Raw genomic sequence first — 115,343 nt, forward strand, 5'->3', positions numbered from 1 at the left:
CGCAGCTGTTCGCGCATCTGCAGTGGAAGCGTGGCGGTGGAGCGGATGGGTGTGCCTTGACGACGGCGCAGGATCGGCATGACCGCCAGGCTACCTGCACCTGCTCGCCGACGTGGGCCACCGCCCGGTCTCAGGAGGTCCCCTGCCTGATCTGCATGCGGCGCTGCTCGAGGGCGGCGATCTGTGAGAACAGCTCGCGGTAGCCCTCCTCCTGCGGCGACATCCGCCGGTGGCGTGAGCGCATCTCGACCAGCCGGCGGTTGATGCCCATGACGGCCAGGGAGTCGAGCACGCCCTTGGCGTAGCGCTCCAGACCGGAGGCGTCCACCTCGGTGCCCCGCCCCCGGATCGTGGGCAGGGGCAGGGGTGCCACGGCGAGCTCGGTGATGGCCGCCTCGACCAGGCCGATGGCGCCGTCACGCACTTGCTGGAGCCAACGCAGTGTGGCCCGACGCTGCGCCTCCTGCTCCCCCATGCCGGCGGCCACCGCCTGCTGGACCAGCCCCGGCACCTCCCCAGTGCCTCCGGCGGCGGCGACAGCCTCATAGACGGCCCGGTGGGTGAGCTGGCCGAAGGAGTCGGCCCCCAGCTCGTCTGCACCGGCCTGGTGGGCCGCCATCGGGAACTGGATGATGACGGCCAGGGCCTCACGCTCGAGCTGCTCGACGGGATCATTCACCGGAGGCAGCCCCCGCACCGGGGCGGCGGCATCGGGACCGGCGGTCTCGTCGGCGGGCCACTGGCCGCCCCTCGCCGCGCTGGGCTGGGCCCCTCGCCTGCCTGCGGCCTGTACTGCGGCGTGGACCTCGGCATCGGGCAGGCCCAGCCATCCGGCCAGCCGCCGGGTGTACTCGCGCTTGAGCGCCCGGTCCCGGATGCCGGCCACCACCGGCGCCGCCGAGCGCAGCCCCCGGACCCGGCCTTCGGAGGTGTCCAGGTCCAGGTGGGACAGGGAGGTGCGGATGACGAACTCGAACAGCGGCACCCGCCTGGACAGCAGGCGCGGGATGCCCGAATCCCCCTCCTTCATGCGCAGGTCGCAGGGGTCCAGGCCGCCGGGGTCGACGGCGACGAAGGTCTGGGTGGCGAAGCGCTGGTCCTCGGCGTAGGCGCGCAGCGCGGCCTTCTGGCCGGCCGCGTCACCATCGAAGGTGAAGATGACCTCGCCGCCACGGGCTTCGCGCCCCTGACCGGTGACCACTCCCGCCGCAGGGTCGTCCACATCCCCCAGCAGGCGGCGCACGACCCGCACGTGGTCCGCACCGAAGGCGGTCCCGCACGTGGCCACGGCCGTCGTCACCCCAGACAGGTGAGCGGCCATGACGTCGGTGTAGCCCTCGACGACGACGATCCGGTGGGAGCGGGCGACCTCCCGCTTGGCCAGGTCCAGCCCATAGAGGACCTGGCTCTTGTGGAAGACGGGGGTCTCGGGGGTGTTGAGGTACTTGGGGCCCTGGTCCTCCTCCGAGAGCTTGCGCGCCCCGAAGCCGACGGTGGCTCCGGTAACGTCCCGGATGGGCCAGATGAGGCGGCCGCGGAAGCGGTCGTAGACGCGGCGCCCGTCCTGCCCGCCCCGACTGCACAGGCCGGAGTCGACCAGCTCGGCCTCGGTGTAGCCGGCCCCGCGCAGGTAGCGGGCGAGGTTGTCCCATCCGGCGGGCGCGTAGCCAACGCCGAAGTGTGCGGCGGCATGGCGGTCGAAGCCCCGGGACGTGAGGAAGTCCCGCCCCGGCTGTGCCTCCGGGGTGGCGAGCTGCTCGCGGAACCAGGCCTCGGCCAGGCGGTTGGCGTCCATGAGGCGCTGCCGAGTGCCCGGCTCGACCCCGCGCCGCACCGCGCCGCCCTCCTCGTAGCGCAGCTGGACCCCGGTGCGGTCAGCGAGGTACTCGACGGCCTCGGCGAATCCGAGGTGGTGGATCTTCTCGATGAAGGTGATGACGTCACCGCCCTCACCGCAGCCGAAGCAGTGCCAGTAACCGAGCTGGGGGCGGACGTGGAAGGAGGGGGTGCGTTCGTCGTGGAAGGGGCACAGCCCCTTGAGCGAGCCGACGCCGGCGCTCTTGAGGGTCACGTGCTCACCGACGACGTCCTCAAGCCTGGCGCGCTCGCGCACCGCCTCGATGTCCTCACGCCTAATCAGTCCCGCCACAGGGTCATCGTAGGCGAGGCTACCGACATCCTGCGCCAGGACTTGAAGGGGGTTCCCCGACCAGTACGGCTAGACCTCGGAGAACATGCCGCACAGCCGGGCGTGCCAGGCCCGCGCGGAGGTGTCCGTCAGGGAGGCGATCTGGTCGACCACCACCCGCAGGCGCGCATCGTCGTTCTCGGCCCGGTGCCAGACATCGAGCAGGACCGGGTCGATGCCCTTCCCGCCGCCGGTCATGAGGACGTCGGCGAGGTCGAAGATGAGGGTGCGCTGGCGCAGGTAGACCGGCTCGTGCTCCCGCGGCTCCATGACGTAGCGCACGGCAATGCCCTTGAGCAGGAGGATCTCCGCGGCCGTCTCCTCGGGGATGACGAGCTCGGCCTCGTAGCGAGTCAGTGGCCCATCGCCGTAGGTCTGGCGGGTGGCGGAGGCGACCGCGGAGACGAAGCGTCCGATGATCTCGCTGGTGAGGTTCTTCAGGTGCGCTGCGTCGGCCACCGAGCCGTTGTAGGAGCGGATCCAGTAGGGCCGGCCGGCCAGCCTCTCGAAAGCCGCTCCGAGGGCGTCGGCGCTCAGGTCGGTGCCGTACCAGGCCCGCGTGGCCTCGAGCAGCTCATCGACCTCCTTGGGGTCGGTCAGGCAGGCCGGGTCCAGGCGACCCAGGGCGATCGCGTCCTCGACGTCGTGGACGGAGTAGCCGACGTCGTCGGACAGGTCCATGATCTGCGCCTCGATGCAGCGCCTGCCTTCCGGGGCCCCCTGACGCATCCAGGCGAAGATCTCGGAGTCGTCGTCGTAGGCGGAGTACTTGCGCGCACTGCGCCCGCTCGGTCCACCCGGCCCCCTCCCCTTGAGCCACGGGTACTTCGCGACGGCGTCGAGACTGGCCCGCGTCAGATTGACGCCGACCGGCCGCCCGGCTGCGTCAAGGGTCTTGGGCTCCAGCCGAGTGAGGATCCGGAAGGTCTGGGCATTACCCTCGAAGCCCCCGATCTGGCGGGCCACGACGTCGAGCGCCTTCTCACCGTTGTGCCCGTAGGGAGGATGGCCCAGGTCATGGGACAGGCAGGCGGTGTCGACGACGTCGGGGTCGCATCCCAGCGCCTGTCCCAGGGCGCGCCCCACCTGCGCCACTTCCAGGGAGTGGGTGAGCCGGGTGCGCACGAAGTCGTCAGCGGCGGGCCCCAGCACCTGGGTCTTGGCCCCAAGACGCCGTAGCGCCGAGGAGTGCAGGACCCGGGCCCGGTCGCGTTCAAAAGGGGTGCGCTGAGGGTTCTTCGCCTGCTCGTGAACGAAGCGCTCCACGTCATGCACCCGGTACCCGGACAGGTCAAGGGCGTCTCGTCCGTCGATACGCACAGGTTCGGATCCAGATTTCTGCGCTGACATAGTCACAAGGTAGCGCAGAAGCGGGTTACCATGGTCGTCACCGTTCCGACACCTCCGACACCATCCCAGGGGAGCACCGGTACCCGACCCCTCCAGCTTGTGGTCACCACGCACCCTCCTCACATCGATGAATCACTTCTTGGACGTCAAGTCCCCGGGCACGCGCCCGGTGGAAGGGAGACACCTGCCGTGACCACCACCACAACCCTCGTTCACCGGCCCTACGACGGTCCGGAAGAGTGGTGGCGCCACGCATTGGTCTACGAGATCCCCTCACCTGCCCTGGGAGCGGCCGAGCTGGACCGCACCACCCCCATCGTCAAGCACGCCCGCTACCTGGGCATGGACGCGGTACTTATCCGTCCGAGCCTGCTCGACATCGACACCGAGATGGACTCGATCCGCCGTTTCATCGACGATGCCGGCGAGCAGGGGTTGCGCACCATCGTGCGCATCTCCGGGGCACTGGGTCCGATCACGGGCCCCTACGCCAAGCAGACCACCGGCTTCGTCACCGGTCTCGAAGGCGCCGCTGACGACCTGCTGCGCCGTTCGGAGGCCTACCTGCAGGCCGGTGCGGCCGGCATCGACCTGGGCACGATCGTGCCTCCCCAGCTCACCAGTGGAATCCGGCTGGATCGACTCAGCACCTACTGCGCCATGCTGCACGGCCAGCTGGCCGAGTACGTCGACGAGGGCATCATCGGTGCCGACGTGACCGCCGACTACCCGGAGTCACTGCGTCACCACCTCCAGGACGACTGGGTGCACCACTTGCGCGATGATTGTCTGACGCTGACACGGTGGAACGCCGAGTCGCTCACGTCCCACCTGACCCGGTCGCTGGACGAGCATGACCGCTTCGGGGCACCCCCCACCTGGCGATTCCTGCCTCCCCACATTCTCTCCGAGCACCTGGATCCGGGCGACGGGCAGCGCTGGTACTCCGTCAACCACGAGGAACGGCTGCGTCGAGGGCTCGCCCTGCAGGCCATGATGCTGGCCCTGCCCGGCTCGCTCTACCTACGTCAGGGCGATGAGATCGCCCTGTCCGACTCCGACAAGCCGACCGCTCCCCTGGAGCTGGCCGTCATGGTGGCTGAGCACACGCAGGTGCAGTCCTCTCAGTTCGGCTCTCCGACTGCGACCGTGCGCCACGCGGCCCACGTTCGGCACGAGTACAACCTGGCCTGCGCTCCCCTGGCCTTCGTCACCGGGCTGGAGTGGTGCCCGCCCCAGACCCTCTCCTTCCTGGTGCGTGGCGTCCTGGTCGTCGTCAACACCTCCGACTCCCCCGTCACCCTGCCGGCTGAGGCCAAGGTCCTCCTATCCTCCCAGCCCCTGCGCCAGGAGGAGGGGCGTCTACTCGTGCCCCCGGCGACGACGACGTGGCTGGAGGCCACAACCGTTGCCTAGGTGTACTGATCGGGGAGGTTGGTTAGGCGGGTGATGGGTGGGTGGCCTTGGGTGGCGGTGTGGGGTCGGTGGTGATTGTAGAGGTGCAGCCATGCGGGTAGGGCCTGGCGGCGTTGGGTCTCGGAGGTGTAGTGGCGGGCGTAGGCCCAGCCGTCGGCCAGGGTGCGGTGGAAGCGCTCGATCTTGCCGTTGGTCTGGGGGCGGTAGGGGCGGGTGTGCTTGGCCTTGATGCCCAGCTGCTGACAGGCGGCTTGCCAGGCGTGGGAACGGTAGGCAGAACCGTTGTCGGACAGGACTCGCTCCACCTTGACTCCTCGGGCGCTGAACCATGACACCGCGCGCTGGAGCACTCCGACGGCGGTATCGGCCTTCTCATCGTCGTGGATCTCGCTGTAGACCACGCGGGAGTAGTCATCAATCACCGAGTGCACGCAGGCGTAGCCCATCACCGGTCTGCGGCTGGCCTGGCTACGGGCCTTGCCGGGGGTGGAGGCGCGGTTGCGCGCGCCCTGGCGCGCACCGACGTAGCGCCATCCACCACCGTCGGGGATGTTGCCGATCTTCTTGACGTCGACGTGGACAAGAGATCCGGGGTAGGGGTGCTCGTAGCGGCGCACGACCTGACCGGTGGCCCGGTCGGTGTACGACAGGCGGTTGAGGTGGGCGGCTCGCAGGATGCGGTGGACGGTCGAGGCCGCGACCCCGGTGCGGGCAGCGAGCTGGACGGGGCCCTCACGCAGGCGCATGCGCAGCGAGACGATCCGTTTGACCACTGCCTTGGGTGTGCGGTGAGGGCACGAGCGTGGGCGGCTGGAGCGGTCGGTCATGGGCTGGCCGGCCCTGTACCTGTCGGCCCAGCGCTTGACGGTGGGCCATGAGCACTGGAACCGGGCAGCAACCTCGCTGACGGGCCAGCCCTCCTCAACCACCAGACGGGCGACCCTCAAACGAGCACGCGGGGTCAGGGCTGCGTTAGCGTGGGACATGAGGAGAGCACCTTTCGTGTCTGGCTGATGGGGAACTGCAACACCTCCACTCAACCAGCCCAAGGCGCTCTCCTCACCTCAAAGACTCAGATCACACCCCCTCAACCAACCCTCCCGATCAGTACACCTAGGGCACACGGATGCAAGTTTCATTAGTCTCTTGCAATCTTTGCATAAGCCGATTAAATTATGGTGCCAGGCGAGGAACTCCTCGCTGCGGATCTGATTCGAAGGAGAATCCCTGTGGCACCCACCCGCCGATCCTTCCTGACGATGGCCGCTCTGGCCTCCACCGTGCCAACGTTGGCCGCCTGCTCCGGCTCGCGCAATACTGCGGGTACGGCGGCCTCGGGCGGCGCTGCCTCACAGGCGTCTGACGCCTCGGCAGGCGACTCCGATGCCGATCTGGTCATCTGGGCGGATCAGAAGAAGGCGGACTCCCTCAAGGAGCTCGCCAACACCTGGGGCAAGCAGCAGGGCATCTCGGTGGCGGTCCAGACCGTCGCCAACGACTTGCAGCCCAACTTCATCACCGCCAACCAGGCCGGCAACGGCCCTGACATCGTCCTCGGCGCACACGACTGGATCGGCAACCTGGTGCAGAACAGCGCGATCCGGCCGGTCGTTCTGAGCCCCGAGGCCGAGTCCAACTACTCCGACATCGCGCTCAAGGCCGTCACCTACGACGGCCAGATCTACGCAACGCCCTACGCCGTCGAGTGCCTGGGCCTGTTCGTCAACAAGGCACTGACCTCAGTGACCCAGCCGGCCAGCATCGAGGAGATGATCGAGGCCGGCAAGGCGGCCGGAACCGATCTCGTCCTGTCACAGGCCATCGACGAGAAGGGCGACGCCTACAACATGGAGCCGATCTACACCGCCGCCGGCGGCTACATGTTCGGCAAGAACCCGGACGGCTCCTACGATCCCAATGACCTCGGCATCGGCAAAGAGGGATCCATCAAGGCCGCGGAGAAGATCCGCCAGCTCGGCCAGCAGGGAGTCCTCAGGAAGTCAGTCACGAACGCCAACCACATTTCCTTGTTCACCGATGGCAAGGCTCCCTACCTCATCTCGGGGCCATGGGCCCTGGCGGACATCAAGAAAGCCGGTATCGACTACCAGCTCACTCGGATTCCGGGATTCAAAGACATCAAGAACAGTCAGGCGAAGCCCTTCGTCGGAGTCAACTGCTTCTATGTCGCCTCCAACGGGAAGAACAAGGCCTTCGCCGAGACCTTCGTGGCCGACGCGGCCAAGGATATGACATTCGCGTCTTCGATGTTCCCCAGCAACGAGCTGCCTCCGGCCCAGAAGGACCTCGCGGACAAGCTCAAGGCGGAGCACCCCGACATGGTCACCTTCGCGGAGCTCTCCGCCAAGGCGGACCCCATGCCCGCGATTCCCGCCATGTCCTCAGTGTGGGAACCCCTTGGACGCGCTCAGGCCAACATCGTCGGGGGTGCTGATCCCGCCAGCACCATGACCGGGGTCGGCCAGACCATCAAGGCGTCGATCAAGGGCTCGTAAACCGTCTCAACGCCGAAGAGCGAAACGCTTCTCCACGCACCCGGTTATTCCTCATACTGCTTTCCCACTTCTGGAAAGGACCCGCAGATAATGACGTCCGCATCCACCACCCCGAGGGAGAAGACCACGACCATCAGAGGTCTCGTCGGTCGCATCATGGTGCTGTCCCTCACGCTGGTCGCAGCGATCTACCTCGTCCCAATTCTTATCGCCTATCGGATGTGGTTGTGGCTGGGAATCGTCGTCCTGACCACGGGGGCCATGTTCCTGTTGTACTCGACCAAGAGATTCGTGCCCGCCAAGTACCTCTTCCCCGGCACGTTCTTCCTCACCGTCTTCCTCATCGTCCCCATCGCGCTGACCATTCAAACCTCCTTCACCAACTTCGGGGACGGGTACCGCGGGACCAAGGAGGAGGCCATCACCTCCATTACCAACAACTCCATGGTCCGCACGGAGGACTCTCCCACCTATGGTCTGTCTGTCGCGACCGACGGCGACGTCACCAAGGGCCCCTTCTCACTGTTCCTCGTCAATCCGCAGACCAAGGAGGTGCTGCGGGGAAGTGACGGGAAGAAGCTGGAGAAGGTCGACGCCAGTACCGTCACCGTCGACAACGGCGTGGTCACCAAAGCGGAGGGATACACGATCCTGTCCCCCAGGCAGATCAACACCGCCTACGAGGACATCAGCGCCATGTCGGTTCCCTTCACGGACAAGACCACGGTCAAGGTTCAGGGCATCCGGACCGCTTTCGAGGGAACCAAGCGGATGGTCTACAACAAGTCCTCCGACACCATCACCAACACCGCCACCGGGGACGTCTACTCGGTCAAGAAGGTGGGGCTGTCCGAACACTTCGTCAACGCCGAGGGAGAGAGCCTGGCCCAGTCATGGAAGCAGAACGTGGGACTGGCCAACTACTCACGGCTCTTCACTGAGGGCAACCTGGCCTCCCAGTTCCTCAAGGCCTTCGCATGGACCATCATCTTCGCCCTGGGCTCGGTGCTGCTCACCTTCGGCCTCGGTTTCTTCCTGGCGCTGACCCTCAATGATGATCGCATCAAGGGTAAGAAGCTCTACCGCTCCTTCCTCCTGCTGCCCTATGCCGTACCCGGCTTCATCTCGCTGCTCGTGTGGTCGAACTTCTACAACCAGGACTTCGGCCTCATCAATCGGATGATGCACGTCAGTATCCCGTGGCTGTCCGACCCGACCATGGCCAAGATCGCCGTCCTGCTGACCAACACGTGGATGGGCTTCCCCTACATGTTCATCGTGTGCACCGGCGCTCTGCAGTCCATCTCCGGCGATGTCAAGGAGGCGGCCAAGATGGACGGCGCCAGTGGTATGCAGGCCACATGGCGCATCGTCACCCCGTTGCTCCTGGTCGCCGTCGCCCCTCTGCTGGTGAGCACCTTCGCCTTCAACTTCAACAACTTCAATGCCATCCAGCTGCTGACCGAGGGTGGGCCGTTCCCGGCTGGGGAGTACACGCGTGGCGGAACCGACATCCTCATCTCCATGGTCTACCGCATCGCCTTCGGCCGTGCCGGCTCGGACTTCGGATTCGCCTCGGCCGTCTCCGTGGTCCTGTTCGCCGTCACCGGCGTCCTGGCCGCCTTGCAGTTCCGAGCCACCAAGAAGCTCGAAGACGTCAACTGACCAGCCGACCTCGGAAAGAACATCATCATGAGCACCTCATCGCAGTCCGTGTCCCGGTCCGTATCGAACAGTTCCGAGGACAGCGTCGTCATCGAGAATCACATGCCGTTCTCACGCTGGTTCCGGGAGATCGGCTGGAGACACGTCGTCGGCGTCATCGCCCTGGTCTTCGCCGCCTTCCCCGTCCTCTACGTCATCTCTGCCTCTCTCAACCCCCTGGGCACGGTGGCATCCACCGGGTTGATCCCCACCAAGGTGAGTCTGGTCAACTACCAGAACCTGCTGTCGGGGGCGCGAGGCCCATTCCTGCGCTGGTACCTCAACACGATCATCATCTGCACAGTGGTGGCCACTGCTCAGGTCTTCCTGTCCCTGCTGGGGGCCTACGCCTTCTCCCGGTTCCGCTTCACCGGGCGCCGCGGCGGCCTGCTCGCCCTGCTCCTGATTATGATGTTCCCCGCGATCCTGTCCATGATCGCCATCTACACGATGATCTCCGACATCGGCCAGGTCGTCCCCTTCCTCGGCCTCAACACCCTGGCCGGCTACAGCCTGGCGCTCATGGGCGGGGCACTGGGGCAGGTGTGGCTCATCAAAGGAACCTTCGACACGATTCCCCGCGAGCTCGATGAAGCCGCCATCATCGACGGCTGCACGCACTGGCAGGTCTTCCGCATCATCCTTCTGCCCACGCTCAAGCCGATCATCGCCACCACCTTCCTGCTGGCCTTCGTGGGTGTCATCAGCGAGTTCCTTCTGGGCTCGATCATTCTGACGGACAACTCCCAGAAGACGCTCGCAGTGGGGCTCTACGGCATGCTCGTCGGCGACCGCTCCAACAACCTGGGCATCTTCGCCGCCGGGGCGGTCCTCACCATGGCCCCGGTGATCGCTCTGTTCCAGTACCTGCAGCGCTATATCGTCGGCGGATCGATCTCGGGTGCGGTCAAGGGCTGATCGGGGCCGGGCGCCTTGACGCATCCTTCCCGTCCCATCAGCCGGGAATCAGGGACCGACGGCGCCACCTCACCGTCCCGGATTCCCACAAACGGCACATGACCTGCGATGATGGTCAGCCGAGGGACGCGACGTTCCGCTGTCGGTTCAGGCGAGTCGGCCCCTCCATCCTGACCGTTCTTCGTAGGATTCACTCATGCCACAGAGACTCACTCTCACTGACATCGCCGACCAGGCGGGCGTCTCCACCGCGACTGTCTCCCGTGTGCTCAATGGAAAGTCCAATGTGGCGGACTCGACCCGTCGGCAGGTACTCGCTGCGCTCGACATCCTGGGCTACGAGCGGCCCGAGTCGGTGCACCAGACCTCCCGCGGTCTCATGGGGCTGATCGTGCCCGAGCTGAGCAACCCGATCTTTCCGCTGTTCGCCCAGCAGATCGAGCAGCTCCTGGCACCCTCCGGGCACACTCCCCTGCTGTGCACCCAGACCCCCGGTGGTATCAGCGAGGACGAATACATCGAGATGCTCGTGGACCGCGGTGTCGCCGGCATCATCTTCGTCTCCGGACGCCACGCGGACACCACCGGTGACGTCACCCGCTACCAGCGCCTGCGTGAGCGCGGCGTACCACTGGTGACGATCAACGGCAACGCGCCAACCATCAAGGCACCGGGCTTCGCCACCGATGACCGCCGGGCGACCCGTATCGCGGTGGATCACCTCATCGCCCTGGGTCACCAGCGCATCGGCCTGGCCATGGGGCCGATGCGCATGGTGCCGGCTCAGCGCAAGCGCTCCGGCTACGAGGACGCCATGAGCGAGGGCCTGCCCGAGGAGCCGCTGCGGATCGTGGAGACGCTCTACACCTACGAGGGCGGGGTCAGCGCAGCACTGCACCTGCTGGAGCAGGGATGCACCGGCATCGTGTGCTCCTCAGACGTCATGGCCCTGGGTGTGGTCCACGGGGTGCGCCAGACGGGCAGGTCCGTGCCTCATGACGTCTCCGTCATCGGCTATGACGACTCGCCGCTCATCCCCATGACGGACCCGCCGCTGACCACGGTGCGTCAGCCCGTGGAGTCCATCTGCCGGGCGGCCGTCTCAACGCTTCTGGCGCAGCTCAACGGGCAGCGGCCGGCCGACACCGAGATGCTCTTCGCCCCTGACCTCATCGTGCGCGACTCGACCGCCGCGGCCCCCATCGACTGAGCCCAACTGGCCCGCAGCGGCACGCTGACGCCAGTGCTCCGGTCAGCGCGACCACGTGCGGGCCAACCGGGAGCCGAGGTCCGTCAGTCGTCGCTCCAGTCCGTGGGAGTCAGTCGCTTCCCAGGGCTCGGCGGCGTGAGCCTCCTGCAGGCCGTAGGCGTTAGTGACACCGGCTGCGGCCAGCTCTCCGCGACTGACGGCGCAGCGCCCGCACACCAGGATGCACGGCTGTGCCTGTGAGGCGGCCTGCTGGCCGACGACGCCCACGACGCTATCAGCCAGGACGTCGTAGAGCTCTCCCCAGGCCGAGACCACCAGGTCCTGGCCGTAGGCGGCATCGCTCAGACTGACGAGCTCAGCCATGACTCGTGCCCCGGGCCGCGCCCACGCTCCCAGGGCCCGCAGCAACAGGGCGCTGCCCCCGCCCGCCCCGGTCCCCCAGGTCGACACGCTCAGGCGAGCCGCTCCATCCGCATCCGCCGTGTGCGCGGAGGCGGACGGCCCGGCGTCGTCGAGTGCAGAGACGACGGGCAGACTTCTGCGTGCACCGAGGCCACCGGGATCGAGGTCCTCGGCCACCCTGACACATTCCATCGCCTTGGCGCAGGCGCGGCGGTCCAGCTCCTGGGCCCGCTCCGGGCTGATGGAGGTGATACTCGCCAGAGCCGCCCCGGCGCCGCTCATGCCTCCCAGGGAGATGTCGTCGGCCAGGGCCAGTCCCAGGCTGCGATGCGACAGCAGGTCCTTGGCTGCTCGCAGGCCGCCGAGCGCGTCCATGGCTCCCAGGCCCCCGTCGTGGACGGCGGAGCGCGACAACCCCACCACAAGCGTGTCCAAGGGGCCAGTACGGCTCAGGGCCGCACCGATGACTCCTCCCAAACCGGAGGTGCTGCCCTCCAGCGCCTCCTGGGCCGCCTCATCGGGATCAGAAGGAAGCGCCAGGAGACGGGCGGCGTCCAGGAACCAGGTGCTCGCCTCTGCGGAGTGCCGGCTCCCGGATCGTGAGGGCCTGGGAACCAGACGCACCAGGTCGACCTCTCTGACCTGTCCGAGCGGGCCCCGCCCCTGAATGACCTCCCGGGAGGCGACCTGATCGGGGACGATCACCTGCGCCGAGCCCGGTCCGCCGTCCGCCATGGGCAGCAGGGTCAGGAAGTCATGGGGGCGCGCCGCCCGCCAGCCACGCGCCAGACAGGAGGCGACCCGGCCCGGGGCGAGACCGCTGTCCGAGCCCGCCAGAGGCACTCCAGCGGGCTCGGGCCACAAGCCACCAGGGGCAAGGAGAACCCTCACGTGCTCGTTCTCCGGTAGCGGGCGCGTTGAGCAGTGGCCGTCATGAGTCGATGGCGCCGCTCAGACGGGCCAGGAGGAGGGCCTCGGCGACCACGATGCGCTCGAGCTCGCCCAGGTGCATGGACTCGTTCTCGCTGTGGGCCCGGGTGTCGGGGTCCTCGATCCCGGTGACGAGCACCTGGGCCCCCGGGAAGGTCTCCTTGAGGGTGGCGATGAAGGGGATGGATCCGCCCTGCCCGATGTTGACGGCCTCGGTGTCCCATGCGGTGGACAGGGCCCAGTGGGCGGCCTCGGAGGCGGGGGTGACCTCGGAGCCGTCGAAGGCCGGCCCGGCTTCACGGCCGGTGACGGTCAGACGGCCCCCGAAGGGCACGTGCTTCTCCAGGTGGGCGACCAGGGCCTCCTGGGCCGCGGCCGGGTCCTGCCCGGGAGCGATGCGCAGCGAGAGCCGGGCCGTGCACGAGGGGGTCAGGACGTTGCCGGCCAGCTCCAGGGGCGTGACGTCCATGCCGATGAGCGTCAGGGAGGGCTTGGTCCACAGCCGGGCGGTGAGGTCACCGGTGCCGGAGAGCTCGACGCCGTCGAGGATGCCGGCGTCGGCGCGGAAGTCGGCCTCCGGGTAGTCGGGGAAGTCGGCATCGGCCTGGGGCTGGCTGACCAGTCCGGCCACGGCGACGTCACCGGCGTCGTCGTGGCAGGAGGCGATCAGTCGGCACATGGCGGTGGCGGCATCCAGCACGGGGCCGCCGTACATGCCGGAGTGAAGCGCGTGGTCGAGCATGTCGAGACGGACGTCGACCTGGACAACGCCGCGCAGCGAGGTGGTCAGGGATGGGGTGCCTACCTTCCAGTTGGAGGAGTCGGCCACGACGATGACGTCGGAGGCCAGGCGGTCGCGGTGGGTGGTCAGGAAGTTCTCGAAGGAGGGGCTGCCGACCTCCTCCTCGCCCTCGATGAAGACCGTCACGGAGCAGGGCAGCTCGCCGTCGGCCAGTGAGGCCAGGATGCGCAGGGCGTGGGCGTGGGTGATGACGCCGGCCTTGTCGTCAGCGGTTCCGCGTCCGAACAGCCGCTCCCCGCGCCGCTCGGCGGTGAAGGGGTCGGCCTGGTCCCAGCCGGTCGGGTCGCCGACGGGCTGAACGTCGTGGTGGGAGTAAAGCAGGACGTGCGGGCTGCCCTGGGGGCCGGCCTTGTGGGCCAGGACGGCGGGCCGGCCGAGGGTGCCGTCGGGGGCGGGCACCGAGAGGATCTCGGCATCCAGGCCGCTGTCGCGCAGGAGAGCGGCCACGGCCTCGGCGGAGCACTGGACCTGGGACTGGTCGTGGCTGGAGGCGGAGACCGAGGGAATCGCGACCAGGTTCGTCAGGTCGGAGACGATGGTGGGCATGGAGGTGTGCACGGCGGTGCGCACGGCATCAACGGTGATCATGGTTTTCAGGGTATCGCGCCGCTGCCGCTAGTCTTGGCACCGTGAGCCTGTTCAAGAAGCGCAGCCAGACCCCTGAGCCGGAGCCCGTGGCCGAGCCCTCCCCCAAGCCCGGAGGCAAGGGACGCCCCACGCCCCGGCGCAAGGACCAGCAGGCCAAGAACCTGCACCCCGTGGTTCCCAAGGACCGTGCGGCCGCCAAGCGCGAGGCACGAGCGGCCCGTGACGCCGCCTGGAAGCGCCAGAACGAGGCCATGGTCACCGGTGAGGAGAAGTACCTCCCGTCCCAGGAGAAGGGGCCGATCAAGCGTTACATCCGCGACTTCGTTGACGCGCGCTTCAACCTGGGCGAGTACTTCATGCCCCTCATCTTCGTCCTGCTCATCATCTCCTTCGGGTTCAGCCACATCCTGCCCCACTACCCGCTCGTCAGCTTCTACACAGTGCTGGCGATGAACGGCTACCTGCTGTTGGCGATCGCCGACGCCGTGTGGTGCTGGGCGCGCCTGCGCCGCCGCCTCATCGCGAAGTTCGGTCAGGAGAAGGTCAAGGACGAGGGGACGATCCTCTTCTACATCATGTCGCGCTGCTTCATGCTGCGGCGCTGGCGCCGTCCCGCCGCCCTGGTCAGTCGGGGCCAGTACCCCTCCTGATCCGTTCCGGTACTCAGTGGGGCGGCGCCGGTCGCCCCGGGGCTCAGGTAGTCGCCCGGGCGGCGGAGCCGGTGGCCAGGGCCCGGTTGATGCGCCCCGGCCAGGCGGGACCGTTGTAGATGAAGGCCGTGTAGGCCTGAAGCAGGTCCGCACCCGCGTCGAGCATGAGCTCGGCGTCCATGACGGAGGAGATGCCGCCGACGCCGATAATCGTGGGCTCCTGCCCCAACCCGCGGCGCAGGCGGCGCACGACCTCCAGGGCGCGGGGCAGAAGTGGGGCGCCGGACAGGCCGCCCTCCCCCAGATCGTGGTCGATGGTCGTGTTGGTGGCCACCACCCCGTCGAGGCCCATGTCCAGGACCATCTGTGCAACAGCGTCGATGTCCTCGTCAGCCAGGTCCGGGGCGATCTTGACCAGGAGCGGAACGTGCCGCCTGGCGGCGCGGTCGGCGGCCTCGCGCACCGCCTCGAGGATCGGGCGCAGGGTCTCAACGCTCTGCAGGCTGCGCAGTCCGGGGGTGTTGGGGCTGGATACGTTGACGACGAGGTAGTCGACCCAGCGGGCCACTGCCGCGGCCGAGTAGCGGTAGTCCTCCACCGCCTCCTCAAGCGGGGTCACCTTGGTCTTGCCGATGTTCGCGCCGACGACGATGGAGCGTCCTCGGGGAGTGCGGCGCAGTGCCCGCAGGCGCTTGGCGGCCTCATCCGCCCCGGAGTTGTTGAAGCCCATGCGGTTGCGCACGGCGCGCATCTGCGGGTAGCGCCACATGCGGGGCTTGTCGTTGCCGCCCTGGGGGTGGGCGGTGAAGGTGCCGACCTCGATGAAGCCGAAGCCGAGCATGTCCAGGCCCTCAACGGCCTGCCCCTCCTTGTCCATGCCCGCGGCGAGTCCCAGGATGCCGGGAACGGGTCGGGCGAAGGGGCCGCCCTGGTTGGCTGAGGGCACGGGGAAGACCGGCCTGCGCCCCCACATCTGGCGCACCACGTCCCTGACGAGGGGAACCTTGCCGGTGATCTCGATCGCGTCCAGGCACACGTCGTGGATCAGCTCGGGGTCGATACGGGTGAGCACGGTCTTGTACAGCAGGTCGTAGAGCACGGCATCAGGCTACCCCGACCAGGCCTTCCAGGGACCGTGCAGGATCCCGCCGTCATTCTCCTCGGTGTCCCCGCTTCGCGCCAGTGGTGGTGTCACGGTAGCGTGGGCTTCGTCCGAGCCTCATTGCAGGCGTCTTCTCAGAGGTGGCCAGTGTCCTTCAACCGCGATATCCAGCTCGACCCCAACCGGGTCCAGACCCGTTCCGGCGGAGGTCGGGGCGCCGTGATCGGTGGCGGCTCCATCCTGACCGTCATCGCCGTCGTTCTCATCTCCCAGCTCACGGGAGTGGACCTGACCTCCATGCTGGGGGCACAGCAGCAGAGCGGGACGACGACGTCGACGGCCTCATCGATCGACACCTCCGTGTGCACCAGCGGGGACAGTGCCAACAAGTACACCCAGTGCCGCATGGTGGCTACCGCCGAGTCCCTCGACGCGGTGTGGACCGAGCAGCTGCCGGCCCAGGCGGGGCTCAAGTACGCCAAGCCCGAGTTCGTCCTGTGGGACGGCTCCCAGATCTCCTCGGCCTGCGGCAACGCCTCCTCGGCAGTAGGTCCCTTCTACTGCTCAGGGGACCAGACCGTCTACCTGGACATGAGCTTCTTCTCCGAGATGGAGCGCTCCCTGGGGGCTACTGACACGCCCCTGGCAGAGGAGTACATCGTGGCCCATGAGTTCGGCCACCACATCCAGCACCTGACCGGGCAGATGGCCAAGGCCGACCGCTCGGGCAGCGGAGCGACCTCCGACTCGGTGCGACTGGAGCTCCAGGCGGACTGCTACGCGGGGATCTGGGTCAACCACGCATCCTCCACCCCCGACCCGGACACCGGCAAGCCCTTCCTCAATCGTCCCAGCAGTGAGGAGATCAAGGGCGCGCTGGGCGCGGCCGAGGCCGTGGGCGATGACCACATCCAGGAGCGGGCCAAGGGGCACGTCGACTCCGACACGTGGACCCACGGATCCTCCGAGCAGCGCGTGCGCTGGTTCACCACCGGGATGAACTCCGGCTCAGTGCAGGCCTGCAACACCTTCGCCGTCGACGCCTCCCAGCTCTGAGACACGCCGGGGCGACGCCGTTCGTCGCCCCGGCTCGTCCTTCCTCCCCACCGATCCTCTCGGTCTGACGGGACCCGCCGCCTTGAGAGCGGCGGGCTCCGTTTGCGTGCGACGTGGCGTCACACCCGACAGTGGGCTCGTGACCCCGCGCCACTAGTGACATCACCGGCACCAACCCTCAGGAGGACACCATGACCAGGGCGCTCATCATTGTCGAGTCCTGCTTCGGCAACACCCGAGCCATCGCTGATTCCATTGCCGCCGGACTGATCGATGGCGGAGTCGATGCTCAGGTCGTTGACATCGATGAGGCTCCAAACTCCCTGTCCGCAGACCTCGATCTGCTCATCCTGGGAGCCCCCACCCACAACCGGGGCCTGCCGACGACGGCCACACGGGCCAAGGCACACGCGCAGGCGGGGGCGGACGGCGCCTCCCAGGGGATCAGTCAGTGGCTGGGAAACGCGGAGATTCCAGCCTCCCTCAGCGTCGCGGCCTTCGACACGGTCATCTCCAAGAACTGGCTCAGCGGTTCAGCGGCCAAGGCGATCGCCAAGGCGCTGCGGCGCCACCAAGGTCGGGAGACGACGTCGGTGGGGAGCTTCGTGGTCACGGCGAACAAAGGCCCGCTGGCCGCCGGCGAGGAGACCGACGCCCGCAGCTGGGGACGTGAGCTCGCGGCTTCAGCGAACACCGGACAGTGACAGGCGCAGTGGCGACAGCTGTACGTCTCATCATCGGAAGGACAGCAACACCATGACAGCAACGAACCACGACAAGTCACCTCGACTGCAACTGAGCGGACGAGACATCGCCGGAGCATGCCTTGCCGCCTGCGGTCTCCTCCTCATCATCTGGGGAGGAACGCTCGAGTCAGTCAACGTCACTGACCCCGGCTTCATGAGTTTCGCCGTCAGCGGGTTGGTGACCATCGCCGTCGGGGCATGTCTGGCACCAGCAGTTCCTCGCACCGCTCGTGTCGCACTCATCTGGCTGGCAACGCTGACGTCGATGCTCTACCTGTTCATCATCGGCATGGCGGTCATCGTATCCCTAATGAGCTGTGTGGTGATTGCCGGGATCGCGGCCTGGCTGACCGTCAGGACTCTGAGATGCGATAAGACAGCCGGCTCGACGCGGTGACCAGGAAACGACGAAGCTTCATCCTGGTCAGTAGTAGCGCCACTGCCGCATGTCTTGGTTGTAGACCTCAACGATCCTCGGATGCAGAAGGGTTGAGGGCTCCATGGACTCGGTGCGGGCTGGTTTGGTTCGCATGATGAACTCCAGGGTCTTGCGGTCCTGGTAGGTCAGGCCTTTGGGCAGCGGCTGGCTGATGAGGTTCTGCGGCGTCCTGGTGGATAGCACGAAGCCCCACTCCCCGAAGGAGGGGATATTGGTGGAGAAGGGCAGGATCTGTCGATCCGGCTGAGCGGCGGCGACGGTGCTGGCCACCGTGGAGAAGGCGTGGGGTGAGAAGAAGGTGGAGGTCGCTTGGGTGACCATGACGCCCTCGGGTGCCAGCCGCGCCTCGATGTTCCGATAGAACTCGGTGGAGTAGAGCTTGGCGAGCTTCTCGTTGGAGGGGTCGACCAGGTCGATGAGAGCGACGTCGTAGGTCGCTTTGGAGTCCTGAACGTAGGTGAAGGCGTCGTCGTTGACGACCTTCACCCTGGGGTCGGACAGGGAGGCGTGGTTGAGGTCCTTGAGCAGGCGGTTATTCCGAGCCAGCTCGGTGACATCAGGGTCGATGTCCACGATGGTGACGTCCGTGACGCTGGGGTAGCGCAGGATCTCCCGGGCCAGCAGGCCGTCGCCGCCTCCGAGCACAAGCACGTGGGCGGGTTTCTTCACCGAGGTCATGGCACTGCCGGACAGAGTCTCGTGGTACCTGGCCTCGTCCAGGCTGGAGAACTGGAGCTGGCCGTTGAGGTACAGGCGCAGGTCATCCTGGTACTGAGTGAGGACGACTTTCTGGTAGGCGGTCTGCTGGTAGTAGACGATCGGGTCGTTGTAGGTCAGCGCCTCCACACTGCGCTCGATGCGGTTGGCGGCTGCGAACATGCCGACCAGTGCCACGACGGCGGCGGTGGCCGCCCACAGAATCTTGCGCGGTGTGCGCACCTGGAGCAGGACGAGCAGTGCCACCAGGACGTTGAGGGCGCCTACCAGGTAGGCCCCGCGTATGAGGCCGAGCTGTGGGAGGAGCACCAGGGGGAAGACCAGGGAGGCCACCAGGGAGCCGAAGTAGTCGATGGCCATGACCTTGCCGAGCAGCTCGCTGGTCGAGCGGCGCCCGAAGGCGGCGAAGGTCCGCACCAGCAGCGGAATCTCCAGGCCGATGAGGATGCCGATGGTCAGGCTGATGCCGCCGAAGACGACCCAGTGCAGGCGGGTGCGCCCGAAGGCCAGGTACAGCAGGAGGACGGAGTTGCCGCCGATGAGGCCCAGGAGCACCTCGCTGACACCGAAGACGACCGCAGGCGCTGCACGGAAGTGGTTGACCAGCAGTGAGCCGATGCCCATGCCGAACAGAGTGATTCCGGTGGCCAGACTGAAGCTGAGCACGGAGTCGCCCAGGAGGTAGGAGGCGGCGGTGCCCAGGATGAGCTCGTAGATGAGCCCGCCGATCGCGGCGAGCAGCGCCGCAGTGAACAGGGCGACGTTCTCCCGCCGCCCGATTCGACCGTGGGTCATGGTGTGCGGCTCAGCTCAGAATAGTGGCGGCGATGATGATGGCGATGGCCAGAGCCGTACCGGCGAAGGCGACCCCCAGGCCGATGTTCTGGTCCTCGATGAGCTCGCGTCTGAGGTCGAGGCGGAAGATGCGGTTGACCAGCAGCGCGAACACCATGAGCAGGACCACTCCGAGCACCGCGTAGACGATGGTGCTCAGCAGTGACTGCCAGTTGAGGTCGACCGATGAGTGGTATGCGATGGTCATGAGCGACATGTCTTCTCCTTCGTGTGTGACCGTCGAGGGGGTTGAGTCAGTGGGCTCCAGGTCATTTTCCGACGCCGCCGCCCCCGCCGCCGTAGACCGAGCGATTCCGGAAGGAGACGCCGCCTCCTGAGGGAAAGAAACCCTCATCTTCATCGATCAGCTCGGCAAGCACCAGCACCACGAACATCAGGACGATCCAGAACACGGGGGCCCATTCGCTTCTACTCGCCCCGGAGATCGCCGCGGGGAACCACCGCCAGAACCTTCGCATGAAACTGGGTATCCACCACGGTCGGGTCACGGGCCTACCGAAGACCCTGTACTGCTTCGAGGAGGACAGACCTGTTTCGCTGTAGATCTCTCGGGTGTGGAGGCGATGTGCATCGACCACCATGGTGGAGATCGAGCCCTGTGCATCGACCACGCGGAGCCCGGCACAAGTCGTCGCGGTGAGAGCCCCCTGGGAATGATCGATGGCCCCGGTCTCGTGGTCGATCTCAGCACGGCGCACATTCGTGACCTCGACGGTGCACGGTTGGCCACGGACTCTCAGCTTCCGGGTCCAACCGACCTCGAGGGAGAGCGGGTCAATCGACGGTTGAACAGGAACCGGCTCGTGAAGAACCACCTTGTTGGTGTCTCGACGGATCTCCAGCCAGAGCTCTTGTCCGTCGTCGTCGATCAGGCGCCACTGCTCCCGCTTGACGAACCCCCGGCTTCCCTGAACCCGTTGTTTGAGAACAACTCGTCCCATGACGGTGTAGGAGCGGCGCTTCTTCCTCAAGGAACCGCGAAGCGTCTCACCGACTCTCAGATCGCCTCTGACACTCACAGTGTGATCCCTGAGCTGGTCACCTGCTGGGCCCGCAGGCGCCTGCGCACCAGCTCCCCCACCGCCTCGATCTGGGCGGGGGTCAGTGTGCGGCAGCTGGTGAGCGTCACGTAGCCGGTGCCGGACTCGGGCCAGGTGTGGGCGGCGATATGCGACTCGGACAGAATGATGACGGCGCTCAGTCCCTGGGGCTCGAAGCGGTGGTGAGCGCTGGATACGGCAGTCAGTCCCGCCGTCTGGGCGGCACCGAGGAGAATCGACTCCACGGTGGACAGGTCGTTGAGCGCATACGGCTCGGCGCCACTGATCTTGTAGCTGACAGAACACAGGCTCACCGCACTCACGCGAGCACGGTAGCAACGAGGCAGGCAGCCGACAAACGGGGTGAGGTCCCCATCCTCGCTCCCCCGCCGTCGGCAACACATGGAGGGAAGCCCGCCATCGATGGGGCGGGCCTCCTACTTGCCGACTCCACCTCCCCCGCCCCCGTAGACCGGGCGGTGACGATAGCTCCGTGAGGAGCCCGAGTGCGAGGTGCTGGTGGGATCTGCGTCGCCACTGGAGCGGCTGGGGTTGGAGCAGGCGGAGAACAGTCCGCCGACGAGCACGATACTGACGAAGGCGGCAACGACCGCGCATCCGATATTCCGGCCGGTTCTTCCGGGGGCAGATCGGCGGTTGTACAGGACTCGCCCGAAGAGCTGCTTCTGCTGCGCAGTGGACAAGGAGGCCTTGCGGTATGCCAGGAGGTCACGAAAACGGTGACTGTCGATGGTCAGTCTGCTGGTGACACCGGCCGGGTCCGTCAACCGCACCTCGGCGTAGGTCATGGTCTCGCCGATGTTGAGAGGGCACACCGGGGAACCGATGACGTTCTCAAGGGTCCCGGTGGTCACCTCCTCGACCATGCCCCGGTGCTGGACGCCGTTGATCGTCAGCGGCATCATCTGGCCAACGGTCAGGGCCCACGGCTCGATCTTCTCCTGGAGACGAACGGGTTCGTAGAAGAGGACCTCGCCGGGATCATGGTCGACCTCGACCCAGGTGTCGGCGTTGCTGGCCTCGATGAGCTGCCACTCCTCCCAGTAGTAGAAGCAGTGGTCCTGGGTGTCCCACTCCTTGAAGAGCAGGCAGCCTGTGACCGACAGGGCGCCTGCAGTCCCCTGGAGCAGGTCACCGACCTGCAGGTTGCCTCGTGTGCCGTTCACCAGGACCCTCCCGCCTGCTCAGGGGGTAACGGGGCGCCGCTGCCGCCGTCGGTACCTGATCCGCCTGTCATCACGCGGGCACAGTAGCAACGCGGACATGCCCCGGCAAACGGATCGCACTCCCCATGATCCGGCCCCACGACGCGGAGCCGAACGGTTCAGGATCCGGGTGCCGTGTGAGACTGTCCTCATGCGCGTTGCTGAGATCGCCGAGCTGACCGGGACGACCGTGCGCACGGTGCGCTACTACCACTCGCTGGGGCTGCTTCCGGTTCCCGGGGAACGGGGCGGCTGGCGCGACTACGACCTGAGCCACGTCGCCCGGCTCTCCCGGATCCGCTGGCTGGTCCAGGCCGGTGTGTCCCTGGAGACCATCGGACGCATTCTCGACGGGTCCAAGGCGACCGGCGTCGAGCAACCCGACGACGTACCCGCGGCCGATACGGTTGAAGCACGCCCAGCGGCTGGCTCCGTGGTCGAGGACCTGGCCGGGGCCCTGGCCGCCGTGGAGGATCACCTGGCCGAGGTCACCAGACAGAGGGACATGCTCGCCGACCTGCTGGAGCGAGCCAGAACCGGTTCAACTGTCTCACCGATGTCCCCACGCATGGCGGCCTTCTTCGACCGGCTGGAGCAGGCCGCTGCAGATGAGGCCACCCGCTGCGCCGTGCGCAAGGAGCGGGACCTGACTGACCTGGCCTGCTATCGCGGCCAGATGCCGCCGGAGGCGGAGTTCCTCTTCGTGGACCCGGATCCTCACTACGACGCCGAGTCACTGGCCCTCTACTCCCAGGATCCCGCCGACCTGTCAGAGGCGCAGATCGAGCAGCGCGCCCAGGTCATGGTCTCCCGGATGGAGGCCCGGCTGCCGCCTGAGCGCCTGGCGGCCCTGGCCGGCAGCGTCGGCACCGAGTCGGTGCGGGGACTCTTCGGCCTCATCGGTGCCATCGGTTACCCCGATGCGCGGCTCACCCGGGCCTTGGAACGGGAGTTCCTCGCCGCGATCGCCCGATGGCGCCCCAGCTAAGTGAGCGCCGCTCACGACGCTTGATTCACTACGAGCCGATCGGGTCGCACCGACGGATGAGGCGAGTAGCGTCGCTGGTATGAGTCAACGCCTTCCTTCATCTGACAACGTCGTTCTCAAAGGCATCCGTGAGGAGCCCAGCGCCGAGGACGGAGCACGGGTCCTGGTGGACCGGCTCTGGCCCCGTGGCGTGTCCAAGGAGCGCGCCGCCCTCGACGAGTGGGCCAAGGACGCCACCCCTACCACCGAGCTGCGGCGGGCCTTCCACAGCGGGGACCTGCCCTGGCCCCAGTTCGTCGAGGCCTACCGTGCCGAGCTCACCGAGAGGCCCGAGGCGGTCGCCGCCGTCGAGCACCTGCGTCATGAGGCCCTTACGGGGCGCGTGACGCTCCTGTTCGCCGGCCACGACCACGTCCGCTGCCATGCGCGTGTCCTGCGCGAGGCGGTCCTCGGTGTCGAGGAGGACCTGACCTGACGGCGTCCTCGACGGAGACTCAGACGTTGAAGCCCAGGGCGCGCAGCTGTTCACGGCCCTCGGGGGTGATCTTGTCCGGCCCCCACGGCGGCAGCCAGACCCACTGGATGCGAACCTTGTCGGCGATGAGGGACAGGGCCTGCTGGGCCTGCTCCTCAATGACGTCAGTGAGGGGACACGCGGCGGTGGTCAGGGTCATGTCGAGCACGACGGTGCCGTCGGGCTCGATCGACACCCCGTAGAGCAGACCGAGGTCGACGACGTTGATACCGAGCTCGGGGTCGATGACGTCGCGCAGGGCCTCCTCGACGGCGGCGACGTCGACGCCCTCGGTGCTGGCGACGGGGGCCGGCGGCTGTTGGGCGGCCATGGGGTTGTCGGCGGCTGCCGGCATCCCGCTGGGGTTGTCACTCATGGCTTCTTCCTTCTTCCTGGCGGGTAGGACAGTGGTGTCGGGATGGTTGGGCTACTCGGCGGCGTTCGGCTCGACGGTGGGCAGGGCGACGCCGGACTTGGCCAGGGCGTCCTTGAGGGCCATCCACCCCAGCAGAGCGCACTTGACGCGGTTGGGGTACTTCGAGACGCCCTCGAAGGCGGCCCCGTCCTCCAGGTCATCCAGGATGGTGTCGTCGACGCCCTTGCCGCGTGAGTGCATGAGGGTATCGAAGTCCGCCTCGAGGCGGGCCACGGTGGCCAGGTCGGCGCCGTGGACGAGGTCGTGCATGACGGAGATGGAGGCCTGGGAGATGGAGCACCCGTCCCCCTCCCAGCCGATGGCCTCGATCTTGCCGTCCTTGACGCGCACTCCCAGGGTCACGTCGTCACCGCAGGTGGGGTTGACCTGGTGGCTGGTGGCGTCCGGGGCCTCCAGGGCGCCGGAGCCGTGGCGCTCACGGGAGTGGTCGAGGATGACTTGCTGGTAGAGCTGGTCGAGTTCGTTCATGCTCACCTCTGGAAGTAGCGCCGGACGTCGGCGATGGCGGACAGGAAGCGGTCCACCTCCTCGGGAGTGGAGCAGGCCCCGAAGGACAGGCGCGAGGAGGCGTGGATGCCGAAGTGCTGGTGGATGGGCTGGGCGCAGTGGTGGCCGGTGCGCACGGCGACGCCGGCGGCGTCGAGGACCTGGCCGACGTCGTGAGGGTGGACTCCCTCGATGGAGAAGGCGACCACACCCAGGCGGTCGGTGGTGTCGGCTGGGCCGACCAGCCGCAGTCCGGGGGTCTGGGACAGGCCCTCGAGCACCTGCCGGGTCAGGGCCTGCTCGGTGGCGTGGAGCCGGTCCAGGCCGATCCGGGCCAGGTACTCCACGGCGGTGCGCCATCCCGCGGCCTGCGCCAGCGGCTGACTGCCGGCCTCGAAACGGGGCGGGCCGCTCATGAAGGTCGACGACTCCATGGTGACGATCTCGATCATGGAGCCGCCGGTGAGCACCGGTGGCATCGCGGCCAGGAGCTCCTCGGTGGCCACGAGCGCGCCGATACCGGTGGGGCCGAGCATCTTGTGGCTGGAGAGCACCATGGCGTCCACGCCGGCGGTCTTCAGCGTGCCGAAGTCGAGCGGGAGGTGGGCGGCGGACTGGCAGGTGTCCAGGACGACGAGCGCGCCGACTTGCTGGGCGCGCGGGAGGATGAGGTCGAGCGGGCTGATCGCGCCGGTGACGTTGGAGGCGTGAGTCAGGGCCAGGACGCGGGTGCGCTCAGTGATGACGTCCAGGGTGGCGGCATCGATGCGCCCGTCCTCGGTCAGGTCCAGCCAGCGCAGGGTGGCGCCGGTGCGGGCGCACAGCTCCTGCCAGGGCACGAGGTTGGCGTGGTGCTCAGCGCGGGTGACGACGACCTCGTCTCCCTGTCCGATGATGAGGCGCCGAGCCGGGTCATCGGCCGCGGCGGGTCCGCCGCCGCGAGCCGCCGAGCGGCCCTGGCTGGCGTGCCCGATGGCCAGAGCCACGAGGTTGATGGCCTCGGTGGCGTTCTTGGTGAAGACGAGCTCGCTGCCGCGCGCTCCGACGAAGGCGGCGACGGCGTCGCGGGCGTCCTCGAAGGTGGCGGTGGCCTCGTCGGCGAGCTGGTATGTCGAGCGTCCCGCCGCGCCGTTGGACATGCGGTAGAAGTCGGCCTCCGTGGTGATGACGCCGGCGGGCTTCTGGCTCGTGGCCGCCCAGTCCAGGTAGGCCAGTGCCTGACCGTTGCGGGCGGGCCGCTCCAGGTAGGGGAAGTCGGCGCGGATCGCGGCGATCTCCTCCGCGTTGAGTGCGTCGGCCGAAGGCGCCCCGGTGAGCGGGGCAGTGGACTGGGTCATGACGTGCCTTTCCGATTCGGTGCGAGCGGTTCCGGGCATGGTCGCCGACGGCGGGACCTGAGGTCGGAAGGAACCTTAGTCCCCCTGCCTCAGTGCCGGGGCCGGCGACGGCGCCATGTTACGCGGCGCGCCGTCGCCGGCCCCGGCACGGTGAGGACGGTCAGGCCAGGTAGCGGTCGTAGCCCTCTTCCTCGAGGCGGTCGGCCAGGTCGGGGCCGCCGGCCTCGGCCACGCGCCCGTCGACGAAGACGTGGACGTGGTCGGGCTTGATGTAGCGCAGGATGCGCGTGTAGTGGGTGATGAGGAGGAAGCCGGCGTCGGACTCGTCGTGGAGGCGGTTGACGCCCTCGGAGACGATGCGCAGGGCGTCGACGTCCAGGCCGGAGTCGGTCTCGTCCAGGACGGCGAAGCGGGGACGGAGCAGCTCCATCTGGAGGATCTCGAAGCGCTTCTTCTCACCGCCGGAGAAACCGGCGTTGACGTCGCGCTGGGAGAAGGCGGGGTCCATCCGCAGGTTCTTCATGGCCTGGTTGACCTCGCCGACCCACTGGCGCACCTTGGGGGCCTGGCCGTCGATGGCGGTCTTGGCCGTGCGCAGGAAGTTGGCCACGGTGACGCCGGGAACCTCGACGGGGTACTGCATGGCCAGGAAGAGGCCGGCCCGGGCTCGCTCGTCCACGCTCATCTCCAGCAGATCGACGCCGTCGAGGAGGACCTCACCGTCGGTGACCTCATAGTCGGGGTGACCGGCGATGGAGTAGGCCAGGGTGGACTTGCCCGAGCCGTTGGGGCCCATGATGGCGTGGACCTGGTTGGAGTCGATGGTCAGGTCGACACCCTTGAGGATGGGCTTGGGGCCGTCATTGGTGGCCACCTGGACGTGGAGGTTCTTGATCTGCAGAGTGCTCATGCGACGTTTCTTTCAGCTGGGTTGTGGTCTGGTTGCGGGTGGGCGGACCGTCGTGCGGGTCCGGCCTGTCACTCGGCTGCCGGCTCGGCGGCGGGTTCCTGGTCGGTGCGGGCGGTGATGAGTCCGGTGAGCTCGAGCTCCTTCTCGATGGCGGCCATGAGGCGCTCCTCGACCTCATCGACACCGATCTCGGCGACGATCTCGTTGAAGAAGCCCAGGACGACGAGGCGACGGGCCTCGGTCTCGGGGATGCCGCGGGCACGCAGGTAGAACAGCTGCTGGTCGTCGAAGCGGCCGGTGGCGCTGGCGTGGCCGGCCCCTTCGATGTTGCCGTTCTCGATCTCCAGGTTCGGCACGGAGTCGGCCTTGGCCCCCTCAGTGAGGACCAGGTTGCGGTTGAGCTCATAGGTGTCGGTGCCGCGGGCGGCCTGACCGATGAAGCAGTCCCCCACCCACACGGCGTGCGCGCCCTCGCCCTGGAGGGCGCCCTTGTAGGTGACACGCGAGTAGCAGTGGGGCTCGGTGTGGGCCACGTAGGGGCGGTGCTCCTGGTGCTGGCCGGCATCGGTGAAGTAGACACCGTAGGCGTCGATGTGGCCGCCCTCTCCGGAAAAGCCCAGGTCGGGGCAGATGCGCACGTCTCCGCCGAGGCTGACGACGACGTGCTTGAGGACTCCGCGGCCGCAGACCTTGACCCGGTGGTTGGAGGCATGGACGGCCTCGTCCTGCCAGCCCTGGACGGTCACCAGGGTCAGCTCGGCGCCGTCGGCGACCGTCACCTCGACGCCCTGGGTCAGGGCGGCGGTGCCGGTGTGGTCCAGGACGACCGTTCCCTTGGAACCGGCCTCGGCGGCGACGAGGATGTGCTGGGCGGTGGGGCGGGCGAGCTGCGTGTCCTGGCCGATGATGTTCAGTCGGGCGGCTCGCTCCAGCTGGGCGCCGGGCTCCAGGGTGAGCACGGTGGCGGTCTCGGTGCCGTTCCAGGCGGTGACGCCGGTGCGGTCGACCGGGGCGCCCACGGTGCCGATGCGGGCGTCGCTGCGGGCGACGGTCTCGAGGCTCGCGCCGTCGGGCAGGTCCGCCTCGACACGGATACCGGCATCGGTCTGGCCGGCGGTGGCCGCGTGGATGGCGTCCAGGTCGAACAGCGGGGCGAAGCGCTTCATCGGCGTGAAGCGCCACTCCTCCTCGCGGCCGCGCGGCACCGGGATGTCGGCGGGGTCGAAGGAGGTGGGTCGGTCGGCACGCGAGGAGACGTAGCGCGGCCCGCCGTGGGAGTGGGCGCCGTCGAGCGTGGCGCTCGAGTGGTCGGTGGAGAGTTCAGGCATGTGGAGGTGCTCCTTGGCCGGCAGCAGGCCGGTGAGATGAGGTGTGGGTCGAAGGCTGAGTGGCTGACGAGGGAGGATCCGCTGCGGTGGGTCAGCCCACCGAGTTCTCCATCTGCAGCTCGATGAGCCGGTTGAGCTCGAGGGCGTACTCCATGGGCAGCTCCCGAGCGATGGGCTCGACGAAACCGCGCACGATGGTGGCCATGGCCTCGGTCTCGGTCAGCCCACGCTGCATGAGGTAGAAGAGCTGGTCGGCGCTCACCTTGGAGACGGTGGCCTCGTGGCCCATCTCGACGTCGTCGGTGCGCACGTCGACGTAGGGGTAGGTGTCCGAGCGGGAGATCTCATCGACCAGGAGCGCGTCGCACAGCACGTTGGACTTGGAGTGCCGGGCGTTCTTCATGATCTGCACCAGTCCGCGGTAGGCGCTGCGGCCACCGTGACGGGCGATCGACTTGGAGACGATGTGGCTGGAGGTGTGGGGCGCCATGTGGACCATCTTGGCACCGGTGTCCTGGTGCTGGTCCTCGCCGGCGAAGGCGATGGACAGGGCCTCGCCGCGGGCGTGAGGGCCCATGAGGAAGACGGCCGGGTACTTCATGTTCCGCTTGGAGCCGATGTTGCCGTCGATCCACTCCATGGTGGCGCCCTCCTCGCAGGTAGCGCGCTGGGTCACCAGGTTGTAGACGTTGTTGGACCAGTTCTGGATGGTCGTGTAGCGCACACGGGCGTTCTTCTTGACCACGATCTCCACGATCGCCGAGTGCAGGGAGTCGGTGGAGTAGATGGGGGCGGTGCAGCCCTCGACGTAGTGAACGTAGGAGTCCTCGTCGGCGATGATGAGCGTGCGCTCGAACTGGCCCATGTTCTCCGTGTTGATGCGGAAGTAGGCCTGGAGCGGGATCTCGACGTGGACGCCCTTGGGGACGTAGATGAAGGAGCCCCCGGACCACACGGCCGTGTTGAGGGCGGCGAACTTGTTGTCGCCGGCGGGCACCACGGTCCCGAAGTACTCCTTGACGAGCTCGGGGTACTCGCGCACGGCGGTGTCGGTGTCCACGAAGATGACGCCCTGCTCCTCCAGGTCACCGCGGATCTGGTGGTAGACGACCTCCGACTCGTACTGGGCGGCCACGCCCGCCACCAGGCGCTCGCGCTCGGCCTCGGGGATGCCGATGCGGTCATAGGTGTTCTTGATGTCCTCGGGCAGGTCGTCCCAGGAGTTGGCCGGCCGGTCCGTGGAGCGCACGTAGTACTTGACTGCGTCCATGTCGAGCTGGGAGAGGTCCACGCCCCACGTGGGCATGGGCTTGCGCTCGAAGGTGGAGTAGGCCTTGAGACGCTTGGCCAGCATCCACTCCGGCTCGCCCTTGATGGCGGAGATCTCGCGGACCACCTGCTCATCAAGGCCTCGCTTGGCCTTCTCGCCGGCCTCGTCGGAGTCGTGCCAGCCGAAGTCGTAGCTCGTCGAGATCGAGTCGATGATCTCGTCGTCGGTGCTACGCGTGGTCTCGGTTGTCGGCAGTGTCATCGGGTTCCTTCCATTCGCTTGGTCTCAAGGCCTCGCGTCTTAGCCGCCGCCCGAACTGCGCGCTTGCGCAGCGCGGGCATGGCGATCGGAATGTGGGTGGTACAGACGTGCTCGCCTCCGGCCAGGGTGGCCAGACGCTGAACGGGGACGCCCACCAGCCGGGAGATGGCCTGGGTCTCGGCGTCACACAGCTCGTGGAACTCCCCGGCCACGTCGCGCACCGGGCAGTTGCCCTGGCACAACTGGACGGCGAAGGACCCATCCCCGACGTCGCGCACCGAGGCCGCGTAGCCGTCGAGAGTCAGGGCGTCCGCCAGGGCTCGGGCCCTCTCCGAGGGGTCCTTGCCTGCCGCCTCGACGACGGTGGCGTAGCGGCGCTCGAGGTCACGGCCCCTGGCCGCGGCGAAGGAGTCGACCGCCTTGTCACCGGCCACCTGGGACAGGTAGTGCAGGGCACGGTTGGCCAGGTCGGAGTAGCCCTCCGCGAAGGAGGTGCGGGCCTTGGGCGTCAGGACATAGTGCCGGGCCGGCCGACCGCGGCCGCGCTTGCCCGTCTGGGCCGGCGTGTGCACCTCGATCTGCTCAGCGTCCTCAAGGGCGGTGATGTGCCTGCGCACGGCGGCCGGCGTCAGGCTCAGGACCTTGGCGAGCTGCGCCGCCGACACCGGTCCCTTCTCAGCGATGAGGTCGAGAACGCGTGCCCGGGTAGAGTCGTCGTCGCTCTGCATCATGACGGTTCCCCTCCCCTAGTCGCTTCCGACGCCTCACGGCCTGCCCTGTTGCGGCCGGTTCGGCCATGCCCTGGACCGGCTCCAGGCACCGACCTGCAAGGCGTCGCTGGTCGTTGTGCCACGAGTTTAACCAAGATCTTGCTTGCCGAATTCAACACTGGCAAGTTCACGACGGAGCGTCGCAGGGTGGGATTGAACACGTCACCTAATCAAAGGTGAACCTCACTTAGGAACACCTAACTAGTGGAATGGCGCTGGATCCATGCCTGTTAGGCCCGTTGCTGTCCTTTACTGCCGGCTACTCCTGCAGCCGTTACTCCGGTGCGGGTTCCTACAGGCTCTCCGGGCTGCGCAGCCAGGGGGCGTCAGCAGGACGCAGCTCCGCCCAGCCGCAGGTGCGCGCCTGGGCCGTGGCCAAGACCCCCAGCACAGTGGAGGGGTTGTGCAGGCGGCCGCCCATGACAGCGTCGAGGGCCTCGTCCAGGCGGACCCAGGTGGGCACGAACTCGGCCTCCTCGTCCTCACGGACGGTGCGCCGGTCCTCGGGCAGCAGACTCAGGTCCTGGGCGAGGAAGATCCGGGCCCCCTCGGTGGTGAAGCCGGGCGAGGCGTAGAACTCGGCCAGCGTGTACCAGGTGGCCGCCTCGTAGTCGGTCTCCTCAGCGAGCTCGCGGGCGGCGGCGACGGCCGGCTCCTCCCCCGCCACGTCGAGCAGCCCCGCGGGGATCTCCCACAGGCAGGCGCGCACGGGATGACGGTACTGGCGGATCATGAGGATCTCCGCGGCGCCGTCGGCCTGGGAGGATGCCTCGCCCTCGCGCAGGGCGACGACGGCGACGGCGTCGTGGTGGACGACGACCTGACGGGCCACCGGCTCCTGACCGGGCCCCAGGCGCACCTGGTCGGCGTCGACGGCGAAGATCGGCCCGCTCCAGACCCGGTCGCTGGAGACCAGCTCCCGCCCCGGTTCGCGCGTGTCAGCGAGGCTGTTCTCTAAGCCGTCGCTGCTGCGGGTCCTCGTCACCGGATGATCCACGATTGGCTCCTCATTCTCGCTGCCGGCGTCGTCGTTGCTGGGCGCTCGGACACCACGATGCTACCGCTTGGGGCAGGGCGGCTCAGTGCAGGTCGAGGACCGTCTGACGCAACTGGACCGCAAGGTCCTCGAGCCTGGGAAGGCGCCTGGCCGCCTCCTGCGCGCGCTCAGCGGCGCGGCTGCGGGCCTCGGGGTCGCTCAGGAGGGTTCGAAGCGCCTCCGCGATGGCCTGGGCCTGAGGGTCCACGAGGACGGCTCCTCCTCTGGAGGTCACGGCGGTGCCTCCGACGTCGGTGGCCACGATCGCGGTGCCTGCGCGCAGGGCCTCCTGGATGGTGAGGGGCTGGCCCTCCCACAGGCTGGTCTGGACAACGATGTCAGCAGCCTCCATGAGGGCCGGAGCATCGCTTCGCCGCCCCAGGAGGGTGACCGGGAGCTGTTCGGCGGCGATGCGCTCAGCGGCCTGCTCGCGGCCGGGGCCGTCCCCGGCGAGGGCCCAGGTGAAGGCTGCCAGCCGGCCGGCGTCAACCTCGCGGGAGAGGATCGCGGCGACCTCGAGCAGCAGCGGCAGGCCCTTCTGGGGAGCCAGGCGGGCGACGGTCAGGAGGCGGGCACCGCCTCGCGGCCAGGCATCCTCCGGCGCGGCCGCGTCGGAAGGGCTTGGTTTGGCGGGCTGCTGCGGTGGCACCGCGGGGATGATGGCGAGCTCGACGTGCGGTGCACCGAGCTCCCGGGCCCGTTCGGCCAGGTCGGGGCTGACCGCCAGGACGAGGTCGGCGCGTCGGGCGATGAGCCGCTCGAGCCTGTCCCCCACCAGGGTGGTCAGGCGCCCCCCGACGGTGAGGTTGTGGAGGGTGACGACCAGTCGCGTGCGTCCGCGGCGGCGGCGTCCCAGGGCCAGGGCGGCCAGGGCCCCGGCTCGCAGGCCGTGGGCGTGAAGGACGTCGGCGCGCCGGCCCAGGCGACGCAGCCTGGCCACGGCCAGGGTGTCGTTGAGGCTGGGGCGGGGGCCGATCTCGAGTGGCTCGGCGCGAGCCGGCTCGAGGTCCAGTCCGTCAAGGACCGCGGCGGGAGCCTCAACGATGACGTCGTGGCCGTCGGCGGCCAGGAGGCGGGCGCAGTCGGCCAGGTGGGCCCGTACCCCTCCGGCGGCCGATCCGCACACCTGGAGGATCCTCCGGCGCCCGGCCTGCGGGTCCTGTACGGCACCGGGCTCGTTGGTCACGTCGACGTCACTCATGGTTGCTCCTTGTCGTCCTTCGTTGTCACCGTCGGCCTGCCGCCGCGTACCGATGCCAGGAGGCTGCGGTCAGCCAGGTGGATGACCACCAGGACGAGGGCCGCGGCCGCAGCGGCACCGATCAGGGCGGTGATGACGGCCAGGGGCAGGGAGGTGACGCGGGTACTCGCCTCCCGGATGGCCAGCCCGAGGGCGAGGGCCACGGGCAGTCCTGCGACGAGCGCGGTCAGGGTCGCGCGCAGCACCCGGCCCCCCATGACCCGGGCCAGAACGATCAGCAGGCTCGCCCCCGCCACCGTCATCCCGATGGTCGTGCCCACGCCCAGGGCCACGAGGGTGGCGCGCCCGTCCCCGCCCGCCGGCGCCATGAGGCGCACGCAGACGGCGCAGGCCACGGCCACGGTCAGCCAGCCGGCCGCGGTGGCGTGAGCGGCGGGCCGAGAGCGGTCGGCGGCGAACAGGACCCGAGTGACCTGGTAGATGAGGGCGTAGCCGATCAGTCCCGGGGCCAGGACGGCCAGTGCCTGGCCCATCCCGTCGACCTGCTTGAAGGAGAAGAAGCGCTCGGCGGCGGCGCTGGCGGCCAGCAGCATGGCGGTTCCGGCCACGGCGACGGCGGTGACCAGGGCCGTGGAGGTGGCCACCAGCCTCCTGACGTTCTCCTCGCCTGCGCCTCCAGGACTGTCCGCCGACAGCTCGCGGGCCTCGAAGGCGGCGGTCAGGCGGGGGTAGAGGACGGTGGCCACTGGGACGGCCAGCACCGCGTACGGAAGGACGTAGACGGCCTGCGTGTACTGGTAGACCGCCGCGGTTCCGGTCTGCCCGCCCCAGCGGGCCATGGCCAGGACCACCAGGACGCTCACCTGCTGGGCCAGGATCGTCCACACCCCGGCCCCGCCGAGCCGCACGGCCCGCCGGGCCTGGGCGCCCCCCAGTCTCAGGGTGGGGCGCAGGCCCAGCCCCAGCCGGTGGACCGGCCATAGCAGCGGCAGGCTGAGGGCCGCCACCCCAAGGGTCGTCCCCCAGCCCAGCACCTGGAGGGCGAGACTGGAGGCGGCCGCGTCGTCGCCGTCGGCCAGTGCCCCGTAGAGACCATAGGTCGCCATGACCACGAGGCTGGAGAGCATCGGTGTCAGCGCCGGCCAGGTGAAGCGATTGTGAGCCTGGAGGACGCCGGTGAGGACGACGGCCACCCCGTACATGGGCACCTGCAGGGCGAACATGCGCAGGAAGGAGGCGACGAGCGCGTGCTGGAGCGTCGGATCCACGCCCTGGGAGGTGGGGAACAGAGAGGAGATCGGGGCGGCCAGGACGATGAGCCCCAGGGACAGCGGGGCCAGGACCGCCAGGACCAGGCCCAACAGCCCCGAGGCGGTGGCGGCGACCTCCTCACGTCTGCCCGCGGCGATCGGTGCCGCCAGGAGCGGAACGACGGTGGCGGCCAGGACCCCGCCGACGACGACCTCGTAGAGGGTGTTGGGCAGCTGGTTGGCCGTGGTGTAGGCGCCAGCCACCGTGCCGGTGCCGACGGTGGCGGCCTGGACGAGCCAGCGCAGGAACCCCAGGATGCGGGAGACGAGGGTCAGGCCGGCGACGGACCCGGCCACTGAGAGCAGTCCGCCGCGGCGTTGCTGGGTCGTCATCAGGGGCAGCGTCCCAGCCCGTCGAGTGCGGCCAGTACCGGGGTGTCGCTGATGACGCGGGAGAAGGAGACCTTCTCGCTGGCCAGGATGAGGCTCACCCCGCTCAGGGCGGCTCCGGCGCGCACTGCGGCGTGGGGGTGGCAGGCCAAGGCGGTGCCCAGCAGGGCGCCGACGGCGTTGGCCCCGGTGTCTCCCAGCATCGTGTTCTCCAGGAGGTCCTCCGGCAGGGCTGCGATGCCGACTCCCAGGGTGCCCGCAGCCAGCATCCGAGTGGGCTCGCCGTCGCGTCCGGGGGTGGCCAGCAGCGGGGTGCTCACGATGCAGGCGGTCTTGAGCGCCCGCCCGGGGCGCAGGTCGAGCAGGTTGAGCAGGTTCGCCCAGGCCGCGATGACGACGGCGCTGGTCGCAGCGTCGACGGCGCTGGACGCTGGCAGACGTGCGCCGGTGCCCGCGCTGCGGTGGCGGGCCAGGAGAACACCGCCGATAAGCGCCCCTGAGCCGATGACGGCGATCTTGAGGGCTCCGGTGGTGACGCGCCCGTGGGCCAGGGCGGTGAGGTGACCCTTGAGCCCCTTGGCGGGGGTGTCGCCGTCGTGGGCCCCGGCATCGAGGTCGTCGACCAGGCCGGCGCACCCACCGGCCCCAGCCGCGATGGTGGCGGCCAGTCCTGCCCGCGAGGGTGAGCCCGTCCTGCCCCGCAAGAGCCTGCCGGCCTCGATCCCGGCCGTCACGGCGCCGGCTGCGGCCCCGACGCCTCCGCGCAGGCTCACGGTGCGGCCGTGGAAGTTGGTGCGCTCCAGCCCGTGGGCAATGGGCGCCAGACAAGTGGACCAGGACAGGGCGGTGCCCGCCGCCTTGATACCCACCCTCGCCAGGTCTCGGGCGCAGGAGCTTACTCGCGTGATCGTGCCAGCCATGGACTCAGCCTAAGGCAGGGCGAGGACCGATCGCGGCGTCGCCACCCATGACGCGGCCGCAGCGCCCGAGCCGGTTGAGTCGCCTGAGTCACCTGAATCGCTGAAGACAGGGACTACTTGGTCACCGGCGGCATGACGGCCTCGGCCCCCTTGTCGAAGCCGTAGTGCCCGGTGGTTCCCGCCCGGGTGGAGGCCAGGGCCAGGGGGGTGGAGACGGAGGCGGCGACCTGGCCGACGGAGTCGATGGTGGTCACCTTCGCCTTCTCGGAGCGGATGATGCCGACGACGCCGCCGTCACCGTCGGCGGAGCCGACGACGACTGTGGGGGCCCTACCGGCTGTGCCCTCCAGCGCCTTGGCCCAGGCCTTGGGGTCCTCGCCCGGCGAGGCCTCGACCGTTGCTCCCTTACCGGAGGATGCCTGCGGACGCGGCCCGACGACGACGATCATCTCGGCCGCAGCGGTGGGCGTGGAGTCCACGGAGATGAAGGGCGTGCCAGACTTGTCCACTGTCACCGACAGCATGTCCATGAGGACTCGGGAGGAGTCGTCGTTGGCGGTCAGGGCCTTGGCCAGTGCCTCCCCCAGGATGCCGTTGGCGTCCTGGGAGTTGGTGCCACCCAGGTGCCCCTGGACCTGTCCGGAGAAGGTGGAGCGGTAGTTCTCCCGGGACAGGTCCACCCAGGTGCTGGTCAGGCTCACCCGGCCGGTGACGGTGGCGCCTGCGTTCTTGAGCTGAGTGGCGATGGCGTCGGCGTCCTCGGCCTTGGCGTCCGGCAGGAGCACCATGGCGACGTTCTTGGAGGCCAGGGTCCCGGGCAGGAGGCTGGTGGCGGCCTGAGTGATGTAGGAGTCCCGCTCGTTGACGGCCGTCTCAGTCTGCTCGAGCTTGGCCTGGGTGGCGTTGCGGTTCTCACGCAGGGCGGTGACCTGGTCGTTGAGTGCGGTTCCCAGGGAGTTCTGCAGAGGGCCGGCACCCAGGACGACCCCGACGGCGAGGGCCAGGAACACGGAGATGAGCGATACCAGGTGATAGCGGAAGTCAATCATGGTTGAAGACCTTGAAGATGACCGTGAGAGGGGCTGCCTCTCAGATGGGCGGGTGTCGTTAGACGGTGGGTGAGTTCGGGGCCAGGCCCAGCAGTGAGCGGAAGAAGTTGACGATGTCGTCCCACACGGCGCCGGACAGGCCCAGGAAGGTCTGTCCACCGGGGGTGGACATCAGGGCCATGGCCAGGGCGAAGGTGCCCGCCAGGGCCAGGAACAGCAGCCACCACCCCGAGATACGGGTGCGGTAGAGCTGGGATACGCCCTTGGCGTCAATGAGGCGGCCGCCGACCTTGAGCCGGGTCAGGAAGGTCGAGGACATGCCGGCGCGCCCCTTGTCGAGGAACTCCAGCAGGGTGGCGTGCGTCCCCAGGGCCACGATGATTTCGGCGCCTGCCTCATCGGCCATGAGCATGGCGATGTCCTCACTGGTGCCGGTGGCGGCGAAGACGTGGTGCTCGACCCCGAGCTCCTCGACATGGGCCAGGCCCGGGGCGCGTCCGTCGCGGTAGGCGTGGACGACGATCTCGGCGCCGCAGGTCAGTGCCTTGTCGGATACGGAGTCCATGTCGCCCACGATCAGGGTCGGTTTGAAGCCGGCCTCCAGGACGGCGTCGGCACCTCCGTCGACACCGATGATGACGGGCTTGTACTCGCGGATGTAGGGCTTGAGCGCCTGCAGGTCCTCCTTGTAGGAGTAACCGCGCACGACCACCAGGACGTGCTTGCCACTCATCTGCGTGGTCAGCGAGGGCATGCCGACGCCGTTGAGAAGCAGGTCCCACTCCCCGCGCATGTACTCCATGGTGTTGGCGGCGAAGGCCTCCAGCTGGACGGACAGGCCCTTCTGAGCCTCCTCCATGGCCTCGGCGACGGTCTGCTTGGTCTGGACCGCTCCCTCGGCGATGACCTGCTCCTTGCCCTCGACCCGCACCGAGCCGTCCTCGACGGTGATGCGTTGGCCGTCGTGCAGGCGCATGATGTCGGGGCCCAGGTCGTCCACGAGCGGGATTCCCGCGTCGAGGAGAATTCCGGGGCCGAGGTTCGGGTAGCGCCCGGAGATGGACGGGGAGGCGTTGAGGACCGCCGAGGCGCCGCACTCCACCAGTGCCTCCGCAGCCACCCGATCGAGGTCAGTGTGGTCGATGATGGCGATCTCCCCGGGCTGGAGACGCTTGGTGAGCTTCTTCGTGCGCGCATCGACGCGCACGACACCGCTGGGATGCTCGGAGACGGACGCAGACTTTCTGCGGAAGGGATTCCTCACGGCTCGGATTGTCCCATGACTGCTTCCTGGAGAAGCTCAGCGGCGTGCCGGACCGCGGCCTGGGAGTCCTCGTGCCCGGAGAGCATCCGGGCCAGCTCTCGTTGTCTCTCTTGGTCTTCGACGACGAAAACCTGTGTGCGGGTGCGCCCCGGCTGGGACTTTCTCACATTCTCTGCGGCCATCTCTGTGATGCCGGAACGGGACTCAGGCTCGGTCACGGTCTCCTTGCGCACCACGAGATGGGTGTCTGCCCAAGCCGCCACCTGCGCCAGGTGGGTGACGACGATGACCTGGTGGTGTCGCGCCAGACGGGCCAGGCGCCTGCCGATCTCCCGGGCGGCCCGGCCTCCCACCCCGGCGTCGATCTCGTCGAAGACGAGGGTGCGGGTGTGGGTCGAGGGGTGAGACAGGGCCGCGGCATCGGCGAGCACCACCTCCAGGGCGAGCATGATGCGGGACAGCTCGCCTCCCGATGCTCCCTTACCCAGGGGCAGGGCTGGCGCGCCGGGGTGTGAGACGAGTAAGAGGGCGACGCTCTCAAGGCCGGTGGGCCCGGGCTCATCAAGCCGGTCCAGCTCGACGACGAGCCGAGCGCCCTTCATCTCCAGCCCCTCCAGCTCCGCGGTGACGGCCTGCTCGAGGCGCTCACCGAGCTGCTGACGCGCCCGGCTCAGCTCGGCACCAACACCGGCCAGCTCCTCGTCGGCGGCGGCCAGGCGCTCGGCCAGGACGGTGGCGGTGTCCTGGGGGCCGTCGAGCTCGGCCAGGCGCGCGGCGGCGCGCTGACCCCAGGCCAGGAGGGCGTCGACGTCGTCGAGCTGCTCCTGGGGTCCGCCGATCTCGCGGCACGCGCGGGCGAGCTCTCCGCGGCGGTCCTGGACCTGGGCGAGGCGAGCCGGGTCGGCGCTCAGCAAGGACAGGTACCCGCCCAGCTCGGCGGCGATGTCGGCTGTGTCGATGCCCAGGCGCTGGGTGCGCGTGGCCAGCTCGGCCAGGGCGGGGTCGCGGTCGGACTCGGCACTCAGGCTGCGGTGGGCGTAGGCGATGAGGGAGACGACGTCGGGCGCCTGCCCGGTGGCGGACTCCTCCCCGCTGAGTGCGGTGCGGGCTCCGGTGGCGGCCCGACGCAGGTCCTCGGCGTGGTCGAGTCTCTCGGCCTCCGCCGTCAGCTCCCGGTCCTCACCGCTGCGGGGGTCGACCTCTTCCAGGGCCTCGAGCCAGGTGCGCAGCTGGGCGACCTCGACGGCTCGGGCCTGAGCGGATGCCTGCCAGTCCTGGAGCTCCTGGTCGGCCTGTCGGCGCGCCTGGTAGGCCCGGGCGTAGCGGCGGCACAGGGCGGCGTGGTCCTGGCCGCCTAGTGAGTCCAGGGCAGCGCGTTGGGCCGCGGTCGAGCGCAGCCGCAGCTGGTCGGCCTGGCCGTGGACGGAGACCAGCCGGCCGCCCACCTCGCTGAGGACCGAGGCCGGCACGGAGCGCCCTCCCAGGTAGGCGCGGGAGCGTCCGGAGGCGGGGACCGTGCGAGAGGCCAGGAGGAGGTCATCGTCGAGATCACCCCCGGCCTCGACGACGCGGGCGGCGGCACGCGACTCCGGGTCGACCAGGAACGCGCCCTCGACCAGGCTGCGCTCGGCACCGCTGCGCACGATGGTGGTCTCGGCCCGCTGCCCCAGCAGCAGCCCGAGCGAGGTGAGCACCATCGTCTTGCCGGCGCCGGTCTCACCGGTCAGGGCGGTCAGGCCGCGACTGAGGGGAAGATCAGCCTCCTCGATGACACCGAGGTCCTCGATGTGCAAAGACTCGATCACGCTGTCCCTCCCGAGGAGTCCGGCCGGCTCCCGCCATCGGTGCTCGTGTCGACGGAGGTGACCATTGGCTGGTGCAGCGCGTCCTCCTCGGGTGAGTAGGCCTCATCGGCGCTGTTGGAGGCCCGCCAGCCCTCCACGGGCAGGTCAAACTTGCGCACCAGGCGGCTGGCGAAGGGGGCCTGGTTGAATCGTGCCAGGCGTACCGGACGCTCCGCCCGGGTGACCCGGATCCTGGCACCGACCGGCACGTCCAGGCTGCGTCTGCCGTCGCACCAGATCTCGGCACCTCCGAAGCCCACCCGCTGGACGACGACCTCCATGCAGGAGTTGGGGCCCAGGACCAGAGGGCGGGTGAACAGGGCGTGCGCGGCCACCGGCACCAGGAGGAGCGCCTCGACCTCGGGCCAGATGACGGGGCCCCCGCAGGAGAAGGCGTAGGCGGTCGAGCCGGTGGGGGTGGACATGATGAGGCCGTCGCAGCCGAAGGAGGAGACGGCCTGGCCGTCCACGCCAATGGCGACCTCGATCATGCGGGCGCGGTCGCGCTTCTCCAGGGCCGCCTCGTTGAGTGCCCAGTCGCGCGTGACCGTCCCGTCAGGACAGATGACCTCCACGTCCAAAGTGGTGCGGGTCTCGACCGTGTAGCGGCCGGCGACCAGGTCCGCGACGACCTGCTCGATGCCATCGGGGTCGGCCTCGGCCAGGAAGCCGACGTGGCCGGTGTTGATGCCCACCAGGGGGATGTCCCGTTCGCGGGCGATCTCGAAGGCACGCAGTATCGTGCCGTCGCCGCCGAGTACCAGGACGAGGTCGATGTGGTCGGTGCAGTCCGGGCCGACCGGCTCGACACCTCGGGCACGCAGCGCCGCCGCGGCCCGGGCCACGGCGCTGGCCGTGGGGGCGCTGGGCCTGGGGACGGGGACGGGCTTGTCGTTGAGCTCGCGCTGCAGCAGCATGACACGCGAGATCCTCCGGCCGTGCTGCTGCGTTCCCGGCTGCTGCGAGGACCGGCGGAGGGCGACGGATTCAGTTGAGTCAGCCGGCTCGGCCGGGCGCGTCGCAGCACTGGTGTCTGAAAGGCTCAGCTTGCTCATGAGTGGGTCCTTGTTCTGCGTCGTCGCGCACAGCCCGCCACGGGGCCTGCGGCGACGGCGTCCTCGATGCTGGAGCGCAGCTCGTCCCCGCTCAGGTCCCCGGGGCAGCCGGCGCGGGAGGCGTGCATGCTCAGGAAGTACTCAACGTTGCCGGCCGGGCCCGGCAGCGGGGAGGCGGTCACGGCCTCGACTCCCACACCCAGGGAGTGGGCCCACTCTGCCACCGTCATAACGGTCTCCACATGGAGCTCTGGGTCACGCACCACTCCCCCGTGCCCGATCCGGTCCTTACCCACCTCGAACTGGGGCTTGACCATGAGCAGGAGGTCGGCGTCGTCGGCCGCGGCGCGCAGCAGCGGCTCGAGGACCAGGGTCAGGGAGATGAAGGACAGGTCGCCCACGACCAGCTCCGGGGCGGGGGCGACGGCCTCGGGATCCAGTGTGCGGATGTTGGTGCGGTCCAGGGCGGTGACGCGGGGGTCGGAGCGCAGCGACCAGGCCAGCTGGCCGTAGCCGACGTCGACGGCCACGACGTGCTCAGCACCGCGGCGCAGGAGGACGTCGGTGAAGCCGCCGGTCGAGGCGCCGGCGTCCAGGCAGCGGCGTCCCTCGACGCGGGGTGCCAGGCCGCGGCGGCCCAGCGCGTCCAGTGCGCCTGCGAGCTTGTGAGCACCGCGGGAGACGTAGTCGTCTCCGGAGGGCACCAGGATCTCGATGGCTTGGGCAGGGTTGACCTGACGGGCGGGCTTGGTGACGACCTCGCCGTCGAGGGTGACGTGACCATCGGCGATGAGCGTGGCGGCGTGGGTGCGGGAGCGGGCCAGCCCGCGGCGCACGAGCTCTGAGTCGATGCGGATGAGCCGGGCCATATCAGCCTTCCGCCTTGTGCAGGACGGAGGCGAGGTCCTCGTGAATGGCGGCCAGGGCGGCTGCGCGCTCCTCCAGGGGCATCTGAGCGATCTGCGCGAGCTCATCGGTGTGGTCGTGGAGCCCTTGGGCCGCCGTCAGGGCGACGTCGGCTCGCGGGGGCGCAGGCACCGGCGGCCGAGGAGCCGGCCGGTATGCGGAGTCCGCGGTCGCAGGCGTCTGCTCCCCGACGTCGGTTCTCGACTCGTTGGTGCTCATTCCTGACTCCCTTCGACATTGCTCGCGTTGGCGCTGTGGTTCCTCTTCTCCTCCGGTAGGAGGCTCACCGGCCCCGTCCGGGATCTCAGGGCTCGATCACCTCGATCTCGGGCACCTCCAGCGCCGCGGCCTCGCCCTGGCGGCCCTGAGCGTCGGCCCAGTCCCAGGCGGCCACGGCCAGTGCCCGGTAGGAGTCCAGGTCGATACGCACCGCACTGCCGTCCGGGGATGTCACAGCGCCGGAATCCTGGAGCTCAAGCCGGGAGCCGAGGACTCGGGCACTGCGGTCGCCGACCCGCCACCACACCTGGCCGTCGACGTCGACTCGCACGGGCGCGGGGTGGGGCTCGGTCAGGCCACGCAGGTCGGTGTGGAGGAAGCTGGGACGCTCGGTGGCCGGCGCGCAGATGACGTCTCGCGCGTCGGAGACACCGGTGAGGACGTGGAGGCCCGGGATCCCGGCGGCCCGGGCCCCGACGTGATCGGTGTTGAGCCGGTCGCCGACGGCCAGGGGCCTGGTTCCACCGGCCCGCTGGAGGGCACGGGTGTAGATACCGGGGAAGGGCTTGCCCCCGGCCAGGGGCTCCTTGCCCGAGGCGTGGACGATGGCGGCCACGAGGCTGCCATTGCCCAGGGCGAAGCCCCTCTCGGTGGGCAGGGTCGCATCGAGGTTGGTGGCCACGTGCAGGGCCCCGGCATTGATCGCGTAGACGCCCTCGGACAGCAGCGCCCAGTCGACCGCAGGGTCCCAGCCCTGGACGACGGCCACGGGCCCGTCCTGCGCACTGCTGGTCACCTGGAAGCCCTCGTCGAGGAGGGCCTGGCGGACGCCGTCGCCGCCGACGACGAGCACCATGGAGCCCGGTTCGACATGCTCGGTGAGCATGGCGGCCGCGTCCATGGCGGCGCTGAAGACTTCCGACGCCTCGGCAATGATGTCGTTGTCCGCCAGCTTGTCCACGACCGTCTGGGGCGCCCGTGAGGCGTTGTTGGTGACGAATGACAGATGCATTCCGGCCTTGCGGGCGGCGTTGACGTTGTCCGCCGCGTGGGGAACCCGAGCCTGGCCGGCGAAGCAGACGCCGTCGAGGTCCAGCAGGGCGACATCGTAGGCGGTGCACAGGGGCTGCTCGCTGCCGAGCAGGGTGGCAGGGGCGGCGGTATCACAGGCCTGGGGCATGGTCATTGGGGCTCCTCAGAAGCGTTGGTGGAAGGCGTCGGCGCGTCCTGCGCGTCCTGGAGCAGCTCAGCCATCTCGGCCTCGACGCGCTCGGCGAAGGACTGCGACCACTGAGCGTCCTCATCCTGGTCCACAGGCTCGCCGTGCTCGTCGAGGTCCGCTGAGACCTCGTCCTGAGCCGGTTCCCCAGAAGCCTGCGAGGTCTCGGTCGTCTCGTTCACTGCATCACCGCTCGGGGCCCCGTCGGAGTCCGTGACGGACTGAGTGCCGGAACTCTCCGGGATGCTCTCCTCGTGGGCCTCGGAGTCATAGTCGTCCTCGATGTCGAAGACCTCGACCTCGTCCTCCTCGACCGGCTCTGGACCGATCCGGTCTCGGATGGCCTCAGCCTCCCGGCTCCGTCCGAGCTCTGCGAGCCGGTCGGCGCGCACCGAGTGCAGACGTCTGAGGGTGTCGCTGTCGGAGGGACGGGCCCTGATGGCGTCCTCGATGATGAGCAGGCCAAGATCGGTCTGGCCCATATCGTGGCGAAGACTGGAGACGACCATGGCTAGCTCGGCCCGTTCGATCTCGTCGAGCTGGCGCGGATCTGCCGCTTGAGCGGCCTGGAGGGCCTTGTCGAGGTTACCCAGTGCGCGCTCGCAGTCGACCTCGATGGCCCGGTGCAGGTCAAGACCGGACAGGCGCCTGGCGGCACGAATCTCTCGAAGGGCCTCGCTGTAGTGGCCGGCGAGGTATGCCGCGATGCCGGCCGTCTCCCGGACGACGGCGACGCGGCCCGCGTGGGAGGCGGCGTAGCGTGCATGCTCGTAGGCGGCTTGAGGATCGTCGTTGAGGAGGCGCTGAACCATGACCAGGTGCCGGGCAACGTTCTCAGCGTTGGCACGCCCTAGGGCGCGCAGCTCGGCCCTGGCGCCCCGTTCAAGATCAGCCGGCTCGACATTGTCCGGGACCTTGGGCTCGGGGACCCGCTGACGCTGCGGCGGACGACCGCGACGATCGTCTCGCCTGTCGCGCGAGTCGTTCCTCCCGGAGCGGTCGTTGAAACGGCCAGGCCTGCGACCATTGCGATCACCACGCCCGCTACCGCCCTCACCGTTCCAACGCCGTTCGTCGCGCCAGTCGTCTCGATGCCGTCGATCGCTGCGAGCAGAGTGCTCCCCGCGGTTCGACCGCTGGGAGTGCACCCGAGAGCCAGAGGAGTCGTCATCCTGTCCCACCCGATCACTGCGGCGAGAACGACCTTCCTCCCCTGCGAAACGGCGACGCGCCCCGAAGCCGTGACGCTCATCGTTGCGGCGACGCCGACCTGCCTCGCTGTGGTCCGAGCCGTGCTGACGGTCCTGATACGCCATGGTCCTTCTTTCACTCTGGCGCTGCCGCCAGTTGCCCTGGTGCTGTCGTTTACCTGAGAGGAGCCTACCTGGGCCGAGGTACTCAGGTGTAACGGGACTCGGCAACACACCGTGTGGCGCATGTTGGATCGCGCTGCTTACCGATGGTGGCCGGCGGCGTGTGGGTACACAGCAACTGGTTCGGCCCCCGGGGGTGCTCCTTGTGGAGCCCCCCGGGGGCCGACTGTGTGGTGTGTGCTCGGTGGTGTCCTACTCTCCCGCACCCTGGCGGGTGCAGTACCATCGGCGCTGTCAGGCTTAGCTTCCGGGTTCGGGATGGGGCCGGGCGTTTCCCTGTCGCTGTGACCACCGAGACGACTACATGGGCAGTGCGTCAGTGTTCCTGTGATTCTGTTATCAGGCTGCCTGCCGACACACGCGCTGGTGGTGTGTGGTTGGTGGACTGGGTTGGGTGTGGACCGTATAGTGGACGCTTCGCTCTTACCGTATCGCTCACCCCCCGGTACTCCCACGCACGCTAGGTGTGTGGTGTGTGTTTGGGGGTGTTGTTGTTTGTGTTGGCCTATTAGTACCAGTCAGCTCTAAACCGTTGCCGGTCTTCCACTTCTGGCCTATCAACCCAGTAGTCTGCTGGGGGCCTACCAAAAAGGACAAGTCCTTCTTGTGGAGACCTTATCTTGAAGATGGTTTCCCGCTTAGATGCTTTCAGCGGTTACCCTTCCCGAACGTAGCCAACCAGCCGTGCCCCGGGCGGGACAACTGGCACACCAGAGGTTCGTCCGTCCCGGTCCTCTCGTACTAGGGACAGGCCTTCTCAAGTCTCCTGCGCGCGCAGAGGATAGGGACCGAACTGTCTCACGACGTTCTAAACCCAGCTCGCGTACCGCTTTAATGGGCGAACAGCCCAACCCTTGGGACCTGCTCCAGCCCCAGGATGCGACGAGCCGACATCGAGGTGCCAAACCATGCCGTCGATATGGACTCTTGGGCAGGATCAGCCTGTTATCCCCGGGGTACCTTTTATCCGTTGAGCGACGACCCACCCACACGGGATCGCCGGATCACTAGTTCCTACTTTCGTACCTGCTCGACCCGTCGGTCTCACAGTCAAGCTCCCTTGTGCACTTGCACTCAACACCTGGTTGCCGACCAGGCTGAGGGAACCTTTGAGCGCCTCCGTTACACTTTAGGAGGCAACCGCCCCAGTTAAACTACCCACCAGGCACTGTCCCTAACCCGGATCACGGGCCCAGGTTCAGGCGCACGCCATAACCAGAGTGGTATTTCAAGGACGACTCCACCGCCACTGGCGTAACGGCTTCACAGTCTCCCACCTATCCTGCACAAGCTATAGCGGGCGCCAATACCAAGCTGTAGTAAAGGTCCCGGGGTCTTTCCGTCCTTCTGCGCGAAACGAGCATCTTTACTCGTACTGCAATTTCGCCGAGCTCATGGTTGAGACAGCGGGGAAGTCGTTACGCCATTCGTGCAGGTCGGAACTTACCCGACAAGGAATTTCGCTACCTTAGGATGGTTATAGTTACCACCGCCGTTTACTGGGGCTTAAATTCACCACTTCACCCGAGGGTTGATGGTTCCTCTTAACCTTCCAGCACCGGGCAGGCGTCAGTCCGTATACATCGCCTTACGGCTTCGCACGGACCTGTGTTTTTAGTAAACAGTCGCTTCCCCCTGGCCTCTGCGACCCTCCCCCCTAGCCCGCAAACGGGGCTTCAGGGATCAGGCCCCCCTTCTCCCGAAGTTACGGGGGCATTTTGCCGAGTTCCTTAACCATGATTCACTCGTGCGCCTAGGCATACTCTGCCCGACCACCTGTGTCGGTTTAGGGTACGGGCGGCTGGCACCATCGCGTCGAGGCTTTTCTCGGCACCCCAGGATCACCCTGTTATCCCCCACCAAAGTAGGGTCACCATCACGCCTCACCCTCACCTCTCAAGGAGGCAGTCACTCCGGATTTACCTGGAGGACGGGCTGCGCGCTTGAACGGACCAAGCCATCAGGTCCGCCGGGCTACCACTGTGCGTCACCCCTGTTAACACGCTTGCCTACCTGCACGGAGGATCCCCAGACCCCACCACCACAACCACACCACCCCCCGAAAGGAGTAGGCGCGGCTGAATTTGGTGGCTGGGCGTGGGTTAGCACCCGCGCGTCAGCATGGGCGGTGCTTCGCCGGTACGGGAATATCAACCCGTCATCCATCGACTACGCCTGTCGGCCTCGCCTTAGGTCCCGACTCACCCAGGGCGGACTAGCCTGGCCCTGGAACCCTTGGTCATTCGGCGCTAGGGCTTCTCACCCTAGTATCGCTACTCATGCCTGCATTCTCACTCCCGCACCGTCCACCAACAGTCACCCACAGGCTTCCCCCGGTGCAGGACGCTCCCCTACCACCCACAACCCCTGCCACCACACGCACAAGGCGCACGATGAAGGGAACACGTCATGGGTCCGCGGCTTCGGCGGTGTGCTTGAGCCCCGCTACATTGTCGGCGCACGATCACTTGACCAGTGAGCTATTACGCACTCTTTCAAGGATGGCTGCTTCTAAGCCAACCTCCTGGTTGTCTGCGCGACCGCACATCCTTTCCCACTTAGCACACGCTTAGGGGCCTTAGCCGGCGATCTGGGCTGTTTCCCTCTCGACCACGGAGCTTATCCCCCGCGGTCTCACTGCCACGCTACAACCCGACGGCATTCGGAGTTTGGTTGACGTCAGTAACCCTGTGGGGCCCATCAGCCACCCAGTAGCTCTACCTCCGCCGGGCAACACGCGACGCTGCACCTAAATGCATTTCGGGGAGAACCAGCTATCACGGAGTTTGATTGGCCTTTCACCCCTACCCACAGCTCATCCCCCCAGTTTTCAACCTAGGTGGGTTCGGTCCTCCACACGCTCTTACACGTGCTTCAACCTGGCCATGGGTAGATCACCCCGCTTCGGGTCCAGAACGCGCCACTACACATCGCCCTATTCGGACTCGCTCTCGCTACGGCTACCCCACACGGGTTAACCTCGCGACACGCCACTGACTCGCAGGCTCATTCTTCAAAAGGCACGCCACCACCCCCACACCAAAAGCATGAAGGCTCTGACGGCTTGTAAGCGCCCGGTTTCAGGTACTATTTCACTCCCCTCCCGGGGTACTTTTCACCATTCCCTCACGGTACTATCCACTATCGGTCATCAGGAGGTATTCAGGCAGCCAAGTGGTCTTGGCAGATTCACACAGGATTCCACGAGCCCCGTGCTACTCGGGCACCATCCCAGACACGCACCAACCAGTTCCGCCTACGGGGGTATCACCCACTACGCCACGCCTTCCCAGACGATTCAGCTACCAGCCAGCACACGCGCCCCCTCTCCGGCAGAAGAGGAACAGAACAGCCCCACAACCCCGCACACGCAACCCCTGCCGAGTATCACACGCACACGGTTTAACCATCATCCGCTTTCGCTCGCCACTACTCACGGAATATCTTCTCCTACGGGTACTGAGATGTTTCACTTCCCCGCGTCACCCCCCACACCCTATACAATTCAGATGCAGGTGACACGACATAACTCGTGCCGGGTCCCCCCATTCGGAAACCCTCGGATCACAGCCCGCCAGCCGGCTCCCCGAGGAATATCGCAGGCCACCACGTCCTTCATCGGCCCCTGATGCCAAGGCATCCACCGAACGCTCAAAAAAACAAACAACAAAGACACACGAACAAAACAAAAACATTTGTCGCAGAAATCTTACAGTAAGATGCTCGCGTCCACTATACAGTTCACAACCAACCCACCCACACCCACCCAAAACCCCCAACAACCAGGAGCCCCAGACAGGCCAGGCAACCAGGGCGCACTGCCCCAGAACCCCGACAGCATGCCACCCCCACACACGCAGGGGCACCCACCACACCCCAACTCCCCACACAAGCAGGAAGCAGAAGCACGACGGGCGTGTTTCCTACACCAAGAACCAGACAACCAACCACCCCAGCCCCCACCACACAGGCAGGAAACCAGAGCACCAGCCGCCCGGCCTTCCGCGAGGAGCAGCCCCCGGCCGGCCCAGACCCATACAACGGCCCAGACAACAACGACCAGGAAGCCACCCCCACACAACATCAATCCTTAGAAAGGAGGTGATCCAGCCGCACCTTCCGGTACGGCTACCTTGTTACGACTTCGTCCCAATCACCAGCCCCACCTTCGACCGCTCCCCGTAGGGCCACGGGCTTCGGGTGTTGCCGACTTTCATGACGTGACGGGCGGTGTGTACAAGGCCCGAGAACGTATTCACCGCAGCGTTGCTGATCTGCGATTACTAGCGACTCCAACTTCACGGTGTCGAGTTGCAGACACCGATCCGAACTGAGACCGGCTTTAAGGGATTCGCTCCACCTCACGGTATCGCAGCCCTCTGTACCGGCCATTGTAGCATGCGTGAAGCCCAAGACATAAGGGGCATGATGATTTGACGTCATCCCCACCTTCCTCCGAGTTGACCCCGGCAGTCTCCCGCGAGTCCCCACCACAACGTGCTGGCAACACGGGACAAGGGTTGCGCTCGTTGCGGGACTTAACCCAACATCTCACGACACGAGCTGACGACAACCATGCACCACCTGTGAACCGGCCCCACAAGGAGGAAGCCCCGTCTCCGGAGCCGACCGGCACATGTCAAGCCTTGGTAAGGTTCTTCGCGTTGCATCGAATTAATCCGCATGCTCCGCCGCTTGTGCGGGCCCCCGTCAATTCCTTTGAGTTTTAGCCTTGCGGCCGTACTCCCCAGGCGGGGCACTTAATGCGTTAGCTACGGCGCGGAAGACCCGGAAAAGGCCCCCCACACCTAGTGCCCAACGTTTACGGCGTGGACTACCAGGGTATCTAATCCTGTTCGCTCCCCACGCTTTCGCTCCTCAGCGTCAGTAACGGCCCAGAGACCCGCCTTCGCCACCGGTGTTCTTCCTGATATCTGCGCATTCCACCGCTACACCAGGAGTTCCAGTCTCCCCTACCGCACTCAAGCCGGCCCGTACCCACCGCAAGCCCCCAGTTAAGCCAGAGGATTTCACGACAGACGCGACCAGCCGCCTACGAGCTCTTTACGCCCAATAATTCCGGACAACGCTCGCGCCCTACGTATTACCGCGGCTGCTGGCACGTAGTTAGCCGGCGCTTCTTATCCAGCTACCGTCAACCCACCCACAAGGAGCAGGCCTGCTTCACTGGCGAAAGAGGTTTACAACCCGAAGGCCTCCATCCCTCACGCGGCGTCGCTGCATCAGGCTTGCGCCCATTGTGCAATATTCCCCACTGCTGCCTCCCGTAGGAGTCTGGGCCGTGTCTCAGTCCCAGTGTGACCGTCCACCCTCTCAGGCCGGCTACCCGTCACCGCCTTGGTAGGCCATCACCCCACCAACAAGCTGATAGGCCGCGAGCCCATCCCCCACCGAAACAATATCTTTCCCGGGCCCATCATGCGACAGACCCAGAATATCCCGTATTAGCCACACTTTCATGCGGTTATCCAGAAGAAGGGGGCAGGTTACTCACGTGTTACTCACCCGTTCGCCACTCATCCAGAACCAGCAAGCTGGTCCCTTCACCGTTCGACTTGCATGTGTTAAGCACGCCGCCAGCGTTCGTCCTGAGCCAGGATCAAACTCTCCAAACAAAACCAACAAAAACAAGCCCCAACCAACCACAAACAGCCAGCCAGAACCCACAGTCAGTACAACAGTCCAGAAAACCAGACCAGGCCCAACCCAACCCCACAACAAAGAAGGGCCAGGCAAACCAAAACAAAACAAACCCCAAAAAACCACACACAACCAAAATCATGCGCAGCCCCCAGGGCCATGGCATAAAAAACATGACACACTATCGAGTTCTCAAACAACACACCCACCGAGAACTTGTCGTAAGGCATTTTGCCTTCCGCTTCGCTCTCAGAAGCGCCTGAGAAACTTTAGCGAGCCGCATTTTCTGAGTCAAACGAATGGGCGGTGACCCTCGTCTCTCATTCGGCTCTCTTCAGTTCTCAGTCCCCGGCCGGTCTGAGGAAATTCATCCTCCCCGTTTCGGGCCGGAGAGAACATTACGCACCGGCCACCACCCCGTCAAACTGTTGAGCGGTGACGGTGCCCACAAGGCGTCGTCACCGCTCAACACCCGTGTTCTCGAGGTGAGGATTTCCCTTGACGAGGAGCCTAAACCGCGCGTCCGACGGCCAGGTTCCGGCGTCCCTTGCGCACCAGCACCACTCCCCCGGCGAGCAGGTGCTCAGGACCGATGACCGCGGTCTCGTCGGCCACTTTGACGTTGTTGATGTAGGCCCCGCCTCCGGCAATGGTCTTGCGGGCCGCATTGCGCCCGCGCTCCAGCCCCGTGCCGACAAGCAGGTCCACGATCGTAGTCTGTCCGACTGTCACGTCGCTGGAGCCGAGATCAGCCGTGGCCGCCAGGATCGTCGCCTCATCGATGTCGGCGAGGTCGCCGCGACCCCACAGTGCGGAGGTTGCCGCCTCGGCCTGAGCAGTTGCGTCGGCTCCGTGGACCCACGTGCAGACCTCGTGCGCCAGAACCCGCTGCGCCTCACGTGCCTTCGGGTTCTCGGCCGTCGCCGACTCCAGGCGCTCAATCTCCTCGCGCTCCAGGAAGGTGAAGACCTTGAGGAAGCGCACGACGTCGGCGTCGTCGACCTGAAGCCAGAACTGGTAGAAGGCGTAAGGGCTGAGCATCTCGGGGTTGAGCCAGATCGCCCCGCCCTCGGACTTACCGAACTTGGTGCCGTCGGCCTTGGTGATGAGGGGGTTGGTCATGACGTGGACCGAGGCGCCCTCGACCTTGTGGATGAGGTCCATCCCGCCCACAAGGTTGCCCCACTGGTCATTGCCTCCGACCTCCAGGGTGCAGCCGTAGCGTCGGTAGAGCTCGAGGTAGTCGTTGGCCTGGAGGACCTGGTAGCTGAACTCGGTGTAGGAGATGCCCTCCTCGCTGGCCAGGCGCCGGGCGACGATGTCCTTGGAGAGCATGGTGCCCATGCGGAAGTGCTTGCCCAGGTCCCGAAGGAAGTCGATGGCGCTCATCGCCTGGGTCCAGTCCAGGTTGTTGACGATCTGCGCCGGGTTGTCCCCGCTGAAGTCGAGAAGGTTCTCGAGCTGTTCCTGCAGGCTGGCCGCCCAGCCGGCAACGACGTCCTTGGTGTTGAGGGTGCGCTCCCCCTTGGCGCGCGGGTCGCCGATGAGGCCGGTCGCCCCACCCACCAGCGCTAGCGGACGGTGCCCGGCGAGCTGAAGATGGCGCATGACCTTGACGGCTACGAGGTGGCCGTGGTGAAGGCTCGGCGCGGTGGGGTCGAACCCGCAATAGAAGGTGACGGCCCCGTCGCTGAGCGCTGCTCGCAGCGCGTCAATATCGGTGTGCTGGGCGATGAGCCCGCGCCACTGCAGTTCGTCCAGGATGTCCGTCACTGTCCAGTCGCCTTCCGTGGGTTGTCGTGCTTACTGCACGCGTGATCCCGGCGCGTCACGCTCGGGTCCGGCTGATACCTCCGGCGCGGATAGTCTGCCATGCTCCGGCTCGGCCTCCACGACAAAGCCGGGCTACGGAGCCATGAGCCGGATACGGGGAGCCTTCACGAGCCCTCAGCCGGACGGTCCCACAGGAGGGTGTATCGGTAGTAGAAGCGCCGTCGAGTCCTGGCCCCGGGAAGCAGCCGGACTGCCGCCCTACGAATCTCGGCCAGGGACTCTCGTGGAACACGAGTGACCACACCGATGTCTGAGCTCTCCCGTCGCAGGGCACCGACCACGTGCAGAGGCAGGACGGCCAGCGCGGACAGCGTCCAGTCCCACAGGCTCTTGTTGGCGGCTAAGCCGACGACGATCAGACGCCCGCCGGGTGCCACCAGCTGACTCAGCCTCACCAGGGCGGGCTCCAGTGGGAGGTGGTGCAGCGTGGCCACGCAGGTGACCGTCTCAAAGGTGCCGATGCGCTGAGGAAGGTCCAGATCCATGACGTCGTCGAGCAGCACCTCGGCCTGCGGAGTCTGCTCGAGACGTCTGTGCGCTCGAGCAACCGCCCGCTCGTCGGTTTCAAGTCCGACGGCGCGCCGGCATACCGCCGCCAGGCGTGCGATCAGGAGCCCGTCACCGCATCCGACATCGAGCGCTCTGCCGCCGCGCAGCGCCGCGTCCCGCACAATGCGCCGGTGAAAGGCGACGTTGTGATTCCAGTAGTCACTGGCCACTGCGGGAGCCTGGTGGAGCAGCCGCCGCGGTCGGACCGGCTGTGTCGCTCGAGGTCTTGGGGCTCTCAGCCCGGTCGGTAGACGCAGCGGTCTCCTCGTTGGGCTGCGTTGCTGATCCGCGCGCTACGACGCCGGCTTCACGCAGCAGTGCCTCGCGCAGGTGGGGCACTGCGGCGAAGTACGCCTCATCGGCGTCCTCCACCAAACGCGTTGCCCGGGCTCCGACATCTCTCCCTGCCGCTGTCATGGTCACGATCCGGGCACGGGCATCCTTGGGATCCGGCTGCCGCGACACCAGACCGGCCCGCTCCAGCCGGCGCAGCACCTGGCTGGCGGTCTTCACGTCCATTCCCGCCTGGGTCGCAACCATCACCTGGCTGGCCCCGTCCCCGTGCTCCTCGAGCCACTGCGTGCAGGCCAGGAGGACGAACTGGGAGTGCGTCAATTCAACTGGCTCCAGGGCGGCAGCGATGTCTCGCTGCCAGGCCAACGCGGCCCTCCACATGAGGAAGCCGGGGCTCGCCTCAGGACCCTGGAACCTTGTCTTCACATATCGACCCTAGCAGCCTGGACGAGCGAGTCGATGGCCTGCGGAAAGTCCTCGGCGATTCCTGGACCGATCGTCGGGCCTACATCGTCGGCACCGGGGCCGTCGATGTCGAGGCGGGTGGTCACAACGCTCTGCCCTTGTGTCTGCGCGGGCGTGAAGGAGTGGGTGAAGGTCAGCTCCACTCCCCCGTAGGAGACCCGGTCCGCCTGGACATGAGGGGGTTCCCAGCGGATCACCGTGATCTCGATACTGTCCTGCCCCTCCGGAGTCATCGTGATCGAGGCGCCGGGCCCCACCGGCTCGCGCGGCTCGTAGCGATCTCCCTGGGGGAGCTCGATCTCACCGGAGAGCACCTTGATCCAGGTCTCCCACAGGACCTCCGCCGGGAGATCCACTGTCCGTTGGCACTCAGTCGACCACATGGCCGTCCCCTTCCTCGTCCTCCGCGCTCGGCGGTTCCGCACCACAAATAGTCTTCGCAGCGATAATCTGTGTACCCATTATTAGTGGACGGAAAGGGCGTAGGCAAGTGGAGACCCAACGGAGTCGGGCTCGGCGAGGTTCAGTCCTGTGAGCGTCGCCTGGTGACGGCCGGCCGGTACGGCGAGACGGTGGGCTCTCCATCCAGCCAGAAGCGCCATGGGAAGGCCTCGCCATCACCCCCGGGACCGGCCACCCCGGTGCGCGGCCCACAGCGGATGCGCCCGGCATCCGGCGCCGGCTGCGGCTCCGGCAGCGTCAGGCTGATGCGTGATCCCGGCCCGCCCAGCAGTGCGCCGTCGTCGGAGCGGTCCAGTCCCAGTGCGGCGCACAGTCTGGCCGGACCACGGGCCAGGTCGCGGTCAGTGCGGGCTGCCGGGCGGCGCCCCCTGGCCTGCTCGATCCCTTCGACGACCTCTCCCCCGCGCAGCAGCACCGCGCGTGAGACTCCAGCCGGTCCGGTGACGATGTTGAGGCAGTGGTGCATCCCGTAGGTGAAGTAGACGTAGATGCACCCGCCGGCCTCGAACATGGAGGCGTTGCGCGCCGTGCGTCCCCGGAAGGAGTGGGAGCCCGGGTCCTTCTCGCCGCGGTAGGCCTCCACCTCGGTCAGGCGGATCGCGACGCGCCCAGCCGAGTCGGCAACGGTGATGACGGCGCCCAGCAGCGCCGGGGCCGCCTCCAGGCTGTCACATCTGAGCAGTGAGGCGACATCGGCACTCAGCTCGGTCGCCGTCTCCCCCACAGAAGCGTCTGACATCGTCCTGCCGCCCCGGCTCAGTCCTGGTCCTCCTCGTCCCATTCCTCATCGGTCTCACTGGGCTCGGGCCACTGGGGACCGGCGGGGCCGTCCAGCAAGGATCCCTCCCAGGCGAAGACTCGCAGCTCGGCGCTGCGGGCGATGGCGCGGGCGAGCTGCTCCACCACTCGCACCGGGGCGGTGCCGCCGTGCCCGGTACGGGCGGCCACCGACCCCTCGGCTGAGAGGACCTCCTGCACCCCCGGAGTGAGCCGCTCATCAATGGCGGCGAAGTCAGCATCGGTCAGGTCCCACAGCTCAATGCCACGCTTCTCGCACTCGCGCACGCAGGCACCGGAGATCTCGTGGGCGCTGCGGAACGGCACACCGTTCTTAACCAGCCACTCCGCGATATCGGTGGCCAGGGAGAACCCCTGGGGGGCGAGCTCCGCCATCCGCTCGTAGTGGAGGGTCATCGTGCTCACCATGCCGCTAACGGCCGGCAGGAGGACGGCCAGGGTGTCGACGGCGTCGAAGACCGGTTCCTTGTCCTCCTGCAGGTCCCGGTTGTAGGCCAGGGGCAGGGCCTTGAGAGTGGCGAGCAGCCCGGTCAAATCACCGATGAGGCGTCCGGCCTTGCCGCGGGCGAGCTCGGCCACGTCCGGGTTCTTCTTCTGCGGCATGATGGACGAGCCCGTGGAGTAGGAGTCGTCCAGGGTGACGAAGTCGAACTCCTTGGTGTTCCAGATGATGATCTCCTCGCTCAGGCGCGAGACGTCGACGGCGGTCATCGTCAGCACGAAGCTGAGCTCGGCGACGACGTCGCGGGCGGCAGTACCGTCGATGGAGTTCTCCACGGCGGCCTCGAACCCGAGGTCGGCGGCAACGGCGTCGGGGTCCATGCCGAGCGTGTTGCCCGCCAGCGCACCGGAGCCGTAGGGGCTCACGGCGGCGCGGGTGTCCCAGTCCTCGAGGCGCTCGACGTCACGCATGAGCGGCCAGGCGTGGGCCAGCAGCTGGTGGGCGACGAGCACCGGCTGGGCGTGCTGCATGTGGGTGCGTCCGGGCATGATGGCGTCGGAGGCCTGGGCGGCCTGGTCGATGAGGGCGTCGACGACGTCGAGGACGAGTCCGGCCACGTGGCGGGCCTGGTCGCGCAGGTACATGCGGATGAGTGTGGCGATCTGGTCATTGCGGCTGCGCCCGGCGCGCAGACGGCCCCCCAGGTCGTCACCGGCGCGCTCGATGAGGCCGCGCTCCAGGGCGGTGTGGACGTCCTCGTCAGTAGCTTCCGGGACGAAGATGCCGGCGACGACGTCGGCCTCGAGACGGTCCAGGGCCTCCAGCATGCCGGACAGCTGACCCGAATCCAGCAGGCCGGCCTGCGCCAGGGCGCGGGCGTGGGCGCGGGAGCCGGCGATGTCGTAGCGGGCCAGGCGCCAGTCGAAGTGGGTGCTCACCGACAGAGCGGCCAGCGCGTCGGCGGGTCCTCCTGAGAAGCGTCCGCCCCACAGGCTGACGCCGGCGGGGGCCGCGTCCTGCTGAGCTTCTGAGGCGACGGGCTGGGCAGCGGATGGCTGAGCGGGCTGGCTGGAGAACTGACTCATGGCTCCATCATGACCCATCTGCCCGCACAGGTTCCTCAACGCCGGCCAGGAAGGGAACTGTCATGGCTCGTAGACAAAAAGACCCATGCATTCTTGAGGAAGATACGGAAGCGGGATCAGGACCAGCGCCCCCGACCAACGGGAAGGAAGAAAGGCCTGTATCTCGGCTGGAGGGCAATGCCATGATGAGCCAATGCCCGCCGAACAAGACGCACTTTTCCCAGGCAAGCAGTTCATCTCCACTGTGCTCGAGGCCCTCGAGACCAAGACCCGGATGACCGGGGTGATCGCCCACCGCTATCTCATGCGCGCGGCCATGGCCGGCATGATCGTGGCGGTCTTCTACATCGTGAACTACGCCATCGTGGGTGTCTGCGACGGCCTTCGCATCGGGGACACCTCGCTGGCGGGGTTCGGGAAGATGCTCGGGGCGCTGTCCTTCGGCCCCGCTCTCGTCTTCATCTACTACACGAAGTCAGAGCTGCTCACCAGCAACATGATGGTGGTGGCCATCGGCCACTACTACAAGCGGATCTCGACGTGGCGGGCCCTGAGGGTGCTGGTCATGTGCCTGGCCGGCAACTTCGCCGGAGGGCTGGTCTTCGCGGCCATGTACCGCTTCTCCACCCTTGTGGAGGCGGCAACCGCCGAGCAGGCCGTGCACTCAGTGGACGCCAAGCTCCACTACCTGTCGTCGGCCTCGGGGATCGGGGACCTCTTCGTGCGGGCGGTCCTGTGCAACTTCATGATTAACCTGGCAATGCTCCTCATCTACAACGGCTTCATCCGCGAGGACTGGTCCAAGATCTTCGCGATGCTCATCTCCGTGTTCGTCTTCGCCTTCCTCGGTCTTGAGCACTCAGTGGCCAACACGGTCCTGTTCACCGTCGTCGGCCTGACACACGGGATCGATGTCCTGCCGGCACTGGGGAATGTGGCTGTGGCCCTGCTGGGCAACTTCGTGGGCGGAGGGCTGCTGATCGGCGGCTACTACGCCTACGCCAATGACGACTCCCGCTGGTTGCGCCGCCAGCCCCACCACGACGAGGCGCAGGCGGCCATGTAGCCGAGTGCTTCGAGGTGGTGGGACCGGCGGTGCGGCTCAGTCAGAACCCCCGACCGTCGCCGGCGCGCACGTCGCGGGCGGCGGCGAGCTTGGACTGCATTCCGTAGATCTCGATGAAGCCCCGCGAGGAGGACTGGTCGAAGGTGTCTCCGCTCTCGTAGGTGGCCAGGTTGAAGTCGTACAGGCCCGTCTCGGAGCGGCGCCCGTTGACGGTCGCCCGACCGCCGTGCAGGACCATCCGGATATCACCGTTGACGTAGCGCTGCGTGTCCTCGATGAAGGCGTCCATGGAGCGCTTGAGCGGGGAGTACCACTGGGCCTCGTAGACGAGATCGGCCCAGGTCTGCTCCATGCTCCGCTTGTAGCGGTGCTGCATACGCTCCAGGGTGACGGCCTCGAGCGCCCGGTGGGCCTCGATCAGGGCCACGGCGCCGGGGGCCTCGTAGATCTCGCGGGACTTGATCCCCACGAGCCGATCCTCGACCATGTCGATACGCCCCACGCCCTGGGCGCCGGCCCTGCGGTTGAGCTCCTGAATCGCCTCCAGAGGGCTGACGTCGCGACCGTCGATGGCTACGGGGATGCCCTCCTTGAAGGTGAGGATCACCTCGTCGGGCAGGGGCGGGTAGGCAGGGTCGTCGGTGTAGACGTAGACGTCCTTGGTGGGGGCGTTCCACAGGTCCTCGAGGTACCCGGTCTCAATGGCGCGGCCCCAGACGTTCTGGTCGATGGAGAAGGGGTTGTGCTTGGTGGTCTCGATTGGCAGGTTGTGCTTCTCGGCGTAGTCGATGGCTACGTCACGGGTCAGCGCCAGGTCGCGTACCGGGGAGATGCAGTCCATGTCGGGGGCCATGGAGGTGATGGAGACCTCGAAGCGGACCTGGTCGTTGCCCTTGCCGGTGCAGCCGTGCGCCACGGTGTGCGCGCCGAACTCGCGGGCGGCCTTGACCAGGTGGCGGGCGATGACGGGGCGGGACAGGGCCGAGACGAGCGGGTAGGTCCCCTCGTAGAGGGCGTTGGCCTTGAGCGCCGGCATGCAGTAGTCGTTGGCGAACTCGTCTCGGGCGTCGGCGACATAGGCCTCGACGGCGCCGCAGTCGAGGGCTCGCTGACGGATTACCTCAAGGTCCTCTCCGCCCTGGCCGACGTCGACGGCGACGGCCACAACCTCTCGACCGGTGGCCTCACCGATCCAGCCGATGGCGACGGACGTGTCCAGGCCTCCGGAGTAGGCCAGGACGACACGGTCCTTGTGGATGCTCAATGGGATCACTCTTCTCTTCGTGATGACGCCGCTGCAGCGGCGCCGAGGTGACGGGGGATGTCAAGGGTGGTGGGGAGAGGTCAGGCTCGGGCCGAGGGATCGGCCAGGGCGAGCAGGTGTCTGGCCACGTCGGCCGCGACCTGGGCGCCGCGGGTGATGACCAGGACGGTGTCGTCGCCGGCGATGCACCCCATGACGCCGGGCATCATGGCGTCGTCGACGGCCCCGGCGAGCAGCTGGGCACCGCCGGCGGGAGTTCGCAGGACCACCTGGGGGCCGGCCCACTCGGCGGTGACCAGCAGCTCGGCGCACCACCGGGACAGGCGGGCGGTGGTGTGGGCGCGCAGGGAGTCGTCGGTCTCCTCCGTCTCTAAGAGGGCACCGGTAGGAACCTGGCCGGGGGCACCGGCTTCGGGCATGGAGTAGATGAGCTCACCGCCCGGGGCTCGGATCTTCGTGGCCCGCAGCTCCACCAGATCCCGCGAGAGCGTGGCCTGAGTGGTGCTGATTCCGCGCTGTGCCAGGGCCTTGCGCAACTCGGCCTGCGAGCGGATGCGTTCGCGCGACAGGATCTGGACGATGCTGGCGTGCCTGGCGGTCTTGGTCCCGGGCACCAGGGGGGCCGTTGCCTCCAGATCACGCTGAGAGGCCTCAATGGCGGCGCTCATGAACCGGCTTTCTCTGACTGTGCCCGGGCAAGGACCTCGGACAGCGTGGTGGTGAAGACTCCGGCGTCATCGTCGGAGAGGATGAAGGGGGGAGCCAGGCGGATCGTATCGGGGCGCGGCGCGTTGACGATGAAACCGCGGGCCGCCAGGGCAGCGGCGATCTCAGCAGCGGGTGGGAGCCCGTCGTCCAGCCCGATGCCGAGCAGCAGACCCCGGCCGCGCACCTGGTCGACTCCGTCAACCGCTGCCAGCTCCCTGGACCAGGCCGAGCCGAGCTGCTGAACCCGCTCCAGCAGGGACTGGCTGCGGATGGTCCCGATGACGGCGAGCGCTGCTGCACAGGCCACCGGGTTGCCGCCGAAGGTGGTGCCGTGCTGCCCCGGCTCGAGGAGAGCGGCGGCCTGCCCAGTGGCGACGACCGCGCCGATGGGGATTCCTCCGCCCAGTCCCTTGGCCAGGGTGACGACGTCGGGGACGACGCCCGGCGCCAGCAGGTAGTGGGCCATCCAGGCGCCGGTGCGTCCCATTCCGGTCTGGACCTCATCGATGATGAGCAGCGCGCCGGCGGCCTCGGTCAGCTCGCGGGCCGCCTCCAGGTATCCGGCGGGCAGCTCACGCACCCCGGCCTCACCCTGAATAGGTTCGACGACGAGTGCCGCCACATCCGGCCCCAGCGCGGTGCGCAGGGCCTCGATGTCGCCGGCGGGGAGGAACTCGACTCCTCCGGGCAGTGGCTCGAAGGGCTCGCGGTAGGCGGCCTTGTGGGTCAGGGCCAGGGCGCCCATGGTCCTGCCGTGAAAGGCGTCCTGAAGGGCCAGGACACGGGGGCGCCGGCTCCCGCCGTGGCGGCGGGCGATCTTGAAGGCGGCCTCATTGGCCTCGGTACCGGAGTTGGCCAGGAAGACGCGGGAGTCTTGAGCGGGGCGGTCGGGGAAGGTGAGCCGGACGAGCTCCTCGGCGAGGCCGACCTGGGCGGGGGTGGTGAAGAAATTCGACACGTGCCCCAGCTCGGAGAGCTGCTCGGTGACGGCCCGGATGATCGCGGGGTGCGCGTGCCCCAGGCAGTTGACGGCGATGCCTGCCAGCAGGTCGATGTACTCCTGACCGTCGGCGTCCCAGACGTGGGCGCCCCTCCCCCGGACCAGGACCCGGCCGGGGGTGCCGAAGGTGTTCATGACGGCGTCGGTGTAGCGCGCCAGCCAGCCGGCGTTGCCGGTGTCGGGCCCCTTCGCCTCCGCAGTGGGTGCCGGTGCTTGCGAGGAGTGGGTCATAGGCTCTTGCCTCCGTTCAGCGGCGGGACCGGAGCGTCTCCAGGGTGGATGACGGTACCGACTCCCTGGTCGGTGACGATCTCGAGCAGCATGCTGTGGGCCTGGCGCCCGTCAACGACGTGCGCCTGCCCGACTCCCCCGTAGACGGCCCGCAGGCAGGCCTCCATCTTGGGGATCATCCCGGCCTCGAGCGTGGGCAGGAGCTCCTCCAGCGCGGCGGTACTGATGAAGGGCACCAGTGTGCTGCGGTCTGGCCAGGCGGAGTAGAGCCCCTCAACGTCGGTGAGCATGAGCAGGGTACGGGCCTTGAGGGCCACGGCAATCGCGGCGGCGGCCGTGTCGGCGTTGACGTTGAGGACGGTCTCGGAGTCCGTCGTCAGCGGGGCGACCGAGGAGATGACCGGGATGCGGCCCTGGTCGAGCAGGTCGATGATGGGCTGAGGACTGACGTCGACGACGTCGCCGACCAGGCCGACGTCGACCTTGTTCCCGTCCACCGTGGCCAGGCGCTGCCGGGCTCGCAGGAGCCCACCGTCCTCACCGCTGATGCCGACGGCGGCGGAGCCGTCGGTGTTGAGCAGAGAGACGAGCTCGCGCTGCACGGAACCGGTGAGCACCATGCGGACCACGTCCATGACCTCGGGGGTGGTGACACGCAGTCCTCCGCGGAACTCCGAGGCGATGCCCAGCCGCTTGAGCATCGCGTTGATCTGGGGCCCGCCGCCGTGAACGACGACGGGGCGCACCCCGACCTGGTGCAGGAAGAGGATGTCCTGGGCGAAGGCGCGCTTGAGCTCATCGTTGACCATGGCGTTGCCGCCGTACTTGATGACCATGGTGGCGCCCTTGTAGGTGCGCAGCCACGGCACGGCCTCCAGCAGGACGGATGCCTTGGTCTGTGGGTCGAGAGGGGTACGTTTCATGTCGTGTAGTCCGCGTTGATGGTGACGTATCCGTGAGTGAGGTCGTTGGTCCACACGGTGGCCTGGGCCGGGCCCGCCGACAGCTCGATGTCGATGCGGGTCTCGCGTGGGCTCATGTCCACCGCGTCCCGGTTGGGTTGGGGGGCGCCGTGGCTGAAGATCGTGATGCCGTTGATAGCGACGTCGACCTCGTCGGGGTTGAAGGGGCAGACGTCCTCGGGCACGGTCCCCAGCTGGGAGAGGATGCGCCCCCAGTTGGGGTCGGCCCCGGCGACGGCGCACTTGAGGAGGTTGGAGGAGCTGACGGTGCGGGCTGCGGCCTCAGCGGCCTCCTCGCTGACGGCGCCGGAGACGGTGATGGCGATGTCGTGGGTGGCGCCCTCGGCGTCGGCCACCAGGCGCCGGCCGAGCCGGCTCATCACCTCAGTGAGCGCCTCGTCGAGCTCGTCCTGGGAGGGAGTGGTGCCCGAGGCTCCGGAGGCCAGTAGGAGGACCGTGTCGTTGGTGGACATGCACCCGTCGGAGTTGATCCGGTTGACGGTTCGCATCGTGGCGGAGGCCAGGGCGTCCTGGGCCTGCTCAGGGGTGAGGACGGCGTCGGTGGTGATGACAGCGAGCATCGTGGCCAGCCCTGGGGCCAGCATGCCCACGCCCTTAATCATGCCGCCGATGGTCCAGCTCTGCTCGCCGGTACCGACCGTGAGAGCGTCCTCCTTGGAGACGGTGTCGGTCGTCATGATGGCGGTGGCGGCGTCGGTACCGGCCTGAGGCGTGTCGGCCAGGGCGAGGGCCGCGACGTCGACGCCCTCCAGGAGGACGGGCATGTCGATGCGCTCGCCGATGACGCCCGTGGAGCAGACCAGGACCTGGTCCGGTTCGATGCCCACCAGGCCGGCTGCACGGGCCGCGGTGGCCTCGGTATCACGCAGGCCCTGCGCTCCGGTGCAGGCGTTGGCGCTGCCGGAGTTGAGGACGACGGCGCGGGCGTGGCCCGGCTGCCCGCCTTCCTGGCCGGCAAGGAGCCGGCGTGACCAGACCACGGGGGCTGCAACGACGCGGTTGGTGGTGAACACCCCGGCCGCGGTGTCCAGCGGCCCGTCATTGACGACGAGGGCGAGGTCGGGCTTGCCGGAGGCCTTCAGACCGGCGCGCACGCCGGCGGCGCGGAATCCCTGTGCTGCGGTCACGCTCACGGTGCGACTCCTTGGATGGTGATGGCAGTGGTCTCCTCCAGCCCGAGGGCGAGGTTGAGGGACTGAACCGCGGCACTGGCGGTGCCCTTGCCGAGGTTGTCGATGGCGCACATGGCCACGACGGCATCCGCACCACGGTCGATGGCGACCTGAACGGTGGCGGTCCCGCTCCCCAGGACAGTGCCGGTGGTGGGCCAGGTCCCCTCGGGAAGCAGCTGGATGAGGCTCTCACCACTACCGGTGGCCCCGTAGGCGGCATCCCAGGCGGTTCGCAGGGCGGCTTCGGGGTCGGGGGCCTCCCGCAGAGCCGCAGTCATGGGGGCGGTGACGGTGGCCAGGATGCCGCGGCTCATGGGGACCAGGACCGGGGTGAAGGACAGCCGTGCTGCTCCGGCGGCGGCTCCGGCCACCTCCAGGTTCTGGAGGATCTCGGGAATGTGCCGGTGGGTGCCTCCGACGGCGTAGGGCTGAGCCGACCCCAGCGCCTCGGCCGCGGTGAGGTGAGGCTTGAGGGCCTTGCCCGCGCCGGAGTATCCGACGGCCAGCACCGCGGTCAGCCGGGAGGGATCGAGGAGTCCGGCGGCGATACCGGGCTGGACGGCCAGGGTGGCGGCGGTGACGTTGCATCCGGGGACGGCGATGCGCCTGGAGGCTGCCAGCTCCTCGCGCTGGGCGTGGGCTCGAGTCTCGCCGTGGTGCAGGAGCTCGGGCATCCCGTAGGTCCAGGCGCCGGCGTAGTCCGAGCCGTAGTAGGCCTCCCACGCCTGCTGACTGGTCAGGCGGTGGTCCGCGCCGCAGTCGATGAGTAGCGGCGCGCTTCTGCCGCCCGAGGCGAGCTCCTCGAGAGCCGCCGTGATGGCTCCGGAAGCTCCGTGCGGCAGGGCCAGGACGACGACGTCGTGCTCGGCGAGGATCTCCGCCTCGGTGGGCTGGACGATGCGGTCCGCCAGGGAAAGCAGGTGCGGGTGGTGCTCGCCGAGCCGACTGCCGGCGGACGAGGCCGCGGTGAGCGCACCGACCTCCACCTCCGGGTGAGCCGTGAGCAGGCGCAGAACCTCACCACCGGCGTACCCGGTGGCTCCAGCAACAGCAACTGACCAAGTCATGCAGCAACCATACATCCGCCTGCATAGAAATGCAGTCATCGTCTGCTGCTGTGACTCATCTCCCCTCCACCCTCAGGGCCGGGGACGCCAGGGACGCCGGGGGCTAGGACCGGTCGCAGCGACTGGTGAGCGTGTCGTCATAGAGGGAGGTGGCGATGGCGTCGGCCCACTGGCGCACCTCGTCCCAGTCGCGGTAGTCACCCTCGGTCGCTCCCCCGAGCTTGGCGATGGAGCGCTCCCGCAGGCTGAGCTTGGAGGGGTCGAAGCAGCCCGCGAAGGTCACGTGATCCTCCGGGTCGATGGCCAGCAGCACCGGGCCGATGCGCGTGGGGTCGGAGACCTTGCCCTTGGGCAGGCCGGAGAGCCCCACGGAGAAGGCCCACACGGGCCTGGCTCTGAGGACGTCATGGAAGCGCGTGGTGAAGTCGACGGCCTCCGGCATCCACGTGGTCATGTAGACCGCACTGCCCAGGATGAAGGCGTCGTACTCCTCGACGCTGTCAACATCCTCGGGGCGCTTGGTCTCCACATCGATGTGGGCGGCCCGGAGCCGCTCAGCAATCACCGCGGCCACCTCATCGGTGGACCCATGCTTGGAGGAAGAGGTCAGCAGGATCTTCATGCCACCTAGTATTACCGAGACCACACCCGCTGTCCGGGATCCTCCACTCGACAAAATCACTGAAGAAGCACTGACGGCCATGATGTGCATCACATCATGGCCGTCAGTGCTTCTAGGACAGCTGGCGGGCCCTGCGTGGGTCAGCTGCGCAGCTCGGCTCCCAGGAGCTTGGCGGCGCGCTTGACCACGCGCTTGCGCACGCCGGCAGTCTCCTCGGCGGTCAGTGTGCGGTCAGGGGCTCGCAGCACCAGGGAGAACGCCAGCGACTTCTTGCCCTCGCCGAGCTGGGGGCCGCGGAAGACGTCGAAGAGGCGGACCTCCTCGGCCAGGTCCCCGGCAGCCTGTCTGACCAGGGCCTCGACCTCGGCGGCGGTGGTGGTCTCGTCGACGACCAGGGCGATGTCCTCCTTGGCGGCCGGGAAGGTGGAGACGGGCTTGACCTGGAGCGCCCCGGCGTCGCGGGCGGTCTCCAGCAGCGGGTCGAGGTTGATCTCGACGGCGCAGGCCCGCTCGGGGAGTCCGAGCGCGCGCACGACCCGCGGGTGGAGCTCGCCGGCGTGGGCGATGAGCCTGCCGGGCTCGATCTCCTTGCCCCGACGTCGGCCGGGCAGGCGGATCTCCGCGGTGCGGCCGGGGTGCCAGGGGGCGTAGGGGTACTCGGGGGCGCGGACCTCGATCGTGACCCCGAGTGCGGCGGCCACGGTGCGGACCACCTCGACGGCGTCGGCCCAGTCCCAGGGGCGGCCGGCCCCGAGAACCCCGGAGCGCTCGTGCTCACCGGTCATGACGGCGCCGATGTAGGTGGGCTGGGCGGGGATGCCCGCCTCGAGGGCTGCCTCCTCGGACTGGCTGGGGCGCCCGGCTGTTCCGGGGATCGGGGCGGGAACGGTGCCGGCCGGGTGCGTAACGGATCCGACCTCGAAGACGGCGACGTCGGTCAGGCCGCGCGAGACGTTGCGCCGGGCGACGTCGACCAGGGAGTCGAGCACGCTGGTGCGCAGGTAGGGGGCGTCCTCGGCCAGGGGGTTGGCCAGACGGACTGTCTGTCGGCGAGCGTCGTCGGCGGGGAGCTCGAGCAGGTCGTGGACCTCCCCGATGAAGGGGTAGGACAGGACCTGGGTGAGTCCGGCGTCGGCCAGGGCGCGCACGATGTCGCGGCGGGCCCTCTGGTCGGCACTCAGCCCCGTGCCGGCGGGGGCCGTGGGCACGATGACCGGGATGGCGTCGTATCCGTCGAGGCGGGCGATCTCCTCGGCCAGGTGGGCCGGGCCCACCAGGTCCGGGCGCCAGGTCGGCGGGGTGACGGTCAGCAGTACGGTTCCGTCCTCGGCGGAGCCGCCGCGCTCCACGGTGCAGCCGATGGTGGTGAGCAGCTCGGTGACGCGCTCAGTTCCGTAGGCGACGCCGGTGAGCCGCTCGGCGGCATCGGCGCGCATGGTGATGGGCTCGGGGGCCCGGGTGCGGTCGATGTCGGTGGCCACGGGCTCGGCGGTGCCGCCGCCGTACTCCACGAGCAGGTCAACGGCGCGCTGGGCGGCAATGGGGGCCAGCTCGGTGTCCACGCCGCGCTCGTTGCGCTTGGAGGACTCGGTGGGCAGCTTGTGGCGTCGCGAGGAGCGGGCCACGCTGACCGGGTCGAAGTGGGCGGCCTCGATGAGGACGTCACGGGTGTCGGCGTCGACCTCGCTGAGAGCCCCGCCGAAGACACCGGCCAGGACCAGGGCCCGTGAGCCCTCGCCCTCCGGGGAGTCGGCGATGACCAGGTCCTCGGGGTCGAGGCTGCGGGTGACCTCGTCGAGGAACGTGAGGCGCTCGCCGTCCTTCGCCCGCCGAACGACGATGGGGGCGGTGAGCTTGCCGGCGTCGAAGGCGTGCAGTGGCTGGCCCAGGTCGAGCATGACGTAGTTGGTGACATCCACGGCCAGGGAGATGGGTCGCATGCCTGCGGCGGTGAGGCGGTCCTGCATCCAGGTCGGCGACGGTGCGCTCGGGTCGATGCCGCGCACGAGGCGGGCGACGTAGCGGTCGCATCCGGGGCGCCCGTGGATGGGGCGGGGGTCCTCTGGGACGACGACGTCGTAGCCGCCCTGCCCGGCGCCGGCCACGCCATTGGGGTACAGCCCCGTGTTGGTGGCGTCGGCGGGGTCGGTGAAGCGGGCGCCGGTGGAGTGGGAGTACTCGCGGGCCACGCCACGCATGGAGAAGCAGTAGCCACGGTCCGGGGTCACGTTGATCTCCAGGACCTCCTCACCCAGGCCGAGGATGCCGATGGCGTCGGTCCCGGGAGCGGGCAGCTCCTCACCCTCGTGTCCGTGCTCGGCCAGCCACTGCTGGAGCACGATGATGCCGGAGTGGTCCTCCCCGATGCCGAGCTCGCGGGCCGAGCAGATCATGCCGTCGGAGACATGCCCGTAGGTCTTGCGCGCGGCGATGCGGAAGTCGCCGGGCAGGACGGCGCCGGGCAGGCAGACGACGACGTAGTCTCCGACGTCGAAGTTGTGGGCGCCGCAGACGATGCCGCGGCTGGGCAGGTCGGAGGGCTCCTTGCCGGTGCCGGGGGCGTCATTGTGCTCGGGGCCGACGTCGACGCGGCAGTAGTTGATGACCTTGCCGTTGGACTGCTCCTTGGCCTCGCGGGTGAGGACCTTGCCGACGACGAGGGGGCCGGTGACGGCCGGAGGAACGATGCGCTCCTCCTCCAGGCCCACGCGCACGAGGTCGGCGGCGAGCTGCTCGGCGCTCAGGCCGGTGGGGACGTCGACGTGCTCGCGCAGCCATTCAATGGGGACGTAAGGCATGTCAGTTTCCCTTTCCGGTGGTGCCGAACTGCTGGGAGAAGCGGATGTCGCCCTCGACGATGTCGTGCATGTCGGCGATTCCGTGGCGCAGCATGAGGGTGCGCTCCAGGCCCATGCCGAAGGCGAAGCCCGTGTAGGCCTCGGGGTCGATGCCGCAGGCGGTGAGCACGTTGGGGTTGACCATGCCGCAGCCTCCCCACTCGATCCAGCCGGCACCGCCCTTCTTCTGGGGGAACCACAGGTCCATCTCGGCGCTGGGCTCGGTGAAGGGGAAGAAGGAAGGGCGCAGGCGGGTGCGCGCCTCGGGGCCGAACATGGCCTTGGCGAAGTGGTCGAGGACGCCCTTGAGGTGCGCCATCGTCAGGCCCTTGTCCACGGCCAGGCCCTCGACCTGATGGAAGACAGGGGTGTGGGTGGCGTCGAGCTCGTCGGAGCGGAAGACCTTGCCGGGGCAGGCCACGTAGAGCGGGGGCTGCTGCTCGAGCATGACGCGGGCCTGGACCGGGGAGGTGTGGGTGCGCAGCACGAGGTTGGCAGCCTGCCCCTCGGCGGCCCCGACGCTGGCACCGTCGATGTAGAAGGTGTCCTGCATCTGGCGGGCGGGATGGTCGGCGTCGAAGTTGAGAGCGTCGAAGTCGAACCACTCGTGCTCGACCTCCGGCCCCTCAGCGATGGACCATCCCATGGAGGTGAAGAAGTCGCAGACCTCGTCGATGAGGACGTCGAGGGGGTGACGGGCACCGGCCTGCGTGCGCGAGGTGGGGATGGTGACGTCGACAGCCTCGGTGCGCAGCATCTCTTCCTCTGCGGCGGCCTCGAGGGTCTCCTGCCTGGCGGTCAGAGCCTTGGCGATGCGCCCGCGAGCGCCGCCCAGGAGTTTGCCGGCGGTGGGCTTGTCCGCCTTGTCCAGGGTGCCGATGAGCCGGTTGGCCAGGGTCAGGGGCGAGGCGTCGCCGGTATGGGCCAGGCGGGCCTCCTTGAGCTCGGCGAGGGTGCCGGCTGCGGCGAAGGCGGCCAGGGCCTCCTCGACGGCGGCGTTGATGCCGTCCTCGTCCAGGGGCGAGAGCGCGCCGGGAGCGTCAGTCATAGTGCGGTGCCTTCCACCAGGTGTCTCCGGAGTTGTCCGCCCTTAAGGGTAGTCCGCGCCGTCGCGTCAGTGTGAATCGTCCCGTCACCGGGGTGGCGCGGCGACCTGCCCAACGTGGTCATGGGTTGGTCATGGGTTGGTCATGGGCTCCGGTGGGATTGCCGCCGCCTGGGACTTGACGGTGACGTTACGTCACCTGCTGTCATGGATTCATGCACGTCAAGGAGCTCGCTCGGATCGCCGGCACCACGCCGAGGGCGGTGCGCTACTACCACCACCTGGGTCTGTTGGAGATCCCGCCTACGGTGCGGGGGCGGCGCGAGTACGGCGTCGAGCACGTGGCCCGTCTGCTGCGTATCCGGTGGCTGGCCGATGGCGGACTGTCGCTGACCCAGGTGGCGCAGATGCTCGCCTCGGACACGATCGGCACCGATCAGGACTCCCGCCGTGAGGCGGTGCTGCGCGACCTGAGGGCCACTCGGGGCACGATCGAGGCGCAGCGGCACAGCCTTGCCGAGCAGGCCTCCCGGGTCGATGAGCTCATCGCCCGGGTGGAGCGCGGTGAGGGCCTGTCCCCCGCTCCCAGCGCTCTGACCCGTTTCTATGACGACATCGAGGCCCGGATCACCCGGCTGGGCGGCAGTGTGCGAGGCCTGCGGGCGGAGCGGCAGATGATGGTGGTGCTCGCCTCTCTGGGCATGGTGCCCAACAGTGCGATCCCCTTCATCGAGGCGCTGGATGAGGCTGATCGAGAGCTGTCCGCCCAGCAGGTCGCGGACTTCGCCCGTCTGACCACCTTGCCTGAGAGCGAGGGGCTCGCCGAGGCCCACCGGCTGGCGCAGAACAGCTGGGGGCTCGCATACCGCCACAAGAAGCACGCCCTGGCCGTCCTGGACGACCTTCCCTCGGGTGCTCTGGGGCGCACCATGTGGCGACTGACCCATGTGCTGACCACCTCCAGCTACCCCCATCCGGCTCAGCAGGCCTTCGTGGCTGAGCTCATACAGCTCATGCTCGCCGATCCGGACTTCGCCGCAACAATCCGCCGCTCAGCGGGAGAGGAGCCAGTGCTGTGAGAGTGAAGAGAGCCGAAGTGGAGAAGGCAACGGGTGCGTCAGCAGCGCCGTCCCGCTCGGATACGGACGAGCCCATCACGGATTCCTCTCCCGGCGCGGTCCGTGATCTGGGCGCCGGCTGCGAGCCGCCGGTGCGCGTGCGCGGCCTGGTTAAGCACTTCGGGCGCTTCAAGGCGCTTGACGGCCTGGACCTGACCGTGGAGGCAGGCAGTGTCCACGGCTTCCTCGGCCCCAACGGGGCGGGTAAGTCCACCACGATCCGCGTCCTGCTGGGGCTCTACCGGCCCGACGGCGGAAGCGTGAGTGTGCTGGGCAGCGAGCCGTGGAGGCAGGCCGCGGCCATCAACCGGCAGGTCTCCTATGTTCCCGGTGACGTGGCGCTGTGGCCGGCCCTGACCGGTGGCCAGGTGCTCGACGCCTTGGCCGGGCTGCGCGGCTCGCGCGACGCCGAGCGGGAGGCTGAGCTCATTGAGCGCTTCGATCTGGATCCCAGCAAGCGGGTACGGACCTACTCCAAGGGGAATCGGCAGAAGGTGGCGCTGGTGGCCGCCCTGGCCGCGCCCACGAGCCTGCTGGTGCTCGACGAGCCCACCAGTGGCCTGGATCCGCTGATGGAGCGGGTCTTCACCGAGGAGGTCACCAGAGCTGCCGGCGAGGGCCGCACGGTTCTGCTCTCCAGTCACATCCTGGCCGAGGTCCAGCGCCTGTGCAGTGCGGTGACGATCATCAAGGACGGCCGGGTGGTCGAGCAGGGCGACCTGGGGACTCTGCGGCGGTTGTCACGCACCCGCATCGAGCTGGGCGCTGCGAGCGACGAGCTCGGGACCGTCTCCCGGGCGCTGGAGGCCCTGGGGCTCGACGGCATCGAGGACGGTGGCCGCCTGAGCCTTGAGGTGGCGGCGGAGCAGGTGCCGACGGTGCTGAGCCTCGCGGGCGAGCACCGGATCCAGGACGTCACCTGCGAGCCGGCCAGTTTGGAGGATCTCTTCCTGCGTCACTACGAGGAGGCCTGATGAACGCCGCATCGAGCACAGCAACGGGCACGGCAGTGGCGATCATCAGCTCCGGCACGCACGGCGCCCTGGCCGGCTGGGACGCCTACCTGCGGATTCTGCTCAGACGATTCCGGATTCAGATCGCGGCCTGGCTGGCGCCCCTGTGGCTGTTGGTCGGTGTCACCGCACCGAGCTACGAAAGCGTCTACCCCTCTTTGGAGACCCGGACGGTGCTCATCGAGCAGATGCGAAAGTCTCCGGGAACGCGCCTGCTGTATGGCTATGTCCCCGTGCCCGGCCGGCTAGGCCAGCTCCTGCAGTGGGAGACCGGAACCTTCCTGCTCGTGTGCACCTCACTCATGGCGATCCTGCTGACCTGCCGGGTCCTGCGGGCCGATGAGGACGAGGGGCTCGTCGAGATTCTCCGCGCCACGGGCGCGGGCAGGTCGGTTCCTTTTCTCGTGCCAGTGACCCTGGTGTGGGTGGTGGTCGCCGCCCTGTCCGCGGGGGTCGGAGGCCTTCTGGCCTGGCAGACCGGGAGCATCGAGGAGCTGACGGTGAGTGGGGCCTGGGCACTGGCCGGGACGGTCTGCGTGACGGGATGGGTGTTCTCGGCCATCGCGGCGGTGGCCTGCCAGCAGGGTCGTCAGGTGGGCCAGGCCAGGGGCCTGTCCATGATGGTGCTCGCACTCGCCTTCGTGCTGCGGGTGAGCGCCGACCAACTCTCAGACGGCACCGGATCGGACTGGCTCCGGTGGCTGACTCCCCTGGGGTGGCGCGACCTCGTGCGCCCTTACACCGATGACCGGTTCGCGGTGCTCGCGGTGTGCTGCGCCGTGGCCATCGCTGTGGCGCTCAGCGCCGCAGTGCTCGCCGCGCGCCGTGAGTACCTGGACGGCTACCTGCCCGACCGCAGTTCGTCTCGGCGCCGGTGGCGGGTGCGGGGGCACATGAATCTGCTCGCGCGCCTGTCGTGGCGCAGCCTCGTCGGCTGGGCCCTGGCCTCGACGGCTCTGGCACTCCTGTATGGCTCGGTGTCCGGCAGCATTAAGGATCTGCTGGCCCCTGGTTCTCCGACGGCCTCCTGGGTCGGCAAGATGGCCGTGGGGTCCCCGGTGGAGCAGTTCATGTCCCTCATGACAGTGGTCACGACGCTGCTTGTGGCCGTGGCCGCGGTGCGATGGGTGAACCAGTTGGCTGGTCTGGAGCGTGCGGGACTGGTGGAGGTCGAGCTGGCCGCCGGGGTGAGTCGTGGCCGAGTTCTCCTGTCCCAGGTTCTGTGCGCACTGATCGAGTCGATCGTCTTGCTGCTGGTCTCGGCGACGGTTCTGGCGGCGACGACGGCGACTCAGCTCACCGACGACCACGCCGTGGCGCGTTCTTTCGTGTTCACCGTGAGCCAGCTACCCGGCATGATGGCGGCCGTCGGGATCGCGACCGCTCTGGTGGGTCTGGCACCGAGACTGATCGGCCTGTCCTGGGCGGTCGTGGCCTGGAGCGCCTTCGCCCAGTTCTTCGGCGGGCTCGTGGAACTCAAGGACTGGGTCAAGGATCTCAGCGTGCTGGGTCACCATCTCGACGTCGTCGGCTCCCCCGACTGGAAGCCCTTGGCCGCCCAGACTGCGGTTGGCCTCGTCGGCGTTGCGATCGGCATGGTCGCCTACACCCGCCGCGACCTGCCCTCCTGACAACGAGACGCGTTCTCCTATCTCGTCATCTTCTGTTGCTCTCAGAGCACACAGGCCGCGGTGACCAGGTGGAGAAGGGCCACGACAAGAGGGAACGCAACCATTCCCGGCACGCGGTGCACGACACCGATAGCGACGTCTCCTAGCTGGGCGACCGCCGCTGCGACCAGGACGAGCAAAGTCAGCGGCCGGGCAGGATCCAGCCAGACGACAACAGCGACCAGCAATCCGAGCGGGATGCCTCGAGCCGCGTACATGGCCGGATAGAAACGTCCCCCGGACTCGCCGTCCCAGGAAGGGTCGAGCGTCTGCGGGCGGATCAGAGCGACGACACCGAAGCCTGCTGAGATGATTCCCAGCGACGTGTTCAGTAGTGCGAGCCACCATGGCATGAGGACCGCCCCCTCACATCATTCAGAACTGAATAATTCCGCAGTGTACCGTTGACGTCATGGGAAGAGAAGACGGTCACGCGATCCTGTCCTCGGCGTGCTTCCAGCTCGGTATCGCAGGAGCCCAGATCACCCGATCGTTCTCACTGCTCATCCAGCACACCGGCCTCACCCACAAGCAGGTGGGACTGCTCGCGGTCGTCGACGCCGGAGTGGCGACCTCTCAACGTGAGATCGCCACACAACTTCACGTCGCCCCAAGCCTGGTGGTCACACTCGTCGACCAGCTCACCAGGTACGGCGCCGTGCGCAGGACACGCAGTCAGAGCGATCGTCGAGTGCAGACCATCGAGATCACCGGCGAAGGACGCAGATTACTGAAGGCTGCCACCGACGTCGCCAGCAGACTCGACGCCGACCTGCGCACCCCCCTCTCCCCCGACGATCAACAGGCTTTGGACAGGCTCCTGCCTTCCCTCCTTCACGCCGCCATGGCAACAGGTCAAGACGAGGCGTAGCCCAGGAACACTCACCGGCCCCGACGCGAGGACCGAGCCTTGGTCCGCCCACGCCACGGTCGACCTCATCGACGTATCAAGGTCACACCTCGCTGACCCAGCTAGAACATCGATGGGTTCAAGGGCAGCAGACGTCATCATCACCTATGACATCGAGATGCAGAATGCCGCACATTACTGCATCCCCTCCCCGGTGGCGCCCTCCTAAGAGTTGACTCCGCTGGCGAGAGTGAAGTGATAGGTCGCCTCGACCTCAGCGGGTACGCGACTCGATGTACCGGGCCAGTGCCCCCAGGGACCAGTTCACGATGATGTAGAGCAGGGCGATGATGATGTAGGTCTGGAAGAAGACCGACAAATGGGCATCGATCTTCGCCTGGCCGATCATGGTGGAGCCGCGATACATGAGCTCGGGGTAGGCGAGCACGTACGCCAGCGTCGTCCCCTTGATGATGGTCACCATCTGCGTGATAAGGGTTGGGAGCATGAGGCGCAGGGCCTGTGGTGCCAGGATGAGGCGCATCGTGAGCGATGGACTCATCCCCAGTGCCCAAGCAGCCTCCGTCTGGCCACGGTCCAGCGCCCGGACACCGGAGCGGAAGACCTCCGCCGTCGTCGCCGAGGTGCACATGACGATGGGCAGTGCCAGCTTCCAGAAGTCCGAGATCGTAGCGAAGCGGGGAACCACCAGGAGGAAGAAGTAGACAAGCAGCAGCATCGGCACCGCCCGCATGGCATCGATCCACAGGCCGACCAGCCACCTGATGGGGCGGTTGTCCAGCAAACGGAGCCAACCCAAGGCGATTCCCAGGGGGAAGGTGAGCACGGCGGCAACACCCCCCAGGGTCAACGTGGTCCCGGCCGCCTCCAGGAGCTGACTGACGACCGACTGCCCCAGGAAGTAGCGCCACTTGGGATAGTCGAGCTGTCCCGCGAGGTCCAGCCGGTAGAGGACCGCAGCCGCCAGCGCCGCAATTCCAATGACGGCGACGACTGATCCGATGGCGATCAGGATGCGCCCCCGCGGCCCGGGCTCATCGAAGAGCAGTGCCGCATCCGTCGCCCCGGAGCCCTGACTCCGCTGGCGACGTGGACGGGGCTCCGTCATCGGCATGACGTCTGAACTCATGCTCGCCCCCTCCCCATGAACTCGAGACGCCTCTCAAGGAGCCCGCCGAACTTCGTGGCGGCAAAGGCGATGGCCAGGTAGGTAAGGCCGGAGGTGAGGAAGGTGATGACTCCTGCAGCTCGATCCTGGTTGATTCTCTGCGTCACGGCCGTCAACTCGACGACGCCGATCGCCGCGGCGAGCGAGGAGCCGATGAGGCAGGCGATGAAGATGTTGACCAGTGGCTGGATCGTGCGGGCCAGCGCCTGGGGCAGGACGATGCCGCGAATGATGAGCCCGAAGGGCATGCCCAGCGCACGGGCGGCCTCGACCTGTCCCTTGGGCACCGAGTTGATCCCGCTGCGGACCGTCTCACACACGAATCCCGACGAGGAGAAGACCAGCGCCACGATTACCGACCAGAACAACGGGATGGTGATACCGACATGAGGCAGCGCCAGCCCGACAAGCACCATGAGGCACAGATTGGGGATATTGCAGGCCACTGTCACCCACGCCGCACCCAGTGCACGCAGCGGAGGGATGGGACCGACCCGGAAGATGGCCATGAGCGATCCCAGGAGCAGCCCACCCAGGTAGGACAGGACGGAGATCACCAGCGTGACCAGCAGCCCCCAACCGATAGCAGGGAGATTGTCGGTAATGGCACTCACAGTCGCCTCCTTGAACAATGCGGGTCGTCACCATGACGGGAATGCTGTCGGCTGCCGCGCCGTCGGCCCTGCGGCGGGTCCGCTCAGGCCGACGACGCAGCGAGCCTGACAGGCAGTGAGGTCGTTCAGGAGCTCTGCGGGCTCGCGTCACCGCCGGCCGAGGACCCGGGCACCGAGCCGATGGCCGGGGGCTGAGGAGCGTCGCCACCGAGGGACTTGCCGATCGTCGCCTCCCAGATCCTCTTCCAGGTGCCGTCGTCCTCAATCGTCTTGAGGAAGGTGTTGACGAAGGCCTGCGCCCCGGAGTCCTTGGGAAGCCCGATGCCGTAGGGGTCCTCGGCGAAGGTCTCACCGACGATCTTGACCTTGTCATTGGACAGGACCTCGCTCTTGAGCAGGGACTGGTCCACGACGTAGGCCTTGACCTGCCCGCTCTCGACGGCGGCGACGCACTTGGCCTGGGTGTCGAAGGGCTTGGCGGTGGCCTTGGGAGCGTACTTCTTCAGGGCGGCGGCCGACGAGGAGTTGGACTGAACCGCGACGTCCCCGGTGAGGGTGTCGACGCCGGTGATGTCCTTGTTATCGGCCTTGACCAGGATGGCCTGGCTGGAGGCGTAGTAGGGGCCTGCGAAGTCGATCTTCTTGGCCCGCTCCGGGGTGATCGTGTAGGTGGCGATGACGGCCTTGACCGTGCCGTTGGTCAGGACGGTCTCGCGCGTCTCGGAGGTGACCTGCTGGACCTCGAGGAGAGAGCGGGCGTCGTCTCCGCCGATGATGTAGCGGGCCAGCGCCTGGGCGATGGCCGCATCGAAGCCGGAGATCTTCTTCGTCTTGGAGTCCTCCCAGGAGAAGACCTCGGAGGTCTTGGTCCCACCGGTGACGAGCTTCTTCGCCTGCTTCACGGAGGCGGCCCAGGGGGAAGCGGCCACGACGTCGTCGGCGGCCACCGGACCGGAGTTGATGGCCTTGTCGTAGTCGGCATCGGAGGCCGACGACGAGGCGACGGCCTTACCGTCGGCGCCCGTGTCTGCGCAGGCGGCCAGGACGCCTGCCAGGGAGAGGGCGCCGGTCGTGGCCAGGAGTCCGCGGCGGGAGAGAGTGGTCATGGTGTTCCTTTCGTTCGGACGGGGAGGGGCCGTCCCAGGCGCTGGGCCTGCGGTGGTCGCCGCACTCGGGAGAGGATGCGGTTCGGGGCTCAGTGGCTGAGCACCTTGGAGAGGAAGTCGCGGGCGCGCTCGGTGCGCGGGGAGGAGAAGAACTCGGCGGGCCGGCCGGACTCAACGATCTGACCGCTGTCCATGAAGACGACCCGGTCGGCGACCGAGCGGGCGAAGCCCATCTCGTGGGTGACGACGAGCATGGTCATGCCCGAAGCAGCCAGGTCCTTGATGACGTCGAGGACCTCATTAATCATCTCCGGGTCCAAGGCGCTGGTGGGCTCATCGAAGAGCATGAGCTTGGGGTCCATGGCCAGCGCGCGGGCGATGGCGACGCGCTGCTGCTGACCTCCCGAGAGCTGAGAGGGACGCTTGTCGGCCTGGTCCTCCAAGCCGACTCGGGCCAGCAGCTCACGGGCCCGCTCCTCAGCCCGCCCCCGGGGGATGCCGCGCACCTTGATGGGCGCCAGGGTGATGTTGTCCAGCACCGTGCGGTGCGGGAAGAGGTTGAAGGACTGGAAGACCATTCCCACCTCGGCGCGCAGCTGAGCCAGGGCCCGGCCCTCCTGAGGCAGCGGGATTCCGTCAATCTCGATCTGCCCTTCCTGGATCGGCTCGAGGCGGTTGACGGTACGGCACAGGGTCGACTTGCCCGATCCGGAGGCTCCGATGACGGCGACAACCTCACCACGGTGGATGTCGAGGGAGACGTCGTCGAGAGCCTTGAAACGGCCGTAGTACTTGGTGACATTGCTGATCCGCACCAGGACGTCATCGTCCCGGTCTGCGGCGGCCTGGTCAGGAGAGGGTGCGGATGCGGTCACGAGTACCTCGTCTCAACATGGATATGGGAGCGTCATCTGTCTCATCGACAGCAACAGCAACACATCCGCATGCGCACCGCATTCCTCCTTGGCTTGTGTCGGCCTACACATGTCAGAGAGTTCCAACCTCTCGTCAGGAAGAGTAGCACCGTCTCCAACCGGAGCGTCAACCGTCTCACAACTCCCCCGAACCTGGGACGATGCTCACACGCCATACAGGGCGCCTAACCGCGTACGCCGACCGCGCGGTCGTAGTCTCATCTGCATGAGTCCCGCGAATACCACCGATCCGCGCCGCCGCCTCCAGCCCGAGCAGCGTCGGGAGGAGCTGGTGAGAGTCGGCGTCGAGCTGTTCGCGGAGGGGACGCTCGACCGCACTCACGTCAACGAGATCATCAAGCGGGCCGGTGTCTCACGCACGCTCTTCTATCACTACTTCCCCTCCAAGATGGCCTTCGCCCGAGCCATCGTGGAGTACGAGATCCTTCACCTTCACGGCCTGGTCGAGCAGCAGACGGCACTGACTCTGGAAGGGGCGATCTCCACTTTCGCGGGCTACGTGAAGGCCAGGCCAGACAGCCTTCGAGCGCTTCACACCGGAGGTCTTGACCAGGACCCTGAGATCGCGGCCGCGCTGGCCACCAGCTTCGAGCGTTACGAACGCCTCGTCCTCATGCTCATGGGCATCCCCGAGCCCGACGCGCGCGCCATGTTCGCCGCCCAGGTGTGGATCAGCACGATGATCTCCCTGTGCCTGGCCTGGCTGGATCACCCCGAGATCAGCCAGGAGACCATCACGAACATGTCCGCCCAGACACTGCGGAGCCTGGTGTCCCAGGCTAGCCAGGGCGCCGAGCACACCTCCGAGCCGGCCGCGACGCCGGCCACCACCCACGAGCCAGTGAGTAACCGCTAAGGGCGAGCACTAAGGGCGAACCGGGCCGCATCGAAACTCAAACCTCCCCCGGGGCCGTTCACACTTTCTTCCAGCATTTCGAACTTGTCGTAAAAAAGGCGTTCGCGTAGGCGCGAACGTGCTACCCTCTCTCCCGGTTGTACAAGCCGTACAATAGAACGACGATGAGGGCTCACCCGCACTGTGGCACCCCTCGCTCTCAGAAGGAGAGCCGATCATGCCTCAAGGCACCACTGGAGATGTGGTGGCTGTACGCCGCAGGACATCGCGTGTCCTCTTCGCTCCGGAGACATTCAACTTCGCCGAGGTGACCCGCGCGATCGAGGTGGCCCGCCGGATGCCTTCGCACGTTGAGTGCGTCTTCGCTGGCTTCTCGCGATGCAACACCGAGTACATCAGGGCAGCGGGCTTCGAGTTCCGGCTGCTGACCCCCTACCTCAGCGAGGAGGAGGGACGGCTGGCGCTGGACTTCGACCAGGGCCGCAGCCTGCGTCACCCGTTCACGGCGCGGATGCTCGCCCAGCGGGTGACGAGTGAGCGCGTGCTGCTGCGCTCCTTGCGTCCGGACGCCGTTGTCATCGGGGTAACTCCCAGCCAGTTTATTTCTGCGCGGGCGGAGTGCGTGCCGCTGGTTTTCGTACGGCCCTTCGCATACTCCCTGGCGCACCTGGAAGCGGCGCGCTCCACTGGCGCCACCGGCTTCCTGCCTCGCACCTCCCCGGAGGAGTACCTGGTCGACAACGTGGCCGCTCACGCGCTCCATGCGCTCGGGACTCGGCTCCCCCTGCCTCGTTCCTTCTATTCTGTGGCCAGGGCCAATGGTGTCTCGCTGCCCCAGGGAGTGCTCGCCGGGCTCACCGCCGACCTCAATCTCATCGCCACTGCCCCGCACCTGCTTCCCGGGTGGCTGAGGATGCCTCAGGGGCACCGGGTGGTGGGGCCGGTCTACGCCCGGCTACCGGGGGAGCTCCCCGAGTTCCTGGCCGACCTGGCCGCCGGCCCCCAGCCCCTGGTGTACTTCGCCATGGGCTCATCAGGGAACCGTGACCTCGTCCTTAACGTGCTGGCAGGCCTGGGCCGGGCGGACTGCCAGGTGCTGGCTCCGGTGCGCTCCCACCTTCGCCAGGAGGACCTGGAGACTCTTCCACGCAATGTCCACGTCACTGACTGGCTTCCGGCCCACCAGCTGGGCGACGCCGTCGATCTGGCCATCACTCACGGCGGGGAGGGAACGGTGCAGACCAGCTGCGTCCAGGGGTGGCCCTTCATCGGGATTCCGTTGCAGTTCGAGCAGCGTTTCAACGTGCAGCGTTGTGTGGCCTTCGGCTCGGCCAGGCTCGTGTCGCAGCGGGAGGCTCGCAGGGCCGACTGGGCGGAGCTGGTGCGCCAGGCCCTGGCCGACGACGGCATGCGTTCACGCGCCCGGCGGATGGCGGGACTTATGGAGGGGCTCGACGGACCGGGCCAGGCCGCTGAGGCGATCTGCGAGCTGCTGTGAGTCAGCTGCGGCCAGAGTTCTGGGCCTGTGCCCGGGCGCTGGCGTAGAGGCAGACGGCTGCGGCCGCGGCGACGTTGAGGGACTCCGCCTTGCCGTAGATGGGGATGGAGACGACGGCGTCGGCTCGGCTCAGCGCCTCTGATGGCAGTCCGTGGGCCTCGTTGCCGAGCAGCCAGGCGCTGGGGGCCTCCAGGAGGGACTCGGCCTCGAAGAGGTCGAAGTCCCCGCGTCCGTCGGCGGCGAGGACGGTGAGTCCGGCGTTGTGGAGGGCGGTGACGGCGTCGTCGAGGGCCACGCCGGTGACCACGGGCAGGTGGAAGAGGCTTCCGGCGGTGGAGCGCACGACCTTCGGTGCGGTGGGGTCCACGCTGCCGCGCACGAGGACGACAGCGTCGGCGCCGGCGGCGTCGGCGGCCCGGATGATGGTGCCGGCGTTCCCGGGGTCCTGGGCCTGGGTGAGGACGGCGACGAGCCTGGCCCCCTCCAGGGCGGCGGCCAGCGCCTCGGAGCCGGTGGCCTCCTCGGTGGCCACGACGGCGAGGAGGCCCTGGGCGTCAGGGCTCATGGCGTCCATGACCTGCTGGGTGGTGACGTGCACGTAGAGCTCGGCGGGCACGGCGTCGTCCCAGATCTCGCTGTGGCGCTCGAGGGCCTCCTCGGTGAGGTAGACGTCGAGCACACGACCGGGGGCGTGCCGGACGGCCTCGCGCACGCCCTGGGGTCCTTCGACGAGGAAGCGCCTGTGCTTGGTCCGCGCGTTGCGGCGGGACAGGCCCGCCACCCGGGAGATGCGGGCCGAGTTCGGATTGCTCAGCACCTCGTGGCCGGCGGCCGGCCCCTCGCTGACGGTGCGCCGCCGCGGCCCGCGGGCCTGAGGACGCTCGGCGGAGTCGTCGAGGAACTCATCGGGGATGGCGGAGGCGGTAGGGCTCATGCCGTCAGCCTACGCGAGCGGTCTCCCAGAACGCCGAATCCTCGCCACCCACTGGTTCAGGGTGTGTGGCGAGGATTCGACGATGATGTGTCAGCAGGGCTGGCGCCCGGCTGCACTGGTGATTCAGGCCTTGGGGGCGTTGACGTCCTCGGGGAGGGCCTTGCGGGCCACCTCCACAAGGGCCTTGAAGCCCGCGGGCTCGTTGACGGCCAGCTCGGCGAGCATGCGACGGTCGATCTCCACGCCGGCCAGGCCAAGACCCTGGATGAAGCGGTTGTAGGTCAGGCCCTCGGCGCGGGCGGCAGCGTTGATGCGCTGGATCCACAGGCGACGGAAGTCGCCCTTGCGGGCGCGACGGTCGCGGAACGCGTAGACGCCGGAGTGGGTGACCTGCTCCTTGGCCTTGCGGTAGAGGCGCGAGCGCTGGCCGCGGTAGCCCGAGGCCTTCTCGAGAACGGAACGACGCTTCTTCTGGGCGTTAACAGCCCGCTTCACACGTGCCATGGTGAGACTCCTTGGTGGGTTGGGCGGTCAGCGACCGAGCAGCTTCTTGACCTGGCGGACATCGGCCGGGGCGACCGGCTGGTCCTGGGACAGCTTGCGCTTGCGGCGGGAGGACTTGACCTCCAGCAGGTGGCGCTTGTTGGCCTGCTCGCGCATGAGCTTGCCGCTGCCGGTGACCCGGAAGCGCTTCTTGGCACCGGAGTGCGTCTTGTTCTTCGGCATGGGTAATTTCCTCTTCTCGGTCCCTGGGAGACCAGTGGTCGCCGGGACTGCGGACCCCGCTCACGGTGGCGAGGGGGTGGGTCGGTGGTGTCAGGTGAGTGTCGAGTGCGCCCTTGGGCGCTCTCAGGCGTTCTCGCCGGCAGGTGCCCCGTCTGAGGCCTTGGCGCCCTTGGGTGCCCGGCCCGCGTGCTTCTCGGCACGGCGGGCGGCGCGGGCCTCCTCGCGGCGGCGGCGCTGGTCGGACTTGACCTCGGCCTTCTTGCGGACCGGGGCCAGGACCATGACCATGTTGCGGCCGTCCTGACGGGGATGGGACTCGATGGTGCCCAGCTCGGCCATCTCCTCGGCCAGGCCCTGCAGGAGCCTGATCCCGAGCTCGGGCCGGGACTGCTCGCGGCCGCGGAAGCGGACGATGCACTTGACCTTGTCCCCGCCCTTGAGGAATCGCTCGACGTGGCCGCGCTTGGTGGCGTAGTCGTGCTCATCGATCTTGGGGCGGAACTGGATCTCCTTGAGCTGGGTATTTGCCTGGTTGCGTCGCGCGTCGCGCGCCTTCATGGCCGACTCGTACTTGAACTTGCCGTAGTCCATGAGCTTGCACACCGGAGGGCGGGCGTCGGGTGCCACCTCGACCAGGTCGAGGTCGGCCTCCTCAGCCAGACGCAGGGCGTCCTCCACGCGGACAACGCCGACCTGCTCGCCGCTGGGGCCGACGAGACGCACTTCGGGAACGCGGATCCGTTCGTTGATACGGGGCTCGCTGATGTCGGTTCCTCACTCTGAGTCACGGATGGTTGCGGAACGAGGAAAGGCCCCCGTTCCTGCCGCGCAGGTCGGAGGCCTCGTGATGAGCGCGATCGCCGCACGGCCGTGGCCGAGCAGGGACCGCGAAGGGCTGGTCACCCTCGCATGAACCCGATTCCCGAAAGGAACCCAGGTGGGATCGCTCCGCTTGCGCACCGGGGCGAACCCCGGGTGGTCAGTGACGGATACTACCAGGACACGGGCTCGCTCTCCCACCGCTCCCTTGCCCCTATTGACGTGAGTCCTCCCACGTGTGAGGCGTGCGTCGAGGCGAGGCAGGTCGTCAGAAGGCCCGGCGGTTCGTGCGGACTCCCCATACGACGGCGACGGCACCGGCTGCGGCCTGGATCCCGAACAGCGCCGTCGTCGGCACCACGATACCGCTGGCGACCAGGGCTGTGGTCAGCGCTCCGACGACGACGGCGTCGGGCCCTTGAGTCAGCATCTGCAACACTCCCGGCGGCAGGGAGCCCATGGGAGAGGCGATGAGTCCGGCGGCGAAGTCGGGCATCTCCCGGTACCCGGAGCGCAGCGCCACCCCGGCCCAGGCCCAGCCGCTCACCAGGGCCAGGGCGACCACGATGGCCAGCCCCTTCCAGGCTGCCGCAGCCCCAAGGGCCGCCATCGCCGGGGCCAGGCTCAGCAGGGACCAGGCGCTCATGAGGACGGCCGGCACGAGCAGGTGGCCTGCTCGCACCACCCAGGGCGCCACCGGCCAGGAGGCGTCAGGACCGCCATCGAACCAGGCCTGACGCGCCGGCTCGGCAACGGCCAGGGTCGCGATCCAGCCTCCAATGAGATAGGCGACGGCGCGCAGCGGGGCGCCGACCGCCCCGGACAGGAGCGGCAGCATCGCGATGGCCAGCCCGATCCCCATCTGAAGCAGGCGCCGGCGCTGGCGGCGCAGCAGGATCCAGTCCGCCTGAGCCACTGCTATCAGCACCCCCAGAGGTCGGGGCAGTCGGCTCCCGATCCGCGCCGCCCGCAGCGGCGAAGGATCGGCGGGTCGGGTGGGAGCCGGGGAGAGCAGCCGCCCCAGGGCCCTGGTGTCCAGCGACAGCAGTGAGACGTGCGCGCCGAACGACCGCGCGACGACGGCGAGGAGCGCAGCATCATGCACCTGTCCCAGGTTGCCTCTGGCTCGCCGCCATCCCAGCACAGCCAGGAAGGCCAGCACACCGGCCAGGAGGGCGACCGCCGTGTTGCCGAGCAGGGAGCGCGGGAAGGGCAGCACCACACCGGCCAGGCATGCTGCGGCCCCCGCCGCGATGAGACGACGCCGCAGCGGCTCGACATCACGCTCAAGAATCTGGGCCTTGATGAGCTCGGTGAGGACCAGGCAGGCCCCGGCCGACATCAGGGCCGGCCACGCCACGGCGGCGACCCAGCCACCTCCGGCCGACACCGCCGGGAGCACGCCCGCCGCGGCTCCCACGGTGGCCGCGATGAGGTACTCCACGCGAGCCACCGACACCAGCAGACTGCCCCGGCCCCCGGGCATGGGCAGCCACCAGGCGGCCTCGTGGGGACGCAGGAAGAGTGGGCCGAGCCGCCCGAGTGAACCGACACCGACCGCCGCCAGCAGCACGATCAGCGCCAGGAACGCCCACCCGGGATCGAGGCCCACCGCGGTGAAGCCGCCGAGCGCACCGGTCCCAACTGAGCCAGGCCGGGCCACGAGCATCCGGCGCAGGTAAGGAGCCAGGATCGTCCCGACGACAACGATCGTCAGGAGCACGGAGTAGACGTCCCCCACGAGCGCCCAGACACCGCGGAGGTGCCGCCGGGTACGGCGCCTCACCCACCTGCGCAACGCGGCCCCATCGGGAAAGGTCATCGTCTCCAGCTCGGTGGAGAGGACGGGCGCCGTCCGGTCACCCAGCGACGTCACCTCAGCCCCTCCTCAATGGCGCGCACGCCGTCGTCCACGCTGAGCATCCGGGTGTCGCGTCCGACGAGGAGCACGTCAGTGGCCGCCTCCTCCACGATCTCCGGGTCGTGGGAGACCATGAGCACTGCCCCGCCGGCCTCACGCTCCTCGACGAGCATGTCGGCCAGGAGCAGGCGGGTCACCCGGTCCAGGCGCTGCTCGGGCTCGTCGAGGACCAGCAGCCTGCGGGGCCGTGCCAGGACTGAGGCCAGCGCCAGTCGGCGCCGTTGCCCCGAGGAGAGCTCCTCGGGCAGGTGCCCCGCGAGTCGCCGGAGCTCCAGGTCCTCCAGCAGGTCACTGACCCGCTCATCGGCCTCGACGACACCGTGCCCGAAGCAGACCATCCGCAGGTGCTCGGCGACGGTCAGGGTGGGGAAGAAGGACTCCTGCCCCAGATCCGTGGCGAGGGCGGCACGCTGGGCGCCTGAGCGGGGATCCGGGACGTGTCCGAGTACGTGAACCTGCCCCGACAACGGATGCAGTAGCCCGCAGCAGGTCCGCAGGATCGTCGACTTGCCGGCCCCGTTGACCCCGACCAGGGCCAGCACCTGGCCGGGAAGCAGATCGAAGGTCGCCGGGGCGCAGACCGGCTGGTCACCGTATCCGACACTGAGGTCGCGGGCGCTCACCAGCGGCTCCCGACTCACCGCCGGGGGCTGGGTGCCTGCGTTGGCATCATGCCGGATACCGGGTGTTGACGCCGGGTCCGGACGAGATGGGACTGTGGTGGTCGACTTCGTGCTCATCGGAACTATTCCAACACACGTTTTTTTCGGTGGCCTGGTCGAATCGGATGCCTTACGCTCCGCAGTCATGGATTGGAACAGCGTGAGGACCCCGGACCCCCATGGCGCGTCCGACGACGATTCCGCCCTCTCCCGTGAGGCAGGAACCGACTGGAGCACCACGAGGGACCCGGGCCCCGGCCGGGTGATGGTCTCGACCCGGGACCTCGCCCAGATCCGTGGGATCGCTGAGGCCTGTGCCCGGATCGCTCAGAGAGACGAACGTCCCCAGGACGGCCAGGCTCTGCGCGATGTCGTTGCCCGCTTCGACCAGGTGGCAGGGCCGATGGAGGACCACTACGGACAGGTCGAGCAGTGGGAGGCCCTCATCCTGGGCCGCTCCTGAGATCGGATTCCAGCCGCTCGGATCAGGCGGGAAGCGGGCACAGCTCCACAGTGTCGATGAGGTCGCCCCAGGCCGGGTTGACCATGACGTGCTGGCAGCCCTCCAGGGTGCGGGCCACGCCGGCGCGACCGCCTGCGGCATCGATGCGGATGAAGACCCGCAGCTCGGCGCCCTCACCGGGCCCGAAGGCCACGCCGGTGACCCCGTCGACCTCCTCGAGCTGGGCGCGCACCTCGGCCTGAACCGGCTCGTTGCGCCATGAGGGCACCCACGCCTCTCCCCCGGCCAGGGCCACGACAGCGGGCCGCGGCAGTCGCAGGTCCCGGCTACCGGGGTCGAGCACCCACAGCTGGTCGGTGGACAGGCAGGCGACCTGGGCCGCCCGCTGGGGCGAGACGGGCACGGGGCGCACGTCGCTGCGCCACCGGCTCATGGCCTCAGCGCTGGTGAACACCGGTAGGGCGATGTGCCCGTCGGGCAGGCTCACCGCCAGGGTCGCCGCGTCCTGGCAGGCGTCGGCAGTGTGCACCTCATGAGCCGGAACCTGCGGTGCACCATCGGCTGACGGGCCATGCTGCAGGCCCGCGGACTGCGCCAGACTCCCCTCGAGGCGTCCGGGAAGGGCGTGAGCGGCCACCGGAACGATCAGCCGGCCACCGACGAGGGCCGCCCACAGCTCATCGAGGTACTGATGACGCGGCAGGTCCACGGCCTCCAACGCCTCGCGCACCTCCGGACTGATCGAGCCGTCGTCGTCGGCGAAGGGGGCCGGCGCAGCCAGAAGACGCTCCAGCTTGGCCCGTGCGGCCACGGCCGCCGCCACCTGGGGGTCCTGCGGGGGCTCGGCCGCCGAGTCGCCGACCGGCGCGGGCGCTGGTGCGGGAACTGCCTGCTGATTCTGCGCTGACTGGCTCACGGCCCTCACGGTAGCGCCTTTGACGTCCCTCTGTCCCTGACGCCGGCGAGCATACCGGCGATACGGGAGCCGGGGCGCCAGAGGCCCGGAGTAGTCAGGAACGAGCCTTCGAGGGCTGCCTCTTGTCCTCGTCACCGGCCACGGCCAGGGCCTCCTGGAGGGTGAAGTTGCCGTTGTAGAGCGCCTTGCCGACGATCGCGCCCTCCAGTCCCAGCGGCACCAGGCGACGCAGCGCGACCAGGTCGTCGAGGTGGGCAATACCGCCGGAGGCGACCACCGGGGCGGGGCTGCGCAGGCAGACCTCGGTGAGAAGCTCCGTGTTGGGGCCGCTCAGCGTGCCGTCGCGCGTGACGTCAGTGACGACGTAGCGCGCGCATCCTGCGGCGTTGAGCCGCTCGAGGGTCTCCCACAGGTCTCCGCCCTCCTTGGTCCAGCCGCGGGCCGCCAGGGTGGAGCCGCGCACGTCGAGGCCGACCGCGATCTTCTCCCCGTGCTCGGCGATGACCCGTTCGGTCCACTCGGGGTCCTCCAGCGCCGCCGTGCCCAGGTTGACCCGGGCGGCGCCGGCGGCCAGGGCCCGGGCCAGTGAGGCGTCATCACGGATGCCCCCGGACAGCTCCACCTTGATGCCGACCTCACCGACGATGCGCGCGAGCAGCTCATGGTTGGAACCGCGCCCGAAGGCGGCGTCGAGGTCCACCAGGTGGATCCATTCGGCCCCGGCGCGCACCCAGTCCCGGGCGGCGTCGACGGGGCTGCCGTAGTCCGTCTCTGAGCCGACCTCTCCCTGAAGGAGGCGGACGGCCTTGCCATCGGCGACGTCGACGGCGGGAAGTAGAGTGAGCATGCGTTTCTCCTGCAGTGGTCGTGGGATGGCTCAGGTGGGTTCAGAGGGTCGTCAACCAGTTGCGCAGCAGCTGGGCCCCTGCGTCACCGGACTTCTCGGGGTGGAACTGCGTGGCGCTCAGGGAGCCGTTCTCGACGGCGGCGATGAAGTCGTGGCCGTGAGTGGCCCACGTGACCTGCGGCAGGCGGGTGGGACCGGGGCCGAGCAGCTCGGCGGGGTCCTGGGTGGCCGCATAGGAGTGGACGAAGTAGAAGCGCTCCTCGGCGATGCCGTCGAACAGGACGGAGCCCGAGGGAGGGCGGACCAGACTCCACCCCATGTGCGGAACGACGTCGGCTCTCAAGTGCGACACGGTGCCGGGCCACTGCCCCAGCCCCTCCTCCGCGGTCCCGTGCTCATCGGAGCGCTCGAACATGACCTGCATGCCCACGCAGATTCCCAGGACCGGCCGCCCACCGGCCAGGCGCCGCTCGATGAGACGGGGGGCATCGACCTTCCGCAGCTGCCTCATGACCGCGCCGAAGGCACCCACCCCGGGGACCACGAGCCCATCGGCCTCGGTGACCTCGTGCGGGTCGCTGGTGAGCGTCACCTGTGCTCCGACGCGTTCCAGAGCACGCATCGCTGAGCGGACATTGCCGGATCCGTAGGACAGGAGGGTGACGCGCGGCGCTTGCATGTGACACACCCTACCGTCCCGGTAGATCGTTCTGAGTATCCTCCACACTCTGAAACGCCCTGTGACGTGCGCAGAACCGGCACCGGCAGCGCCGCCGCAACAACCTTGGAGCGGTGGTTCGGGACGCGTCGCGCTGATCGCGGCCTCGCGCGGGGACAGTGAGACGGCCGGGGCAAATGTGCGATCCCGAATCCGGGTCGTCGGCTTCCTTTCACGAATCACCCAAGATGGGCGAGTATTCATCCGTGAGCATGCAGTTCCCCTCCGGCCAGGCCTCTGCGCCGTCTTGGCCGGCACCCCCATCCCCACCGCATTCGCAGGCGTCCTCGCCCCACTCCCCCGCCGCGGCCGGAACAGGTTCGGGCGGCTCCAGCGGGGCGCGCAGCGCTGCGCCGTTCTCCATTCCCGGGGTGCGGATCACCTCGGTGCTGGGGCGCGGTGGCTTCGCCACGGTCTATGCCGGGGTGCAGGACTCCCTGGAGCGTCCGGTCGCCGTCAAGGTGGACTCCCGCCCCTTGGATGATCCCCGCAATGAGCGGCGGTTCATGCGTGAGGTGCAGGCGGCCTCGAGGATCTCGGGGCATCCTCACGTGGTTTCGCTGGTCGATACGGGCAAGCTGCCCGATCTGCGCCCCTACCTGGTCATGGAGCTGTGCGCGGGCGGCAGCCTCTACGACCTCGTCTCACGCGGGCCGACCCCCGCCTCCGACGCCGTGGCCCTGGTGGAGGCCGCGGCCTCGGCCCTGGGGGCCGCCCACGCGGCCGGCGTCATGCACCGGGACGTCAAGCCCGCCAACATCCTTCTGGACTCCTACGGCTCTCCCCGGCTGTCGGACTTCGGTATCGCCGCTGTCCAGCGCGAGGGTCAGGACCCCACCGTGACCCTGGAGTGTCTCACCCCCGACTTCGCCGCGCCGGAGGCCTTCATGCTGGCCAGCCCCGGCCCCGAGGGGGACGTGTGGTCCATGGGCGCGGTGCTCTTCGCCCTGCTGACGGGCCGAGGCCCCCGGCGTGGTCCCGAAGGCGTGCAGCGCAGCCTGCCGGAGATCGTCCGTTCCCTCGACGACCCCCTCAACTTCACCGACCCGAACGTCCCCGAGGTCCTGCTGCCGATCCTGAGCAAGGCGATGGCTCCGGATCCTAAGCACCGCTACCGCAACGGCACGGAGCTCACGGAGGCTCTGGGGCAGATCCGTGAGGCTCTGGGGACAGGAAACCTGGCCGTCCGCGGGCCGGTGACCTCGTTGCGGCTGGTTGAGGCCGGACTGGCACCGCCTCCGCGCAGCGAGGAGGCGGGCTCACCCAGCTCCTACGCTCCCAGCGGCGCATCGCAGTGGGCGGCGTCGGACTCCGTCTTCCCGGTCCGCCCGACCGGTTCCTCGGGGTCCGCCGCCTCGGCGCCCTCCATCGTCTCAGGCGGGCTGGATCGCTCCGACAAGGCGCTGCTGAACGCGCCCGTGTCAGCACAGCGGAGTCAGTCGCTGCGACTCTCCGGCCGAGAACGTCGGCGGATCACTCTGCGCTCCGCAGCGATCGGCGCGGTTGCCGGCCTGGTCGTCGGCCTGGGCGCAGGATGGGTGGCGGGTGCCCGTCTGGCTCCTGCGGCCAGTGCCACCGGCCCGTCAGGAGCCGTGTCCCAGCCCTCGTCGTCGGGTCAGGACAACGCCTCGACCCCACCGCACCCGGTGGGTACCTGCCTGGCGGGCACCACCTCGATCTCGGGCCAGACCACGGCCAGGAAGGTCAGCTGCAACGAGCCCCACTCCTGGGAGGTCTACCAGGTGGGGACCCTGGCGGAGAGCACCTCGGGTTCCAGTGATGACGACCTGGCGGCCGATCCCAACGTGCAGGCCACCTGTACCGCGCAGGCCGCCCAGCAGTACGGGGCCGCCGATCCGAGCACATCGGTGCTGGGACCGGGGGAGGCCGGCTGGAACGCCGGGAAGCGGGGCTTCTCCTGCATCGCCTCCGACAAGGACGGGCAGCGGACGAGCTCCTACGCCGGCTAGGAGCCGCCCGCCCCTGGTCGGCGGCGGGCGGCGTGTGCCGGTGAGGTCACTGCGGGGGACGGCGCAGGCCGCGTCCGAACCAGCGCATCGCCCGGGGCGCCTGGATCTCGGAGGACTTCACCGCTCCGGGGACGTCGTCGGCGTCGATGACTCCCAGGAGGACGTCCTCGACGACCTGGTCCATGGAGGCCAGCAGGAGCCCCGCAGAGGCCTCCTCGCCAGGCTGGCCATTGGTGAAGTGACGGGCGGTGATCGTCCCGGACAGGCCGGACTCGATACCGACGTCGGTGGCCAGGTCGGCCGTCATGAGCACCGCCCCGGCCCGGGACAGGCGGGAGAGCTGGGCGGCCAGCTCCGCGGCCTCGGCCGGCTCGGAGTCGGAGCCGCCGAGCAGCTCGGCCACGTCCCAGTCCGAGTGGGCGGAGACGAACTGCTTGACCGCAAAGGCCCCGCTGGAGGAGGGCACCACGGTGCAGTCGAGGTCCAGCAGGGAGCACATTCCGGCCAGGCCGTCGGCCCGGTTCAGCGGCGTCATGACGACGGCGACCTTGACCGCCCGGGGAGCCTGGTCCTCGGGCTGATCGGGCACGTAGGAACTCAGGGATTCGGCCGCGGCGGCGATCTGCGCCTCCTGGGCGTCGGTGAGCTGGGAGCGGTCGGAGTCCTGCGTTGTCTCGTCTCCCCCGTTCAGGGGACGGTAGGTGTTGTGGGGGACGTCGTCGGGCCTGACGTCTGCCGGTCCGCTCTCCCCCGCGGAGCCGGCCGATACGGAGTCCTCCTCCACCGGGGCCTGCCGGCCGGGTTCGCTGCCGGTGGCCTGCTCTGCCCCCAGGTCCTCGGCCGAGAGGTCGTCGGGGATCTCCACGTCGTCCATGAGGGCGGCGAACTCGGCGTCCAGGTCGCGCTGGTGGTCCTGGTGGTCATCGCGACTCTCGTCGGGTCGAGGGGTCTGGTCCATCACAGGCTTCCCTTCGTCGATGGGATGGTCTCAACACGGGGGTCGTCCTCGACGGCTGCGCGCAGGGCGCGGGCCAGGGCCTTGAACTCGGCCTCGGCGATGTGGTGGGGATCACGCCCGGACAGGACCCGTACGTGCAGACAGATGCCGGCGTGGTAGGCGATGGCCTCCAGCACGTGACGCACCATGGAACCGGTGAAGTGACCGCCGATGAGGTGGTGGACGAAGGCCTCGGACTCCCCCTCGTGCACCAGGTAGGGGCGTCCGGAGATGTCGACGACGGCATGAGCCAGAGCCTCGTCCAGGGGGACGCTGGCTTCGCCGAAGCGGCGGATGCCGCGCTTGTCCCCCAGGGCCACGCGCAGGGCCTCACCGATGCAGATGGCGGTGTCCTCCACGGTGTGGTGCACGTCGATCTCGGTGTCACCGGTGGCTCGCACCGTCAGATCGATGAGTGAGTGGCGCCCCAGCGCGGTGAGCATGTGGTCGTAGAAGGGGACAGTGGTGGAGATGTCGGTCTGGCCCGTGCCATCGAGGTCGATCTCGACGACGACGCTCGACTCGCTCGTGGCTCGCTCAATGCGCGCGGTACGGCTCATAAGTGCTTCCTCAGCATCGGGTGTCGTGCTTTTTCAGCACAGTGGTTGATAGGTATCTCAATCGATAGCAACCCTACCGGTCCCAGGCGCCGATCGCTGCCGGCGTCCCTCTCACCTGCCGATGGCTGAGGTCAGGGCGGCGCGCAGGCGTGCCATCTCCTCCGGCGTGCCGATGCTGGCCCGCAGGAAACCCTCGGGGCCGACGACGCGGATGAGGACCCCGGCGTCGAGCAGGGCCTGCCAGACGGCCTCGCGGTCGGGGAAGGGGCCGAACAGGACGAAGTTGGCGTCCGATTCGTGCGCGCTCAGGCCCTGGCTGCGCAGCCAGTCCACGAAGGCATCGCGCTCATCGCGCAGGGAGGCCACCTGAGCCATGAGCTCGTCACGGTGGGACAGGGCGGCCAGGGCGGCGGCCTGGGTGACGGCGGAGAGGTGGTAGGGCAGGCGCACCACGCGCAGGGCGTCTACCAGGGCGCGGTCGGCGGCCAGGTAGCCCAGGCGCAGCCCGGCCGCTCCGAAGGCCTTGGACATGGTGCGGGTGACGGCCAGGTGCGGGTTGTCCGGTCCCACCAGCTCCAGGGCGCTGGGCACGCCCGGGCGGCGGAACTCGGCGTAGGCCTCATCGATGACGACGACGCAGTCGCTGGCCCGGGCGGGCGAGCCGATCTCGGCTCCGAGCACGGGGCCGTGGCCGCGGGCCGCCTCAAGGATCCGTCTGATGTCCTCCAGCGGCAGGGCGGTTCCGGTCGGGTTGTTGGGGCTGGCCAGGATGACGACGGCCGGCCGCAGCTCCTTGATCGCGGCCACTGCGGCGTCCGTATCGAGGGTGAAGTCCTTGCGGCGCGGTCGGGTGGCGTAGTCGGTCAGCGTGTCGCGGGCGTACTCGGGGTACATCGAGTACGTGGGGGTGAAGGTCAGGCAGGTACGCCCGGGGCCGCCGAAGGCCTGGAGCACGTGGAGCATGACCTCATTGGAGCCGTTGGCCGCCCAGATCTGCTCAGGGGTCAGGTGCACGCCGGACTCGGCCTCGAGATAGTCCGCGAGCGCGGCCCGCAGCCGGGGGAAGTCCCGTTCCGGGTAGCGGTTGAGTCCCTGGGCGGCCTGCGCCACGGCGGTGGCGATCGACTCGATGACCGCGGCCGAGGGCGGGTAGGGGTTCTCGTTGACGTTGAGTCGCACGGGGACGTCGATCTCGGGGGCCCCGTAGGGGGCCTCGCCCTCCAGGTCCGGTCTCAGGGGCAGGTTCGCGTTCACGCCTGGAGTCTACGGCTCGGTCCGCCCCAGCGGGTGGGTCGCTCATCCGGTGGTTCTGCGGCGCCGAGGGCGGTGGTTGCAGTGTCCTGCTGGGGGCGATGTCAGTGCGGATCGCTGGTGAGCATGATCTCCTGGTAGTCGAGGCGGTTCAGGGCGTGCTCCAGGGAGTCGGCCGAGTAGAGGCCCTCGTCGCCGGCGTCGAGAAGGGCCTCGCGCTGGGCTCGGATCATGTCCAGGGCGCGTTCTCGCATGGGGGCGAGCTCGTCGTGGCGCCAGGTGGGGTCGGCCCAGGCCTTGGCAACGGCTGCCGGCGAGACGACGACGTCATTGCCCTGCCTGCGTACGAGGCCGTGCTGCTCAGTGGTGGGGCTGAGGCTCTCGTTGTTCTCTGGGTCGGGGGAGCTCTGTGAGACCTTGTCCAGGCCGGGAGCGCTCGTCATCTCCTGAGCGTCCGGGGCGTCGGGGTCTGCGGCACCGGTGAGCACTGTGGGGGCGGCTTGCTGGGAGGCGCCGTGTGTGTCGACGGAGGCGACGTCACGGGCGGCGTTGACCAGCAGCGAGATGACGGCGGCCTTCTCCTCCTCGTCGGCGGGCCCGGCCATGGCGGGTCTGGCGACTCGGACCAGGGCGGGCAGCGTGAGTCCTTGGATCGTCAGTGAGCCTGCGGCCACGAGCATGGCCACCAGGAGGAGGAAGGAGTAGTGGGGCGCTGTGACCGGCAGGGTCTGGGCGGCTGCCAGGGTGATAGCTCCGCGCATGCCCGCCCAGACGATGACGGCGCCTTCGCGTCTGCCCAGGGGCTCGGCTGCGAAGTAGTCCAGGTCGGCGCCCCGGCGTCTGACCCGGCTGGAGAGGCTGCGTGCGCGCCGAGCGATGCTCTCGTGGTTGGTCGACTGGCGGAGCTTGCGCTGGACCTGTGCGAAGGGGCGACGGTCCCAGGGGACCGGAGGCATCTCGGACTCTCCGCGCACGATGGCCGAGCAGCGGTTCTGGAACTGGTGGATGGCCTCCTCGTTCTCCTGCCAGTGGATAGCCCAGCGCGCGGTCCGGTGGCTGAGGACCTTGAGCATGGGTGCTACCACGAGCGCCCGGATGACGACGGTCAGCGCCCCGGCAACGACAGCGACCGCGATGGCCCGGACAATACCGAGGGCTGAGGCGCCGACCTTCTCCACGACGCCGAAGAACTCCAGCCCCATGACCAGGAAGATGAGTCCTTCCAGGGTGAGCTCGACGGTGTGCCAGTTGGTGCGTGAGGCCACCCGGTGGGCGGGCGGCAGCATCCGGGGACCGCGGTGGCCGGTGATGAGCCCGGCGACGACGGCTGCCACGAGACCCGAGCCGTGCATGTGCTCGGCCGGGATCGCCGCGAGGAAGGGGACGGTGAAGGACACCACCGTGTCCACGGTGGGGTCGGTGATGTGGGAGCGCACCCGCAGGCTCGCCTCGCCTACGAGCCACCCCACCCCCAGGGCCACGAGGACCGCCAGGGCGAAACCGCCCAGGACGCCTCCGACACTCACTCCGCCGGAGGTGGCCGCGGAGACGGCGGAGGACAGGACCACCAGTGCGGTGGCGTCGTTGAGCAGTCCCTCCCCCTCCAGGACGGTGATGATGCGTTGGGAGACTCCCAGCCGGCGGGCGATGGAGATGGCCACGGCGTCGGTGGGGCTGAGGATCGCCCCCATGGCGATGGCCCAGGCCAGGGAGAGCCCCGGAACCAGGAGGGTGAGGACCGCGCCGATGACCGCAGCGGACAGGGGCACCAGCAGGATGGCCAGCACCGCCACCGGGGCGAGCTCGCGGCGGAAGTTGATGGTGGAGATGCTCACCGCGGTGGAGAACAGCAGCGGGGGGAGGATCCCCTCCAGGACCACCTGGGGGTCCAGCTCGATCGCCGGGATGAAGGGCAGGAAGCCCACTGCAGTGCCGCCCGCCAGAAGGATCAGCGCTGGGGCGACCCCGATACGGTCGCTGAGCTGAGAGGCCGCCGCGATGGCCAAAGTGCCCAGCACGGCGATGATGAGGAGGTCCATGGGCCAAGACTATCTAAGGCAGTGCCACCTTGATCGTCCACGCTACCGTGGTTCCGTGACGATCACAGGCCCCCAGGATCCCAAGGACGCTGAGCGTTCCGTGCGCCCCGATCGACTCGACTCGCCCGTGCGTGAGCGGGCCGAGGCCGTCCTGCGCGAGCTCGTGGGCCGCAGCGACGCGCGCCTGCGTGAGGACCAGTGGCGGGCGATCGAGGCACTGGTCATCGCACGCCGCCGAGCCCTGGTGGTCCAGCGCACCGGGTGGGGGAAGTCGGCGGTGTACTTCGTGGCGACGGTCCTGCTGCGAGAGGGCTGGGGAGGCTGGAGCCCGGGCACCCCACTGCCATCCCCCGGTGCGCGCACCGGTACCGGGGCGAGCGTCATCGTCTCGCCGCTGCTGGCCCTCATGCGCGACCAAGTGGCCGCCGCCGAGCGCGCCGGGATCCGGGCCGTGACCATGAACTCGGCCAATGTCACCCAGTGGGAGGAGATTCAGGCTCAGGTGGCCGCTGGTGAGGTCGATGTCCTGCTGGTCTCCCCGGAGCGCCTCAACAACCCGGTCTTCCGCGATGAGCTCCTCCCCCACCTGGCTGCGAGCGCCGCACTGGTGGTCATCGACGAGGCCCACTGCATCTCGGACTGGGGCCACGACTTCCGCCCTGACTACCGGCGCATCGCCACCCTGCTGGCGGGACTGCCGCCGCGCACCCCGGTCCTGGCCACGACGGCGACCGCGAACCGCCGGGTCAGTGCCGACGTCGCCGAGCAGCTGGGGGCATCCCTGGAGTCGGGTGGGGCGGGCGGCGAGCAGGTCCTGGTGCTGCGAGGGACCCTGGAGCGCGGCTCGCTCCACCTGGGGGTCAGGATGCTGCCGGATGCCGCCTCACGCCTGGCCTGGCTGACCGCCTATATCCGCTGCGCTCACGGCAGCGGCATCATCTACTGCCTGACGGTCTCGGCGGCGCAGGAGGTTGCCGAGCACCTGCGTGCGGCGGGCGCGGAGGTGGCCGCCTACACGGGGCAGACCGACGCCGCCGAGCGCGAGCGCCTGGAGGAGGATCTCAAGGCCAACCGGGTCAGGGCGCTGGTGGCCACCTCCGCTCTGGGCATGGGCTTCGACAAGCCGGATCTGGCCTTCGTGGTGCACCTGGGGGCTCCTTCCTCGCCGGTGAGCTACTACCAGCAGGTGGGGCGCGCCGGCCGCGGAGTGGAGCGGGCCGAGGTGGTCCTGCTGCCCGGGCAGGAGGACCGGGCCATCTGGGAGTGGTTCGGCTCGCAGGGCTTCCCGCCCGAAGAGCAGGTTCGCATCGTCCTGGACACCCTGGAGGAGCGCAGGGCTGCGGGTGGCGGGGCGATCTCGACGGCGGCGCTGGAGACGGCGACCTCGTTGCGGCGCAGTCGGCTGGAGTCCATGCTCAAGGTCCTCGACGTCGACGGCGCCGTGCGCCGGGTTCGTGGCGGCTGGGAGTCCACTGGCCGCCCCTGGTCCTATGACGCCCAGCGCTATGCGCGAGTGGAGGCAGCGCGCCGGGCCGAGCAGGAGGCGATGGTCGCCTATGAGCGCCTCGGGACCGGTTCCGGCTCTGGGCGGACAACCATGTCATGCCGGATGTCCTTTCTGAGGTCGGAGCTCGATGATCCCTTGCTTGAGCCGGGATGGCGCTGCGGAGCCTGCGACCTGTGCGGAGGCCTGGACCTGCCTGACGCCCCTGACCGGGAGCAGGTCGGTGCCGCCCGAGCTGCGCTCGGGCGGGTGGGAGTCGAGCTGCGGGCACGCCGCCAGTGGCCCACCGGGATGGATCGGCTGGGCCTGGGCCGTTTCAAGGGTCGCATCGGGGCCGACCGTCAGGCGGCGACCGGGCTGGCGGTGGGCAGGCTGGATGGGTTGGGGACCTCAGCAGTGCTGCGCGAGCTGGTGGCCTGCGCCTCCGACGGCGAGGTCCCGGCGGCGCTCAGGCCACAGGTGCTCGAGGTGGTGGACCGGCTTGCTGAGATCATCCGCGACGAGCAGAAGGCCGCCGGCTCTGACGGGCCGGGCAGAGAACTGGCCGTCGTCGTCGTGGACTCCCGCACCCGCCCCCGCATGGTCCGCCAGCTGGGGCACGCCGCGGCCGCACGGCTGGGCGCACGGGCCTTGGGCGTCGTGGGTCTGTCCGGTCAGGAACCACCGCAGCACGATGTGGGCTCTGCGTTTCGCCTGGCGCAGGTGGCCCGCAGCCTGACGCTCCAGGGCTGGTCGGCCCAGGCCCTTGACGAGCTGCGCGAGCGCACCGTGGTCCTCGTGGACGACTGGAGCGACTCCGGCTGGACGCTGACGACAGCCGCCTTCCTCCTGCGCGAGGCGGGAGCGGCGGCGGTCCACCCCTTCGTACTGGCGCAGAGGTAGGTACCGGTGGGCACAGCCTGAGCAGGTATCGCCCACCGGCACCGGCGTCCTAGAAACCCGTGGAGACGGCGGCCAGCGCGGGAGCCACCTGGCCTCCCGGGGTTCCGACCTGATCCTCGAGGTAGTACCACCAGAAGGGGGCTCCCCAGGCGTCGGAGCGCCCCAGTGCCGCGCCGGTGACGTGCTCGGCGACGGCGGTACGGGCCGCCACGGGGTCGGAGGCCGAGCCGAACCACCAAGGACCGGCGTCGAGGTCCGCTCCCCCGTACCCGAGCTCAGTCACGGCGATCCGGGAGGAGGAGAAGGCGGCCTCCAGGGTGCTGAGAACCCGGTCGGCGGCTGTTCCCAGCGGATGGAGCTGAGGGTAGACGGACAGTCCCACGACGTCGATCAGCTCCCTGATCGATGCGGGGAGCTCCCTGACTGCATAGCTGAACAGGGAGTAGGTCGGATCCGCCTGCCCGAGCTGGTAGTAGAGGGTGAGCACCGTCGTGGCGCTGGTGCGCTCACGCACGGCCTTGGCCGCTCGCTGGGCCTTGGCCACCGGCCCGGTGCCCAGCCAGTCCCCACCGATCTCGTTGCCGATCTCCCAGGCGTCGACGTTGGGAAGCGCCTTGATGAGGGTGTCGACCCGCGTGTCCCAGGCGGAGTCGGTCAGGGCGGCCAGATCGTGGGAGTCGCAGATCTGGACCAGGGCCTGGCCGCCCTGCGCGTGCAGGGCCTCCACCGTGTTGCGCCAACCGGTCATTTCCTCGGCGTCATTGGGGTCGCCGATGACGAGACGGGCCGAGACCTTGCGCTTGCCGCCTCCCGGTCCGCTGGGGGCCAGCGCGGCGGCGATCTCGGCGGAGGTCGGCACCCGGGTGAAGGTCACCCCGATCACGGCGTCCTGCGGCGCCTGAGCGGACAGCGCCCGGTCCAGGGAGAGCTGGGCCCCGGCGGCCGACTCCAGGGCGGAGTTCGCCAGGCGGCCCCGCTCCGTCCAGGACTGGGCCTTGGCACAGGCATCCAGGGACTGCTGGGCGGAGGCCCGCAGCTTTTCCGCCTCGTCAGCGCCCTTGAAGCCCTTCGCGGTGGCCTGCGCGAGACGCTCGGCCTGCCTCCCGTGGAGGGTCCGGGCCGCCAGCTCCAGGAGATCGTGCTCCCCGGAGGCCGGCAGATCCGCCATGAGTGCCGAGTACCCGTGGCTGGTCGGCCACGACAGGGTCAGTGTGCACTCACGTCCGGCAGGAACATCGATGCCGATGGCACCGCCCTCATCCTGGTAGAGGGGACCGACGGCGATGACCTCCAGGGTCTTGGCGTCCAGCAGCGCGTCGTCATAGCCGACCTCGCCCTTGCCGTTGGACTGAATGCGTCGCAGCGCCTCGAGGTTGAGGGCACTGCCCTGAGCATCACTGACGTGAAGGCTCACATGAGTGGTCGCCCCGTCCCCCATGGCCGTCGGAGTCACGTTCGCGTGCCCGCAGGAGGACACTGACGCTCCCAGAATCCCGGTGCCCAGGAGCGCCAGTGCCCTTCTGCGGTTGGTCTCGATTGTCATGAAAGCAGTATCCCAGTCTTCTGAAAGCGATTTCGACCGAACGGTCCCTTCTCCGCGATTCGGAGACGGCTGAGTCTCACAGCCTGCGCTGCGGTCATCTCAGCTCCGAGGCCGGCACGAAGGTGTACCCCTCGGCCTTGATACCGGCGACGATCTTCTTCAGCTCGGCCAGCGGGTAGTAGGGGTGGAAGAAGAAGCTGGCGGTGGCGTGAGTGTTGACCAGGTTGAGCTTGGCCGCGTCGATGACCTCCTGAGCCAGGCGCGGCGGGTGCTGGTTGATCTCGTTGGGCTCGAAGTTGCCCAGGTTCTCGGGCAGGACGTGGGTCCCGTAGGGGTCGTTGACCGCGTAGGGGAAGAACTGCCCGTAGTAGTCGTGGGGACCGGCCTGGGTGTCGGTCAGGGTGCCGGCGTAGAGGAGCTCGCGCTCGTAGCGCACCGGGTAGTGCTCGCCGATGCCGTAGTAGGCCTCACGGGTGGCCGAGTAGTGCGGGGTCTCGAAGATCTCCGGAGTCGGCAGGCCGACCTCGCCGAAGATCTGGCGCCCCTGGTCCACTCGCTCGGAAGCCCATTCCTGGGAGGTACCCGGCAGGGTGCCGCCGATCTGCACGAAGGACTTGTCCTCGCAGTCGATGGCTGGGGCCTTGGTGTCATTGGTGGCCGAGCACCACGAGCGGATGAACTCGAAGTCGTCGGCGGAGACGGCGTTGTATGGGTTGTCCAGGGTCCCGAACTGGTGGGTGGTGCCGTGCTGAACGATCGTTCCGCCCTTGTTCACCGCGTCCTGCAGGACCTCCACCAGCTCCGGGGCGTCCTTCAGGGTGAGCTCCTTGGGCGTCCCGTTGTTCTCCGTCCCCTTGGGGTCGATGTACTTGGGCACCACCGCCATCTGGAAGGGCACGTTCTGGCTGTGGAGGTAGTCGACGATCGCCTGCAGCTCCTCGGGGTCGCTGTCCGGGGTCACGTCCTCCAGGCGCACAGCGGCCTGACGGAACTGCTGGGCACCGGGCTGGAGGAAGTCCAGGAGGATGTCAGCGGCTGCGATGTAGCGGTCCTGCTCCCCCAGGTAGGTCAGGGGGATCTCACCGATGAAGGTCATTCCCGAGGAGCTGACCGCCCACGGGAAGGAGGTGGTGCCGGACTGGGCGACGGAGGCGCAGGCGGTGGCCGCGCCGTCGGGCTTGGAGCACTCGGCGCGCCCCAGGACCTTGACGTCCTTGTCCCGGACGATGTGCGGAGCGATGATCCCACCGGAGTTGAGCTCATTGCGCTTCAGGGAGGCGCCGTTGTAGCTGATCGCGGTGACCCGGTCGGTGGAGTCGATGTAGGAGGTGGCCGCGTCCCAGCCGTAGCGCTGGGTGAAGGCGGCGCGGTCGGCGTCGGTCTTGGCCAGCTGCCAGATGTTGAAGCCGGACCACATGACGGGGATGTTGCCGGTCAGGGCGTCATCGATGAAGGCCCGCGGCAGGGGCTCGTCGTAGGTGGAGCCGATGTAGACCACGTTGGTGAAACGACCGGCCAGGCCTGCGACGTAGTCCTTGACCGGGAGGGTCGTCACGGTCCCGGAGTGGCTGGCCAGGGTGCCCATGCTCAGGGCGTAGTACTCCCCCAGCTTGGCGTAGTCACCGGTGGTGTCGAACAGGACCAGGGTCGATGCCGGCCCCGCCTCCTGGTTGGAGAAGCTCACCGCACCGGCAGGAACCTCGGGCGCGTTCTGCTTCAGGTCGCGGATCTGAACCTGTCCTGCGGCGGGCGCGGGCTTGTTGAGATCCACGTCGACCTGCTTGTCGCCCTTAAGGGGGAGCTCCTTCTTGGCTGCGGCCGCCGGCTCGGGCGGAGCCGGAAGCGGGTTCTTGGCCGGGTCGGCGTCATTGGCCTGGGCCCCGCCGGCGGGCTTGGCCGCGGCGGCCTGGACCGCGGCCGGCACTTGCGCGCCGTCAGCGGGTGCGGCCTGAGCGGGGCCCACTGCGGCGATGGAGCTGCCCAGGCACACCGCGATGGCGGCCAGTGCGCAGCGGCGGCGTCGTGCGGTCACAAGGGTCGGGGGGATCATGAACGCTCCTTCGATGAGGTGGGAACCGGTTCAAACTCGGGAAGGGGGACACCGCGGCCGAACAGGGCTGCGGTGGCGGCCAGGATGCGTTTGCACGCGTGTCCGTCGCCGTAGGGGTTGGCGGCCTGGGCCATGGCCGTGTAGGCCGCCTCGTCGGTCAGCAGGGTGGAGACCCTCTCGACGATGCGTTCCTCGTCGGTCCCGACCAGCTCGGCGACCCCGAAGGCAACGGCCTCGGGACGCTCGGTGTTGTCCCGCATGACCAGGACGGGCTTGGACAGCGCGGGCGCCTCCTCCTGGACGCCGCCGGAGTCGGTGAGCACGACGTCGCAGCGGTCGATGAGTGCGCAGAAGGCGCCGTACTCCAGCGGGTCGCACCAGATGACGTTGGCGTGGCCCTCGATCTGGGGCAGGAGGTCCTCGCGAACCTTGGGGTTGCGGTGGACCGGCAGCACGAAGAGCACCTCGGGGTGCTTGTCGGCCAGGCGCGCGACGGCGCGGCCGATGGCCCGCATCGGCTCACCCCAGGACTCGCGGCGGTGGGCGGTGACGAGCACGACTCGCCGGGAGGCGTCCTTCAGTGCTGCGGCCAGCTCCTCGTCCGGTGGCGGGACCCGGCGGTCGACGGCGACCAGGAGCGCGTCGATGACCGTGTTTCCCGTGACGCTGACGGTCTGCGGGTCGGTGTTCTCGCGCAGCAGGTTGTCCCGGCTGGTGGTGGTGGGGCACAGGTGCAGGGCGGTCACCTGGCTGATGAGCCGCCGGTTGGCCTCCTCGGGGAAGGGTGAGGAGATGTCCCCGGTGCGCAGGCCGGCCTCGACGTGGAGGACTGGGACCTCGTGGTAGAAGGCGGCCAGCGCGGCGGCGAAGGCGGAGGTGGTGTCCCCCTGGACGACGACGGCGTCGGGTCGGTGGGCCTCGATGGCCTGCCCCACCCCCTGCAGGCAGCGGTTGGTGATCTGGGTGAGGGTCTGCCCCGGCGAGTGGATGTCGAGGTCGTCGTCGGGAACGATTCCGAAGAACTCGTGCACCTGGTCGAGCATCTCGCGGTGCTGTCCGGTGACGACGACGATCGGATTGAAACGCTCGTCGTCGCGCATGGCAGCCACCAGGGGGGCGAGCTTGATCGCCTCCGGGCGGGTGCCGTAGACGAGCATGACCCTCAGGGGGCCGCCCGTTGGCGTGGAGTCGGTGGTCATGGGGTTCTCCTGGTCGTGTGTCGGGAGTGGGACGAGCTGGGCCTCAGTGGTGGTCGAGTCCGGCGCCGTCATGGCGGGTAGGACCTACTTGTCCTCGGTGATCGGGGTGAAAGTGACGTCGGAGTCCTCGCAGTAGGCCGCCACCTTGCCGGAGCGGTAGGGGGACTGCTTGTCGGTGACGGTTCCGAGCTCCTGCCCGTCCACGGTGATGGTGAAGGTCGCCTCCGAGGGCTTGGTCGTATCAATGGTGACGGTGACGTCGTGGCTCTTCCCGGGTGGGTAGACGGGCGTGTTGCCCGATGACAGGAATCGCTGGTACCCCGGGTAGGCGGTGTCCTGCTTGGAGACTTCCCAGCCGTTGGGCTTGAGGGCCAGGGCGTAGAAGTGGTTGTTGTCGGTGTAGTTCCACAGGAGCCAGGCGACCTCCCAGGCATTGGGCTCGCCGTCCTCTCGCAGCTGCCTGACAGTGGTCATCGTGGTGTGGATGGTCTGGACGCCTCCCGCCTCGATCTCGACCGAGGTGGAAGTGGCCAGACCGGCGTGGGTCGTGTCATGGGAGTCGGCCGACGTCGGTTTGAGGCGCAGCAGGCCCTCGGAGCACGAGGCCTCGCCGTAACCGTCGAAAATGATCTCCCACTGGGAGCAGTCCGGTGCCTCGGTCTCTCGGGCGTGGCAGTACACGGTGACTCCTAGAACCAGTGCCAGGACGCAGACCGTCAGGAGGGCGCGACGCAGGATTCTGCCGCGACGGGAGTCGTCGACGGCTCCGGCGTGCTGAGGTGCGTTGGCAACTGTCATCTCATCTCCTCATTGGTCAGGCTGCTGGATGTCGGACGGGGGCGGCGCACGATCACGGCGGTGGGGTTCAGCACAGGGCGGGCCGGCACGGTCGGGGCGGCCGGGACGGTACTGCCCGGGGCTGCGGCCTGGGGGGCCGCGAGGGGCTGCACCCTCTCCGGCCCGCTGGGTGGGCGCTGCTTGCTCGGTACCGGCGAGCCCATGACTGCCGATCCGTTGGAGACGGTCACCGGCCCACTGGGCGCGCCCTGCGCTCCTTGACCCGGTTCCGCCTCCCGCGCGGTCTTGGCCCACCCGGTGCGTCCGGTCAGCTCCCGGGCGACTGCTCGCCAGCCGTAGAGGCTGGGAAGGAGGCCGTAAAGGACGAACAGGTGTGCGTAGCCCACGGACTTGAACAGGCTCAGGCCCTCACTGCGCTCGATGCGCCAGTAGATCCAGGCGTAGATGAGCGCTGGCCCGAAAGCAATGACATAGGCCCCCACGAGCCAGGCCCATGACTGCTCCCACGTCAGGACCGCGGCCACACCGGCGGTCACCATGGTGATGAGGAAGGACAGGGCCAGCAGGGAGCCGGTCAGGAGCAGGTAGGGCGTGAGGATCTGCCAGAGCGTGTCGGCCCGCCCCAGACCGCGCTGCTCGCGGGCCACGGAGCGCAGCAGGTGCAGCGCCTGGAGGTTTCCCTGGAACCAGCGGGTGCGCTGACGCAGGAGGCGGCGCATGTTGGTCACGCCCTGCTGGTGAACCGAGGCCGCGGGCCAGAACTCGTTGGTCCAGCTGGTGGCGTTGAGTCGGATCCCCAGGTCGAAGTCCTCGGTCAGCGACCGGGTCCAGGGCCGGGGCCCCAGGGCGTCGAGTGCGCTGAGGCGGACGAACTGGGCGTTGCCCCCCATGCCGACGCTGCGGACCCGGCGCCGGCCTCGCTGGAAGACCTCAGTGAAGATGACGAACTCCATGTCCTGCATGCGGGCGAGCAGGGAGCCGAAGCGGTTGTTGATGCGCACCCCCATCTGAACAGCACCGACCTCCTGCGGGGCGAAGGCCTTGCGCACCTCCCCGATGGCGTGGGGGTCGAGCCTGCCGTCGGCGTCCATGACTCCCACGACGACTCGTGAGGAGGACACCCTGGTGCACCGGGAGCGCACGATCGACAGCGCGTCGTTGAGGGCCTCCCCCTTGCCCAGGCGGGCGTGGGGAGGACGACGGCGAACCACCTCGACACGCTCGTCACCGGCCTGGGCGGCCACCTGGGCGGTGTCGTCGTCGGAGCCGTCGTCGATGACCATGATGCGCAGACCGGGGTCCGGGATCGAGGTGAGCCGCCGGACGCTGGCGCCGATGACCGCCGCCTCGTTGAGGCAGGGCATGAGGATGACGACGAGCAGCGGCGCATCCGGATGCGAGGGACCGCCGTGCCGTGGGGCCCCGCGCGAGGCGATGAGCATGAAGAAGGTGTAGCCCAGGGCGACTGCGATCATCCCCAGGGCACCCCACCAACCGATGCGGTCGAGGACTCCCAGGAGGCTCGAGGAATCGAAGCTCATGGGCAGGAACGGGGTCTGGATCCTCATCACGCCCGCAGACTCATCAGGCCGCTGCGCTGCTGCGCGTGACGCCCGACGGTGCGCCTGGAGTACGGGCTCAGGGAGCGGGCCGCGCCATAGAGGTTGGTCAGCAGGAAGAAGGCCAGGATGGCGACGAACACCAGGCCGGCGCAGTCAATGAGGAAACGAGCGACGAGAGCGGGAGGGGAACCTGCCGGGGCGACGTACCACACGACGAACAGTCCGGTTCCGGCGGCGAATGGGGAGTAGTGCATGAGGCCATCCATCTGGATCCAAGGGGTAGGGCCGGCGCCGACCGTCATCACCGCATGCGCGAGCAGGCCCGGTCGGCAACCAACGCCTCGGTGCGGCGCGCCCGGGGATGACGGGATGTGGGAACTCAGCCCGTCGGGCACGGCGCACCGTGCGTCACCACCAAATATAACAATAGAATAACGCATTGCAACACTGTGTTATTCGACCATGCAATAAGCGCCCACTTGGAGGTGGCTCACAAGAGCAGGAAACGGCAGGATTCCGCCAGTTGAACGGCCAACAAATCCGAGCCTCGCTCCGGCGCCGTCCCCTGACGCAGCAGGGGACGGTCACCAGAAGGTCACAGGATGGTCTCAATCGGCCTGCTCAGCAGGCTTTTTCACTGCCTTCGAGCACGGGCCGCCTCCCCGTGGGCGGGCAGATCCTCACAGCTCGCCAGGACCCACAGCGCCGGCGTCATGGACTCCAGGGCGCTCGCGCTGTACTCGATGAGCTGGACCGGTTTGAGGAAGGCCATCACGCTCAGCCCGGCCGCGAACCGGGCGGTCCCACCGGTGGGCAGGACGTGGTTGGAGCCGGCCAGGTAGTCCCCCAGGGGCACCGGGCTGTAGGGGCCGACGAAGATGGCTCCGGCGTTGCGGATCCGACGCGCGACCCCGGGGGCGTCGGAGGTGTGGATCTCCAGGTGCTCGGCCGCGTAGGCGTTGGCGACCTCGATGGCCTGGGCGAGGTCGCGTACGAGGACGGTTCCCGACTGCGGACCCCTCAATGCGGTCGATGCCCGCTCCCGGTGCCGGGTTGTGCTCAGTCTGCGCTCGAGCGCCGCATCGACGGCGTCTGCCAGCTGCGGGGAGTCGGTGATGAGGACGCTGCCGGCATTGGGATCGTGCTCCGCCTGGGAGAGTAGGTCGGCGGCCACGTACTCGGGGTCGGCCCCGGCGTCGGCCAGGACGGCGATCTCGGTGGGCCCCGCCTCGGCATCGATACCGACCGTCCCCATGACGGCTCGCTTGGCGGCGGCCACGTAGACGTTGCCAGGACCCGTGATGACGTCCACGCCCCGGCACAGGACCTCTCCCCCGGCGTCCACGCGGTCGATGTCGTCCTGGGCGTCGGCGCCGTAGGCGAGCATCGCGATGGCCTGGGCGCCGCCGACGGCGTAGACCTCGGTGATCCCCAGCAGCGCGCACGCCGCCAGGATCGTGGGGTGGGGCAGACCCGCGAACTCGGCCTGAGGCGGGCTGGCCAGGGCGATCTGCTCGACGCCGGCGACCTGGGCGGCCACCGCGTTCATCACCACGCTGGAGGGGTAGACCGCCAGCCCTCCGGGAACGTAGAGCCCCACCCGCTCCACGGGGATCCAGCGCTGGGTGACGGTGCCTCCGGGGACCACCTCCGTGGTGCGCTCAGCGGGCACCTGGGCGGTGTGCCCGGCCCGGTTGTGGGCGATGGACAGCTCGAGGGCCTCGCGCACCGAGGGATCCAGGTCGTTAAGCGCCTGGGTGATGGCAGCGGCGGGCACACGCAGGTGAACGGGTCGCACGCCGTCGAATCGCTCGGCGGCGTCACGCAGTGCGGCCGCTCCCCGACGGCGGACGTCCTCGATCAGTGGAGCCACGGCGGCCTGGGCGGCGGTGACGTCAAGGGTGGCCCGGGGCAGGGCCTGTGCCAGCTGGCGTGCGGAGAGTCGGGTACTGCGCAGATCGGTGCGGGTGAGCATGCCCGTAAGCCTACCGGCCATGCACAAGGCGGCCCGGGAGAGCACGTTGTCTCCCGGGCCGCCTCAGGCGCCTGCAGCTGAGTCAGAGGCTCATCAGGCCTCGCGCACGGCGCGCGCGGCACCGACCAGGCTGGTCAGGCTCGCCTCGGTCTCAGCGTAGCCACGGGTCTTGAGACCACAGTCGGGGTTGACCCAGACCTTCTCGGCACCCAGGGCGTCGACGGCCCTCTGGAGCAGCTCGGTGCACTCGGCCTGGCTGGGCACGCGCGGGGAGTGGATGTCCCACACGCCCGGGCCGAGCTGGCGCTCGAAGCCGTGCTCGGCCACCGCGGGCAGGATGTCCATGCGCGAGCGGGAGGCCTCGATGGAGGTCACGTCGGCGTCGAGGTGGTCGACCGCGTCAATGACGACGTCGAACTCCGAGTAGCACAGGTGGGTGTGGATCTGGGTGGCAGGAGCCGCCCCTCCGGTGGCCAGGCGGAAGGAGCCGACGGACCACTCCAGGTAAGCGGGGCGGTCGGCGCGCCGCAGCGGCAGGGTCTCGCGGATGGCGGGCTCGTCGACCTGGATGACGCCGATGCCGGCGGCCTCGAGGTCCGCCACCTCCGCGCGCAGGGCCAGGCCCAGCTGGTCGGCGACCTGGGCGCGCGGGATGTCGTCGCGCACGAAGGACCAGGCCATGATCGTCACCGGGCCGGTGAGCATGCCCTTGAGGGGCTTGTCGGTCAGGGACTGGGCGTAGGCCGACCAGGTCACCGTCATGGGCTCGGGACGGGCGACATCACCCCACAGGATGGAGGGACGGGTGCAGCGCGAGCCGTAGGACTGGACCCAGCCGTGCTCGGTGGTCACGAAGCCGTCGAGCAGCTCGGCGAAGTACTGGACCATGTCGTTGCGCTCGGCCTCGCCGTGGACCAGGACGTCCAGGCCGAGGCGCTCCTGAAGGGCGACGACGCTGGCGATCTCGGCGCGCATGGCGGCGTCGTAGGCGGCGTCGTCGATCTCGCCCTTGCGCCAGGCGGCGCGGGCCTTACGGATCTCGGCGGTCTGCGGGAAGGAGCCGATGGTGGTGGTAGGAAGCTCGGGCAGGCCGAGGCGCTCGTCCTGGGCCGCCTTGCGCTCACCGTAGGGGGCGCGGTTGCGGTCGGCATCCGTGACGGCGGAGACGGCGGCGCGGACCTCGTCGCGGTGCACGCCGGGGTGGGCGGCGCGCTGCTTGTGCAGGTCGGCGTCCTGGGACAGCTCTGCGGCGATGGCGTCCCGCCCCTGCTCCAGGCCCTTGGCCAGGGTGATGACCTCCCCGACCTTCTGGTCGGCGAAGGCCAGCCAGGAGCGGATCTCCGGGTCGATGGCGGTCTCGCGCTCGACGTCGTGGGGCACGTGCTGCAGAGAGGTGGAGGTCGCCACGGTGATGGGGGTGCCCTCGGGAAGGCGCTGACGCAGCTGCTCGAGCACGTCCATGGCCCGATTCAGGTCGGTGCGCCAGATGTTGCGGCCAGAGACGACGCCGGCGACGACGGTCTTGCCCTCCAGGGCGGCCAGGTCGCCGGCCTCGGGCAGCGCGCCGGCCACGAGGTCCAGGCCCACGGCCTCGATCGGGGTCTGAGCGAGCACGGGCAGGGCGTCGCCCAGGGAGCCGTAGGTTCCGGCCACCAGGATCTGGGGGCGCTCCACGATGGCGCCCAGCCAGGTGTAGGCGTCACGCACGGCGTCGAGGACGCGCTGGCGCTCCACGTTCCAGGAGTCGGAGACCAGGGCGGGCTCGTCGAGCTGGACCCAGGTGGCGCCGGCCTCTTGCAGGTCCATGAGGAGGTGGCCGTAGGCGTGCAGGACGTCGCTGAGGCGGTCCAGGGGGTGGAAGTCCTCAGCCGCCTCGTCGGAGGGCTTGGCCATGAGCAGGTAGCTCACCGGTCCCACGACGACGGGGCGGACCTCGGTCCCAGCGGCCTTGGCCTCGCGGACCTGGTCGGCGATGGCGGTGTCGACATAGTCGATGGGGGTGGAGGCGTCGATCTCGGGGACCAGGTAGTGGTAGTTGGAGTCCAGCCACTTGGTCATCTCCATGGCGGGGCGGGCGCCCTCACCACGGGCCAGGGTGAAGTAGCCCTCGACATCGAGGGCGCCGTCGGCGTTCAGCAGGTCGCGGAAACGGGCGGGCGCGGCGCCCAGGGTGGCGGTTACCTGAAGAACCTGGTCGTAGAGGGTGAAGTCCGCCGGCACCGAGGCAGGCTGAGTCAGCCCCAGATCCGTCAGGCGTGAGCGGGTCGCCCCGCGCAGCTCGGCAGCGGCGTGCTTGAGCTCCTCGACGCTCAGGTTCCCCTTCCAGAAGGACTCCACGGCGCGTTTGAGCTCACGGTCCCTTCCGATGCGGGGGTATCCCAGGATGGTGGCCCCCGGCAGGGGGACGGAGGGGACCTGCGACTCGGTCACGGCGATCTCAGCCGGCGAGGCGGGGGCGACCGACTCAGGGGTGGCGCTCATGCATTCTCCTTGGTGATGGTGATGAGGGGCTGAACGGGGTGGTGGGAAGACACTGCTGCGCGGGCAGAGCCACGGCGCAGGAAAGAAGGGCCTCGGCCGGGCGTGGCCTGGAGATATCCGCGATCGACGGTGTCGCGCACCTCCCGATCGGGCGCGGCTCCGGCCAGGATGCCGCCCAGACGCAGGTGGCTGATGACGTCGAGGGCCGGACGGGTGCGGTTGAAGGTGTACAGGTGCAGACCGGGGGCACCGGCGCGCAGCAGCGCGGTGGCCAGGTCGAGCGTCGCGCCGATGCCGCGTTCCACGAGGGTGGCGCCGCTGGCCGATCCCAGCGAGGATCGCAGGCCGGTGGGCACGCGCACCCCGGTGAGCGCCTCGAGGCGGGTGAGGCGACGCAGGTCGGTCAGTGGGATCACGCCGGGAAGGATCGGGATGCTCACGCCCGCGTAGGAGGCCGCGTTGGTCAGCGCCACGTAGTCGGCCGCGTCGTAGAACACCTGGGTGATCGCCATGTCGGCCCCGGCGGCCTGCTTGGCGGCCAGGACCTCAATGGCCTCGATGTGGTCGTTGGTGGCCGGGTATGCGGCCACGGCGATCGTGACGTGGCGCCTGCCGTCACCGAAGAAGTCGGCCTCGACCTCCCGGATGACCCGGACGAGGTCGTCGGCGTGGCGCAGCTCCCCGGCGACGTCCTCGGCTCGGGTACCGGCCGGCGGGTCGCCACGCAGGGCGAGGAAGCGCCGTACTCCCATGCGCAGGAAGCGAGTGACGATGTCGACGGCCTCCTGTTTGCGGTAGCCGATACAGGTCAGGTGAGCCATGAGGGGGATGGTGCTGGAGTCCAGCACGTGGGCGAGCACGCACTCGGAGGGGTTGGTCTGCTCCTGGACCGCGCGCACGCGGGGCGCGGCCTCGTACCGGCCCGCCTCCGGCTCGTGCTCGCTCCCCCGGCGCCCGCCGCCAGTGACCCCGCCGGCTGGGTCGGTGACGAAGGTCGGCCGGTAGGTCACCGAGACGAAGTCGGGCCCGGTGGCCAGGAGCCTGTCAATGCGACCCCAGGTGGCCGAGGCGGCCTTACCCGGTCGAGGGGGGAACAGCTCCAGGCTGACAGTGGGCAGTCGCCGAGCGGTTCCGGTCTCGGCGCTGCTCAATGCCTCACCGCGACTCCCGGCCGCGGCGGTGGGCCCGGTGGGCTCGTTGTCGTGCACGTCGTCTCCATCGATCCTGGCTGAAGCACCCGCGTACCGGGTTGCTGCGGCGTCATGGAACCAGGTCTCTCGGCCGCTCTGGATGGTCGAGCGTATCAAACCACGACTGTTTCCCAGCCCCGCCGCCGTCCCACATAGCGAGAACCGATCCGCTCAGTCGTTGGCCCGCTTCTCACCCCATCGTGCCCAGCAGGCGAGCCGCTGCGGCGGGGCCCAGCTCGAGTCCCCGGTGCCGACCTCTCCGGTGGCCGCCGAGACCACCAGGGAGGCCAGGCTCGGTTCGCCTCGAGCAGCGCAGTCATGGGCGATCATGGAGAGCAATGGCCCCATATGACGCGGCAGCACGCTCCGTCCGATCGAGTCGCTGAGCTCGCCGTAGGTGATGACCTCACGGTGCTGTGCGACCTCTATCAGGACGGAGCGTGCTGCGTTGGTGGCCTCAGCCAGCCTCGGGGTGAGTCGGCGCATCCTGTCCCCCACGGGGAAGTAGTCACCGACGGTGATGGCGAGCGACTCATTCACGGTGTGATGATCCGGGTTGTCCGGGCTCTTCACAAGCTCGTCCGCTCTGCGCCTCACCCCGAGGCCGGCAACGATCAGCCGGCCATGCGACGGCGCACCAGGATGAATCCGCCGCCCAGGGCGATGGCGGCCACCGCCAGGACGATGCCGGTCATGCTGGCACCGGTGAGCGGAAGACGGCTATCGCCGGTAGCCGCCGCAGCCGCAGCGGCCTGGCCCTGACCGCCCTGAGCGTTGCCGCCGGGCTTGGCGATTCCGGAGTTCTTCTGGCCGGCCCCCGCCTTGGAGTCGGAGGGGCTGGCGCCCTGCGCGTCCTTGCCGTCGGTACCGGCGGCCCCGTCGGTGACGGTCGAGCCGTTGTTGTCGGCCTTGCCGCCGTTGTTGGCCTTGCCGCCGTTGCCGCCGTTGTTGTTGGCAGCCTTGTCGCCGTTGTTGTCGGCCTTGTCACCGTTGTTGGCGTTACCGCCGTTGTTGTTGGCAGCCTTGTCGCCGTTGTTGTCGGCCTTGTCACCGTTGTTGGCGTTGTCAGCGGGGGCGTCCCCGGCACCGGGAACGGCGCCGCCGCCCCAGGCGACGTTGACCAGCGCACCGCGGTCCACGGGGACGTTGGCGTTGACGCCGAGGGTCTTGGCGATGTCCTCGGGCAGGGCGTGACCGTTACCGGAGGCGGGGCTTCCCTCCTTGAGGTGGAAGTCCGAGGTCTTGTCCATCGGGTTGGCGGACTCCTTGACGAAGAACGGGTTGTTCTCCGGGGAGCCGTGCAGGTCCAGACCGTTGGACTCCTTGCCCTCGGCCTTGACGCTCGAGCTGGCCGTGAAGTCTGAGAGCTTCTCGGCGTTGACCGACTGGTTCTTACGGTCGGCGCCCCAGTTCCACAGGACCGTGGTCGACAGGGTCTGGGGGTTCTCGTGGCGGTAGTAGACGTCGTAGTCGATGCTGGAGACCATCTCATTGGCGTAGACCGCGCCGGAGCCGTCCTGGTTGGCTCCACCCAGGACCTGGACCATGGCGGAGTAGCGCCACGGGTCCCCGGGCATGGGGGTGGTCTGCTCGGAGGAGAAGATGTTGTTCATCACCTTGGTGTTGGTGGTGTCCCAGCTCAGTCCGTGCTCGGCGCTCCACTTCTGCACCTGGGTGCACACGCCCTGGGCGTTGCGGGCGTTGCAGCCGTCGGAACGGGTGTCCTCCTGGATCCACAGGCTGGTGAGCGCGTGGGAGACGGTGTTGTTCCACACGCGGGTGTCGTTGGACCCGGAGACGTGGATACCGATACCGGCCCCGGCGACGATGTTGGAGGCGATGAGGTTGTTGGAGGAGACCTCGTTGAAGATCGCCACCGGGACGTTGACGAAGTAGTTGCCAACGATCTCGGAGTCGATCACGCCCTCGTCGAACCAGACTCCCGCGGCCCGGTTCTGGTCATAGGCCGAAGGGTCGGAGATGTCCGTGCCGGTGGCCGAGTAGTCCACGGTGTTGTTGGCGAAGCGGATGTTCTTGGAGTGGGTGATCTTGGTGTCGGCCAGGGTGCAGTAGGCACCGCAGTCCTTCGTGATGAAGCCGGAGGTGTTGTTGTTCCTCCACATGTTGTTCTCCACCTTGGCACCGCTGGAGTCGTTGATGCCGAAGGCGTTGGAGCCGTTGTTCTCGAACAGGTTGTTCGACACGACCGCGTTGGTCGAGTCGATGACCTGCAGCGCACCGGCCGTCGAGGAGTAGCGGAAGGTGGAGTTCTCAATGCGAGGAGCACCGTGAGCGGCCACGACCATTCCACCACCGGAGATGGTGCCGATCTCGGGATCCTCGTAGTCCCAGCGCTGCACCGCGGAGTACTTCTCCACCGTCAGCCCCGACAGGGTGATGTTGTCGGTGTTGAAGGACATGGCGCGGGAGTGCTGGACCACCTCGACCTGGTGCTGGTTGGGGTCGACACCGATGACGTAGGAGGTGCCCCGGTGCGGCTTGACGTTGTAGCCGGCCTGGTTGTTTTTGGGGTTCTTCAGGGTGACCGGGTCGGGGTCCTCCACGTAGAAGGTGGACTCGGTGACCTCGGCGCGGCTGAGCACCTGGGTCAGGGGCTTACCGTCCACGAATACCTGCTCGGGGTGGGCGGCGATCCCCTCCTTGGCGGGGTCGGCATTGATGGTGCAGACCGTGCAGAAGCGGACCATGTCCTTGCCCGTGGACCACTTCCCGTCACCGCCGGCGTTCCAGCTCTTGGGGACCTCGGCACCGGTGAGGACCGGCTTGGCGCCCTCGGCCGCCTTGATGGTCACGCCCTTGTCGACGGCGAGCTCGCCCTCACGGTAGGTGCCGTTGGCCAGCTCGATGGTGTCTCCGCCGGCGGCCTTCTTCAGGGCGGCTCCAATGGTCTGAAGGGGCTTGGCAGCGGTTCCGTCTCCCGCGTCCGAGCCTCCCTCGGCCGAGACATGAATGGTGTTGCCGTCGGCGGCGGCGGCTTGTGGTGCATGAGTCACGGCCAGAACAGGCGCCGACAGCGATAGAGCGAGTATCGCCATCTGGGCGACGATTCGACGCTTCATGGTGTCTCCGTCTCCGTAGTGTGATCAGAACGCCGTTACCCTACCGTGATAAATTTTGTTTGGCATCCGTTATATCCGCATACTTCTGAGAGAGGCTTCTCTCACTCGCCTCGCCGTCAGCCGCTCTGCCGGGGCGCTACCTGCTCCGACGTGCGCATCTCGTGCCGCGTCTGCGAGGATTCATCTATGACGTATGCAACATCTCAGCGCCCATCCCGGTACCCACTCATCTCAGTGTCCGGAAGCATCCGGCTCGGCCAGTTCCTCAAGCTGGCGGGCCTGGTGGAGGATGGCGCACAGGCGCGCATCGCCATCCAGTCCGGAGACGTCACTGTCAACGGTGTCGTGGAAACACGTCGCGGGCACCACCTAGCCGGTGGTGACGTCGTTGTCGTCGATCACCCCGCAGGTCAGGTGGGCGCCGCCGTCGAGCAGCTGGAGCCCGGGCAATGAGCCCGGACCCCAGCACCAGGAGCAGTCGGCCGACTTAGTCCTCCTACCTCCGCTCCGATCCCGGTGGCACGTCCTCGGCGCCGTCGACGGCGCGGATGTCGGCACTCACGTCCTGCGTGGCCTCGTCGGTGCCGTCCTGGCAGCCCTCACCGGCTGCGTCGTCGCCGTCAGTAGTCGATGACAGGCTGGTGTGCAGCTCGATGGTCTCGACCTCATGCGGCTCGTTGGCCGTCGTAACCGCGGTGGTGACCGAGTCGACCAGGACCTGGTTGGCCAGCGAGTGCCGCAGCAGCATGGGGTCGTTGTTGAGATCCTTGTAGAGCGAGACGCACAGCAGCAGCATGACGAAGACGAAGGGCAACGCCGAGACGATCGTGATGTCCCGCAGACCGGTGAGGACCTCGCGCGGATCATCCCCACCGGCGAGCAGCATGGCTGAGGCCACGCCACCGGTGGCCACACCCCAGAAGACGACCGTGAAACGGCTCGGATCGGTCGCACCGTTCTCCGAGAGCCCTCCCATGACGATGGAGGCCGAGTCGGCACCGGTGACGAAGAAGATCGCCACCAGGACGACTGCCAGCACCATGAGGACGATGAGGACCACCTTGTGCACGGGCATGGCGTTGAGCAGGTCGAACAGGATCGTGTCGAAGTTCAGGTCGGGTGTGCCATCACCCTTGAGATGGACGAGGGCGTGCGCCGCCTGGCCGGCGCGCTCGGCGCGTTCCTGAAGCCCGATGGCGCCGCCACCGAAGATGGCGAACCAGATGAGGGAGACGACCGAGGGGACGAGCATGACCCCGGTGACGAACTGCCGGATGGTGCGGCCGCGCGAGATGCGGGCGATGAACATTCCCACGAAGGGCGTCCAGGAGATCCACCAGGCCCAGTAGAAGATCGTCCAGGAGGACAGCCACTGGGCCATGTCCTGATTGCCCACGGCCGCCGTGCGCGAGGCCATGGCGGGCAGCTCATCGATGAAGTTGCCGATCGCCGAGGGGATGATGTTGAGGATGAACAGGGTGGGGCCGCCGATGAAGACGATGATCGCCAGCAGCACAGCCAGCACCATATTGATGTTCGACAGCCACTGGATGCCCTTCTCAATGCCGGAGATCGCGGAGGCCACGAAGCAGGCGGTCAGGATCGCGATGATGCCGACCATCATCGCGGGGGTGGACTTGGTGACGAGGTTGGTCGACACCATGCCCCCGCCGATCTGCAGGGCCCCCAGCCCCAGGGAGCAGGCCGACCCGAACAGGGTGGCGACGATCGCCAGGATGTTGATGATGCGCCCGCCGATCCCGTCGATGGCCTGACGCCCGAACAGGGAGGTGAACATGGCCGAGAAGAGCTGGGAGCGTCCCAGCCGATAGGTTCCGTAGGCCATCCCGAGCCCCACCAGGGCGTACATCGCCCACGGGTAGATGGTCCAGTGGAACATGGCCGTCCCCAGGGCGGTACTGGCGGCCTGGGCGGTCTGAGGGTCGACCGTTTCCGGCGGGGGCGAAATGTAGAAGTAGAGCGGCTCACCGACCCCGTAAAAAATCAGTCCGATCCCCATTCCCGTGGCGAACATCATGGAGACCCAGGAGCCGGTGGAGTACTCGGGCTCCTCGCCGTCCCCGCCAAGGGGGATCTTGCCGAACCGGGAGGCCGCCACGAAGACGACGAAGACGACGAACAGGGTCGAGGACAGGACGAACAGCCAGCCGAAGTTGCTGATCGTTCCCCCCAGGGCCCACTTGGAGACCCTCCCCAGCCCGTGCGGAGAGATGAAGCCCCACACCACGAAGGCGATGGTCGCGGTCGCGGTGACGCCGAAGACCACCTTGTCCATTCCCTCACCGACGTCGTGGGGCTGGCGCGAGACCGACCTCCTCAGGCGGTCGAGCAAGTGGCGCTGGCGCCGTTTCACGGTTGCCGGGGAGGTCTGGAAGGCCGGCGTCGCGGTCGCCGCGCCTTGGAGGACCTCCCCTGTCCGCCCTTCCTGCGGGCCGGAGTCCCGCTCCTCTTGCTGCGTCAACGTTGGAGGGTTGAAATCCTCGTCACTCATCAAATTACCTCATAGACAATACAGTCTCACCGACTGCTTGTGGACATTACGAGAGTATCAAGATGAAGACGGGGCGCCACGTGAACGCCAACCCTGGTGGAGGTGGCACGACCTGTAGGAATACCGCGTCACAACCGGTTTTCACCTTCCCGAAGGCGAATCTGCGGCCCTCGGGAACGACGACGTGTGGCGTATTGATGAGGACACGGTGAGATCACGAACAGGTTTGCGAACGGTGTCCGCTCGGGCTGGCATCGGTCGCTCGACGTCCCCATCGGGGCGGGCGATCGGCTCCCTGGGAAACGGCTTTCTAGTGGCGCAGGCACCCCGGTCCAAGGAGGGCCTTGATATCGGAGTAGAAGGCGGGCGAGGCCTCCACCCTCAGCGAAGCGTCCAGCTGGGTACGCACCTCGCGCCCCGGGCTGGTCAGTGTGAGACGGACAGTGGATCCGCCCGGGTGCTTGGTAAGCACATCCTTGAACTGCTCCACCAGAGGCCCGGTGCACCGGTTGGTCGGAAGGGTGATGAGGACCGCCTCGTGAGCGGCGCTGGAGATGTCCGGGATCGTCATCTCCTGGGCGTACAGGGCGACCTGCCCGTCACGCCGGTTGAGGCGTCCGCGCACCGTGACCACCGTGTCGGGGGCCAGCATGGTGGAGACGGTCTGATAAGTCTGGGGGAAGAAGAGCACCTCGATGCTTCCGGCCAGGTCCTCGACCTGGGCGATGGCCCACAGGTTGCCCTGCTTGGTGGTCTTGCGGGTCAGGGAGGTGATGAGCCCGGCGATGGTGACCATGGCGCCGTCAGGCAGCTCATCGTTCTCGTGGAGCTCGGAGATCTCCTTGTCCGCGAGCTTGCCCAGCAGTCCCTCCAGGCCCATGAGGGGGTGGTCGGAGACGTAGAGGCCCAGCATGTCGCGCTCGTAGGCGAGCTTGTCCTTCTTGTCCCACTCCGGCAGGTTGGGGACGTCGGAGGAGAAGACCGGGCCGTTGCCGAAGGGAGAGTCGTCGCCGTCGTCGGACCCACCCATGAGGGAGGCGAACAGGTCGAACTGGCCGGCGGCCTCGTTGCGCTTGACGCCGATGACCTCGTCGACGAAGTCCTCGTGGCAGGCCTGCAGGGAGCGCCGGGTGTGCCCCAGGGAGTCGAAGGCTCCGGCCTTGATGAGCGAGTCGATGGTGCGCTTGTTGCACACGACCGCGGGAACCTTGTCGAGGAAGTCCTCGAAGGAGGTGAACTCGCCCTTGTCCTCCCTGGCGGCCACGATCGCGTCGACGACGTTGATGCCGACGTTGCGCACCGCGGACAGCCCGAAGCGCACGTCCTCACCGACCGCGGAGAACTGGGCCCGCGAGGCGTTGACGTCCGGGGGCAGGACGGTGATGCCCATGTGGCGGCACTCCCCCAGGTAGACGGCCAGCTTGTCCTTG

At 68.3% G+C, this 115,343-nt stretch carries 98 protein-coding genes, 3 rRNA genes, 1 pseudogene and 1 riboswitch (2 of these 103 cut by a window edge); of the genes and pseudogenes, 22 read left to right on the plus strand and 80 right to left on the minus strand.

The features are described from left to right. From HW274_RS07420 to HW274_RS07430, 3 genes are all read right to left on the minus strand, one after another. Nucleotides 1-80, minus strand: the 5' end (the start) of a protein-coding gene (locus tag HW274_RS07420; RefSeq protein WP_075254684.1) for a hypothetical protein. The gene continues 487 nt to the left of window position 1, outside the view; the window shows 80 of its 567 coding nt (coding positions 1-80); its start codon is at nt 78-80; its stop codon lies off the left edge, out of view. Nucleotides 81-130: 50 nt separating this feature from the next. Further along, nucleotides 131-2,149: a DNA primase gene (dnaG, locus tag HW274_RS07425; protein ID WP_075254685.1), complete on the minus strand. Its 2,019-nt coding sequence runs from the start codon at nt 2,147-2,149 to the stop codon at nt 131-133. 69 nt (nt 2,150-2,218) lie between these two features. After that, nucleotides 2,219-3,538 (minus strand): deoxyguanosinetriphosphate triphosphohydrolase, encoded by a 1,320-nt coding sequence (locus HW274_RS07430; protein ID WP_075254686.1) that lies wholly within the window; start codon nt 3,536-3,538, stop codon nt 2,219-2,221. Nucleotides 3,539-3,727: 189 nt separating this feature from the next. Here HW274_RS07430 and HW274_RS07435 point away from each other — a divergent pair, with 189 nt between their 5' ends. Next, on the plus strand, nt 3,728-4,954 hold the full coding sequence (locus HW274_RS07435) for a glycosidase (RefSeq protein ID WP_185988510.1): 1,227 nt from the start codon (nt 3,728-3,730) through the stop codon (nt 4,952-4,954). On the opposite strand, the gene HW274_RS07440 is transcribed toward HW274_RS07435, so the two are convergent. Next, nucleotides 4,951-5,940: an IS481 family transposase gene (locus tag HW274_RS07440; RefSeq protein ID WP_185988511.1), complete on the minus strand. Its 990-nt coding sequence runs from the start codon at nt 5,938-5,940 to the stop codon at nt 4,951-4,953. The genes HW274_RS07435 and HW274_RS07440 overlap by 4 nt on opposite strands. Before the next feature lie 243 nt (nt 5,941-6,183). On the opposite strand from HW274_RS07440, the gene HW274_RS07445 reads away from it, so the two are divergent. The 4 genes from HW274_RS07445 (at nt 6,184) to HW274_RS07460 (ending at nt 11,302) form a co-directional block, all read left to right on the plus strand. Next, nucleotides 6,184-7,470: an extracellular solute-binding protein gene (locus HW274_RS07445; protein ID WP_081376271.1), complete on the plus strand. Its 1,287-nt coding sequence runs from the start codon at nt 6,184-6,186 to the stop codon at nt 7,468-7,470. A 90-nt stretch (nt 7,471-7,560) separates the two neighbouring features. Further along, entirely contained in the window at nt 7,561-9,135 is a 1,575-nt protein-coding gene (locus tag HW274_RS07450; protein WP_075254688.1) for an ABC transporter permease subunit, read from the plus strand. A gap of 27 nt (nt 9,136-9,162) precedes the next feature. Then, nucleotides 9,163-10,092 carry a sugar ABC transporter permease gene (locus tag HW274_RS07455; protein WP_075254689.1) on the plus strand — a complete coding sequence of 310 codons (930 nt, stop codon included), beginning with the start codon at nt 9,163-9,165 and terminating at the stop codon, nt 10,090-10,092. Nucleotides 10,093-10,288: 196 nt separating this feature from the next. Continuing rightward, entirely contained in the window at nt 10,289-11,302 is a 1,014-nt protein-coding gene (locus HW274_RS07460; protein ID WP_075254690.1) for a LacI family DNA-binding transcriptional regulator, read from the plus strand. 42 nt (nt 11,303-11,344) lie between these two features. On the opposite strand, the gene HW274_RS07465 is transcribed toward HW274_RS07460, so the two are convergent. Together HW274_RS07465 and HW274_RS07470 are read right to left on the minus strand one after the other, a co-directional pair. Next, the gene (locus HW274_RS07465) at nt 11,345-12,595 is read right to left on the minus strand and encodes a glycerate kinase (protein ID WP_075254691.1); all 1,251 of its coding nucleotides are present in this window, start codon (nt 12,593-12,595) and stop codon (nt 11,345-11,347) included. Nucleotides 12,596-12,635: 40 nt separating this feature from the next. Continuing rightward, on the minus strand, nt 12,636-14,024 hold the full coding sequence (locus HW274_RS07470) for a dipeptidase (RefSeq protein WP_075254692.1): 1,389 nt from the start codon (nt 14,022-14,024) through the stop codon (nt 12,636-12,638). A 41-nt stretch (nt 14,025-14,065) separates the two neighbouring features. Here HW274_RS07470 and HW274_RS07475 point away from each other — a divergent pair, with 41 nt between their 5' ends. Then, entirely contained in the window at nt 14,066-14,674 is a 609-nt protein-coding gene (locus HW274_RS07475; RefSeq protein ID WP_075254693.1) for a DUF3043 domain-containing protein, read from the plus strand. Between the two features lie 43 nt (nt 14,675-14,717). On the opposite strand, the gene HW274_RS07480 is transcribed toward HW274_RS07475, so the two are convergent. Next, complete coding sequence (locus HW274_RS07480) at nt 14,718-15,773, minus strand: quinone-dependent dihydroorotate dehydrogenase (RefSeq protein ID WP_075254694.1); 1,056 nt, start codon at nt 15,771-15,773, stop codon at nt 14,718-14,720. Nucleotides 15,774-15,923: 150 nt separating this feature from the next. Here HW274_RS07480 and HW274_RS07485 point away from each other — a divergent pair, with 150 nt between their 5' ends. The 3 genes from HW274_RS07485 (at nt 15,924) to HW274_RS07495 (ending at nt 17,975) form a co-directional block, all read left to right on the plus strand. Beyond that, complete coding sequence (locus HW274_RS07485) at nt 15,924-16,832, plus strand: neutral zinc metallopeptidase (protein ID WP_075254695.1); 909 nt, start codon at nt 15,924-15,926, stop codon at nt 16,830-16,832. A gap of 191 nt (nt 16,833-17,023) precedes the next feature. Beyond that, nucleotides 17,024-17,536 carry a flavodoxin family protein gene (locus tag HW274_RS07490; RefSeq protein WP_075254696.1) on the plus strand — a complete coding sequence of 171 codons (513 nt, stop codon included), beginning with the start codon at nt 17,024-17,026 and terminating at the stop codon, nt 17,534-17,536. Between the two features lie 52 nt (nt 17,537-17,588). Beyond that, on the plus strand, nt 17,589-17,975 hold the full coding sequence (locus HW274_RS07495; protein WP_075254697.1) for a hypothetical protein: 387 nt from the start codon (nt 17,589-17,591) through the stop codon (nt 17,973-17,975). 27 nt (nt 17,976-18,002) lie between these two features. On the opposite strand, the gene HW274_RS07500 is transcribed toward HW274_RS07495, so the two are convergent. From HW274_RS07500 to HW274_RS07520, 5 genes are all read right to left on the minus strand, one after another. Next, nucleotides 18,003-19,529, minus strand: a complete 1,527-nt coding sequence (locus HW274_RS07500) for a polyamine aminopropyltransferase (RefSeq protein WP_075254698.1) — start codon at nt 19,527-19,529, stop codon at nt 18,003-18,005. Nucleotides 19,530-19,539: 10 nt separating this feature from the next. Then, on the minus strand, nt 19,540-19,785 hold the full coding sequence (locus tag HW274_RS07505; RefSeq protein ID WP_075254699.1) for a DUF350 domain-containing protein: 246 nt from the start codon (nt 19,783-19,785) through the stop codon (nt 19,540-19,542). Nucleotides 19,786-19,837: 52 nt separating this feature from the next. Further along, nucleotides 19,838-20,608, minus strand: a complete 771-nt coding sequence (locus tag HW274_RS07510; protein WP_075254700.1) for a hypothetical protein — start codon at nt 20,606-20,608, stop codon at nt 19,838-19,840. Continuing rightward, nucleotides 20,605-20,943 carry an S-adenosylmethionine decarboxylase family protein gene (locus tag HW274_RS07515; RefSeq protein ID WP_178385028.1) on the minus strand — a complete coding sequence of 113 codons (339 nt, stop codon included), beginning with the start codon at nt 20,941-20,943 and terminating at the stop codon, nt 20,605-20,607. Before HW274_RS07515 ends, HW274_RS07510 begins: the two co-directional genes overlap by 4 nt. Nucleotides 20,944-21,066: 123 nt before the next feature. Further along, complete coding sequence (locus HW274_RS07520) at nt 21,067-21,816, minus strand: hypothetical protein (protein ID WP_075254702.1); 750 nt, start codon at nt 21,814-21,816, stop codon at nt 21,067-21,069. A gap of 190 nt (nt 21,817-22,006) precedes the next feature. On the opposite strand from HW274_RS07520, the gene HW274_RS07525 reads away from it, so the two are divergent. After that, nucleotides 22,007-22,843, plus strand: coding sequence for a MerR family transcriptional regulator (locus HW274_RS07525; RefSeq protein ID WP_075254703.1), 837 nt, complete (start codon nt 22,007-22,009; stop codon nt 22,841-22,843). A 79-nt stretch (nt 22,844-22,922) separates the two neighbouring features. Further along, a complete protein-coding gene (locus HW274_RS07530) occupies nt 22,923-23,318 on the plus strand; it encodes a DUF488 domain-containing protein (protein ID WP_075254704.1) in 396 nt (131 codons plus the stop codon). Nucleotides 23,319-23,337: 19 nt separating this feature from the next. Here the strand turns inward: HW274_RS07530 and HW274_RS07535 are convergent, their stop codons facing one another. The 28 genes from HW274_RS07535 to argH all read right to left on the minus strand — a co-directional run bounded on the left by HW274_RS07535 (nt 23,338) and on the right by argH (nt 55,488). After that, a complete protein-coding gene (locus HW274_RS07535; protein WP_004564698.1) occupies nt 23,338-23,733 on the minus strand; it encodes a metal-sulfur cluster assembly factor in 396 nt (131 codons plus the stop codon). A 51-nt stretch (nt 23,734-23,784) separates the two neighbouring features. Continuing rightward, the gene (sufU, locus tag HW274_RS07540; RefSeq protein ID WP_075254705.1) at nt 23,785-24,261 is read right to left on the minus strand and encodes a Fe-S cluster assembly sulfur transfer protein SufU; all 477 of its coding nucleotides are present in this window, start codon (nt 24,259-24,261) and stop codon (nt 23,785-23,787) included. Between the two features lie 2 nt (nt 24,262-24,263). Then, a complete protein-coding gene (locus tag HW274_RS07545) occupies nt 24,264-25,616 on the minus strand; it encodes a SufS family cysteine desulfurase (protein ID WP_075254706.1) in 1,353 nt (450 codons plus the stop codon). A gap of 160 nt (nt 25,617-25,776) precedes the next feature. Further along, nucleotides 25,777-26,526 carry a Fe-S cluster assembly ATPase SufC gene (gene sufC / locus HW274_RS07550; RefSeq protein WP_010615421.1) on the minus strand — a complete coding sequence of 250 codons (750 nt, stop codon included), beginning with the start codon at nt 26,524-26,526 and terminating at the stop codon, nt 25,777-25,779. Between the two features lie 68 nt (nt 26,527-26,594). Further along, nucleotides 26,595-27,854 (minus strand): Fe-S cluster assembly protein SufD, encoded by a 1,260-nt coding sequence (gene sufD, locus HW274_RS07555; protein WP_075254707.1) that lies wholly within the window; start codon nt 27,852-27,854, stop codon nt 26,595-26,597. A 91-nt stretch (nt 27,855-27,945) separates the two neighbouring features. Continuing rightward, entirely contained in the window at nt 27,946-29,385 is a 1,440-nt protein-coding gene (gene sufB, locus HW274_RS07560; protein WP_075254708.1) for a Fe-S cluster assembly protein SufB, read from the minus strand. Continuing rightward, nucleotides 29,382-30,116, minus strand: coding sequence for a metalloregulator ArsR/SmtB family transcription factor (locus HW274_RS07565; RefSeq protein ID WP_075254709.1), 735 nt, complete (start codon nt 30,114-30,116; stop codon nt 29,382-29,384). Before HW274_RS07565 ends, sufB begins: the two co-directional genes overlap by 4 nt. Nucleotides 30,117-30,447: 331 nt before the next feature. Beyond that, the gene (locus tag HW274_RS07570) at nt 30,448-31,152 is read right to left on the minus strand and encodes an NUDIX domain-containing protein (RefSeq protein ID WP_075254710.1); all 705 of its coding nucleotides are present in this window, start codon (nt 31,150-31,152) and stop codon (nt 30,448-30,450) included. 82 nt (nt 31,153-31,234) lie between these two features. Then, nucleotides 31,235-32,392, minus strand: a complete 1,158-nt coding sequence (locus HW274_RS07575; RefSeq protein WP_075254711.1) for a glycosyltransferase family 4 protein — start codon at nt 32,390-32,392, stop codon at nt 31,235-31,237. Beyond that, entirely contained in the window at nt 32,389-34,035 is a 1,647-nt protein-coding gene (gene murJ, locus HW274_RS07580; protein WP_075254712.1) for a murein biosynthesis integral membrane protein MurJ, read from the minus strand. The genes HW274_RS07575 and murJ overlap by 4 nt, the downstream gene beginning before the upstream one ends. Beyond that, nucleotides 34,035-34,952 (minus strand): hypothetical protein, encoded by a 918-nt coding sequence (locus HW274_RS07585; protein WP_075254713.1) that lies wholly within the window; start codon nt 34,950-34,952, stop codon nt 34,035-34,037. Before HW274_RS07585 ends, murJ begins: the two co-directional genes overlap by 1 nt. Nucleotides 34,953-35,065: 113 nt before the next feature. Further along, complete coding sequence (locus tag HW274_RS07590) at nt 35,066-36,001, minus strand: copper transporter (RefSeq protein WP_075254714.1); 936 nt, start codon at nt 35,999-36,001, stop codon at nt 35,066-35,068. A 58-nt stretch (nt 36,002-36,059) separates the two neighbouring features. After that, complete coding sequence (gene steA / locus HW274_RS07595) at nt 36,060-37,265, minus strand: putative cytokinetic ring protein SteA (RefSeq protein ID WP_075254715.1); 1,206 nt, start codon at nt 37,263-37,265, stop codon at nt 36,060-36,062. Next, a complete protein-coding gene (recN, locus tag HW274_RS07600) occupies nt 37,262-39,070 on the minus strand; it encodes a DNA repair protein RecN (RefSeq protein ID WP_075254716.1) in 1,809 nt (602 codons plus the stop codon). The genes steA and recN overlap by 4 nt, the downstream gene beginning before the upstream one ends. Then, nucleotides 39,067-40,026: an NAD kinase gene (locus tag HW274_RS07605; RefSeq protein WP_075254724.1), complete on the minus strand. Its 960-nt coding sequence runs from the start codon at nt 40,024-40,026 to the stop codon at nt 39,067-39,069. Before HW274_RS07605 ends, recN begins: the two co-directional genes overlap by 4 nt. A 134-nt stretch (nt 40,027-40,160) precedes the next feature. After that, entirely contained in the window at nt 40,161-41,033 is an 873-nt protein-coding gene (locus HW274_RS07610; RefSeq protein ID WP_075254717.1) for a TlyA family RNA methyltransferase, read from the minus strand. A gap of 1 nt (nt 41,034) precedes the next feature. Next, complete coding sequence (locus HW274_RS07615; protein WP_075254718.1) at nt 41,035-41,289, minus strand: hypothetical protein; 255 nt, start codon at nt 41,287-41,289, stop codon at nt 41,035-41,037. Nucleotides 41,290-41,374: 85 nt separating this feature from the next. Continuing rightward, the gene (locus tag HW274_RS07620) at nt 41,375-42,475 is read right to left on the minus strand and encodes an HAD-IIA family hydrolase (protein WP_185988512.1); all 1,101 of its coding nucleotides are present in this window, start codon (nt 42,473-42,475) and stop codon (nt 41,375-41,377) included. Beyond that, nucleotides 42,472-43,320 (minus strand): hypothetical protein, encoded by an 849-nt coding sequence (locus tag HW274_RS07625; RefSeq protein WP_185988513.1) that lies wholly within the window; start codon nt 43,318-43,320, stop codon nt 42,472-42,474. The genes HW274_RS07620 and HW274_RS07625 overlap by 4 nt, the downstream gene beginning before the upstream one ends. Before the next feature lie 740 nt (nt 43,321-44,060). Then, nucleotides 44,061-44,177: ribosomal RNA gene (gene rrf, locus HW274_RS07630) — 5S ribosomal RNA — on the minus strand. A gap of 191 nt (nt 44,178-44,368) precedes the next feature. Continuing rightward, nucleotides 44,369-47,550: ribosomal RNA gene (locus HW274_RS07635) — 23S ribosomal RNA — on the minus strand. Nucleotides 47,551-47,975: 425 nt separating this feature from the next. Then, nucleotides 47,976-49,517, minus strand: a 16S ribosomal RNA gene (locus HW274_RS07640). The 16S, 23S and 5S rRNA genes sit together here, the layout of an rRNA operon. 535 nt (nt 49,518-50,052) lie before the next feature. Next, entirely contained in the window at nt 50,053-51,315 is a 1,263-nt protein-coding gene (gene tyrS, locus HW274_RS07645; RefSeq protein WP_185988514.1) for a tyrosine--tRNA ligase, read from the minus strand. A 164-nt stretch (nt 51,316-51,479) separates the two neighbouring features. Then, on the minus strand, nt 51,480-52,094 hold the full coding sequence (locus tag HW274_RS07650) for a bifunctional 2-polyprenyl-6-hydroxyphenol methylase/3-demethylubiquinol 3-O-methyltransferase UbiG (RefSeq protein ID WP_075253398.1): 615 nt from the start codon (nt 52,092-52,094) through the stop codon (nt 51,480-51,482). After that, nucleotides 52,084-52,644: a MarR family winged helix-turn-helix transcriptional regulator gene (locus HW274_RS07655; RefSeq protein WP_075253397.1), complete on the minus strand. Its 561-nt coding sequence runs from the start codon at nt 52,642-52,644 to the stop codon at nt 52,084-52,086. The genes HW274_RS07650 and HW274_RS07655 overlap by 11 nt, the downstream gene beginning before the upstream one ends. After that, complete coding sequence (locus tag HW274_RS07660) at nt 52,641-53,066, minus strand: hypothetical protein (protein ID WP_075253396.1); 426 nt, start codon at nt 53,064-53,066, stop codon at nt 52,641-52,643. Before HW274_RS07660 ends, HW274_RS07655 begins: the two co-directional genes overlap by 4 nt. A 140-nt stretch (nt 53,067-53,206) precedes the next feature. Continuing rightward, complete coding sequence (locus tag HW274_RS07665) at nt 53,207-53,884, minus strand: DNA-3-methyladenine glycosylase (protein ID WP_075253395.1); 678 nt, start codon at nt 53,882-53,884, stop codon at nt 53,207-53,209. Between the two features lie 17 nt (nt 53,885-53,901). Beyond that, a complete protein-coding gene (argH, locus tag HW274_RS07670; RefSeq protein WP_178384963.1) occupies nt 53,902-55,488 on the minus strand; it encodes an argininosuccinate lyase in 1,587 nt (528 codons plus the stop codon). Nucleotides 55,489-55,663: 175 nt separating this feature from the next. On the opposite strand from argH, the gene HW274_RS07675 reads away from it, so the two are divergent. Next, nucleotides 55,664-56,536 carry a formate/nitrite transporter family protein gene (locus tag HW274_RS07675; protein WP_185988515.1) on the plus strand — a complete coding sequence of 291 codons (873 nt, stop codon included), beginning with the start codon at nt 55,664-55,666 and terminating at the stop codon, nt 56,534-56,536. Nucleotides 56,537-56,576: 40 nt separating this feature from the next. Here the strand turns inward: HW274_RS07675 and HW274_RS07680 are convergent, their stop codons facing one another. The 9 genes from HW274_RS07680 to pheS form a co-directional block, all read right to left on the minus strand. Continuing rightward, nucleotides 56,577-57,800, minus strand: a complete 1,224-nt coding sequence (locus HW274_RS07680) for an argininosuccinate synthase (protein ID WP_075253393.1) — start codon at nt 57,798-57,800, stop codon at nt 56,577-56,579. 80 nt (nt 57,801-57,880) lie between these two features. Next, a complete protein-coding gene (locus HW274_RS07685; protein WP_075253392.1) occupies nt 57,881-58,468 on the minus strand; it encodes an arginine repressor in 588 nt (195 codons plus the stop codon). Next, nucleotides 58,465-59,739 (minus strand): acetylornithine transaminase, encoded by a 1,275-nt coding sequence (locus HW274_RS07690; protein ID WP_185988516.1) that lies wholly within the window; start codon nt 59,737-59,739, stop codon nt 58,465-58,467. Before HW274_RS07690 ends, HW274_RS07685 begins: the two co-directional genes overlap by 4 nt. Next, nucleotides 59,736-60,662 (minus strand): acetylglutamate kinase, encoded by a 927-nt coding sequence (argB, locus tag HW274_RS07695; RefSeq protein WP_075253390.1) that lies wholly within the window; start codon nt 60,660-60,662, stop codon nt 59,736-59,738. Before argB ends, HW274_RS07690 begins: the two co-directional genes overlap by 4 nt. Next, a complete protein-coding gene (gene argJ, locus HW274_RS07700; RefSeq protein ID WP_185988517.1) occupies nt 60,659-61,855 on the minus strand; it encodes a bifunctional glutamate N-acetyltransferase/amino-acid acetyltransferase ArgJ in 1,197 nt (398 codons plus the stop codon). The genes argB and argJ overlap by 4 nt, the downstream gene beginning before the upstream one ends. Continuing rightward, a complete protein-coding gene (gene argC, locus HW274_RS07705) occupies nt 61,852-62,961 on the minus strand; it encodes an N-acetyl-gamma-glutamyl-phosphate reductase (protein WP_185988518.1) in 1,110 nt (369 codons plus the stop codon). Before argC ends, argJ begins: the two co-directional genes overlap by 4 nt. A gap of 103 nt (nt 62,962-63,064) precedes the next feature. Continuing rightward, nucleotides 63,065-63,583 (minus strand): flavodoxin domain-containing protein, encoded by a 519-nt coding sequence (locus HW274_RS07710; protein WP_075405116.1) that lies wholly within the window; start codon nt 63,581-63,583, stop codon nt 63,065-63,067. A 140-nt stretch (nt 63,584-63,723) separates the two neighbouring features. Next, a complete protein-coding gene (gene pheT / locus HW274_RS07715) occupies nt 63,724-66,381 on the minus strand; it encodes a phenylalanine--tRNA ligase subunit beta (RefSeq protein ID WP_185988519.1) in 2,658 nt (885 codons plus the stop codon). A 1-nt stretch (nt 66,382) separates the two neighbouring features. Further along, on the minus strand, nt 66,383-67,468 hold the full coding sequence (gene pheS, locus HW274_RS07720) for a phenylalanine--tRNA ligase subunit alpha (RefSeq protein ID WP_185988520.1): 1,086 nt from the start codon (nt 67,466-67,468) through the stop codon (nt 66,383-66,385). Nucleotides 67,469-67,680: 212 nt separating this feature from the next. Between pheS and HW274_RS07725 the strand changes: the two genes are divergently transcribed. The 3 genes from HW274_RS07725 to HW274_RS07735 are packed head-to-tail and all read left to right on the plus strand — an operon-like array spanning nt 67,681 to nt 71,227. Next, complete coding sequence (locus HW274_RS07725; protein ID WP_185988521.1) at nt 67,681-68,544, plus strand: MerR family transcriptional regulator; 864 nt, start codon at nt 67,681-67,683, stop codon at nt 68,542-68,544. Beyond that, entirely contained in the window at nt 68,541-69,557 is a 1,017-nt protein-coding gene (locus tag HW274_RS07730; protein ID WP_313902153.1) for an ABC transporter ATP-binding protein, read from the plus strand. Before HW274_RS07725 ends, HW274_RS07730 begins: the two co-directional genes overlap by 4 nt. Further along, nucleotides 69,557-71,227, plus strand: a complete 1,671-nt coding sequence (locus HW274_RS07735) for an ABC transporter permease (RefSeq protein WP_185988522.1) — start codon at nt 69,557-69,559, stop codon at nt 71,225-71,227. Before HW274_RS07730 ends, HW274_RS07735 begins: the two co-directional genes overlap by 1 nt. Before the next feature lie 41 nt (nt 71,228-71,268). Here the strand turns inward: HW274_RS07735 and HW274_RS07740 are convergent, their stop codons facing one another. Beyond that, nucleotides 71,269-71,619 carry a hypothetical protein gene (locus HW274_RS07740; RefSeq protein ID WP_185988523.1) on the minus strand — a complete coding sequence of 117 codons (351 nt, stop codon included), beginning with the start codon at nt 71,617-71,619 and terminating at the stop codon, nt 71,269-71,271. A gap of 59 nt (nt 71,620-71,678) precedes the next feature. Here HW274_RS07740 and HW274_RS07745 point away from each other — a divergent pair, with 59 nt between their 5' ends. Then, nucleotides 71,679-72,137, plus strand: coding sequence for a MarR family winged helix-turn-helix transcriptional regulator (locus HW274_RS07745; protein ID WP_185988524.1), 459 nt, complete (start codon nt 71,679-71,681; stop codon nt 72,135-72,137). Between the two features lie 253 nt (nt 72,138-72,390). Here HW274_RS07745 and HW274_RS07750 read toward each other — a convergent pair whose 3' ends face one another. The 4 genes from HW274_RS07750 to HW274_RS07765 all read right to left on the minus strand — a co-directional run bounded on the left by HW274_RS07750 (nt 72,391) and on the right by HW274_RS07765 (nt 75,900). Beyond that, nucleotides 72,391-73,266 carry an amino acid ABC transporter permease gene (locus HW274_RS07750; protein WP_185988525.1) on the minus strand — a complete coding sequence of 292 codons (876 nt, stop codon included), beginning with the start codon at nt 73,264-73,266 and terminating at the stop codon, nt 72,391-72,393. Then, nucleotides 73,263-73,919, minus strand: a complete 657-nt coding sequence (locus HW274_RS07755; RefSeq protein ID WP_075253379.1) for an amino acid ABC transporter permease — start codon at nt 73,917-73,919, stop codon at nt 73,263-73,265. Before HW274_RS07755 ends, HW274_RS07750 begins: the two co-directional genes overlap by 4 nt. A 125-nt stretch (nt 73,920-74,044) precedes the next feature. Beyond that, nucleotides 74,045-75,025: a glutamate ABC transporter substrate-binding protein gene (locus tag HW274_RS07760; protein ID WP_075253378.1), complete on the minus strand. Its 981-nt coding sequence runs from the start codon at nt 75,023-75,025 to the stop codon at nt 74,045-74,047. An 89-nt stretch (nt 75,026-75,114) separates the two neighbouring features. Beyond that, nucleotides 75,115-75,900 carry an amino acid ABC transporter ATP-binding protein gene (locus HW274_RS07765; RefSeq protein ID WP_075253377.1) on the minus strand — a complete coding sequence of 262 codons (786 nt, stop codon included), beginning with the start codon at nt 75,898-75,900 and terminating at the stop codon, nt 75,115-75,117. A gap of 265 nt (nt 75,901-76,165) precedes the next feature. Here HW274_RS07765 and HW274_RS07770 point away from each other — a divergent pair, with 265 nt between their 5' ends. Then, nucleotides 76,166-76,816 carry a TetR/AcrR family transcriptional regulator gene (locus HW274_RS07770; protein ID WP_185988526.1) on the plus strand — a complete coding sequence of 217 codons (651 nt, stop codon included), beginning with the start codon at nt 76,166-76,168 and terminating at the stop codon, nt 76,814-76,816. A 217-nt stretch (nt 76,817-77,033) separates the two neighbouring features. Beyond that, nucleotides 77,034-78,314 (plus strand): glycosyltransferase, encoded by a 1,281-nt coding sequence (locus tag HW274_RS07775; RefSeq protein WP_075253375.1) that lies wholly within the window; start codon nt 77,034-77,036, stop codon nt 78,312-78,314. Nucleotide 78,315: 1 nt separating this feature from the next. Here HW274_RS07775 and HW274_RS07780 read toward each other — a convergent pair whose 3' ends face one another. From HW274_RS07780 to HW274_RS07805, 6 genes and pseudogenes are all read right to left on the minus strand, one after another. Next, the gene (locus tag HW274_RS07780) at nt 78,316-79,248 is read right to left on the minus strand and encodes an RNA methyltransferase (protein ID WP_081376153.1); all 933 of its coding nucleotides are present in this window, start codon (nt 79,246-79,248) and stop codon (nt 78,316-78,318) included. A gap of 123 nt (nt 79,249-79,371) precedes the next feature. Then, entirely contained in the window at nt 79,372-79,752 is a 381-nt protein-coding gene (gene rplT / locus HW274_RS07785) for a 50S ribosomal protein L20 (protein ID WP_003786223.1), read from the minus strand. Between the two features lie 27 nt (nt 79,753-79,779). Beyond that, a complete protein-coding gene (gene rpmI / locus HW274_RS07790) occupies nt 79,780-79,974 on the minus strand; it encodes a 50S ribosomal protein L35 (RefSeq protein WP_003780493.1) in 195 nt (64 codons plus the stop codon). 255 nt (nt 79,975-80,229) lie between these two features. Further along, a pseudogene (gene infC / locus HW274_RS07795) lies at nt 80,230-80,739 on the minus strand (translation initiation factor IF-3); the annotation flags it as partial. A 322-nt stretch (nt 80,740-81,061) separates the two neighbouring features. Next, on the minus strand, nt 81,062-82,669 hold the full coding sequence (locus HW274_RS07800; RefSeq protein WP_075253373.1) for a DUF6297 family protein: 1,608 nt from the start codon (nt 82,667-82,669) through the stop codon (nt 81,062-81,064). Beyond that, complete coding sequence (locus tag HW274_RS07805) at nt 82,666-83,454, minus strand: ABC transporter ATP-binding protein (protein ID WP_081376152.1); 789 nt, start codon at nt 83,452-83,454, stop codon at nt 82,666-82,668. The genes HW274_RS07800 and HW274_RS07805 overlap by 4 nt, the downstream gene beginning before the upstream one ends. A gap of 67 nt (nt 83,455-83,521) precedes the next feature. Here HW274_RS07805 and HW274_RS07810 point away from each other — a divergent pair, with 67 nt between their 5' ends. Further along, nucleotides 83,522-83,839, plus strand: a complete 318-nt coding sequence (locus HW274_RS07810; protein WP_075253413.1) for a hypothetical protein — start codon at nt 83,522-83,524, stop codon at nt 83,837-83,839. Between the two features lie 22 nt (nt 83,840-83,861). Here HW274_RS07810 and HW274_RS07815 read toward each other — a convergent pair whose 3' ends face one another. From HW274_RS07815 to hisH, 3 genes are all read right to left on the minus strand, one after another. Next, the gene (locus tag HW274_RS07815) at nt 83,862-84,764 is read right to left on the minus strand and encodes an SseB family protein (RefSeq protein WP_256692393.1); all 903 of its coding nucleotides are present in this window, start codon (nt 84,762-84,764) and stop codon (nt 83,862-83,864) included. A gap of 85 nt (nt 84,765-84,849) precedes the next feature. Further along, entirely contained in the window at nt 84,850-85,602 is a 753-nt protein-coding gene (gene priA, locus HW274_RS07820; RefSeq protein ID WP_075253370.1) for a bifunctional 1-(5-phosphoribosyl)-5-((5-phosphoribosylamino)methylideneamino)imidazole-4-carboxamide isomerase/phosphoribosylanthranilate isomerase PriA, read from the minus strand. A gap of 40 nt (nt 85,603-85,642) precedes the next feature. After that, entirely contained in the window at nt 85,643-86,281 is a 639-nt protein-coding gene (gene hisH, locus HW274_RS07825; RefSeq protein ID WP_075253369.1) for an imidazole glycerol phosphate synthase subunit HisH, read from the minus strand. A gap of 425 nt (nt 86,282-86,706) precedes the next feature. Between hisH and HW274_RS07830 the strand changes: the two genes are divergently transcribed. Continuing rightward, entirely contained in the window at nt 86,707-88,290 is a 1,584-nt protein-coding gene (locus HW274_RS07830) for a serine/threonine-protein kinase (protein ID WP_075253368.1), read from the plus strand. A gap of 46 nt (nt 88,291-88,336) precedes the next feature. Here the strand turns inward: HW274_RS07830 and HW274_RS07835 are convergent, their stop codons facing one another. The 4 genes from HW274_RS07835 to HW274_RS07850 all read right to left on the minus strand — a co-directional run bounded on the left by HW274_RS07835 (nt 88,337) and on the right by HW274_RS07850 (nt 93,137). Then, nucleotides 88,337-89,248, minus strand: a complete 912-nt coding sequence (locus HW274_RS07835) for a hypothetical protein (protein WP_178384962.1) — start codon at nt 89,246-89,248, stop codon at nt 88,337-88,339. Next, nucleotides 89,248-89,847: an imidazoleglycerol-phosphate dehydratase HisB gene (gene hisB / locus HW274_RS07840; RefSeq protein ID WP_075253366.1), complete on the minus strand. Its 600-nt coding sequence runs from the start codon at nt 89,845-89,847 to the stop codon at nt 89,248-89,250. Before hisB ends, HW274_RS07835 begins: the two co-directional genes overlap by 1 nt. 111 nt (nt 89,848-89,958) lie before the next feature. Then, a complete protein-coding gene (locus HW274_RS07845; protein WP_075253365.1) occupies nt 89,959-91,101 on the minus strand; it encodes a histidinol-phosphate transaminase in 1,143 nt (380 codons plus the stop codon). A gap of 101 nt (nt 91,102-91,202) precedes the next feature. Further along, on the minus strand, nt 91,203-93,137 hold the full coding sequence (locus HW274_RS07850; RefSeq protein WP_075253364.1) for a sodium:proton antiporter: 1,935 nt from the start codon (nt 93,135-93,137) through the stop codon (nt 91,203-91,205). A 55-nt stretch (nt 93,138-93,192) separates the two neighbouring features. On the opposite strand from HW274_RS07850, the gene HW274_RS07855 reads away from it, so the two are divergent. Next, complete coding sequence (locus HW274_RS07855) at nt 93,193-95,523, plus strand: ATP-dependent DNA helicase RecQ (RefSeq protein WP_075253363.1); 2,331 nt, start codon at nt 93,193-93,195, stop codon at nt 95,521-95,523. Nucleotides 95,524-95,572: 49 nt separating this feature from the next. On the opposite strand, the gene HW274_RS07860 is transcribed toward HW274_RS07855, so the two are convergent. The 11 genes from HW274_RS07860 to HW274_RS07910 form a co-directional block, all read right to left on the minus strand. Beyond that, nucleotides 95,573-97,066: a Tat pathway signal sequence gene (locus tag HW274_RS07860; protein ID WP_185988527.1), complete on the minus strand. Its 1,494-nt coding sequence runs from the start codon at nt 97,064-97,066 to the stop codon at nt 95,573-95,575. A 94-nt stretch (nt 97,067-97,160) separates the two neighbouring features. Next, entirely contained in the window at nt 97,161-99,116 is a 1,956-nt protein-coding gene (locus tag HW274_RS07865) for a DUF2334 domain-containing protein (RefSeq protein WP_185988528.1), read from the minus strand. Beyond that, on the minus strand, nt 99,113-100,315 hold the full coding sequence (gene wecB / locus HW274_RS07870) for a non-hydrolyzing UDP-N-acetylglucosamine 2-epimerase (protein ID WP_075253412.1): 1,203 nt from the start codon (nt 100,313-100,315) through the stop codon (nt 99,113-99,115). The genes HW274_RS07865 and wecB overlap by 4 nt, the downstream gene beginning before the upstream one ends. Before the next feature lie 84 nt (nt 100,316-100,399). Next, the gene (locus HW274_RS07875) at nt 100,400-101,113 is read right to left on the minus strand and encodes a hypothetical protein (RefSeq protein ID WP_081376150.1); all 714 of its coding nucleotides are present in this window, start codon (nt 101,111-101,113) and stop codon (nt 100,400-100,402) included. Beyond that, nucleotides 101,110-102,681 carry a glycosyltransferase family 2 protein gene (locus tag HW274_RS07880; protein WP_185988529.1) on the minus strand — a complete coding sequence of 524 codons (1,572 nt, stop codon included), beginning with the start codon at nt 102,679-102,681 and terminating at the stop codon, nt 101,110-101,112. Before HW274_RS07880 ends, HW274_RS07875 begins: the two co-directional genes overlap by 4 nt. Continuing rightward, nucleotides 102,681-102,929: a hypothetical protein gene (locus tag HW274_RS07885; RefSeq protein WP_256692392.1), complete on the minus strand. Its 249-nt coding sequence runs from the start codon at nt 102,927-102,929 to the stop codon at nt 102,681-102,683. Before HW274_RS07885 ends, HW274_RS07880 begins: the two co-directional genes overlap by 1 nt. Before the next feature lie 380 nt (nt 102,930-103,309). After that, the gene (gene hisD, locus HW274_RS07890) at nt 103,310-104,650 is read right to left on the minus strand and encodes a histidinol dehydrogenase (RefSeq protein WP_075253358.1); all 1,341 of its coding nucleotides are present in this window, start codon (nt 104,648-104,650) and stop codon (nt 103,310-103,312) included. Nucleotides 104,651-104,743: 93 nt separating this feature from the next. Then, nucleotides 104,744-107,131: a 5-methyltetrahydropteroyltriglutamate--homocysteine S-methyltransferase gene (gene metE, locus HW274_RS07895; RefSeq protein ID WP_081376149.1), complete on the minus strand. Its 2,388-nt coding sequence runs from the start codon at nt 107,129-107,131 to the stop codon at nt 104,744-104,746. Continuing rightward, nucleotides 107,128-108,339 (minus strand): methylenetetrahydrofolate reductase, encoded by a 1,212-nt coding sequence (locus HW274_RS07900; protein WP_185988530.1) that lies wholly within the window; start codon nt 108,337-108,339, stop codon nt 107,128-107,130. Before HW274_RS07900 ends, metE begins: the two co-directional genes overlap by 4 nt. 4 nt (nt 108,340-108,343) lie before the next feature. Next, nucleotides 108,344-108,428, minus strand: a riboswitch (SAM riboswitch). Nucleotides 108,429-108,492: 64 nt separating this feature from the next. Then, on the minus strand, nt 108,493-108,861 hold the full coding sequence (locus HW274_RS07905; RefSeq protein ID WP_144020773.1) for a hypothetical protein: 369 nt from the start codon (nt 108,859-108,861) through the stop codon (nt 108,493-108,495). Between the two features lie 74 nt (nt 108,862-108,935). Further along, nucleotides 108,936-111,401: a right-handed parallel beta-helix repeat-containing protein gene (locus tag HW274_RS07910; RefSeq protein ID WP_075253355.1), complete on the minus strand. Its 2,466-nt coding sequence runs from the start codon at nt 111,399-111,401 to the stop codon at nt 108,936-108,938. 186 nt (nt 111,402-111,587) lie between these two features. Between HW274_RS07910 and HW274_RS07915 the strand changes: the two genes are divergently transcribed. Then, nucleotides 111,588-111,854 (plus strand): RNA-binding S4 domain-containing protein, encoded by a 267-nt coding sequence (locus HW274_RS07915; protein WP_075253354.1) that lies wholly within the window; start codon nt 111,588-111,590, stop codon nt 111,852-111,854. 43 nt (nt 111,855-111,897) lie between these two features. Here the strand turns inward: HW274_RS07915 and HW274_RS07920 are convergent, their stop codons facing one another. Further along, nucleotides 111,898-113,913: a BCCT family transporter gene (locus HW274_RS07920; protein WP_185988531.1), complete on the minus strand. Its 2,016-nt coding sequence runs from the start codon at nt 113,911-113,913 to the stop codon at nt 111,898-111,900. 310 nt (nt 113,914-114,223) lie between these two features. Next, nucleotides 114,224-115,343, minus strand: partial view of a DNA polymerase III subunit alpha gene (gene dnaE, locus HW274_RS07925; protein WP_185988532.1) — the 3' end only. Its footprint extends 2,474 nt past the window's final position; 1,120 of the gene's 3,594 nt are visible here — the last part of the coding sequence; its start codon lies beyond the right edge, outside the window; the stop codon is at nt 114,224-114,226.

It is taken from the genome of Actinomyces sp. oral taxon 169 (assembly GCF_013394715.1).
In the GTDB taxonomy this organism is placed as follows: domain Bacteria; phylum Actinomycetota; class Actinomycetes; order Actinomycetales; family Actinomycetaceae; genus Actinomyces.

What these genes read in the sequence shown, in the direction of transcription:
- HW274_RS07470 (WP_075254692.1), bottom strand. Translation starts at nt 14,024, where the DNA reads ATGATCACCGTTGATGCCGTGCGCACCGCCGTGCACACCTCCATGCCC.
- HW274_RS07440 (WP_185988511.1), bottom strand. Translation starts at nt 5,940, where the DNA reads ATGTCCCACGCTAACGCAGCCCTGACCCCGCGTGCTCGTTTGAGGGTC.
- argC (WP_185988518.1), bottom strand. Translation starts at nt 62,961, where the DNA reads ATGACTTGGTCAGTTGCTGTTGCTGGAGCCACCGGGTACGCCGGTGGT.
- HW274_RS07775 (WP_075253375.1), top strand. Translation starts at nt 77,034, where the DNA reads ATGCCTCAAGGCACCACTGGAGATGTGGTGGCTGTACGCCGCAGGACA.
- HW274_RS07760 (WP_075253378.1), bottom strand. Translation starts at nt 75,025, where the DNA reads ATGACCACTCTCTCCCGCCGCGGACTCCTGGCCACGACCGGCGCCCTC.
- HW274_RS07610 (WP_075254717.1), bottom strand. Translation starts at nt 41,033, where the DNA reads ATGGCCCGGCTCATCCGCATCGACTCAGAGCTCGTGCGCCGCGGGCTG.
- HW274_RS07660 (WP_075253396.1), bottom strand. Translation starts at nt 53,066, where the DNA reads ATGTGGTCGACTGAGTGCCAACGGACAGTGGATCTCCCGGCGGAGGTC.
- wecB (WP_075253412.1), bottom strand. Translation starts at nt 100,315, where the DNA reads ATGACCACCGACTCCACGCCAACGGGCGGCCCCCTGAGGGTCATGCTC.
- HW274_RS07835 (WP_178384962.1), bottom strand. Translation starts at nt 89,248, where the DNA reads ATGGACCAGACCCCTCGACCCGACGAGAGTCGCGATGACCACCAGGAC.
- sufB (WP_075254708.1), bottom strand. Translation starts at nt 29,385, where the DNA reads ATGACACTGCCGACAACCGAGACCACGCGTAGCACCGACGACGAGATC.
- HW274_RS07920 (WP_185988531.1), bottom strand. Translation starts at nt 113,913, where the DNA reads ATGAGTGACGAGGATTTCAACCCTCCAACGTTGACGCAGCAAGAGGAG.
- hisH (WP_075253369.1), bottom strand. Translation starts at nt 86,281, where the DNA reads ATGCAAGCGCCGCGCGTCACCCTCCTGTCCTACGGATCCGGCAATGTC.
- HW274_RS07585 (WP_075254713.1), bottom strand. Translation starts at nt 34,952, where the DNA reads ATGGCTGGCACGATCACGCGAGTAAGCTCCTGCGCCCGAGACCTGGCG.
- HW274_RS07710 (WP_075405116.1), bottom strand. Translation starts at nt 63,583, where the DNA reads ATGAAGATCCTGCTGACCTCTTCCTCCAAGCATGGGTCCACCGATGAG.
- HW274_RS07455 (WP_075254689.1), top strand. Translation starts at nt 9,163, where the DNA reads ATGAGCACCTCATCGCAGTCCGTGTCCCGGTCCGTATCGAACAGTTCC.
- HW274_RS07750 (WP_185988525.1), bottom strand. Translation starts at nt 73,266, where the DNA reads ATGAGTTCAGACGTCATGCCGATGACGGAGCCCCGTCCACGTCGCCAG.
- pheT (WP_185988519.1), bottom strand. Translation starts at nt 66,381, where the DNA reads ATGCCTTACGTCCCCATTGAATGGCTGCGCGAGCACGTCGACGTCCCC.
- HW274_RS07745 (WP_185988524.1), top strand. Translation starts at nt 71,679, where the DNA reads ATGGGAAGAGAAGACGGTCACGCGATCCTGTCCTCGGCGTGCTTCCAG.
- HW274_RS07885 (WP_256692392.1), bottom strand. Translation starts at nt 102,929, where the DNA reads ATGCACTACTCCCCATTCGCCGCCGGAACCGGACTGTTCGTCGTGTGG.
- HW274_RS07500 (WP_075254698.1), bottom strand. Translation starts at nt 19,529, where the DNA reads ATGACCCACGGTCGAATCGGGCGGCGGGAGAACGTCGCCCTGTTCACT.
- HW274_RS07665 (WP_075253395.1), bottom strand. Translation starts at nt 53,884, where the DNA reads ATGTCAGACGCTTCTGTGGGGGAGACGGCGACCGAGCTGAGTGCCGAT.
- HW274_RS07780 (WP_081376153.1), bottom strand. Translation starts at nt 79,248, where the DNA reads ATGAGCCCTACCGCCTCCGCCATCCCCGATGAGTTCCTCGACGACTCC.
- HW274_RS07810 (WP_075253413.1), top strand. Translation starts at nt 83,522, where the DNA reads ATGGATTGGAACAGCGTGAGGACCCCGGACCCCCATGGCGCGTCCGAC.
- HW274_RS07875 (WP_081376150.1), bottom strand. Translation starts at nt 101,113, where the DNA reads ATGACAGTTGCCAACGCACCTCAGCACGCCGGAGCCGTCGACGACTCC.
- HW274_RS07725 (WP_185988521.1), top strand. Translation starts at nt 67,681, where the DNA reads ATGCACGTCAAGGAGCTCGCTCGGATCGCCGGCACCACGCCGAGGGCG.
- HW274_RS07530 (WP_075254704.1), top strand. Translation starts at nt 22,923, where the DNA reads ATGAGTCAACGCCTTCCTTCATCTGACAACGTCGTTCTCAAAGGCATC.
- sufD (WP_075254707.1), bottom strand. Translation starts at nt 27,854, where the DNA reads ATGCCTGAACTCTCCACCGACCACTCGAGCGCCACGCTCGACGGCGCC.
- HW274_RS07740 (WP_185988523.1), bottom strand. Translation starts at nt 71,619, where the DNA reads ATGCCATGGTGGCTCGCACTACTGAACACGTCGCTGGGAATCATCTCA.
- HW274_RS07575 (WP_075254711.1), bottom strand. Translation starts at nt 32,392, where the DNA reads ATGAGTGACGTCGACGTGACCAACGAGCCCGGTGCCGTACAGGACCCG.
- HW274_RS07490 (WP_075254696.1), top strand. Translation starts at nt 17,024, where the DNA reads ATGACCAGGGCGCTCATCATTGTCGAGTCCTGCTTCGGCAACACCCGA.
- sufU (WP_075254705.1), bottom strand. Translation starts at nt 24,261, where the DNA reads ATGAACGAACTCGACCAGCTCTACCAGCAAGTCATCCTCGACCACTCC.
- sufC (WP_010615421.1), bottom strand. Translation starts at nt 26,526, where the DNA reads ATGAGCACTCTGCAGATCAAGAACCTCCACGTCCAGGTGGCCACCAAT.
- HW274_RS07565 (WP_075254709.1), bottom strand. Translation starts at nt 30,116, where the DNA reads ATGATGCAGAGCGACGACGACTCTACCCGGGCACGCGTTCTCGACCTC.
- murJ (WP_075254712.1), bottom strand. Translation starts at nt 34,035, where the DNA reads ATGACGACCCAGCAACGCCGCGGCGGACTGCTCTCAGTGGCCGGGTCC.
- rpmI (WP_003780493.1), bottom strand. Translation starts at nt 79,974, where the DNA reads ATGCCGAAGAACAAGACGCACTCCGGTGCCAAGAAGCGCTTCCGGGTC.
- HW274_RS07625 (WP_185988513.1), bottom strand. Translation starts at nt 43,320, where the DNA reads ATGGTTCAGCGCCTCCTCAACGACGATCCTCAAGCCGCCTACGAGCAT.
- HW274_RS07545 (WP_075254706.1), bottom strand. Translation starts at nt 25,616, where the DNA reads ATGACCCAGTCCACTGCCCCGCTCACCGGGGCGCCTTCGGCCGACGCA.
- HW274_RS07535 (WP_004564698.1), bottom strand. Translation starts at nt 23,733, where the DNA reads ATGAGTGACAACCCCAGCGGGATGCCGGCAGCCGCCGACAACCCCATG.
- priA (WP_075253370.1), bottom strand. Translation starts at nt 85,602, where the DNA reads ATGCTCACTCTACTTCCCGCCGTCGACGTCGCCGATGGCAAGGCCGTC.
- metE (WP_081376149.1), bottom strand. Translation starts at nt 107,131, where the DNA reads ATGAGCGCCACCCCTGAGTCGGTCGCCCCCGCCTCGCCGGCTGAGATC.
- HW274_RS07615 (WP_075254718.1), bottom strand. Translation starts at nt 41,289, where the DNA reads ATGAGCACCAACGAGTCGAGAACCGACGTCGGGGAGCAGACGCCTGCG.
- argH (WP_178384963.1), bottom strand. Translation starts at nt 55,488, where the DNA reads ATGGGTCATGATGGAGCCATGAGTCAGTTCTCCAGCCAGCCCGCTCAG.
- HW274_RS07675 (WP_185988515.1), top strand. Translation starts at nt 55,664, where the DNA reads ATGCCCGCCGAACAAGACGCACTTTTCCCAGGCAAGCAGTTCATCTCC.
- HW274_RS07805 (WP_081376152.1), bottom strand. Translation starts at nt 83,454, where the DNA reads ATGAGCACGAAGTCGACCACCACAGTCCCATCTCGTCCGGACCCGGCG.
- HW274_RS07460 (WP_075254690.1), top strand. Translation starts at nt 10,289, where the DNA reads ATGCCACAGAGACTCACTCTCACTGACATCGCCGACCAGGCGGGCGTC.
- HW274_RS07735 (WP_185988522.1), top strand. Translation starts at nt 69,557, where the DNA reads ATGAACGCCGCATCGAGCACAGCAACGGGCACGGCAGTGGCGATCATC.
- rplT (WP_003786223.1), bottom strand. Translation starts at nt 79,752, where the DNA reads ATGGCACGTGTGAAGCGGGCTGTTAACGCCCAGAAGAAGCGTCGTTCC.
- HW274_RS07770 (WP_185988526.1), top strand. Translation starts at nt 76,166, where the DNA reads ATGAGTCCCGCGAATACCACCGATCCGCGCCGCCGCCTCCAGCCCGAG.
- HW274_RS07525 (WP_075254703.1), top strand. Translation starts at nt 22,007, where the DNA reads ATGCGCGTTGCTGAGATCGCCGAGCTGACCGGGACGACCGTGCGCACG.
- HW274_RS07865 (WP_185988528.1), bottom strand. Translation starts at nt 99,116, where the DNA reads ATGATCCCCCCGACCCTTGTGACCGCACGACGCCGCCGCTGCGCACTG.
- HW274_RS07620 (WP_185988512.1), bottom strand. Translation starts at nt 42,475, where the DNA reads ATGACCATGCCCCAGGCCTGTGATACCGCCGCCCCTGCCACCCTGCTC.
- HW274_RS07850 (WP_075253364.1), bottom strand. Translation starts at nt 93,137, where the DNA reads ATGGACCTCCTCATCATCGCCGTGCTGGGCACTTTGGCCATCGCGGCG.
- hisB (WP_075253366.1), bottom strand. Translation starts at nt 89,847, where the DNA reads ATGAGCCGTACCGCGCGCATTGAGCGAGCCACGAGCGAGTCGAGCGTC.
- HW274_RS07590 (WP_075254714.1), bottom strand. Translation starts at nt 36,001, where the DNA reads ATGATTGACTTCCGCTATCACCTGGTATCGCTCATCTCCGTGTTCCTG.
- argB (WP_075253390.1), bottom strand. Translation starts at nt 60,662, where the DNA reads ATGAAACGTACCCCTCTCGACCCACAGACCAAGGCATCCGTCCTGCTG.
- HW274_RS07450 (WP_075254688.1), top strand. Translation starts at nt 7,561, where the DNA reads ATGACGTCCGCATCCACCACCCCGAGGGAGAAGACCACGACCATCAGA.
- HW274_RS07430 (WP_075254686.1), bottom strand. Translation starts at nt 3,538, where the DNA reads ATGTCAGCGCAGAAATCTGGATCCGAACCTGTGCGTATCGACGGACGA.
- HW274_RS07505 (WP_075254699.1), bottom strand. Translation starts at nt 19,785, where the DNA reads ATGTCGCTCATGACCATCGCATACCACTCATCGGTCGACCTCAACTGG.
- HW274_RS07495 (WP_075254697.1), top strand. Translation starts at nt 17,589, where the DNA reads ATGACAGCAACGAACCACGACAAGTCACCTCGACTGCAACTGAGCGGA.
- HW274_RS07880 (WP_185988529.1), bottom strand. Translation starts at nt 102,681, where the DNA reads ATGAGGATCCAGACCCCGTTCCTGCCCATGAGCTTCGATTCCTCGAGC.
- HW274_RS07690 (WP_185988516.1), bottom strand. Translation starts at nt 59,739, where the DNA reads ATGACCCACTCCTCGCAAGCACCGGCACCCACTGCGGAGGCGAAGGGG.
- HW274_RS07915 (WP_075253354.1), top strand. Translation starts at nt 111,588, where the DNA reads ATGACGTATGCAACATCTCAGCGCCCATCCCGGTACCCACTCATCTCA.
- HW274_RS07685 (WP_075253392.1), bottom strand. Translation starts at nt 58,468, where the DNA reads ATGAGCGCCGCCATTGAGGCCTCTCAGCGTGATCTGGAGGCAACGGCC.
- HW274_RS07860 (WP_185988527.1), bottom strand. Translation starts at nt 97,066, where the DNA reads ATGACAATCGAGACCAACCGCAGAAGGGCACTGGCGCTCCTGGGCACC.
- HW274_RS07910 (WP_075253355.1), bottom strand. Translation starts at nt 111,401, where the DNA reads ATGAAGCGTCGAATCGTCGCCCAGATGGCGATACTCGCTCTATCGCTG.
- hisD (WP_075253358.1), bottom strand. Translation starts at nt 104,650, where the DNA reads ATGCTCACCCGCACCGATCTGCGCAGTACCCGACTCTCCGCACGCCAG.
- pheS (WP_185988520.1), bottom strand. Translation starts at nt 67,468, where the DNA reads ATGACTGACGCTCCCGGCGCGCTCTCGCCCCTGGACGAGGACGGCATC.
- HW274_RS07605 (WP_075254724.1), bottom strand. Translation starts at nt 40,026, where the DNA reads ATGCTGCTGCAGCGCGAGCTCAACGACAAGCCCGTCCCCGTCCCCAGG.